Origin of the sequence: Nocardia canadensis, assembly GCF_032656385.1 — a bacterium.
GTDB lineage: Bacteria > Actinomycetota > Actinomycetes > Mycobacteriales > Mycobacteriaceae > Nocardia > Nocardia canadensis.
The window spans coordinates 630,939-727,310 of record NZ_JAVCWB010000001.1 but is presented as its reverse complement, the minus strand read 5'-3'; the positions used below and the strand labels follow the sequence as shown (position 1 = coordinate 727,310).

Annotated in this window: 83 protein-coding genes, 1 tRNA gene and 1 rRNA gene (1 of these 85 cut by a window edge); 44 read left to right on the top strand and 41 right to left on the bottom strand. The window is 69.5% G+C overall.

Translation table 11 applies throughout. The features are described from left to right. Positions 1–4: 4 nt before the first annotated feature. The 5 genes from Q7X29_RS03250 to Q7X29_RS03230 all read right to left on the bottom strand — a co-directional run bounded on the left by Q7X29_RS03250 (position 5) and on the right by Q7X29_RS03230 (position 5,581). Positions 5–1,521 (bottom strand): 16S ribosomal RNA (locus Q7X29_RS03250). A gap of 502 nt (positions 1,522–2,023) precedes the next feature. Continuing rightward, positions 2,024–2,692, bottom strand: a complete 669-nt coding sequence (gene bioD, locus Q7X29_RS03245) for a dethiobiotin synthase (protein WP_316573224.1) — start codon at positions 2,690–2,692, stop codon at positions 2,024–2,026. Then, positions 2,689–3,843, bottom strand: a complete 1,155-nt coding sequence (locus Q7X29_RS03240) for an 8-amino-7-oxononanoate synthase (RefSeq protein WP_394358651.1) — start codon at positions 3,841–3,843, stop codon at positions 2,689–2,691. Before Q7X29_RS03240 ends, bioD begins: the two co-directional genes overlap by 4 nt. Positions 3,844–3,890: 47 nt before the next feature. Next, the gene (locus Q7X29_RS03235; RefSeq protein WP_316573222.1) at positions 3,891–5,168 is read right to left on the bottom strand and encodes an adenosylmethionine--8-amino-7-oxononanoate transaminase; all 1,278 of its coding nucleotides are present in this window, start codon (positions 5,166–5,168) and stop codon (positions 3,891–3,893) included. Between the two features lie 50 nt (positions 5,169–5,218). Beyond that, a complete protein-coding gene (locus tag Q7X29_RS03230; protein WP_316573251.1) occupies positions 5,219–5,581 on the bottom strand; it encodes a MarR family winged helix-turn-helix transcriptional regulator in 363 nt (120 codons plus the stop codon). A gap of 106 nt (positions 5,582–5,687) precedes the next feature. Here Q7X29_RS03230 and Q7X29_RS03225 point away from each other — a divergent pair, with 106 nt between their 5' ends. From Q7X29_RS03225 to treY, 3 genes are all read left to right on the top strand, one after another. Next, positions 5,688–6,158, top strand: coding sequence for a cupin domain-containing protein (locus tag Q7X29_RS03225; protein ID WP_316573250.1), 471 nt, complete (start codon positions 5,688–5,690; stop codon positions 6,156–6,158). A gap of 67 nt (positions 6,159–6,225) precedes the next feature. Then, complete coding sequence (glgX, locus tag Q7X29_RS03220; RefSeq protein WP_316573221.1) at positions 6,226–8,346, top strand: glycogen debranching protein GlgX; 2,121 nt, start codon at positions 6,226–6,228, stop codon at positions 8,344–8,346. Between the two features lie 8 nt (positions 8,347–8,354). After that, positions 8,355–10,775, top strand: a complete 2,421-nt coding sequence (gene treY, locus Q7X29_RS03215; RefSeq protein ID WP_218720665.1) for a malto-oligosyltrehalose synthase — start codon at positions 8,355–8,357, stop codon at positions 10,773–10,775. 7 nt (positions 10,776–10,782) lie between these two features. Here the strand turns inward: treY and Q7X29_RS03210 are convergent, their stop codons facing one another. From Q7X29_RS03210 to Q7X29_RS03200, 3 genes are all read right to left on the bottom strand, one after another. After that, complete coding sequence (locus Q7X29_RS03210; protein ID WP_316573220.1) at positions 10,783–11,589, bottom strand: methyltransferase domain-containing protein; 807 nt, start codon at positions 11,587–11,589, stop codon at positions 10,783–10,785. Between the two features lie 68 nt (positions 11,590–11,657). Beyond that, the gene (locus tag Q7X29_RS03205; protein WP_218720663.1) at positions 11,658–12,083 is read right to left on the bottom strand and encodes a hypothetical protein; all 426 of its coding nucleotides are present in this window, start codon (positions 12,081–12,083) and stop codon (positions 11,658–11,660) included. 28 nt (positions 12,084–12,111) lie between these two features. Next, positions 12,112–12,468 carry a nuclear transport factor 2 family protein gene (locus Q7X29_RS03200; protein WP_218720662.1) on the bottom strand — a complete coding sequence of 119 codons (357 nt, stop codon included), beginning with the start codon at positions 12,466–12,468 and terminating at the stop codon, positions 12,112–12,114. 158 nt (positions 12,469–12,626) lie between these two features. Here Q7X29_RS03200 and Q7X29_RS03195 point away from each other — a divergent pair, with 158 nt between their 5' ends. Next, the gene (locus Q7X29_RS03195; RefSeq protein WP_316573219.1) at positions 12,627–15,296 is read left to right on the top strand and encodes an AAA family ATPase; all 2,670 of its coding nucleotides are present in this window, start codon (positions 12,627–12,629) and stop codon (positions 15,294–15,296) included. On the opposite strand, the gene Q7X29_RS03190 is transcribed toward Q7X29_RS03195, so the two are convergent. Next, positions 15,285–15,500 carry a hypothetical protein gene (locus Q7X29_RS03190; protein ID WP_189034831.1) on the bottom strand — a complete coding sequence of 72 codons (216 nt, stop codon included), beginning with the start codon at positions 15,498–15,500 and terminating at the stop codon, positions 15,285–15,287. The two genes, Q7X29_RS03195 and Q7X29_RS03190, sit on opposite strands and share 12 nt — an antisense overlap. A 96-nt stretch (positions 15,501–15,596) precedes the next feature. On the opposite strand from Q7X29_RS03190, the gene Q7X29_RS03185 reads away from it, so the two are divergent. Together Q7X29_RS03185 and ilvA are read left to right on the top strand one after the other, a co-directional pair. Then, a complete protein-coding gene (locus Q7X29_RS03185) occupies positions 15,597–16,031 on the top strand; it encodes a nitroreductase family deazaflavin-dependent oxidoreductase (protein WP_316573218.1) in 435 nt (144 codons plus the stop codon). 89 nt (positions 16,032–16,120) lie between these two features. Further along, positions 16,121–17,473, top strand: a complete 1,353-nt coding sequence (gene ilvA, locus Q7X29_RS03180; protein ID WP_218720659.1) for a threonine ammonia-lyase IlvA — start codon at positions 16,121–16,123, stop codon at positions 17,471–17,473. A 21-nt stretch (positions 17,474–17,494) separates the two neighbouring features. Here ilvA and Q7X29_RS03175 read toward each other — a convergent pair whose 3' ends face one another. The 3 genes from Q7X29_RS03175 to Q7X29_RS03165 form a co-directional block, all read right to left on the bottom strand. After that, a complete protein-coding gene (locus tag Q7X29_RS03175; protein ID WP_218720658.1) occupies positions 17,495–18,745 on the bottom strand; it encodes a serine hydrolase domain-containing protein in 1,251 nt (416 codons plus the stop codon). 76 nt (positions 18,746–18,821) lie between these two features. Next, positions 18,822–20,573 carry a malto-oligosyltrehalose trehalohydrolase gene (gene treZ / locus Q7X29_RS03170; protein ID WP_316573217.1) on the bottom strand — a complete coding sequence of 584 codons (1,752 nt, stop codon included), beginning with the start codon at positions 20,571–20,573 and terminating at the stop codon, positions 18,822–18,824. A gap of 81 nt (positions 20,574–20,654) precedes the next feature. Beyond that, entirely contained in the window at positions 20,655–22,577 is a 1,923-nt protein-coding gene (locus Q7X29_RS03165; protein WP_316573216.1) for a hypothetical protein, read from the bottom strand. Positions 22,578–22,673: 96 nt separating this feature from the next. Between Q7X29_RS03165 and Q7X29_RS03160 the strand changes: the two genes are divergently transcribed. Both Q7X29_RS03160 and Q7X29_RS03155 read left to right on the top strand, forming a co-directional pair. Beyond that, the gene (locus Q7X29_RS03160; RefSeq protein WP_218720656.1) at positions 22,674–23,117 is read left to right on the top strand and encodes a hypothetical protein; all 444 of its coding nucleotides are present in this window, start codon (positions 22,674–22,676) and stop codon (positions 23,115–23,117) included. Next, positions 23,057–23,557 (top strand): MFS transporter, encoded by a 501-nt coding sequence (locus Q7X29_RS03155; RefSeq protein WP_218720655.1) that lies wholly within the window; start codon positions 23,057–23,059, stop codon positions 23,555–23,557. Before Q7X29_RS03160 ends, Q7X29_RS03155 begins: the two co-directional genes overlap by 61 nt. Here the strand turns inward: Q7X29_RS03155 and dnaE are convergent. Further along, the gene (gene dnaE / locus Q7X29_RS03150; RefSeq protein WP_316573215.1) at positions 23,493–27,083 is read right to left on the bottom strand and encodes a DNA polymerase III subunit alpha; all 3,591 of its coding nucleotides are present in this window, start codon (positions 27,081–27,083) and stop codon (positions 23,493–23,495) included. The two genes, Q7X29_RS03155 and dnaE, sit on opposite strands and share 65 nt — an antisense overlap. A gap of 218 nt (positions 27,084–27,301) precedes the next feature. Here dnaE and Q7X29_RS03145 point away from each other — a divergent pair, with 218 nt between their 5' ends. From Q7X29_RS03145 to Q7X29_RS03095, 11 genes are all read left to right on the top strand, one after another. After that, entirely contained in the window at positions 27,302–28,483 is a 1,182-nt protein-coding gene (locus Q7X29_RS03145; RefSeq protein ID WP_316573214.1) for a sensor histidine kinase, read from the top strand. A 226-nt stretch (positions 28,484–28,709) separates the two neighbouring features. Next, positions 28,710–29,618: a trypsin-like serine peptidase gene (locus Q7X29_RS03140; RefSeq protein WP_316573213.1), complete on the top strand. Its 909-nt coding sequence runs from the start codon at positions 28,710–28,712 to the stop codon at positions 29,616–29,618. Positions 29,619–29,723: 105 nt separating this feature from the next. Next, positions 29,724–30,521 (top strand): LytR/AlgR family response regulator transcription factor, encoded by a 798-nt coding sequence (locus Q7X29_RS03135; protein WP_218720651.1) that lies wholly within the window; start codon positions 29,724–29,726, stop codon positions 30,519–30,521. After that, positions 30,518–30,883: a hypothetical protein gene (locus Q7X29_RS03130; protein ID WP_316573212.1), complete on the top strand. Its 366-nt coding sequence runs from the start codon at positions 30,518–30,520 to the stop codon at positions 30,881–30,883. Before Q7X29_RS03135 ends, Q7X29_RS03130 begins: the two co-directional genes overlap by 4 nt. Positions 30,884–31,004: 121 nt before the next feature. Next, positions 31,005–32,759, top strand: a complete 1,755-nt coding sequence (locus Q7X29_RS03125; RefSeq protein WP_218720649.1) for a sodium/solute symporter — start codon at positions 31,005–31,007, stop codon at positions 32,757–32,759. Between the two features lie 149 nt (positions 32,760–32,908). Continuing rightward, a complete protein-coding gene (locus Q7X29_RS03120; protein WP_218720648.1) occupies positions 32,909–33,265 on the top strand; it encodes a DUF485 domain-containing protein in 357 nt (118 codons plus the stop codon). Next, complete coding sequence (locus Q7X29_RS03115; RefSeq protein WP_218720647.1) at positions 33,262–34,896, top strand: solute symporter family protein; 1,635 nt, start codon at positions 33,262–33,264, stop codon at positions 34,894–34,896. Before Q7X29_RS03120 ends, Q7X29_RS03115 begins: the two co-directional genes overlap by 4 nt. A gap of 74 nt (positions 34,897–34,970) precedes the next feature. Next, positions 34,971–36,935: an acetate--CoA ligase gene (gene acs, locus Q7X29_RS03110; protein ID WP_316573211.1), complete on the top strand. Its 1,965-nt coding sequence runs from the start codon at positions 34,971–34,973 to the stop codon at positions 36,933–36,935. Positions 36,936–37,073: 138 nt separating this feature from the next. Continuing rightward, positions 37,074–38,339, top strand: a complete 1,266-nt coding sequence (gene nhaA / locus Q7X29_RS03105) for a Na+/H+ antiporter NhaA (RefSeq protein WP_218715851.1) — start codon at positions 37,074–37,076, stop codon at positions 38,337–38,339. Between the two features lie 31 nt (positions 38,340–38,370). Further along, on the top strand, positions 38,371–38,859 hold the full coding sequence (locus Q7X29_RS03100; RefSeq protein WP_218715850.1) for a phage holin family protein: 489 nt from the start codon (positions 38,371–38,373) through the stop codon (positions 38,857–38,859). A gap of 55 nt (positions 38,860–38,914) precedes the next feature. Continuing rightward, on the top strand, positions 38,915–39,901 hold the full coding sequence (locus tag Q7X29_RS03095) for an alpha/beta fold hydrolase (RefSeq protein WP_218715849.1): 987 nt from the start codon (positions 38,915–38,917) through the stop codon (positions 39,899–39,901). Positions 39,902–39,945: 44 nt separating this feature from the next. Here Q7X29_RS03095 and Q7X29_RS03090 read toward each other — a convergent pair whose 3' ends face one another. The 4 genes from Q7X29_RS03090 to nth form a co-directional block, all read right to left on the bottom strand. Further along, positions 39,946–41,139, bottom strand: coding sequence for a MarP family serine protease (locus Q7X29_RS03090; protein WP_218715848.1), 1,194 nt, complete (start codon positions 41,137–41,139; stop codon positions 39,946–39,948). A gap of 76 nt (positions 41,140–41,215) precedes the next feature. Continuing rightward, complete coding sequence (locus Q7X29_RS03085) at positions 41,216–41,944, bottom strand: NUDIX hydrolase (RefSeq protein WP_316573210.1); 729 nt, start codon at positions 41,942–41,944, stop codon at positions 41,216–41,218. A gap of 14 nt (positions 41,945–41,958) precedes the next feature. After that, positions 41,959–42,618 carry a TlpA family protein disulfide reductase gene (locus Q7X29_RS03080; protein ID WP_316573209.1) on the bottom strand — a complete coding sequence of 220 codons (660 nt, stop codon included), beginning with the start codon at positions 42,616–42,618 and terminating at the stop codon, positions 41,959–41,961. Then, a complete protein-coding gene (gene nth / locus Q7X29_RS03075; RefSeq protein ID WP_218716987.1) occupies positions 42,615–43,295 on the bottom strand; it encodes an endonuclease III in 681 nt (226 codons plus the stop codon). Before nth ends, Q7X29_RS03080 begins: the two co-directional genes overlap by 4 nt. 233 nt (positions 43,296–43,528) lie before the next feature. On the opposite strand from nth, the gene Q7X29_RS03070 reads away from it, so the two are divergent. Together Q7X29_RS03070 and Q7X29_RS03065 are read left to right on the top strand one after the other, a co-directional pair. Then, the gene (locus Q7X29_RS03070) at positions 43,529–43,771 is read left to right on the top strand and encodes a hypothetical protein (protein ID WP_255587266.1); all 243 of its coding nucleotides are present in this window, start codon (positions 43,529–43,531) and stop codon (positions 43,769–43,771) included. Between the two features lie 167 nt (positions 43,772–43,938). Further along, positions 43,939–44,613 (top strand): Crp/Fnr family transcriptional regulator, encoded by a 675-nt coding sequence (locus Q7X29_RS03065; RefSeq protein ID WP_019044571.1) that lies wholly within the window; start codon positions 43,939–43,941, stop codon positions 44,611–44,613. Between the two features lie 171 nt (positions 44,614–44,784). On the opposite strand, the gene Q7X29_RS03060 is transcribed toward Q7X29_RS03065, so the two are convergent. The 3 genes from Q7X29_RS03060 to Q7X29_RS03050 are packed head-to-tail and all read right to left on the bottom strand — an operon-like array spanning position 44,785 to position 46,229. Continuing rightward, a complete protein-coding gene (locus tag Q7X29_RS03060; RefSeq protein WP_218716981.1) occupies positions 44,785–45,582 on the bottom strand; it encodes an MBL fold metallo-hydrolase in 798 nt (265 codons plus the stop codon). 9 nt (positions 45,583–45,591) lie between these two features. Further along, the gene (locus tag Q7X29_RS03055; RefSeq protein ID WP_218716980.1) at positions 45,592–46,065 is read right to left on the bottom strand and encodes a RidA family protein; all 474 of its coding nucleotides are present in this window, start codon (positions 46,063–46,065) and stop codon (positions 45,592–45,594) included. A 2-nt stretch (positions 46,066–46,067) separates the two neighbouring features. Beyond that, positions 46,068–46,229: a DUF4177 domain-containing protein gene (locus Q7X29_RS03050; protein WP_019044568.1), complete on the bottom strand. Its 162-nt coding sequence runs from the start codon at positions 46,227–46,229 to the stop codon at positions 46,068–46,070. A gap of 59 nt (positions 46,230–46,288) precedes the next feature. Here Q7X29_RS03050 and Q7X29_RS03045 point away from each other — a divergent pair, with 59 nt between their 5' ends. Further along, the gene (locus tag Q7X29_RS03045) at positions 46,289–47,326 is read left to right on the top strand and encodes an ArsA family ATPase (RefSeq protein ID WP_218716979.1); all 1,038 of its coding nucleotides are present in this window, start codon (positions 46,289–46,291) and stop codon (positions 47,324–47,326) included. Further along, entirely contained in the window at positions 47,323–48,456 is a 1,134-nt protein-coding gene (locus Q7X29_RS03040) for an ArsA family ATPase (RefSeq protein WP_218716978.1), read from the top strand. Before Q7X29_RS03045 ends, Q7X29_RS03040 begins: the two co-directional genes overlap by 4 nt. A gap of 136 nt (positions 48,457–48,592) precedes the next feature. Here Q7X29_RS03040 and Q7X29_RS03035 read toward each other — a convergent pair whose 3' ends face one another. After that, positions 48,593–48,916, bottom strand: a complete 324-nt coding sequence (locus Q7X29_RS03035; RefSeq protein ID WP_019044565.1) for a WhiB family transcriptional regulator — start codon at positions 48,914–48,916, stop codon at positions 48,593–48,595. A 373-nt stretch (positions 48,917–49,289) separates the two neighbouring features. Here Q7X29_RS03035 and Q7X29_RS03030 point away from each other — a divergent pair, with 373 nt between their 5' ends. Beyond that, on the top strand, positions 49,290–51,668 hold the full coding sequence (locus tag Q7X29_RS03030) for a penicillin-binding protein (RefSeq protein ID WP_218716977.1): 2,379 nt from the start codon (positions 49,290–49,292) through the stop codon (positions 51,666–51,668). Between the two features lie 58 nt (positions 51,669–51,726). Here the strand turns inward: Q7X29_RS03030 and Q7X29_RS03025 are convergent, their stop codons facing one another. Then, on the bottom strand, positions 51,727–52,191 hold the full coding sequence (locus Q7X29_RS03025; RefSeq protein ID WP_218716976.1) for a GatB/YqeY domain-containing protein: 465 nt from the start codon (positions 52,189–52,191) through the stop codon (positions 51,727–51,729). Between the two features lie 231 nt (positions 52,192–52,422). On the opposite strand from Q7X29_RS03025, the gene Q7X29_RS03020 reads away from it, so the two are divergent. The 3 genes from Q7X29_RS03020 to Q7X29_RS03010 all read left to right on the top strand — a co-directional run bounded on the left by Q7X29_RS03020 (position 52,423) and on the right by Q7X29_RS03010 (position 55,230). Continuing rightward, positions 52,423–53,385, top strand: coding sequence for a metallophosphoesterase (locus Q7X29_RS03020; protein ID WP_218716975.1), 963 nt, complete (start codon positions 52,423–52,425; stop codon positions 53,383–53,385). A 39-nt stretch (positions 53,386–53,424) separates the two neighbouring features. Next, positions 53,425–55,092: a hypothetical protein gene (locus Q7X29_RS03015; RefSeq protein ID WP_316573208.1), complete on the top strand. Its 1,668-nt coding sequence runs from the start codon at positions 53,425–53,427 to the stop codon at positions 55,090–55,092. Positions 55,093–55,156: 64 nt separating this feature from the next. Next, a tRNA-Pro gene (locus Q7X29_RS03010) sits at positions 55,157–55,230 on the top strand. Positions 55,231–55,367: 137 nt separating this feature from the next. Here the strand turns inward: Q7X29_RS03010 and Q7X29_RS03005 are convergent. Continuing rightward, the gene (locus Q7X29_RS03005) at positions 55,368–55,535 is read right to left on the bottom strand and encodes a hypothetical protein (protein ID WP_218716973.1); all 168 of its coding nucleotides are present in this window, start codon (positions 55,533–55,535) and stop codon (positions 55,368–55,370) included. 224 nt (positions 55,536–55,759) lie between these two features. On the opposite strand from Q7X29_RS03005, the gene Q7X29_RS03000 reads away from it, so the two are divergent. Then, positions 55,760–56,464 (top strand): GntR family transcriptional regulator, encoded by a 705-nt coding sequence (locus Q7X29_RS03000; protein WP_316573207.1) that lies wholly within the window; start codon positions 55,760–55,762, stop codon positions 56,462–56,464. Positions 56,465–56,475: 11 nt separating this feature from the next. Further along, positions 56,476–58,191 (top strand): allophanate hydrolase, encoded by a 1,716-nt coding sequence (gene atzF / locus Q7X29_RS02995; protein ID WP_316573206.1) that lies wholly within the window; start codon positions 56,476–56,478, stop codon positions 58,189–58,191. On the opposite strand, the gene Q7X29_RS02990 is transcribed toward atzF, so the two are convergent. The 3 genes from Q7X29_RS02990 to Q7X29_RS02980 form a co-directional block, all read right to left on the bottom strand. Next, positions 58,148–58,816 (bottom strand): arsenate reductase ArsC, encoded by a 669-nt coding sequence (locus Q7X29_RS02990; protein WP_308248390.1) that lies wholly within the window; start codon positions 58,814–58,816, stop codon positions 58,148–58,150. The two genes, atzF and Q7X29_RS02990, sit on opposite strands and share 44 nt — an antisense overlap. 524 nt (positions 58,817–59,340) lie before the next feature. Next, a complete protein-coding gene (locus tag Q7X29_RS02985) occupies positions 59,341–60,801 on the bottom strand; it encodes a catalase (RefSeq protein WP_316573205.1) in 1,461 nt (486 codons plus the stop codon). Further along, positions 60,798–61,220 (bottom strand): Fur family transcriptional regulator, encoded by a 423-nt coding sequence (locus Q7X29_RS02980; RefSeq protein ID WP_218716984.1) that lies wholly within the window; start codon positions 61,218–61,220, stop codon positions 60,798–60,800. The genes Q7X29_RS02985 and Q7X29_RS02980 overlap by 4 nt, the downstream gene beginning before the upstream one ends. A 454-nt stretch (positions 61,221–61,674) precedes the next feature. On the opposite strand from Q7X29_RS02980, the gene Q7X29_RS02975 reads away from it, so the two are divergent. Further along, a complete protein-coding gene (locus Q7X29_RS02975; protein ID WP_308248389.1) occupies positions 61,675–62,991 on the top strand; it encodes a serine hydrolase in 1,317 nt (438 codons plus the stop codon). Between the two features lie 257 nt (positions 62,992–63,248). Here Q7X29_RS02975 and Q7X29_RS02970 read toward each other — a convergent pair whose 3' ends face one another. The 3 genes from Q7X29_RS02970 to Q7X29_RS02960 all read right to left on the bottom strand — a co-directional run bounded on the left by Q7X29_RS02970 (position 63,249) and on the right by Q7X29_RS02960 (position 66,262). Beyond that, a complete protein-coding gene (locus tag Q7X29_RS02970; RefSeq protein ID WP_316573204.1) occupies positions 63,249–64,283 on the bottom strand; it encodes an aspartate-semialdehyde dehydrogenase in 1,035 nt (344 codons plus the stop codon). Positions 64,284–64,286: 3 nt separating this feature from the next. Next, positions 64,287–65,552 (bottom strand): aspartate kinase, encoded by a 1,266-nt coding sequence (locus Q7X29_RS02965; protein ID WP_218716967.1) that lies wholly within the window; start codon positions 65,550–65,552, stop codon positions 64,287–64,289. 137 nt (positions 65,553–65,689) lie between these two features. Next, entirely contained in the window at positions 65,690–66,262 is a 573-nt protein-coding gene (locus tag Q7X29_RS02960) for a dihydrofolate reductase family protein (protein ID WP_316573203.1), read from the bottom strand. Between the two features lie 71 nt (positions 66,263–66,333). Between Q7X29_RS02960 and Q7X29_RS02955 the strand changes: the two genes are divergently transcribed. The 3 genes from Q7X29_RS02955 to Q7X29_RS02945 all read left to right on the top strand — a co-directional run bounded on the left by Q7X29_RS02955 (position 66,334) and on the right by Q7X29_RS02945 (position 68,735). Next, the gene (locus Q7X29_RS02955) at positions 66,334–66,906 is read left to right on the top strand and encodes a TetR/AcrR family transcriptional regulator (protein ID WP_218716965.1); all 573 of its coding nucleotides are present in this window, start codon (positions 66,334–66,336) and stop codon (positions 66,904–66,906) included. A gap of 98 nt (positions 66,907–67,004) precedes the next feature. Next, positions 67,005–67,463, top strand: coding sequence for an SRPBCC family protein (locus Q7X29_RS02950; RefSeq protein ID WP_218716964.1), 459 nt, complete (start codon positions 67,005–67,007; stop codon positions 67,461–67,463). Between the two features lie 69 nt (positions 67,464–67,532). Then, positions 67,533–68,735: a low temperature requirement protein A gene (locus tag Q7X29_RS02945; RefSeq protein WP_316573202.1), complete on the top strand. Its 1,203-nt coding sequence runs from the start codon at positions 67,533–67,535 to the stop codon at positions 68,733–68,735. Here the strand turns inward: Q7X29_RS02945 and Q7X29_RS02940 are convergent. The 3 genes from Q7X29_RS02940 to Q7X29_RS02930 form a co-directional block, all read right to left on the bottom strand. Next, positions 68,722–69,579 (bottom strand): ion transporter, encoded by an 858-nt coding sequence (locus Q7X29_RS02940; protein WP_316573201.1) that lies wholly within the window; start codon positions 69,577–69,579, stop codon positions 68,722–68,724. The genes Q7X29_RS02945 and Q7X29_RS02940 overlap by 14 nt on opposite strands. Positions 69,580–69,648: 69 nt before the next feature. Further along, entirely contained in the window at positions 69,649–71,262 is a 1,614-nt protein-coding gene (locus Q7X29_RS02935; RefSeq protein ID WP_218716962.1) for a GMC oxidoreductase, read from the bottom strand. A gap of 127 nt (positions 71,263–71,389) precedes the next feature. Further along, a complete protein-coding gene (locus Q7X29_RS02930) occupies positions 71,390–72,160 on the bottom strand; it encodes a sulfite exporter TauE/SafE family protein (RefSeq protein ID WP_316573200.1) in 771 nt (256 codons plus the stop codon). Positions 72,161–72,432: 272 nt separating this feature from the next. Between Q7X29_RS02930 and leuA the strand changes: the two genes are divergently transcribed. The 3 genes from leuA (at position 72,433) to Q7X29_RS02915 (ending at position 77,012) form a co-directional block, all read left to right on the top strand. Beyond that, a complete protein-coding gene (gene leuA, locus Q7X29_RS02925; RefSeq protein ID WP_218716960.1) occupies positions 72,433–74,232 on the top strand; it encodes a 2-isopropylmalate synthase in 1,800 nt (599 codons plus the stop codon). A gap of 349 nt (positions 74,233–74,581) precedes the next feature. After that, positions 74,582–76,201 carry a MinD/ParA family ATP-binding protein gene (locus tag Q7X29_RS02920; RefSeq protein WP_316573199.1) on the top strand — a complete coding sequence of 540 codons (1,620 nt, stop codon included), beginning with the start codon at positions 74,582–74,584 and terminating at the stop codon, positions 76,199–76,201. Between the two features lie 25 nt (positions 76,202–76,226). Next, a complete protein-coding gene (locus Q7X29_RS02915; protein WP_316573198.1) occupies positions 76,227–77,012 on the top strand; it encodes a DUF6585 family protein in 786 nt (261 codons plus the stop codon). Here Q7X29_RS02915 and Q7X29_RS02910 read toward each other — a convergent pair. Next, entirely contained in the window at positions 76,999–77,898 is a 900-nt protein-coding gene (locus Q7X29_RS02910) for a LysR family transcriptional regulator (RefSeq protein WP_316573197.1), read from the bottom strand. The two genes, Q7X29_RS02915 and Q7X29_RS02910, sit on opposite strands and share 14 nt — an antisense overlap. 72 nt (positions 77,899–77,970) lie before the next feature. On the opposite strand from Q7X29_RS02910, the gene Q7X29_RS02905 reads away from it, so the two are divergent. The 5 genes from Q7X29_RS02905 (at position 77,971) to Q7X29_RS02885 (ending at position 83,760) form a co-directional block, all read left to right on the top strand. Continuing rightward, positions 77,971–78,900: an EamA family transporter gene (locus Q7X29_RS02905; protein WP_218716956.1), complete on the top strand. Its 930-nt coding sequence runs from the start codon at positions 77,971–77,973 to the stop codon at positions 78,898–78,900. A gap of 190 nt (positions 78,901–79,090) precedes the next feature. After that, complete coding sequence (locus Q7X29_RS02900; RefSeq protein WP_316573196.1) at positions 79,091–80,842, top strand: hydroxysqualene dehydroxylase; 1,752 nt, start codon at positions 79,091–79,093, stop codon at positions 80,840–80,842. A 104-nt stretch (positions 80,843–80,946) separates the two neighbouring features. Further along, entirely contained in the window at positions 80,947–81,567 is a 621-nt protein-coding gene (locus tag Q7X29_RS02895; protein WP_316573195.1) for a hypothetical protein, read from the top strand. A 244-nt stretch (positions 81,568–81,811) separates the two neighbouring features. Next, positions 81,812–83,047, top strand: coding sequence for a Mur ligase family protein (locus Q7X29_RS02890; RefSeq protein ID WP_218721332.1), 1,236 nt, complete (start codon positions 81,812–81,814; stop codon positions 83,045–83,047). After that, positions 83,044–83,760 (top strand): type 1 glutamine amidotransferase, encoded by a 717-nt coding sequence (locus Q7X29_RS02885; RefSeq protein ID WP_218721331.1) that lies wholly within the window; start codon positions 83,044–83,046, stop codon positions 83,758–83,760. Before Q7X29_RS02890 ends, Q7X29_RS02885 begins: the two co-directional genes overlap by 4 nt. Before the next feature lie 7 nt (positions 83,761–83,767). Here the strand turns inward: Q7X29_RS02885 and Q7X29_RS02880 are convergent, their stop codons facing one another. From Q7X29_RS02880 to Q7X29_RS33025, 6 genes are all read right to left on the bottom strand, one after another. Next, positions 83,768–83,953: a PIN domain-containing protein gene (locus tag Q7X29_RS02880; protein WP_218721352.1), complete on the bottom strand. Its 186-nt coding sequence runs from the start codon at positions 83,951–83,953 to the stop codon at positions 83,768–83,770. A gap of 93 nt (positions 83,954–84,046) precedes the next feature. Next, the gene (locus Q7X29_RS02875; RefSeq protein ID WP_218721330.1) at positions 84,047–84,928 is read right to left on the bottom strand and encodes a bile acid:sodium symporter family protein; all 882 of its coding nucleotides are present in this window, start codon (positions 84,926–84,928) and stop codon (positions 84,047–84,049) included. Positions 84,929–85,032: 104 nt separating this feature from the next. Next, positions 85,033–86,091 carry a zinc-binding metallopeptidase family protein gene (locus tag Q7X29_RS02870; RefSeq protein WP_316573194.1) on the bottom strand — a complete coding sequence of 353 codons (1,059 nt, stop codon included), beginning with the start codon at positions 86,089–86,091 and terminating at the stop codon, positions 85,033–85,035. Positions 86,092–86,095: 4 nt separating this feature from the next. Next, entirely contained in the window at positions 86,096–86,992 is an 897-nt protein-coding gene (locus tag Q7X29_RS02865) for a transglutaminase family protein (RefSeq protein ID WP_218721328.1), read from the bottom strand. Then, positions 86,989–90,048 carry a circularly permuted type 2 ATP-grasp protein gene (locus Q7X29_RS02860; RefSeq protein WP_316573193.1) on the bottom strand — a complete coding sequence of 1,020 codons (3,060 nt, stop codon included), beginning with the start codon at positions 90,046–90,048 and terminating at the stop codon, positions 86,989–86,991. The genes Q7X29_RS02865 and Q7X29_RS02860 overlap by 4 nt, the downstream gene beginning before the upstream one ends. A 27-nt stretch (positions 90,049–90,075) precedes the next feature. Beyond that, complete coding sequence (locus tag Q7X29_RS33025; RefSeq protein ID WP_394358648.1) at positions 90,076–93,738, bottom strand: transglutaminase family protein; 3,663 nt, start codon at positions 93,736–93,738, stop codon at positions 90,076–90,078. 147 nt (positions 93,739–93,885) lie between these two features. On the opposite strand from Q7X29_RS33025, the gene Q7X29_RS02845 reads away from it, so the two are divergent. Next, positions 93,886–94,527, top strand: a complete 642-nt coding sequence (locus Q7X29_RS02845) for a hypothetical protein (protein WP_218721326.1) — start codon at positions 93,886–93,888, stop codon at positions 94,525–94,527. A gap of 3 nt (positions 94,528–94,530) precedes the next feature. Here Q7X29_RS02845 and recR read toward each other — a convergent pair whose 3' ends face one another. Next, complete coding sequence (recR, locus tag Q7X29_RS02840; protein ID WP_019044526.1) at positions 94,531–95,139, bottom strand: recombination mediator RecR; 609 nt, start codon at positions 95,137–95,139, stop codon at positions 94,531–94,533. After that, a complete protein-coding gene (locus Q7X29_RS02835) occupies positions 95,139–95,483 on the bottom strand; it encodes a YbaB/EbfC family nucleoid-associated protein (RefSeq protein ID WP_218721325.1) in 345 nt (114 codons plus the stop codon). The genes recR and Q7X29_RS02835 overlap by 1 nt, the downstream gene beginning before the upstream one ends. 225 nt (positions 95,484–95,708) lie before the next feature. Between Q7X29_RS02835 and Q7X29_RS02830 the strand changes: the two genes are divergently transcribed. Continuing rightward, the gene (locus Q7X29_RS02830) at positions 95,709–96,275 is read left to right on the top strand and encodes a hypothetical protein (RefSeq protein ID WP_316573192.1); all 567 of its coding nucleotides are present in this window, start codon (positions 95,709–95,711) and stop codon (positions 96,273–96,275) included. 44 nt (positions 96,276–96,319) lie between these two features. Next, positions 96,320–96,372: the start of a MerR family transcriptional regulator gene (locus Q7X29_RS02825; protein WP_316573191.1), read on the top strand. Its footprint extends 778 nt past the window's final position; the window shows 53 of its 831 coding nt (coding positions 1–53); it begins with the start codon at positions 96,320–96,322; its stop codon lies beyond the right edge, outside the window.

The following is a 96,372-nucleotide window of genomic DNA, read 5'->3' as shown; positions in this document are numbered from 1 at the left end:
TTAGAAAGGAGGTGATCCAGCCGCACCTTCCGGTACGGCTACCTTGTTACGACTTCGTCCCAATCGCCGATCCCACCTTCGACGGCTCCCTCCACAAGGGTTAGGCCACCGGCTTCGGGTGTTACCGACTTTCATGACGTGACGGGCGGTGTGTACAAGGCCCGGGAACGTATTCACCGCAGCGTTGCTGATCTGCGATTACTAGCGACTCCAACTTCACGGGGTCGAGTTGCAGACCCCGATCCGAACTGAGACCGGCTTTAAGGGATTCGCTCCACCTCACGGTATCGCAGCCCTCTGTACCGGCCATTGTAGCATGTGTGAAGCCCTGGACATAAGGGGCATGATGACTTGACGTCGTCCCCACCTTCCTCCGAGTTGACCCCGGCAGTCTCTCACGAGTCCCCGCCATTACGCGCTGGCAACATAAGATAAGGGTTGCGCTCGTTGCGGGACTTAACCCAACATCTCACGACACGAGCTGACGACAGCCATGCACCACCTGTACACCGACCACAAGGGGGCCTACATCTCTGCAGGTTTCCGGTGTATGTCAAACCCAGGTAAGGTTCTTCGCGTTGCATCGAATTAATCCACATGCTCCGCCGCTTGTGCGGGCCCCCGTCAATTCCTTTGAGTTTTAGCCTTGCGGCCGTACTCCCCAGGCGGGGTACTTAATGCGTTAGCTACGGCACGGATCCCGTGGAAGGAAACCCACACCTAGTACCCACCGTTTACGGCGTGGACTACCAGGGTATCTAATCCTGTTCGCTACCCACGCTTTCGCTTCTCAGCGTCAGTTACTTCCCAGAGACCCGCCTTCGCCACCGGTGTTCCTCCTGATATCTGCGCATTTCACCGCTACACCAGGAATTCCAGTCTCCCCTGAAGTACTCTAGTCCGCCCGTATCGCCCGCAAGCTTGGGGTTGAGCCCCAAGTTTTCACGAACGACGCGACGAACCGCCTACAAGCTCTTTACGCCCAGTAATTCCGGACAACGCTCGCACCCTACGTATTACCGCGGCTGCTGGCACGTAGTTGGCCGGTGCTTCTTCTACAGGTACCGTCACTTGCGCTTCGTCCCTGTCGAAAGAGGTTTACAACCCGAAGGCCGTCATCCCTCACGCGGCGTCGCTGCATCAGGCTTTCGCCCATTGTGCAATATTCCCCACTGCTGCCTCCCGTAGGAGTCTGGGCCGTGTCTCAGTCCCAGTGTGGCCGGTCGCCCTCTCAGGCCGGCTACCCGTCGTCGCCTTGGTAGGCCATTACCCCACCAACAAGCTGATAGGCCGCGGGCCCATCTCGTACCGATAAATCTTTCCACCACAAGACATGCATCCTGTGGTCATATCCGGTATTAGACCCAGTTTCCCAGGCTTATCCCGAAGTACGAGGCAGATCACCCACGTGTTACTCACCCGTTCGCCGCTCGTGTACCCCGAAGGGCCTTACCGCTCGACTTGCATGTGTTAAGCACGCCGCCAGCGTTCGTCCTGAGCCAGGATCAAACTCTCCGTTGAAGACTCTTGAAACACCCGAAGGCGAATCAGAAATATCTAAACTAGAGTCCGAAAACCTAGCAATGCCGAACACCAGCAAAAGTTTGCTGACATTCAAAATGTCCGACCTCGTCAACCGGGGGGTATGAGAGGCCGGAACCAATAATAATATTGGCACTGACATTCATCGACACACTATTGAGTTCTCAAAGAACACACGCACAAGCATCCACCCGCAACATTTCGTCGGGGCTTCAGTCAGGGCAAGGGTTCAAACTTTAGCGCAGGCGATCCACCGGAGCAAGTCCGGAAGATAGTGAGCCCGCACACATGATCAGTCAGGCGCTCATCGTCCTACCTCGTTTCCCTGCACCATCCGCCAGCCTTGGGAGGCTCAGCAGATCGGCACTGGGTCGGTGTCCGTGTCGCTCTGACTCGAATTAAGTTACGCATCGCCGATCATGAAGTCAAATCGGCTGGTCAGCGGGGGTTTCTTCGACAAGCGGTGATCATCGGCGCGCGCTCAGGGGCGCCAGTCGGCGGGGAACCAGCTCGGGGCGGCCGCGGTGAACCGCGCGCGGTCCCACTGCCCGGCACCGGCGGGGATCGCGCCGAGCAACCGGGTCTCGGTGACGCGCGGCAGATCGTCGCGATTGCACTGCGAGGCGAGGTCGGGCTCGGCCGGCCAGGAACCGATGATCACTCCGGCGCAGGGCACGCCGGCGGCGGCCAGGGTGCGCGTGGTGAGTTCGCTGTGATTGAGGGTGCCGAGGCCGGCGGCGGCCACGACGAGCACGGGGGCGCCGAGTTTGCGCGCCAGGTCCAGGAGGGTGAACTCCCCCATCCGCACGAGCAGGCCGCCCGCGCCCTCGACCAGGACCAGGTCGGCGTCGCTCAGCGCGTCGACGGCGGCGACGGTGTCACCGAGCGACAGCAGCGGCATACCCGCACGGCGGGCGGCGGTGTCGGGCGCGAGGGGTTCCGGGTAGCGGGCGAGCTCGACGGTGCGGGTCACCCCGGACAGGCGGGTGACCTCGGCGAGGTCGCCGGGTGCGCCGGGAGCGATGCCGGTCTGGGCGGGTTTGCACACCGCGACCGAGCGGCCCGCGGTCTGGGCGGCGGCGGCCACGGCCGCGGTGGCGACGGTCTTGCCGACGTCGGTGGAGGTGCCGCTGATCAGCAGGAGGCTCATGCGGTCACCGGTTCCTTGCCGCGGGCGGCGGCGAGCACGTCGCCGAGTACCTCGGCGATGGTGCCGAGTTCGGCGGGGGTGAGGTTCGCGCGGGCGGTCAGCCGCAGGCGGGAGGTGCCCTCGGGGACCGACGGCGGACGGAAGCAGCCGACATCGAGGCCGCGGGCGCGGCAGGCCTGCGCGGCGTCGAAGGCGAGCTGGGCGTCGCCCAGGACGACCGACACGACCGCGGAGTCCGGTTCGGGCACCCCGGCGATGCGGGCGATATCGGCCGCACGGTCGAGCACCCGCGCCGCTATCGCGGGGTCGCGGCGCAGCAGTCCGAGGGCCGCGCGGGCCGCGCCCACCGCGGCGGGGGCCAGTCCGGTATCGAAGATGAACGTGCGGGCGGCATCGATGAGGTGGGCGCGGATGCGCGCATCGGCCAGGACGACGCCGCCTTGGGCGGCCAGGGCCTTGGACAGGGTCGCGGTGATGACCAGGTCGGGTTCGCCCGCCAGGCCGCTCTCGTGCACCAGCCCCCGACCGCCCGCGCCGCGGACGCCGAGTCCGTGCGCTTCGTCGACGATCAGGACCGCGCCGTTCGCCCGGCACACCCGGTGCAGGTCGGCGAGCGGAGCGAGGTCGCCGTCGGCGCTGAAGACGGAGTCGGTGAGGACCAGCGCGCGCTCCTCGGAGCGTTCGGCGAGCAGGCGTTCGACGGCGTCGACGTCACGGTGCGGGGCGATCTCCACCCTGGCCCGCGAGAGCCTGCACGCGTCGACCAGGGAGGCGTGGCTGCCTGCGTCGGAAACGACGAGGGTGCCGCGACCGGCCAGCGCGGTCACCGCGCCGAGGTTGGCGGCATAGCCGGAGGCGAACACCAACCCGGTTTCGGCACCGACGAATTCGGCCAGTTCGGCTTCGAGCTGGGCGTGTTCGGCGGTCGTCCCGGTGACGAGGCGGGAGCCGGTGGACCCGGCGCCCCAGCGACGCACGGCCGCGATGGCGCCCTCGACGACCTCGGGATGGCGAACCAGGCCGAGGTAGTCGTTGGACGCGAGGTCGATCGCGGACGACTCGGCGGGCCGCGGCCGCACATGCCTGCGTAGCCCGGCGTCGACCCGCTCGGCCGCGCGCTCATCCAACCAGCTCAACGGATCCGTACTCACAGCTGAGGAGCATACTTGAACGCCGTTCAGGCGGTGCGGTCGCGCCGTCATCCGAGGGTGGCCTTCACCGCGGCGCGGACGGCGCCGGTGATGGTGGCGATGTCCTCGGTGGTGCTGATGAACGGCGGCATCGTGTAGACGAGCGTGCGGAACGGGCGCAGCCACGCCCCCGCGGCGACGGCCGCGTCGGTGGCGGCCCGCATGTCGACGGGCGCGTCGAGTTCGACGACGCCGATCGCCCCCAGCACCCGCACCTCGGCGACGCCCGGCAGCCCGGCGAGCGGCGCCAGGCCTTCGCGCAACTCGGCTTCGATCCGGGCGACCTCATCGCGCCAGTCCCGCGATCGCAGCAGTTCGATCGAGGCGATCGCGACGGCGCAGGCCAGCGGATTGCCCATGAAGGTGGGTCCGTGCATGAGCCCGCCGTGCGCGGTGCTGATCGTCTCGGCGATGCGCGCGGTGCACAGCGTGGCGGCGAGGGTGAGATAGCCGCCGGTCAGCGCCTTGCCGACACACATCACGTCCGGGGCGACGCCGACGTGGTCGGCGGCGAACAGTTCGCCGGTGCGGCCGAATCCGGTGGCGATCTCGTCGAAGACCAGCAGCACCTCGTTCTCGTCGCAGATCCGGCGCAGCTCGGTGAGGTAGCGCGGGTCGTGCCAGCGCATCCCGCCCGCGCCCTGGACCACCGGTTCGACGATCACCGCGGCCAGCTCGTCGCGATGTTCTACGACGGCCCGCTCGAGCTCGGCGACGTAGTCGGCCTCGAAGGTCGCCGGCGGGGCGGGGACGAAGACCTGCTCGGTGAGGACATCGGTCCACAGCGCGTGCATGCCGCCGTCGGGGTCGCACACGCTCATCGGGGTGAAGGTGTCGCCGTGGTAGCCGCCGCGCCAGGTGAGCAGCCGGTGCTTGCCCGGCGCACCGACGCCGCGCCAGTACTGCAGGCACATCTTCGCCGCGACCTCGACCGAGACCGAGCCGGAGTCACAGAGGAAGACCTTCTCCAGGCCGGGCGGCGTGAGCTCGACGAGCAGCTGGGTGAGCCGGGTGGCCGGTTCGTGGGTGAGGCCGCCGAACATGACGTGACTCATCCGCCGCGACTGCGCGAGCAGGGCGGCGTCGAGCACCGGGTGCCGGTAGCCGTGCACCGCCGCCCACCAGGAACTCATCCCGTCGACCAGCTCGCGGCCGTCGGCCAGCGTCAGCCTGGTGCCCGCCGCGCTCGCGACGACCAGCGGTTCGGTGGTCGCGGGAAAGCCGCCGTAGGGATGCCAGACGTGCTCGGCATCGAGGGCGCTGATCTGCTCGGGGGTCAGGTCCACAGGTTTCCTCGTCGTCGCCCGGTGCCGTCGCCGACGGCCTTGAACACCGTTCAAGTTAGCACTCGCGTGACGGGTTCGACGGGCCGAACGGCGATCGCCGCGGGAATGCGCGCCAGCGCGGCCCGAACCTCGGCCAGCGCGGCCCCACCGAGTTCGGCCGAGATCGCCGCCTCGATCCGGCGGAGGCACTCGCCCGCCACCGCGAGCGCCGTGCCGCCCGCCGCGGTGGCAACGACCAGGCGCGCCCGGCCGTCTGCGGGGTCGGGGCGACGTTCGACATAGCCGCACCGCTCCAAGTGGGTGACGAGCTCGCCCATCGACTGCTGGGTTATGCCCGCCGCATCGGCGAGCGCGGTGACCCGGGTGCCGGCCGGTTCCAGATACCGGAATACGGCGTAGTGCGCGGGCCGCAGCTCAGGGCCGAGTTCCGCGCGCAGCTCGCGGTCCAGCTCACGCTCGACGGCATCGGCGGCCTGGACGAGGCTCGTCGACCGTGGAGCCGACCTCCAGGGCGCCTATCTGCGGCTCGAGCACGTCCTCCCCCAACGCGGCAGGCAGGCGGGTCCGCACTGGCATCCAGAAATCGGTGAGACCTGGACCGTCCGCGTCGGCCGCGTCCGGTTCCGCATCGACGGCACGGAGATCGTCGCCGGCCCGGGCGACACGGTCACGGCGCCGCCGCGGTCCGTACACGAGTTCTGGAACGAGGCCGAGGACACCGTCATGGACCACGTGATCCGCCCGCCGTTGCAACACTGGGAGATGTTCGCGTTCTGGACCGGCCTGGACAACACCGGCCGGACCACCGCGAGCGGACTGCCCCGCAATCCGCTCGCTCTCGGGCTGCTCTGGGAGTATCAGGACGGGTATCTGGCCGGCCCACCCGCGCCGTTGCAGCGGCTGATCTTCGGCGGCCTGGCCGCGCTGGCCCGGCGCACCGGCTACGCCAGGCGGCTGCTCGCAGCCGCGAGTGCGGCCGATGCGCGTTGACCAGGGGTGACGAAGCACCCACGCGCACCGCGCGCGGGCGGGGACCGGATTCCTCTACTGTCGTAGCATGTCGAGCCCGAACGACCGATCCGGTGAGGTGACCCCACTGGGCGTGTGGCCGGGCACCGCGTATCCGCTGGGCGCCACCTACGACGGCGCGGGGACGAATTTCTCGGTGTTCTCCGAGGTCGCCACCAAGGTGGAACTGAGCCTGATCGCCAAGGACGGCGCCGAGACCAGGGTCGAACTCGACGAGGTCGACGGTTACGTCTGGCACGCCTATCTCCCCGCGATCACCCCGGGTCAGCGCTACGGCTTCCGCGTCCACGGACCGTACGAACCCGAGCTGGGCCTGCGCTGCGATCCGAGCAAACTGCTGCTCGATCCGTACGGGAAGGCCTTCGACGGGCAGTTCGTCAACGACCCGTCGCTCTACACCTACGGCCTGGATTCGCTGGGCCACACCATGACCGGCGTGGTGATCAACCCGTTCTTCGACTGGGGCGCCGACCGACCGCCGAACCGCCCCTATCACGAGACGGTGATCTACGAGGCGCACGTCAAGGGCATGACGATGACCCACCCCGACGTGCCGGAGGAACTGCGCGGCACGTACGCGGGCCTGGCGCATCCGGCGATCATCGGGCATCTGAAGAGCCTGGGCGTCACCGCGATCGAGCTCATGCCGGTGCACCAGTTCTTCCACGATCACGTGCTGACCGATCAGGGACTGCGCAACTACTGGGGCTACAACAGCATCGGCTATCTCGCCCCGCACAACCAGTACTCGGCCCGCCCGCGCGGTGACGCCGCGGTCGCCGAGTTCAAGGCGCTGGTGCGCGCGATGCACGCCGAGGGCATCGAGGTGATCCTCGACGTGGTCTACAACCACACCGGCGAGGGCAATCACTTGGGGCCGACGCTGAGTCTGCGCGGCATCGACAACGCCGCCTACTACCGGCTCGACGAGACCGATCCGGCGCACTACAAGGACTACACCGGCACCGGCAACAGTCTCAATGTGCGGCATCCACACACCCTGCAGCTGATCATGGACTCGCTGCGCTACTGGATCCTGGACATGCACGTCGACGGCTTCCGGTTCGATCTGGCCGCCACGCTGGCGCGCGAATTACACGACGTGGACCGGCTTTCCGCGTTCTTCGACCTGGTGCACCAGGATCCGGTGGTGAGTCAGGTCAAGCTCATCGCCGAACCCTGGGACGTCGGCGAGGGCGGCTATCAGGTCGGCAACTTCCCGAGTCTGTGGACCGAGTGGAACGGCAAGTACCGCGACACCGTGCGCGACTACTGGCGCGGCGAGCCGGCGACACTGGGCGAGTTCGCCTATCGGCTCACCGGTTCCTCGGATCTGTACGAGTCGACCGGCCGCCGCCCGAGCGCCAGCATCAACTTCGTCACCGCGCACGACGGCTTCACGCTGCGGGACCTGGTGTCCTACAACGAGAAACACAACGACGCCAACGGCGAGGACAACCGTGACGGCGAGAGCCACAACCGGTCGTGGAACTGCGGTGTCGAGGGGCCGACCGACGATCCGGCGATCCTGGAACTGCGGGCACGCCAGCAGCGCAACCTGCTGGCCACGCTGATCCTGAGCCAGGGCACGCCGATGCTGGCCCACGGCGACGAGATCGGGCGCACCCAGCTCGGCAACAACAACGTGTACTGCCAGGATTCGCCGCTGTCGTGGATGGACTGGTCGCTGGCGCAGACCAACGCCGACCTGCTCGAGTTCACCCGCTCGGTGATCGCCCTGCGCACGCAGCACCCGATCTTCCGGCGGCGCCGCTTCCTGGCCGCGGGCCCGGGTGACGGCGCGGGCCGCAACCGCGAGATCGCCTGGTTCACCCCGGCGGGCGCGGAGATGACCACCGACGACTGGCACAGCGGCTTCGGCAAGTCCCTGGCGGTGCTGCTCGACGGAGACGGCATTCCGGAGCCGGGACCGCGCGGCGAACGCATCAGCGACGACTCGTTCCTGCTGTGCTTCAATGCGCACGACGAAGCGCTCGATTTCGTGCTGCCAGGACCGGAGTTCGGTGCCGAATGGACACTGGCCCTGGATTGTTCGACCCCCACCGGAGCGGCCGACGGGGCCCACCCCGCGGCCGCGTCCCTGCCCGTCCCCAGCCGCTGCCTGCTCGTCCTGCGCCGAACCGCCTAGCCGAAACGATGACCGAGACCTACGTGACCGATCCGCTGACCCTGCTGCACCGCGCGCCCATCCGGCCGAGCACGGTGCGCAGCACCTACCGGCTGCAGCTGCGGCCGGACGCGCTCACCTTCGCCGATGCCCGGGCCATCGCCGAATACCTGCAGCAACTGGGGGTCTCGCATCTGTATCTGTCGCCGATCCTGACCGCCGGGCACGGCTCGACGCACGGCTACGACGTCACCGATCCGACGACGGTGTCGGCGGCGCTGGGCGGGCCGACCGGGCTCAAGGCGCTCTCGGACGAGGTGCGCAGTCGCGGGATGGGGTTGATCGTCGACCTGGTGCCCAATCACGTCGGCGTGGCCGATCCGCGACAGAACCCGTGGTGGTGGGATGTGCTGCGCGACGGGCAGCAGTCCAAGTACGCGAAGTACTTCGACATCGATTGGAGTCCGGGCAACGGGGCAGGCGGGCGGCTCGCGCTGCCGGTGCTGCAGAGCGAGAACGACCCGGCCGCGCTGACCGTCGACCGATCCGGCCCCGAACCCATGCTCGCGCTGCACGATCTGCGGTTCCCGATCGCACCGGGCACCGACGGCGACAACGCGCTGCGCATCCACGATCGCCAGCACTACCGGCTGGTGAGCTGGAAGGCCGGCGTGTGCACCTACCGCCGGTTCTTCGCGGTGAGCAGTCTGGCCGCGATCCGGCAGGAGGATCCCGAGGTCTTCGAGGCGACCCACCGCGAGCTGGCCGCCTGGTGCGAACACGATCTCATCGACGGTGTGCGGGTGGACCATCCCGACGGCCTGTCGCATCCGAGCGCCTATCTGACCCGGCTGCGCAGGCTGATCGGCCCGCAGCGGCTGCTGCTGGTGGAGAAGATCCTGGCCAACCGGGAACCGCTCGACGCGACGCTGCCGGTCGACGGCACCACCGGCTACGACGCGCTCGCCGATCTCGGCGGCGTCCTGATCGATCCGGCGGGTGAGACCGCGCTGACCGAGCTGTCCCAGCACGTCGCCGGGCACGGCAGCGACCGGGCCTGGTTCGGCGAAACCGAGCACCGGATCAAGCGCGCCGTCGCGGAAACCATTCTGGCGCCCGAGATCCGGCGGCTGGTCGCCGCGATCAAGCGCGACGGCAACGCGGGCAGCTTCGACACCCTCGCCGTGAGCAACGCGACCATCGAGGTGCTGGCGTTCATGCCGGTGTACCGGGTGGACTACGCGCCGCTGGCCGGGATCACCGCCGCGGTCGTCGCCGAGGTGGAAAAACGCAATGCCGAACTGACGGTGCCGCTGTCGGTGCTGGTGACCGCGCTGTCGGTGGGTGGCGAAGCGGCGACGCGGTTCTCCCAGGTGTGTGGCGCGATCACCGCCAAGTCGGTCGAGGACACCATGTTCTATCAGGGCGCGCGGCTGGTGTCGTTGCAGGAGGTGGGCGGCAATCCGGCGCGCTTCGGGCACTCCGTCAACGACTTCCACCTGTCCAACAGCGAACGGTCGCAGCGCTGGCCGGCGACCATGACGACGCTGTCGACCCACGACACCAAGCGCGGCGAGGACGTGCGCGCCCGGATCGGGGTGCTGTCGCAGGTGGCCGAGGTCTGGTCGCAGCGGGTGCGCGGCTGGCTGGAGACCACGCCCGCGCCCGACGGCGCGACAGCACTGTTCCTGCTGCAGAACATGTTCGGGGTCTGGCCCGCCGACGGGCGGCCCGCCTCGTCGGTGCCGGGACTGCGTGATCGCCTGCATCTGTTCGCGGAGAAGTCGATTCGCGAGGCCGGGACCAAGACCTCCTGGGAGGAACCGGACGCGGAGTTCGAGTCGGCGGTGCACCACTGGCTGGACGCGGTGATCGACGGCCCCGTCGGTACCGGCATCGGCGATCTGGCCCACGAGCTGGCCCCGCACGCGTGGTCGGACGCGGTGGCGCAGAAGCTGTTACAGCTGTGCGGGCCCGGTATCCCGGACATCTATCAGGGCACCGAACTGTGGGAGGACTCCCTCGTCGACCCGGACAACCGCCGCCCGGTGAACTTCGCCGTGCGCGCCGGGCTGCTCCAATCCCTCACCGAGCCGCCGACATTGGACACCACGGGGGCGGCGAAGATGTGGGTGGTCGCCTACGCGCTGTGGTTGCGCAGGGAACGGCCGGAGTGCTTCGTCGGCGGGATGTACCGCCCGCTCTATGCGGTCGGCGAGCACGCGCAGCGGCTGGTCGCCTTCGGGCGCGGGCCCGCGGGCGAGGCGCCGGAGGTGATCGTGGCCGCGACCAGGCACTCGGTCGGGCTGGCCGCGACCGGCTGGCTCGACACCACTCTGCATCTGCCGGAAGGCAATTGGATCGATCGGCTCACCGGCACCACGTTCGCGGGCAGCGTCCGGCTGGACAAGCTGTTCACCCGGCTGCCGGTGGCCCTGCTGGTGCGCTGAGCCGACGTCACGGCCGGTGGGCGAGCACCGCGAACATCGTGACCGACAGGTGGTAGTCGCCGGTCGCGACGCCGTGCGCGACCGCGGCGGTCAGCTCCTCGGCCTGGTCGGCGGTGATCATCCCGGCGGCGCGGCCGGTGGCCACCATCTGCCCGACCAGCGGTGTCGCGGTCTCCGCGTCCCAGATCACCGCGGTCGCGGCCTGATCGTCGACGACGAATCCCGCCCGCACCAGCAGCCCGCGCAGGAGCCGGCCGGAGCCCGGGTTGGCGGTGGTCGCCCGCATCAGCTCCGCCAGCGCGGCGACGACAGCTGGGTCGCCGGGGTGCAGGATAGCGGTGTACCAGTCGCTGTCGATCAGACATACCCGGCCGCCGGGGCGCAGAACCCGGGCGATCTCGGCGGTGGCGGCGGCGGGGTCGTCGAGGTGCTGGAAGACCCGTTCGCAGCGGACCACATCGACGGAGCCGTCCGGCAGCGGGAGCGCGGCGGCGGTGCCCTCGGCGAACTCGGCGGCGGTGCCGCGCGCCCGATCGCGGGCGACCGCCGCCATGGCCGGGTTGGCGTCGACCCCGACGGCACGGCCGCGCGGGCCCACCCGTGCGGCGAAGGCCAGGACCTCCGAGCCGGTGCCGGAACCGATGTCGAGGGCGGTTTCCCCGGGCTGCGGCGCGAGGACGTCCATGACCCAGCGCCGCATGCGGACCACGCCGGACAGCTCGGCCTGCCGATCCAGCAGGGTCACCAGCAGGTCGTCGGCCGCACCGGCGGCGTCGGCGCGGAAGGATGGCAGCTGCTCGTCGGGGACGGCCATATCGATGACGGTACGCCGCGCGAAACGCGCGGCCACGATGGTCGTGGCCGCGCGTTTCGGGGTCGCTGTCAGTGGCCGGTGCCGCGCAGGCCGCGGTACTGCAGTGCCGCGAAGGCGCCGACCGTGACCGCTTGCAGCACCCCCCACACCGCGCCCGCCACGGTCAGCCCGAGGACGCCGGTGACCACGGCGATCAGGCTCGCGACGACCCAGGTCGCGTTGCCGATCGCGACCGCCGCCGCCCCGGTCCGTGACACCGGAGACCTCCGCCCGACCACCGCGACCGCGAGACCGTAGGCGGTGAGGAAGGCGCCGATCGCGAGGCCAGCCCGGGAGTCGAGGCCGAGCAGCCGTTCCAGCAGCGGAGCCAGGGCGAGGTAGGCGACGCCGTTGACCGTGGTGACGACGGCGTCGAGGCGCAGCGAGAGCAGCAGCAGCGGCTCGCCCGGGGTGAGCAGGGTGGACAGGCGAGACGAGACGGTGGCGGTGGTCATGGCGGATCTCCTTGGCTGGGAAGGGGTGTCAGGCGGAGGCGGGTACTCGGTCGAGGAAGCCGTAGACGCTGTCGATGCGGCCGTCGGCGAGGACGGCGACGTCGAAGCCGATCACCACGGGCTCGCCCTCGGCGGGGCCGAGGCCCCAGGTGAAACGCACCTGGTCGTGGTGGGCGTCGACCGGGCCGGCCAGGCGGAAGGTCCAGTCGGGGAACTGCGTCTGCACGCCGGCGATGGCGGCCTCGAGTTCGGCGTGGCCGGTGACGGCGACCAGCGGGTCGACGTAGCGGGCCTCGGGGGTGAACAGGCGGGCGACCGCGGCGCGACGGGCGCCGGGCTCACGGGTGTTCCAGGCCTCCAGGTACTGCGCGACGACGGTGTTCATCTCGACCTCCGAAATATGCTGTGAGCTGGTGTTTCGCGGGTTGTTCCTGCGATGACACCTACGTTATGGTGCGCCGGGGGTAGGTCGAATCAGTCGTCTATAGGTACTTCCGGCGACGGAGATACCGCCGGTACCGGTACGGCGCTACCGTGGTGCGCATGCTGCACGGACGCGAACCCGAACAGGCCACGATCGATGACCTGCTCGCGGGCGCGCGGGCCGGGCGCAGCGGGGCGCTGGTCCTGCGGGGCGAGGCGGGGATCGGCAAGTCGGCCCTGCTGGATTATGCGGCCGCGCAGGGCATTCCGGCGATCCGCAGCGCCGGTATCGAGTCCGAGGCCGAATTGCCGTTCGCGGCACTGCATCTGCTGGTGCGGCCGGCGATGGAACTGGTGCGGCAGCTGCCGCCACGACAGCGCGACGCGATGGACGCCGCGTTCGGACTGGGCGACGGCGCGCCCGCGGACCCGATGCTGATCGGCCTGGCCGTGCTCACCCTGCTGGCCGAGGAAGCGGCCGAGGGACCCCTGCTGGTCCTGATCGACGACGCGCACTGGCTGGACCTGGCGACGGCGCAAACCCTGCTGTTCGCCGCCCGCAGACTCGACGCCGAAGGCGTGGTGATCCTGTTCGCCACCCGGTCCGGCCCCGACGATTTCCCCGCGCCGGGGCTGCCGGAACTGGCGCTGTCCGGCCTCCGCGCCGACGCCGCCGCGGCCCTGCTCGACGCGGGCCCGACCCGGCTCTCGCCCACCACCCGCTATCGTCTGCTCGCCGAGGCGGGTGGCAATCCCCTTGCCCTGCTGGAACTTCCGGCTGCGGCGGAGAGCGCCGAGAATCCGAATCCGCTGCCGTTGACCCAGCGGCTCCAGCTGGCCTTCCACGGCCGGGTCGCCCGCCTGCCCGCGGGAACCCGGACGATCCTGCTGATCGCCGCGGCCGCCGGCGCCGAGGATCTGGCGCCGGTGCTGCGCGCCGCCGCGAGCCTCGGCGCGGGTCTCGACGATCTGCAGCCGGCCCAGGACGCCGACCTGGTGCGCACCGACGGGCAGGTGTTGACCTGGCGTCACCCGCTCTCCCGCGCCGCGGTCTACCAGGGGTCGGCGCTCACCGAACGCCTGGCCGCCCACCGCGCGCTCGCCACCGCGCTCGACGACGCCGACAGCGCGGACCTGCGCGCCTGGCATCTCGCCTGCGCCGCGACCGGTCCCGACGAGGCGGCGGCCACCGCGCTAGAGCACACCGCCGACCGGGCCAGGCGCCGCAACGGATTCCACGGCGCGGTCGCCGCCTACGACCGGGCCGCGGCACTCAGCGCCGACCCCGGCGCCCGGTTGCGCCGACTCGTCCTGGCCGCCGAGACCGCCACCGAGGCCGGGCTCACCGAGCAGGCCGCGCGGCTGGCCGAGCGCGCCGCGGCGATGTCGACCGACGACGCGTTCGAGGCGCGCCTCGAGCTGGTGCGCGCGCAGGCCGAATTCGCCGCGGGCAAGCCGGGGTCCGCGCATCGGCGCCTGATGGCGGTGGCGGCGCGGGAGACCGATCCGCGCGCGGCGGCGCGCATCGTCACCAGGGCGGTGCATACCGCCTGGTATCTCGGTCCCGCCGAGCTGGACGAGGTCGCCGCGTTGCTGGCCACGCTGTGCCTGGACGCCGACGATCCGGTCACCCCGATCGTGCGCTACCTGACCGGCGCGGTGGCCGGGCGGCGCACGGTCGACCTGCGGGTGGCGGCGGAGGCGGCCCGCGCCAACGGCGCCGACAGTCCCGCCGACCTCGTCCAGCTGTGCGGCAGCGGGCTCGTCGTCGGCCAGGACGACCAGGTCGGCGAGCTGGCCGAGGTCCTCATCGGCGAAGCCAGGGAGCAGGGCCGGATCGCGCTGCTGGCGCCCCTGCTGTTCTTCCGCGCCGAGGCCGAGCTGTTCGGTGGCCGCCCCGGCGAGAGCCGGATCGCCGCCGGGGAAGGGCTGCGGATCGCCGAGGACATCGGTCAGCCGCAGTGGATCAGCCAGCTCACCGCCTTCCTGGCCTACGGGGCCGCGCTGCGCGGGGACGAGGCGTCCTGCCGCGCCTACGCCGATCGCGCGGTCGCCGAGGAGTTCGGCGGGACACAGTCCGTGGGCGCGCCCTGGGCGCACGCGGCGCTGGCGCTGCTCGCCCTCGGCCAGGGCAGGCTGGATCAGGCACAGGCCGAACTGGACCATATGACCGTCGAACCGGCCCGGCATCACGTCAGCGGATTGCGCACCCTGGTCGATCAGGTGGAGGTGGCGGCCCGGCTCGGCGACACCGACCGGGCCGTCGCGGCGCAGGAACAGCTCGGCGCGTGGTCGCGGCGAACCGGTCAGGCATGGATCGCGGCCGGGGCCGCCAGGGGCGCGGCGATGCTCGCCGAGGGCGCCGACGCCGAAGAGCACTTCCTGGCCGCGCTCACGGCCCAGCGGCCGTTCGACGAGGCCCGTACCCGGCTGCTCTACGGCGAATGGCTGCGCCGCGACAAGCGCAAGGTCGACGCGCGCACCCAGCTCGAACAGGCGCTGGAGCTGTTCGACCGGCTCGAGGCCGGACCGTGGCGGGAACGCACCCGCGCCGAACTGGCCGCGCTCGGCGTCGGCGCCGCCGCGCGCCCCGCGGCGGGCCCGCTCAGCGTGCTCACCCCGCAGGAGTCACAGATCGTGCGGCTGGCCGCGCAGGGCCTGTCGAACCGGGAGATCGCGGCGCGCCTGTTGCTGAGTCACCGCACGGTCGGGCATCACCTGTACAAGGCGTATCCGAAATTGGGGGTGCTCTCACGCGGAGAGCTGCGCGAACTCGACCTAGCGGAGTGAGTGCGCCCTGGCGGCACCGACCGACCAGCGCAGCGCGGCGACGGCGGCCGCGGCGAGCACGGCGGACTGGGCCGAACCGAGGATCAGCAGCAGCAGGGCACCGACGACGAGCCCGGCGACCAGCGCCTCGAGCTTGTAGACCGGCCACGCACTGCCCGCGATGTCGACCGTCGCGGATGCTGCCGATGGGGTGACCACTGCCATGCACACAGGATAGGCGGACATCGAAGTTCGGGCCACCGAACTTTCCTGGCCGGACCTGTCGGGAACATCACACCGCGCACGGTCGTTGTCCAGGTCATGCCACTGACTGGAGAGTACGCACCGAGCACTTCGGACTGGGCCCGTACCCAGGCCGAGACCTACGAGAACTCCGGCGGAGCCGAGGGCACCTCACTGCAGGGCAAGCCCGTCATCCTGCTGACCACCAAGGGCGTCAAGACCGGCAAACTCCGCAAGACCCCGCTGATGCGCGTCGAGCACGACGGCGAGTACGCCGTCGTCGCCTCGCTGGGCGGCGCGCCCAAGCACCCGGTCTGGTACTTCAACATCAAGGCCGAGCCGCACGTCGAACTGCGCGACGGCACCGTCACCAAGGACTACACCGCTCGCGAGGTCTTCGGTGACGAGAAGGCGCTGTGGTGGGACCGCGCCGTGGCGGTGTGGCCGGACTACGCCGAGTACCAGAAGAAGACCGATCGCCAGATCCCCGTCTTCGTCCTCACCCCGCGCTGACGCCGCGTCGCCGGGCCCGTCATCGCGGCTGGTCCGGCGACGGGAGGCGCGCTCTCGCAGCGCTCGAGCCCCTCGGTAGCATTTACCGGGTGTCCCCCATCGCTGACGTCGCCGAAGTGTCCGTAACCCGTCCGCCGCTGACCGCGGACGAGATCGACGCCGCCGCCAAGCGAATTTCCGACATCATCGAGCCGACACCGCTGCAGTACTCCGCGCGGCTGTCGGCGAGCACCGGTGCGCAGGTCTACCTCAAGCGCGAAGACCTCACCGCGGTGCGCTCGTACAAGCTGCGCGGCGCCTACAACCTGATGGTCCAGCTCACCGCCGCCGAGCGCGCGGCCGGTGTGGTCGCGGCCAGCGCGGGCAATCACGCTCAGGGCGTGGCCTTCGCCTGTCAGGCCATGGGCGTGCGCGGGCGCATCTACGTGCCGACCACCACCCCGAAGCAGAAGCGCGATCGCATCCGCGTGCACGGCGGCGAGTTCGTCGAGCTGATCGCCGTCGGCGAGACCTACGACGCGGCCGCCGCGGCCGCCGCCGACGATGTGGCCCGCACCGGCGCGACCATGGTGCCGCCGTTCGACGACCCGCGCACCGCCGCTGGTCAGGGCACCATCGCCGCGGAATTCCTCGAGCAGCTGGGCACCGCGCCCGACCTGGTCATCGTCCCGGTCGGTGGTGGCGGCTGCCTCGCCGGCATCGGCACCTATCTGCGCGAACGCGCGCCGCAGGCCGGTCTGCTCGGCGTCGAGCCCGCGGGCGCGGCCTCGATGACCGCCGCACTGGTGGCGGGCGGTCCGGTCACGCTGCCCGAGATCGACCCGTTCGTCGACGGCGCGGCCGTGCGCCGCATCGGCAACCTGCCGTATCAGGCGGCGTCCTCGTTCGGTGGCCGGGTGGTCTCGCATGCCTCGCTGCCGCTGCTCACCACCACCGAATCCCCCACCGGCACCGCCTCTTTCCGGATGATGCAGGTCGACGAGGGCGCGATCTGCACCGCGATGCTCGACCTGTACCAGAGCGAGGGCATCATCGCCGAGCCCGCGGGCGCGCTGGCCACGGCGGCGCTGGCCGAGATCGAGATCGAGCCGGGATCGACGGTGGTCGTGCTGGTGTCCGGCGGCAACAACGATGTCTCCCGCTACGGCGAGATCATCGAGCGCTCGCTGGTGCACCGGGGTCTCAAGCACTACTTCCTCGTCGACTTCCCGCAGGAACCCGGCGCGCTGCGCCGCTTCCTCGACGACGTCCTCGGCCCCGACGACGACATCACCATGTTCGAGTACGTCAAGCGCAACAACCGGGAGACCGGGGCCGCGCTGGTCGGTATCGAGCTCGGCGCCACCGACGATCTGGCGTCGCTGCTGCACCGCATCGAGGAGTCCCCGATCCAGGCCGAGCGCCTGGAACCGGGTTCTCCCGCGTACCGCTACCTCACCTAGTCCGGACGCGACAGCCCCGGACTACGCCGCGGCGCGGTCCGGGCGCTGCGCGGCCGACCGGGACGAGCGTGCGCCCGCCACGGCCAGCGGCAGCAGCCAGCTCATCGCGAGCTGGTCGTAGGGCAGCAGACCCTGGTCGAGGCGGTTGTGCACGAAGGCCACCGACAGGCCCGACTGCGGGTCGACCCAGCCGAAGGACCCGCCGAGCCCGATGTGGCCGAAGGCGTTGCGCGCGCCGGGTACCGGCATCGAGTGATAGCCGAGGTGCCACATCATCGGGAAGTAGAACAGGGCGTGGTCGAGGCGGTAGGTCTGTACCCGCCGGATCGTCCGGTGGGTCCCGGGCGCCAGGAACGGCCTGCCGTCGACGGTGAGTCCGTCGGCCAGCGCGGAGTACATCCTGGCCAGGCCCGGCGCGGTGCACACACCGTTGCCCGCGGGCATCTCGGAGTCGAGAATGGCCGGCTCGTCACCGTCGAGGATGCCGTCGAGCCCGGGCACGAACAGGCAGCGGGCGGCCGCGCCGAGCGGGCCGGGAAACCGCTGACCGATCCGGTCGAGGAAAGCGGCGGCGATCGGGTGGCCCGCCACGCTCAGGTGCGCGCCCGCCAGCCGGGCGTATTCCGTGGACGATCCGACGGCTGGGCGGCCGAGGTGGATGCCGTCGATGCCGAGCGGGTCGGTGACCTCGCTGCGGATGAGCGTGCTCATGCTCTGCCCGGTGACGGCCCTGGCCAGCCCGGCCAGCAGCCAGCCGTAGGTCAGCGCGTGGTAAGTCGGGATGCCGAGCAGCCGGTCGGGGGTGGCCAGCGCGAGCCGGTCCTCCATGAGCTCGTGGTCGAGGGATTCGGCGGCGGTGGTCGCGATCGCGGGCAGCGACGACAGGCCCGCCCGATGGGTGAGCAGGTCGGCGACGGTGATCGCGCCCTTGCCCCGCGCGGCGAAGCGCGGCCAGTACTCGGCGACCGGCGCCTGGTAGTCGATCAGGCCGCGATCGGCGAGCCGGTGGATGACGGTGGCGGTGACGCCCTTGGTCGCGGAGAACACGATGGGCGCAGTGTCGGCGGTCCACGGCCGGTCCCCCGCGCTGCCGGTCCACAGATGGGCCAGGGGTTCGCCGTGCCGATAGATCGCGATGGCACCGCCCGCGCCGCGGCGATGGCCGATCAAGGTGGCGAAAGCGCGCACCAGCGGACCGAATCCGGCCGCGGCGTGACCGCCCACACCGGCCGGGAGGGCAGCGCTGTCCTGCCCATAAGCGTCGTTGCTCATCGTTCAACCGTACGGACGTCTGTTCGCTTGGGCAACGGTCTACCGGCGACCGTAGCCGAGCCGTGCTCTGTGCGGATCAGTCGGTGACCACGGTCCCCGCGCCGTCGCCCTCTTCCAGCACGGCGAAACTGTGCCCCGAGATGAGCGTTCCCGCACCGGATTCGGTCGCGGGCGCCCAGGCGAGCAGCACCCGGCCGTGCACCGGGATCACCGCCTCGTCCTCGGACAGGTTGCAGACCACCGAGATCCGGCCGCGCCGCAGCACGAACCAGCGATTCGCCTCGTCGTAGTCGGCCCAGACCCGTTCCAGCCAGGGGTCGGTGAACTCGGACCTGCTCCTGCGCAGAGCGAGCAGCGCGCGATAGCAGGCGAGCAGCCGGGCATGCGGTTCCCTGGTCGGTTCGGTCCAGTCCAGCTTGGAGCGGAGGAAGGTGTCCGGGTCCTGCGGGTCGGGCACCTCGTCGGTGGACCAGCCGTGCTCGGCGAATTCGGCCCGGCGGCCGGCCGCGGTGGCCGCGCCGACGACCGGGTCGGTGTGCGAGGTGAAGAACTGGAATGGGGTGCGCGCACCCCATTCCTCGCCCATGAACAGCATCGGCGTGCTCGCCGAGAGCAGCACCAGCGCCGCCTTCACCGCCAGCTGTCCCGGGGTGAGATAGGCGCTCGGGCGGTCGCCGACGGCCCGGTTGCCGATCTGGTCGTGGGTGCAGGTGTAGCCGAGCAGGGCGCTGCCGGGGATCAGCGCGCGCGGGATCGGCGTGCCGTGGGTGCGGCCGCGGAAGCTGGAATACGTGCCGGCGTGGAAGAACCCGTGGGTGAGGGTCTGGGCCAGGCAGGCCAGCGAGCCGAAATCGGCGTAGTAGCCCTGCCGTTCACCGGACACGGCCGTGTGCACGGCGTGGTGCAGGTCGTCGTTCCACTGGCCGGTCAGGCCGTAGCCGCCCGCCGCGCGCGGCGTGATCAGGCGAGGGTCGTTGAGGTCGCTTTCGGCGATCAGGCTCAGCGGGCGGCCCAGATGCGCCGACAGCGCGGTGGTTTCGACGACGAGTTCCTCGAGCAGGTGGGTCGCGGTGCGGTCGACCAGCGCGTGCACGGCATCGATGCGCAGCGCGTCGATGTGGAAGTCGCGCAGCCAGCGCAGGGCGTTGTCGATGATGTGGCGGCGGACCGCGTCGGAGCCGGGACCGTCCAGGTTCAGGCTCTCGCCCCAGGTATTGCGCCCCGAGGTGAGGTAGGGGCCGAAGCGGGGCAGGTAGTTGCCGGAGGGGCCGAGATGGTTGTAGACCACGTCCAGGCAGACCGCCAGGCCGCGCGCGTGGCAGGCGTCGACGAAGCGTTGCAGGCCGTCGGGACCGCCGTAGCTCTCCTGCACCGCGTACCAGAGCACGCCGTCGTAGCCCCAGTTGTGGGTGCCGTCGAAGGCGTTGACCGGCATCAGCTCGACCGTGGTGACGCCCAGCGCGACCAGGTGGTCGAGCCGGTCGATCGCCGCGTCGAAGGTGCCGTCCGGGGTGAAGGTGCCGATGTGCAGTTCGTAGAACACCGAACCGGCCAGCTGTCTGCCGGTCCAGTTCCGGTCGGTCCAGGCCGCCTGGTCCAGGTCGTGCACGGCGGAGGGTTCGTGCACTCCGTCGGGTTGGCGCGGGGAGCGCGGGTCGGGCAGCACGGTCGGATCGTCGTCGATCAGGAACCCGTAGCGGGCGCCCTGACCTGCGTCGACGGTGACCGACCAGCGTCCGCCGCCATTGCGCCGCATCGCATGGGTCACCCCGTCCAGTTGCAGCCGCACCGCCCCCGCCTCCGGCGCCCAGACCCGAAACTGCCTCATGGCCCCAGCATCGCACGCGCGCGGTCATCGGGCAGGGCGACCGGTGCCACGCGCGGTGGGGCTCCCGGCTTCCGGCCGACGTCAGTCGTGGGCCACCACCCCGACCGGCCCTGTGCCGAAGCACAATTCGATGTTCGGCGTCAGCGCGCGGACCCGCAGCGCCGTGCCGCCGCCGAGCATGCGGAGGTAGACCGGGTGCAGTCCGGCCCTGACCTCGGCGACGGTTTCGGCGGCGCCCTCGAACGAGACGGCGATCGCGCCGTCGCGGTCGGCCAGGTAGTTGAGCTGGGCGGTCCATTCGCGGATCTGCATCGGTCCGTCCAGCGGCAGCCGGAGCGCCTCGCCCGGCGTCATCCGGTAGCCGCAGCCGGGTTCCGGGGCGGGCACGATCGAGCGGTTCCACCACACCTGGGCGTCGACGAGGTCGCCGTCGTCGGTGAACATCCGCAGGTGCGGTGTCGAGCGGGCGAAGGTGTCCGGTCCGGCGAGCGCGGCGAATACCTGGTCGGTCATGTTCTGCGGGAAGGCCAAGGGGTTGAGCACGTTCCAGGGAACCTCTTGCGGCAAGAGCGGCGCGTCCGCGTTCGGGAGTGCGGCGCGCACCCCGGTGACGTAGGTGCGGGCCGGGCTCGGCTCCCAGGAGCGGGTGAAGGTGACGGTTGAAAACACGCTGCTCACGAGGAAGATCACGGTCGCCGCCACGGGCACGACCGCGCGGAAGCCAACGCGATCACCGTCGTCTCGCTCCGCGACGAGCTGCCGCACCGCGAGCCCGCCACGGAGACGTTCTCCCGCCTCGTGAGCCGTCATGTCATCGGCCACCGAGGAACCGGCGTGGACGCCACGCGGCACGCGGTGCGCGGCGGTCATGATCAGGGCGAGTCCCAGGCAGGCGATCGCGGCGACATCCGCGAAGTACCGGATGGACTGCAGCAACAGCGCCGCGGTGCCCGGTCCGTCACGCAGCACCACCACCGGCGCGACGGTCAGCACGACGTAGGCGGCCGCGCACACCCAGACCGCGCCGACCCGGACTCGCGTGCGGATCGTCCACGCCGCGAACGCGATCAGCAGCAGCCAGCACAGCGCGACGGCCACGCCGGGCGGATCGGCCCACGGGGTCGCGGGCTGCCAGCGTTCCCACCGCCACGGTCCCCCGAACAGAGCGGGTACCAGGCCGTCCGAGAGCGCTTGGCGCAGCAGCGCGGTGGGCTGCTCGGGCCGGGACAGCCCGCGCGGACGCTGGATGACCAGCAGGAAGAACGCCGACCACGCCAGCAGCACACCGCCCGCCGCCGTCCAGAGAGCGGCGCCGCGCCGGGCGACCGCGCGCACCGATTCCCCGCGGACGTACGCCGACAGCGTCACCACCGCGAACGCGACCGGCAGCACCACCACCGCCTTCTCGAAGCACAGCAACGCGACCGCGTACCCGGCCGCGCCCGACACCGCGTACCGACGGCGGCCGGTGCGCACGAGCCGCAGGGCGTCCGCGCTGACCCAGGCGAGCGCGATCTGCAGCGGCAGCGCGTTCACCGCGGCCGACCACCAGGCGAAGGCGGGCACCGTCAGCGGCACGAACAGGTAGCAGGTCAACGGCACCAGCAGGCGTGGCCCGGTCCCGAGCAGCACGACGACCAGCCGCAGCACGGCCAGGGAGGCCAGCAGCTGCAACAGCACCAGGACGGCCGCCGCCACTGCCCACTCGAACGGCGCCACCGCGGTCACCACCCAGGTCAGCGCGAACGCCATCGGCATCACGTGTCCGTCGTGGCTGGTGAACAGCAACTCCGCCGACCACAGCGGATGCCGCCCCACCTCGCCGAGCAGGATGAAGTCGTCCCAGTAGAAGAACCCCGACGCCGCGACCCAGCCGCGCAGGACCAGCTGCGCCACGATCAGCGCGGCGGCGGCGAGCAGCACGGCCCGCGGCGACACCCGCAGGCGCGGCCGCGCGGGCCGCGCGGGTTGTGGTGGCGAATCGAGCCGAGTCGCTGACGTCACGTCTCCCGACGCTAGCTCGTCGCCCGCCGGGTTTCGATGAGCACCCGCCGGGGCCGTTCTGGACTGACATGTCCACAACGCGCGACGGTCGCCGTCATGGCCCGTCCCAAGGAACTCGACGTGGACCGCGCGCTCCAGCGCTCCATGACGACCGAGAACGCGACCATCTTCGAGATCCTCGACCGCGGCGCACCGGCCCGCGATCGTCTCCGTGCGGTCCTGGACCAGGCCGCCGACGCTCCGGACGCCGAACCGGCGGGCCGCCTGGTGCTCGATTCGACCGTCGAACTCGCCCCGCACGACACCGCGGTCAGGGCGACGCTGCGCGCCGACCAGGACCGCAGCCTCGCCGCGCTCACCGCCACCATCACTGACGGGCAGCGTGCCGGGGAGATCACCACCGACCCCCGCCCGCGACCTCGCCCGGTTCCTGACCGCGACGATCAGCGGCATGCGCGTCGCCGCAGAGAGAGCTCTCCGTGCCGCCCGCCCTCTGCATCCTGGGGTCGTCGATCTTCGCCCAGGGCAGCTCCGAGCTGATACTCGCCGGACTGCTCACCGACCTCGCCGCCGATCTCGGTGTCTCCATTCCCCCTGCGGGCCTGGTCATCTCGGGCTTCGCGCTCGGCATGCCGATCGGGACACCGGTGCTCGCCGTGGTCACGCTGTGCCTGCCCCGGTGCGACACCCTGCTGGTCTTCCTCGCCGTCCTGGTGGCCGCGCATATCGTCGGCGCGCTGACCGGCGAGTACCGGATGCTGTTCGGGACGCGCGTGGTGAGCGCGTTCGTCGACGCCGGTTTCTGGGCGATCGCGGCGGCGAGCCCGGTCCCCGCCGACCTGCGCGGCCGGGCGATGAGCATCGTTTCTCGACCGGCCGGGGGCGCGCGGTGCTCGCGGGAGCACCGCGCCCGGCTCAGCCCAGGCAGCCGGGACCGAGCAGTGCCTTCAGATCGCCCATCAGCGCCGAGGACGGGCTGACCCGCCAGCTGTCGTCGAGCTTGAGCAGGGTGGTCTTCTCCCGCGCGCCGACATGGCGGACATGCACGTCGGAGGTGCCGGGGTGGCGCGAGAGCACCTTCTTGAGCTCACCGATCTTGTCCGGCGTGCACATGCGGGTCGTCATCACGACCGATACCGGCTTCGCCACGCCGATCGCCGAGAGATCGGGCACCACAAGGTCGTTGGCGATCAGCGAGATGCGGTCGTCGCGGACCGACACGCGCGCCTTGACCAGCACCACGGCGTCCTCGACCACGTCCATGCCGTAGACCGAGTACGACTGCGGGAAGAACAGCACCTCCACGCCACCGGTGAGATCCTCGAGCTGCGCCGAGGCCCAGGCCAGGCCGTTCTTGTTGATCCGCCGGTTGACCGAGGCGAGGATGCCGCCGATGGTCACCTGCGCGCCGTCCTTGACGTCGCCTTCCAGGATCGCCGGGATGGGCGTGTCGACCTGGGCGGCCAGCACGTGCTCGACACCGTTGAGCGGATGCCCGGAGACATAGAGGCCCAGCATCTCGCGCTCGAGGGCGAGCTTGTGCTTGGTCTCCCATTCGTCCTCGGGGACCTTCACATTGAAGACCGAGGCCACCGAGTCGTCGCCGTCGTCCAGGCCGCCGAACAGGTCGAACTGGCCGATCGCCTCGGCCTTCTTGGTCGACATCACCGCGTCGATCGCATCGGAATGGATCAGCAGCAGGCCCTTGCGCGGATGCCCGAGGGAGTCGAAACCGCCTGCCTTGATGAGCGATTCGGTGACCTTCTTGGAGCAGGCGATCGCGTCGATCTTGTTCAGGTAGTCGGAGAAGTCGGTGAACTTCGACTTCTCCTTGCGCGCGGCGATGATCGAGGACACCACGTTGGCGCCGACGTTGCGGACCGCGCCCAGACCGAAGCGGATGTCCTTGCCGACCGAGGCGAAGTTCTGCTCGGACTCGTTGACATCCGGCGGCAGCACGGTGATGCCCATCTTGCGGCAGTCCGACAGGTAGATCGCGGCCTTGTCCTTGTCGTCACCCACGGAGGTGAGCAGGCCGGCCATGTACTCGGCCGGGTAGTTGGCCTTGAGGTAGGCGGTCCAGAAGGAGACCAGGCCGTAGCCGGCGGCGTGCGATTTGTTGAACGCGTAGCCGGCGAACGGGAGGATGGTGTCCCACAGGGCCTTGATCGCGGGCTCGGAGAAGTCGTTCTTGAGCATGCCCTCGCGGAAGCCCGCGTAGGCCTCCTCCAGCACCGAGAGCTTCTTCTTACCCATGGCGCGGCGCAGGATGTCGGCCTGACCGAGCGAGTACCCGGCGACCTTCTGCGCGATCTGCATGATCTGTTCCTGATAGACGATCAGGCCGAAGGTGTCGGCCAGGATCTCTTTCAGCGGCTCTTCGAGCTCGGGGTGGATCGGCTTGACCTCTTGACGACCGTTCTTGCGGTCGGCGTAGTCGTTGTGGGCGTTCATGCCCATCGGGCCGGGGCGGTACAGCGCCAGCACGGCGACGATGTCCTCGAAGCCGGTGGGCTGCATGCGGCGCAGCAGATCGCGCATGGCACTGCCGTCGAGCTGGAACACCCCGAGCGTGTCGCCGCGGGCGAGCAGCTCGTAGGTGGCCGGGTCGTTGAGCGGCAGATGATCCATGTCGAGATCGATGCCGCGATTGGCCTTGATGTTCTCCAGGGCGTCACCGATGACGGTGAGGTTGCGCAGACCCAGGAAGTCCATCTTCAGCAGGCCGATGGCCTCACACGACGGGTAGTCCCAGCCGGTGATGATCGCGCCGTCCTGCGCGCGCTTCCACACCGGGATCGCGTCGGTGAGCGGCTCGGAGGACATGATGACCGCGCAGGCGTGCACGCCCGCGTTGCGGATCAGGCCTTCCAGGCCACGCGCCGTCTCGTAGATCTTGGCGACGTCGGGGTTGGAGCTGATCAGCTCACGGACCTCGGCGGCTTCCTTGTAGCGCTCGTGGTCCGGGTCGGTGATGCCCGAGACCGAGATGTCCTTGGCCATGATCGGCGGCGGCAGCGCCTTGGTGATCTGGTCGGCGATGGCGAAACCGGGCTGGCCGAACAGGACTCGCGCGGAGTCCTTGATCGCGGCCTTGGTCTTGATGGTGCCGAAGGTGATCACCTGGGCGACGCGGTCGCTGCCCCACTTCTCGGTGGCGTAGCGGACCATCTCACCGCGGCGGCGATCGTCGAAGTCGATATCGATATCGGGCATCGACACGCGCTCGGGATTGAGGAACCGCTCGAACAGCAGGCCGTGCGGGATCGGGTCGATATTGGTGATGCCCATCGCGTAGGCGACGAGCGAGCCCGCGGCCGAACCACGGCCGGGGCCGACGCGGATGCCGACCTCGAGGGCATGGCGGATCAGGTCACCGACGACGAGGAAGTAGGCGGGGAAACCCATTTCGCAGATGACGCCGAGTTCGTAGTCGGCGCGGGCGAGGTAGTCCTGCGGCGGGCCGTCGGGGAAGCGGCGATCCAGACCGTCGAGGACTTCCTTGCGCAGCCAGGTGGCCTGGGTGTGGCCCTCAGGCACCGGGAAGATCGGCATCCGGTCGCGGTGGGCCCACACGTCGTCGTAGGACTGCACGCGTTCGCCGATGAGTTCGGTGTTGTCGCAGGCGCCGGGGACCTCCGCGTCCCAGATCGCGCGCATCTCCGCGGCGGACTTCAGGTAGTAGCCGTCACCGTCGAACTTGAAGCGGGTCGGGTCCGAGAGCGTCTTGCCGGTCTGGATGCACAGCAGCGCTTCGTGATTGGTCGACTGGTCCTTGGTGACGTAGTGGCAGTCGTTGGTGGCGATGGGCGGAATGTCGAGCTGCTTGCTGATGCCGAGCAAGCCCTCGCGGACCCGGCGCTCGATGGACAGGCCGTGGTCCATCACCTCGAGGAAGAAGTTCTCCTTGCCGAAGATCTCCTGCCACTTCGCGGCGGCCTCGAGCGCCTCGCGCTCGTGACCGAGGCGCAGCCGGGTCTGCACCTCACCCGACGGGCAACCCGTCGTGGCGATGATGCCCTCCGCATACTGCGCGATGATCTCCTCGTCCATGCGCGCCCACTTGCCCAGCTGACCCTCGATGGAGGCCAGGCTCGACAGTTTGAACAGGTTGCGCAGGCCGGTCGCGTTCTCGGCGACCATGGTCATGTGGGTGTAGGCGCCCGAACCCGACACGTCGTCGCTCTTCTGACCGGGATCGCCCCACTGCACCCGCTTGGTGTTGAACCGCGACTCCGGCGCGATGTAGGCCTCGATGCCGATGATCGGCTTGATGCCGGCCTTCTTGGCGCTGTTGTAGAACTCCGAGGCGCCGTACATGTTGCCGTGGTCGGTCATGCCGACGGCGGTCATGCCCAGCCGTTCCGCCTCCGCGAACAGCGGCGAAATCTTCGCCGCACCATCGAGCATGGAGTACTCGGTGTGGTTGTGCAGGTGAACGAACGATCCGGACGGAGCCAAGACGGTCCTTCCTCCCAGGGTGTCGACGGGGGTTGGCCTAGGCATTCTAGGCACGTGGGTCCGACAACATTTCGCGTGCCACACGGGCACCCCGCCCCCGTGCTGGACGGTTGCGGCGTGTCGTGGCGAAGGTCACCGGCGAGTCCTCGGCAACGTCTGTTTTCCGCTGGTTCACCGGGGCGCGCGGGTACCGGGCGCGCGCATCGGCGCGCGGCGGCGGACTGCGGCGATAATCGCCGGATGCGAGCGGACAGGAGTGCACGGTGACGACCACAGCGGTGGCGCTGGCCGGTGTGGTGATCGTCGTGGCCACCGCCTGGCTGGTGTGGCGACGGACGCAGCGGGTGGTGACCACGCCTGCCCAGCGGGCCGTTCATCAGGCGTTGCATACCGCGTCGCTGGCGGCGGTGCCGTTGCGGCGGGGGTTGACGGCGGAGGCGGCGCGGGAGGCGGCGCCGCATCTGCGGGCGCTGGCCGGGGCCGAGGCGCTGGGAGTGGTGGACGCGGAGGCGACGCTGCTGGCGTGGGATGGGCCGCATCCGGAGATGGTCGAGGCGTTCGCCGAGGCGGCGCGGCGGGCGATCGCCGACGAACGGGCGGTGCTGGTCGGTGGGGACGAGCATTCGCTCATCGCGCAGCCGCTGCTGATCGAGACAGGGGCGGCGGTGGGGGCACTCGGGATGGTGACCACCGGGAAGCCTGGACCCGGCATGCTCGGGGCGGCGGGTGAGGTCGCCCGGTATGCGTGCGGGCAGCTGGAGCTGGCCGAGCTGGACGCTTCGAGGGCCCGGGTCGACCGGGCCGAACTGCGGGCGCTGCGGGCGCAGATCAGTCCGCATTTCATCTACAACGCGCTCAATACGATCGCTTCCTTCGTCCGCACCGATCCCGACCGGGCCCGCGAACTCATCCTCGAATTCGCCGACTTCACCCGCTATTCGTTCCGCGCCGCGGGCGAATTCACCGTCCTCGCCGACGAACTGCGCAATATCGAGCGCTACCTGGCGCTGGAACAGGCCCGCTTCGGCGACGCACTCGACGTGCGGTTGCAGATCGCACCCGAGGTACTCGGCGTGGTGCTGCCGTTCCTGGCCCTGCAACCGCTGGTGGAGAACGCGGTGCGGCACGGCCTCGGCGGCGGCGGTCGCGGCGGGCACTTGAGCATCGTCGCCGGCGACGAGGGCACCGACTGCCTGATCAGCGTCGAGGACGACGGCATCGGCATGGACCCCGAACTCCTGCGCTCGGGCGCCCTCGACGCCGTCGACACCGGCACCGGCACCGCCCGCACCGGCGAAGCCGCCCACGTCGGCCTCGCCAACGTCGACGACCGCCTGCGCGCCGCCTTCGGCAACGACTACGGGCTGGTCGTGGACACCGCCCCCGGGGCGGGCACCAAGGTCAGCATGCGCGTCCCCAAATTCCGTGCGGGCATCCGCGCCTGAACGACCGGGTTCCCGGACGGGCGGATCGCGGATGATCGCACGCTCGTCACACACTCTTAAACATATCTGTTTCGGAAACCGATACTGTGACGCGTGTTCACAGCTAACATCTCGTTCACCCACTGGGCACTGGGGTGACGACGGCGCCCCGCGGGCTTCCACCCCTTGCGCGGCGTTGCCGACCTGGCTGCGTCGGCGACCGCGCCGACATCGAACAGGATTCGCTGTGAACAAGATTCGTCGGACAGGGCAGCGGCTCGCCGCGGCCGCGGTCACGATCACCGCCTGCACGCTCGGGGGGATCCCCCACGCCACGGCCGACAGTGCCGTGCAACCGGATCCCAGTGGCTCGCTGCTCTACAGCCGGCTGGTGAAGAACGACGACGGATCACTGAAAACCAACGGTAAGGGCGGCTATTTCGTCTCCGCGCCCTACACCGGCAACGAGGTGACCCGCAAGGTCGGCAGGCTCACCACCGGCGGGCTGTGCACCGCGACGGTGCTCGACAGTCCGAGCGGCGCCTTGGCGATCACCGCGCGTCACTGCATCGACAACGACGCGGCGCTGATCGCGGCCGGCAGGGCGACATTCACCCCGGCCTGGCACGACGGGCAGCGCCCCTACGGTGACTGGGTGGTCGACAGGGCCTTCACCTCCGAGATCCCCGTGGACGGCAGCGTTCCCGATGTCGCCGTGCTCGCGATCCGCCCCGCCGAGGGCAACCGCGTCGTCTCGGCGGCCACCGGTGGCGGCCTGAAGGTGCACCCGGCACTGTCGAGCAGCCAGTCGGTCCAGTCGACACTGCTCGGCTACCCCGGTCCCGCACCGTACAACGCCGTGCTGATGTCGGCGTGCGTGGGCGATTACACCTATTTCCCCGGCCGGGGCCGCGCCGCCGTACACCGGGTCACCGACCAGTCCGAGTGCCACGTCGGTGGCGGATCCAGCGGCGGCCCCTACGTGACCGGTACGGCCGCGGGCCCGCAGATCATCACCGTCCTCAACAGCGACGGCGGCTCGGCGATCGCGGGGGTCGCCCCCGCCCTCGTCACCGAAGCCGACAACTGGGTCTTCGCCCAGTACCCGGGCCTGCCCCGCGGGGGTGGCTTGCCCTCCACCGGTTCCGGTTCCTGACCCGAGGCAGGGTGATGCGGCGCAGGTCGGTGGGCGAACCGGCCCGAAGACCTGGCCGCTGTCCGGGTACGCCGCGCGTCCACGTGCCGCTACCATGGATGGGCTGTGACCTGGACCACCGAAGAATCACCGACCGCGCTGCGGGTGCTCGCTGTCGATGACGAGAAGCCCGCGCTCGACGAGCTCGTGTACCTGCTGAGCGCGCAGGCCGGGGTCGGGGAGATCCATCGGGCGAGCGAGTCGACCAGTGCGCTGCGGTTGTTGCGGGCCCATCCGATCGACGCGGTGTTCCTCGACATCGATATGCCGGGGCTCACGGGGATGGAGCTGGCGGGGATCCTGTCGGAGTTCGCGGAGCCGCCCGCGGTGGTGTTCGTGACCGCGCACGACGATCACGCGGTGGCGGCGTTCGACCTCGGGGCCGTCGACTATCTGCTGAAGCCGTTGCGCGCGGCGCGACTGGCGGAGGCGGTGCGGCGGATTCTCGCCGCCAGGGTGTCGGCGCCCGCGGCGACACCGCCGGAACCGGCGCATCCGAGCGAGGTGATCCCGGTGGAGCTCGGCGGGGTCACGACCCTGGTGAACCGGGCCGATGTCGCCTGGGTCGAGGCCGACGGCGATTACGCGCGGTTGCACACCGGCACCGGATCGCACCTGGTGCGGATTCCGCTCTCGGCGCTCGAGGCACGATGGGCGGACGCCGGGTTCCTGCGCGTGCACCGCTCGTACCTGGTGGCGTTACGCCTGGTCACCGGGCTGCGCAGCGTGGGCACCGGCACGGTGGTGTGTCTGCGGGCCGAGGGCGCGGCCGGGGCGGTGGAACTGCCGGTGAGCCGACGGCAGGTACGCGAACTCAAGCAGCGGCTGGTGCACGGCCCGCGACAGAACTGGTCGCAGCGATGACCGGACCGCAGCGCCCGCCCCGCGAGCGCGTGGTGCTGGCGCAGCGGCGGGGCGCGCGGCAGGTTCGCACGCGCACCGAAGTGGTCGAGCAGACCGATCTCGGCGCCGCCCTCATCAGCGGTCTGATCCGCGCGCAACTCGGCCTGGCACTGCGCCTCGGCCTGGTCGTCGTCGCCGGGTTCGGCACGCTGCCGGTGCTGTTCGGCATCGATGCCGTGGCCGAGACGACCGTCCTCGGCATCCGGCTGCCCTGGCTGATTCTCGGTTTCCTCGCGTTCCCCGCGCTCTACGCGGTGGGACGGCTGTACGTGCGCCTTGCCCAGCGCAACGAAGACGACTTCCTCGAACTGGCCGGGGACTGAACGTGACCGCCCGCGACCTCACCGCCGTGCCTGCGCCGCCCACCACCGGCGCGACGATTCCGCGCGAGGCCGACGGCCCGACCCCGCCCCGAGTGACCTCGGCGCCGCCCGGATGCCCCCGATGAGCGTCGGCAATCCCGCCCTCACCGTGACCGCCCTCGTGTTGGCGGCTCTCGCCACGATCGGCATCGGCTTCTACGGAGTTCGCCTCTCGCGCACCACCTCCGACTTCCTGGTCGCCTCCCGCACGGTCGGCTCCCGGTGGAACGCGGCGGCGATCTCGGGCGAATACCTGTCCGCCGCGTCGTTTCTCGGCGTCGCCGGGCTCATCGCCAAGTACGGGACCGACGCGCTGTGGTATCCGGTGGGCTTCACCGCGGGCTACCTCGGGCTGCTGATGTTCGTCGCCGCTCCCCTGCGCCGCTCCGGCGCGTACACGGTCCCCGACTTCGCGGAGTTCCGGCTGGGCTCGATCCGGTTGCGGCGCATGGCCGCCGGGCTGGTCGTCGTCGTCTGCGCGGTGTATCTGATCCCGCAGTTCCAGGGCGCCGGGCTCACGCTGCACATCCTGCTCGGCGCGCCGTCCTGGGTGGGCGCCGTCGCGGTCGGGATGATCGTGCTGGCGAATGTGATCGGCGGCGGCATGCGATCGGTGACATTGGTGCAGGCCTTCCAGTACTGGCTGAAACTGACCGCGGTGGCGGTGCCCGCGCTGGTGCTGGGCCTGCACTTCCTCGCCGACGAACGCCCGGTCGGCACGGCGGCGCCGTCGACGGTGGCCGAGCGCACCACCGTCGACATCTCGACCGATGTGGTGGTGCACCTGGATGTCTCCCAGCAGGTCACCGTGTTCGGCACCCTCGACGGACGCAGCGAGGACGGGCCGGTCCTGCTCACCCCCGGCGACCACACCCTGGCCGCGAACACCGAACTGATCCTCGACGCGGGATCGGCGGTACCGGTGGTCGCCGGCGCACCCGCCGACGGCGCGGGCTGGGTGGCACCCGGCGGCGGCTTGGGCGGCGAACACCCCCAGTACCAGGTGTTCTCGCTGATCGTGGCGACCTTCCTCGGCACCATGGGGCTACCGCACGTGCTGGTCCGGTTCTACACCAACCGCGACGGACCGTCGGCCCGCCGGACCGCGCTGACCGTGATCGGGCTGGTCGGCCTGTTCTACCTGTTCCCGATCCTGCTCGGCGTCTTCGCCCGGCTGTACGTGCCGCAGCTGCTGATCACCGGCGCCTCCGACGCGGCCGTCGTCCTGCTGCCCGGTGCGGTGCTCGGTGGCCTCGGCGGACAGCTGCTCGCCGCCCTCGCCGCGGCGGGAGCCATCGCGGCGTTCCTGTCGACGTCCTCGGGATTGCTGGTCAGCCTCGCCGGGGTGCTCAGCACCGACGTGCTGCGGGGCCGGATCCGGGACTTCCGCGCCGCCGCGCTGGTCGCCGGGCTCGTCCCGCTGACCCTGGCGCTGACGGTCGCGTCCCTTGATCTCTCACGCACGGTCGCGCTCGCCTTCTCGGTGGCCGCCTCGACCCTGTGTCCGCTGCTGGTGCTGGGCATCTGGTGGCGCGGGCTCACCGCAGCGGGTGCGGCGAGCGGACTCCTGACCGGTGGCATCACCGCCGGTGGCGCGACGGTGCTCGCGGTCCTCGGCGGGGTCTCGCCCGAACTGGCGGGCGGCTGGGCCTCGGCGATCGTGGACTACCCGGGCGCGGTGAGTGTGCCGCTGGCGTTCGCGGTGACGATCCTGGTGAGCCTGCTGACCAGGAAGCAGGACAAGCGCGCGATCGCCGGGATCTTCCTGCGGATGCACGCACCGGAACGGCTCGGGATGAGCGCCGACCGCGACCCCGAATCGGCCGCCCACCGGTGATCTCGCGCTGACCGTTCGTCGCGCCACAGCGACCGTTCACCGCACATGTGACGGCTTTCACCGAGTGACCCAGGCCACACCATCCTGCGCGTCCGCTCGCCGTCTTACCGTCATCCCACGCACGACCCCCTCACGCTAGGACCTCGAGCATGACCGAAACCGATACCGAAGAAGCGCCCGACCGGCGCGCGCCGAGTGCCGAGGAATGGCTCGCCGTGCAGGCGAGCCCGCAGTTCCAGGATCTGCGCAATCGCCTGCGCCGCTTCGTCTTCCCGATGACCGCGCTGTTCCTGCTGTGGTACCTCAGCTACGTGGTGCTCGGCGCGTACGCGCACGACTTCATGGCCACGAAGGTCTTCGGCAACATCAACGTGGGTCTGCTGCTCGGCCTCGGGCAGTTCGTCTCCACATTCCTCATCACCGGGCTCTACGTCCGCTTCGCCAATCGTGAGCTGGATCCGCGCGCCGCGGCCATTCGCGAGTCTCTCGAGGAAGGCCGCGCGTGAACATCCTTGCCGCGGACACGACGGTGGGTAACCCCGTCGCCAATATCGCCATCTTCGCGCTGTTCGTCGCGGTCACCATGGTCGTGGTGATCCGGGCCAGCCGCAACAACGCCAGTGCCGCCGACTATTTCACCGGCGGTCGTGGCTTCTCCGGTCCGCAGAACGGCATCGCCATCGCCGGTGACTACCTGTCGGCGGCCAGCTTCCTCGGCATCGCGGGCGCGATCGCCGTCTACGGCTACGACGGGTTCCTGTACTCGATCGGCTTCCTCGTCGCCTGGCTGGTCGCGCTGCTCCTGGTGGCCGAAATGCTGCGCAACACCGGCAAATTCACCATGGCCGACGTGCTCAGCTTCCGATTGAAGGAAGGCCCGGTGCGCACCGCGGCCGCGCTGACCACGCTGACCGTGTCGCTGTTCTACCTGCTGGCGCAGATGGCGGGCGCCGGCGGTCTGGTCGCGCTGCTGCTCGACATCTCCAGTCGCGCGGGCCAATCGGTCGTGATCGCGATCGTCGGCGTGCTGATGATCGTCTACGTGCTGGTCGGCGGCATGAAGGGCACCACCTGGGTGCAGATCATCAAGGCGGTACTGCTGATCGCGGGCGCCGCGCTGATGACGGTGATGGTGCTGGCGAAGTTCGGCTTCAACTTCTCCGACATCCTCGGTGCCGCCCAGGAATCGGTGAGCGAGTCGACCAACAAGGCCGTCGCCGCCCGCGATGTGCTCGCGCCCGGCGCGCAGTACGGCGGCAGCGACACCTCGAAGCTGAACTTCCTGTCACTGGGCCTGGCGCTGGTGCTGGGCACCGCGGGTCTGCCGCACGTGCTGATGCGCTTCTACACGGTCCCGACCGCGAAAGAGGCTCGGCGCTCGGTGGTCTGGGCGATCAGCCTGATCGGCGCGTTCTACCTGTTCACCCTGGTGCTCGGGTACGGCGCGGCGGCCATCGTCGGCCCGGACAAGATCCTGGCCGCGGCCGGTGGCCAGAACTCGGCGGCCCCGCTGCTGGCGTTCGAACTCGGCGGTGTGATCCTGCTCGGCGTGATCTCCGCGGTCGCGTTCGCGACGATCCTGGCGGTCGTCGCCGGTCTGACGATCACGGCCTCGGCCTCGTTCGCCCACGACATCTACGCCAGCGTGATCAAGAAGGGCAAGGTCGACGAGCGCAAGCAGGTGCGGGTCTCGCGGATCACCGCCGTGGTGATCGGTGTGCTCGCGATCGGGCTCGGCATCCTCGCCAACGGCCAGAACATCGCGTTCCTGGTGGCGCTGGCGTTCGCGGTGGCGGCGGCGGCGAACCTGCCGACGATCCTGTACTCGCTGTTCTGGAAGCGCTTCAACACCACCGGCGCGCTGTGGTCGATGTACGGCGGCCTGATCTCGACGATCGTGCTCATCGTGTTCTCCCCGGCGGTGTCGGGCACCAAGACCTCGATGATCACCGGAACCGATTTCCACTGGTTCCCGCTGTCCAACCCCGGCATCGTGTCCATCCCGCTGGCCTTCGCGCTCGGCGTGATCGGCACCTTCGTCGGTGGCCGTGGCGAGCAGGTCGACACCGCCAAGGCCGCGGAGATGGAAGTGCGCGCTCTGACCGGCGTCGGTGCGGAGAAGGCGATCTCGCACTGACGTTGCCCTGCCCGTGCCGGTGGTTCCCCACCACCGGCACGGGTTTCACCCCTGTTGTTCGAAGGAGATCTCTTGTGACCGGTGCAGTCACCGACCCCACCCGGCCCGACCACGCGACCAGCTACCCGCCCACCGCGGAGTTCGTCGCGCAGGCGAATGCCGATGCCTCGCTGGCCGAGCGGGCCGGCACCGATCGTGACGGTTTCTGGGCCGAGCAGGCCAACCGGCTGCACTGGCACACGCCGTTCACCCAGGTGCTCGACTGGAGCGACGCCCCGGTCGCGCGCTGGTTCGCCGACGGCGAGCTCAACGTCGCCTACAACTGCGTCGACCGCCACGTCATCGACGGACACGGCGACCAGGTCGCCATCCACTGGGAAGGCGAACCGGGCGACTCCCGCGACATCACCTACCGCGAACTGCTCGACGAGGTCTCCCGCGCGGCCAACGCGTTCACCGCGCTCGGGCTGGTCGCCGGTGATCGCGTCGCGATCTACATGCCGATGGTGCCCGAGGCGATCGTGTCGATGCTGGCCTGCGCGCGGCTGGGTCTCACCCACTCGGTGGTGTTCGCCGGCTTCTCGCCGGCGGCGCTGCGCCAGCGCGTCGACGACGCGCAGGCGCGCCTGATCGTGACGACCGACGGGCAGTGGCGCCGTGGCAAGCCCGCGCCGCTGAAGTCGGCGGTGGACGAGGCGCTCGGCGACGACCCGACCTCGGTCGAGCGTGTGCTGGTGGTGCGCCGCACCGGCCTGGACGTGCCCTGGACGCCGGTCCGCGACCTGTGGTGGGACGAAACCGTCTCGCTCGCTTCGCCGTCGCACGAAGCCCAGCCCTTCCCCGCCGAACACCCCCTGTTCATCCTCTACACCTCCGGCACCACCGGAAAACCCAAAGGCATCCTGCACACCACCGGCGGCTACCTCACCCAAGCCGCCTACACCCACCACAACGTCTTCGACCACAAACCCGGCACCGACATCTACTGGTGCACCGCCGACATCGGCTGGGTCACCGGCCACAGCTACATCGTCTACGGMCCCCTCGCCAACCGCGCCACCCAAGTCGTCTACGAAGGCACCCCCAACTCCCCCAACGAACACCGCCACTTCGAGATCATCGAAAAATACGGCGTCACCATCTACTACACCGCCCCCACCCTGATCCGCACCTTCATGAAATGGGGACGCGAGATCCCCGACGCCCACAACCTCACCACCCTGCGCCTGCTCGGCTCCGTCGGCGAACCCATCAACCCCGAAGCCTGGCGCTGGTACCGAGACGTCCTCGGCGCCAACAAGACCCCGATCGTCGACACCTGGTGGCAAACCGAAACCGGCGCCATCATGATCTCGCCACTGCCCGGCGTCACCGCGGCCAAGCCCGGCGCGGCCATGCGCGCGCTGCCCGGCATCTCGGCGACGGTCGTCGACGAGGAGGGCAAGCCGGTGCAGCTCGGCGAGACCGAGGCCAACGGCTACCTGGTGCTGGACAAGCCGTGGCCGTCGATGCTGCGCGGCATCTGGGGCGACATGGAGCGGTACAAGGCCACCTACTGGGAGCGCTACGCCGAGCAGGGCTGGTACTTCGCCGGTGACGGCGCCAAGCTCGACGCCGACGGCGACCTGTGGGTGCTCGGCCGGGTCGACGACGTCATGAACGTCTCCGGGCACCGCATCTCCACCGCCGAGGTCGAGTCCGCGCTCGTCGGGCACCCGGCCGTGGCCGAGGCCGCCGTCGTCGGCGCCAGCGACGCGACCACCGGGCAGGGCATCGTCGCCTTCGTCATCCTCACCGGCGACGCGGCGGGCCGCGCCGGTGACGGCCTGGTCGACGAGCTGAAGGCCGAGGTGTCCAAGGAGATCAGCCCGATCGCCAAGCCGCGCGAGATCCACATCGTGCCCGAGCTGCCCAAGACCCGCAGCGGCAAGATCATGCGCCGACTGCTGCGCGATGTGGCCGAGGGCCGCGAACTCGGCGACACCTCGACCCTGGTCGACCCCGGCGTCTTCGAGGCGATTCGCGCCGGCGGCAACTGAGGCGGGACGCGCCGCGAAGGCGCAGGATACGGCCGGTGACCTCCGATGTCACCGGCCGTATCCGTTAGAATCTCGTTCAGGTGTGCCGGGAAGACTGGTCGGCATGCGGTCGTGAATCTCCAGGCGCCGCCGGATGGGATGAGCGCCCGCAGCGCCGTCCACCCCGCCGAAAGGCCCACCGTGATCACCCGTGTTCGCTCCGAGCTCACCCGCTATCTACGCACCGAAACCGTCGGTGGCGCGCTGCTGCTCGTCGCCGCCGCCATCGCCCTGATCTGGGTGAACTCGCCCTGGGGCGCGAGCTATCAGACCATGGTCGACACCCGGCTCAGCATCTCCGCCCTGCACCTGGACCTCACCCTGGCCGACTGGACCAAGGACGGGCTGCTCGCGATCTTCTTCTTCGTCGCCGGGCTGGAGCTCAAACGCGAGTTCGTCGTCGGCGAGCTGGCCGATCCGAAGCGGGCCGCGCTGCCGATCATCGCCGCCGTCGGCGGTGTCATCACCCCGGCGCTGATCGCGATCACCATCGGCCACGGTGTGCCCGGCATGGACAACGGCTGGGCGATCCCGGTCGCCACCGACATCGCCTTCGCGCTCGCGGTCCTCGCCATGACCGGCTCACGCATCCCCGCCAGCGCGCGGGTGTTCCTGCTTAGCCTGGCCGTGGTCGACGATCTGCTCGCGATCATCCTCATCGCGGTGCTGTTCACCGCGTCGCTGTCGATGCTGTGGCTCGGTGTCGCGCTGGCCTGCTGCGCCGCCTGGGCGCTGGCGCAGCGGCAGCGGCTGCACACGCCGCTGTTCTATCTTCCCGTCGCGCTGGTCTGCTGGTACGCGCTGCACGAGGCGGGCATCCACCCGACGCTGGCCGGCGTCGCGCTCGGACTGCTCACCAGAGTGCGCAAGGACCCGGGCGAGAAGATCGCGCCCGCCACCCATCTCGAGCATGTCGTGCAGCCGATCTCGGCGGGATTCTGCGTGCCGCTGTTCGCGTTGTTCGCCTCCGGCGTGCCGCTGGACGCGGCGGTGTTCGGCTCGCTGTTCACCGACCGGTTGTCGCTGGCGATCATCCTCGGACTGCTGCTCGGCAAGACGATCGGCATCTTCGGGATCAGCTGGCTCGCGATCCGTTTCGGCGTGGCGAAACGACCGGCGGGGCTGGAGTATCGCGACATGTTCGCCCTGTCGGTACTCGGCGCGATCGGGTTCACCGTTAGCCTGCTGGTGGCGGAACTCGCGCTGGCCGATGTCGGTGACGACGCCATCGATCTGGCGAAGGCCGCCGTCCTGGTGACCTCCATGGCAGCATCGCTGCTCGGATCGGCGCTACTGTTGCGCCGAGGACGTGTGCACCAGGCGCGCCGCGACGCGGACGAGCTACAACCGGACAGTGAGGCCTAGTAGTGCCAGGACAGGGAGAAGGGTCGACGAAGTGAGTTACACCCAAGGCGGAAATGACGGTCGCACGGTCACTTCCATCCCGTTGACCGACGCCAACCCGCCCGGATCGGCGAGTATCGGCAGCCTCGTCCGCGATGCGACCGAGCAGATGTCCACCCTGGTCCGCGCCGAGGTCGCGCTGGCCAAGGCCGAGGTCACCGCCGAGGTCCGCAAGGGACTCACCGGCAGCGTGTTCTTCATCCTCGCGTTGACCGTGCTGCTGTTCAGCTCGTTCTTCTTTTTCTTCTTCCTCGCCGAACTGCTGGACGTGTGGCTGTACCGCTGGGCCGCGTTCCTGATCGTGTTCGTGCTGATGGTGGCGGCCACCGCGCTGCTCGCCCTGCTCGGCTGGCTGAAGGTCCGCAAACTGCGGGCGCCGGAGAAGACGATCAATTCGCTCAAGCAGACCGCCGAGGTCCTGCCCGCGGCGCTCACCCACAGTGAGCACGCTCCCGCGCTGGAGAAGTCGACCCGTCGATGACGCGCCGGGCGGGCCCGGTCGCGACGGCCGGACCCGCCTACTAGGCTCGATCGGCGTGTCGTCCAACTCATTCCCGGATCCGTCCAGCGTCCGTTACGACGGACCGTGGACCCACCGGGACGTGCACGCCAACGGGATCCGTTTCCACGTCGTCGAGGCCGACGGAACGGACCGTGCCGATGCCCCGCTGGTGCTGCTGCTGCACGGCTTCGCCGACTTCTGGTGGTCGTGGCGGCACCAGCTGACCGGGCTCACCCAGCACGGGTACCGGACCGTCGCCGTCGACCTGCGCGGGTACGGCGACACCGACAAGCCACCACGCGGCTATGACGGCTGGACCCTCGCCGGTGACATCGCCGGCCTGATCCGGGCGCTCGGCCACACCGAGGCCACGCTCGTCGGGCACGCCGAGGGCGGCCTGGTCTGCTGGGCCACCGCCGTGCTGCATCCCCGGCTGGTCCGCACGATCGCGCTGGTGAGCTCGCCGCACCCGGCGGCGTTGAAGAGCGCGGTACTGCGCGATCGGGCCCAGCGCGCCACCTGGCTGCCGGACTTCCTGCGCTACCAGCTGCCGCGCTACCCGGAACACCTGCTCACCCGCCGCGACGGCGCCGAGGTCGAGCGGCTGCTGCGTGAGCGGGTCGGCGAAACCTGGTCACGGACGGCAGAATTCGCCGAGACCGCGGCCCGGATGCGCACCGCCATCCGGATTCCCGGCGCCGCGCACAGCGCGCTGGAGTACCAGCGGTGGGCCTTCCGCAGCCAGTGGCGCCCCGACGGCAAGCGGTTCATGGCCACCATGCGCACGCCGATCGGCATTCCGGTGCTCGGGCTGCGCGGCGAACACGATCCGTATCTGCTGCCCACCACGTTCCACCGGGGGGCGCGCCTGTCGCCGGATCGGACGCTGGTGTCGATTCCCCGGGCCGGGCACTACGCGCACCAGGAGAACCCCGGCAAGGTCAACGAGGTACTGACCACCCGCTGGCGCGAACAGAACGGCGTCAACGGGTCGCCCAAGGACGGCTTGGTCTCCCCCTGAACGAGTTCGTCCCGGGCGGCTGGTGCCACCCGGGACGATTCGTCTCAGCTCAGGACGCAGGCCCCGGTGGGAACCGGAGCGCCGCTGGTCTGCGCGGCCGCCAGTTCCGGGGCGATCTCGTGCAGGGTCAGCACGTAGCCGGTGTCGTCGTCGGTGACGGCGGCGCCGAAGACCACGCCGAGCACCTGGCCCTCGGTGTCGACCAGCGGTCCGCCCGAGTTACCGGCCCGGACCTGGCCGCGCACCGTGTACACCTCGCGCTCGACGGTGCCGTCGCGGTGGATCGTCGGGCCCGTGAGGTCGAGGGTCTCGCGAACACGAGCGGCGCTGGCCGTGTACGGGCCGCCGCCCGGGTAGCCGAGCACGATCGCGCTCTCCCCCGAGCTCGCCGCCTGCGGCGCCTGCGGCACGACCGGCGCGGTCAGTCCGGGCACGTCGAGGACCGCGATGTCCTTGGACGGGTCGAACAGCACCACGCTGGCCTCCATCGGCCCACGCGCGGTATCGACCGACACGCTGGTGGTGCCCGCGACGACGTGCGCGTTGGTCATCACCCGTTCCGGCGCGACGACGAAGCCGGAGCCCTCCAGCGCCCGCTGGCAGCTGGGCGCGACACCGCGAATGCGCAGCACGCTCTGCTGTAGCGAGGCCGCGACCGGGCTGGCGAGCACGCTCGCGTCCGGCGGTTCGACCGCGGCGATCGGTGCCCGGCCGAACGGTCCGATGACGTCCGGCAGCCCGGAGGTGTTGAGCAGCCGCGAGAATTCGTTGGGCAGCTTGCGCAACCAGCTCGGCGCGACCTCGTTGACGTCGGCGAGCACCCGCGATCCGTTGATCGCGGCGGCGACGCCGGGTTGCGAGGCCGTGGCCAGCGGCAGGGCCAGCAACCAGGCCGCGACCAGCACGGTCGCCGCCTGTAGCACCGCGCCGATGACGCTGTCCACGCTGCGCGCCACGGGATGACGCATGCTGCTGCGCGCCGCGCGGCCGAGCACCATGCCCGCGACCTCGCCGACGATCACCAGCAGCACGATCAGCAGGATGCCGCCGAGGACCCGGCTGCGCCCCTCACTGAGGTGTTTGAGGATGTGCGGCGCGATCAGAATGCCGGCGACCGCACCCAGCGCGACGCCGAAGAAGGCCAGCGCCGACGCCACCGCGCCCTGCCGCCAGCCGGTCGACGCCGCCACCAGTGCGATCAGCACGACCGCGATATCGAGCCATACCGAGGCGCTCATACTTCCGCCTCACTGACGCTCGGCTCCAGCATGACCGCCGTGGCGGCTGCCCCGCTAGGCCGCTCGCTGCGCTCGCTCACAGGGTCATTCCGACCGCAGCCAGCGAGCTCTCCAAGTCACGCACGTCGCCCCGATCCCAGTCTCGTTCCCACCCAGCCGTTTTGATGATTCCGGCGAGGATACCGCCGGTGAGTCCCCAGACCAGCATGCCGTCGACCTGGAAAGCGGGACTCTGGTAGCCGAGACTGCCACGCACCATGAATCTGTGTGCCGGATCGAGCAATTCGGTCAGCGGAATACGGACGACACGCTCGGTTTCCGCCGGATCGACGACGCCGACCGCGCTGGGTGCTCGCCAGTAGCCGAGGACCGGAGTCACGTCGAATTTCGACGGCGGAACGAACAATTTCGGCAGCATGGCGAAGGGCTGCACGCCCGCGGGGTCCAGGCCGGTCTCCTCGGCGGCCTCGCGCAGCGCGGTGCCGACCGGGCCGTCGTCGCCGGGGTCCTCGGCGCCGCCGGGGAAGGCGATCTGACCGCGGTGCTGGCGCATGGTCGACGCGCGCTGGGTGAGCAGCACGTCGGCATCGGCGGGCAAGCCGCCCAGCGCGGCGGGATCGGCGTCGGGCGAACCGCCGAAGAGGACGAGCACGGCGGCCTGACGCGGCTTGCCGGTGATCGACATGGCCCGGCGCAGGGCGCGGGAGACGGCGAGGGTGTCGTCGGCGTCGGGGCCGCCGTGCCGGATCGCGGCGGTCAGCCAGGACGGAAGACCGGACTCGTCCAGCCGTAGTACACCGTTCATCACAACGTCCTTCGTCATACCGCGATCCGAACGCCGAGCTCCTCGGCCACCGTGTCGGCGATGTCGGCGACATCGGCGAACGTGCGGACCTCGACACTGGCAATCGTGCCGTCCGCGCGCACGAGCACCGACACCGGGAGTACCGCGGGCGCGCCGACGGCGGTGCGCACGCTCGCCCGCGGGTCCTCGACACCGGGCAGCGTGACGCCCAATCCGTCGAGTCGCGACAGCGCCTTCACCTCGTCGGGGTCGCTGTGCACGGTCAGCACGGTGAGCTGCGAGCCCGCGCGCTGCGCGAATTCCTGCAGGTGGGGCAGCTCGACGGCGCACGGACCGCACCAGTAGGCCCACAGATTGAGCAGCGCGGGCTTGCCGCCGAGCGCGGCGGCGAGGTCGACGGGCGCGCCGTCGGCGAGACAGTGCAGGGAGATCCCGGCCAGCGGACCCGATCCGGGCGCCTGCGCCTGCGCCGGACACGGGGCCAGGCCCGCCGCCGCCCGCTGCTCGGCCGACGCCGTCGCTGGCTGCTCGACCCGCGACGCCGACGGGCCGGCGTCCTCGGAACCACCGCGCGGCCACAGCGCCACCGCCGCGGCGACGACCAGGATCAGCGCGGCCAGCGCCCAGCGGAAGGCGGGTCGCCGCACCGGCGACGGTTCGGCGGGATCACTCACAGGCCGACCATATCGAGCAGATGTTCGCGCTCAGGACCCTTGACCAGTTCGGCCGCCGCCACCGGATCGGTCGGCCCGATCCCGAACGACGGGCAGTCGTTGGCGAGGACACAGGCGCCGCAAGCGGGCTTGCGCGCATGACACACCCGGCGACCGTGAAAGATCACCCGATGCGAGAGCATCGTCCACTCCTTGCGCTCGATCAGCTCGCCGACCGCGTGTTCGACCTTGACCGGATCCTCGTCCTCGGTCCACTTCCAGCGCCGCACCAGCCTGCCGAAGTGGGTGTCGACGGTGATTCCGGGCACATCGAAGGCATTGCCGAGGATGACGTTCGCAGTCTTGCGTCCGATGCCCGGCAGCTTCACCAGTTCCGGCAGGGTGTGAGGCAATTCACCGTCGAATTCGCTGACCAGCGCCTGCCCGAGCCCGATCAGCGAACTGGTCTTGTTCCGGTAGAAGCCCGTCGGCCGGATGTATTCCTCCAGCTCGGCCCGGTTGGCCTCAGCGTAGTCGCGCGCGCTGCGGTACTTCGCGAACAGCGCGGGAGTGGTGAGGTTCACGCGGACGTCGGTGCACTGGGCCGACAGGATCGTCGCGACGGCCAGCTCCAGCGGCGTGGTGAAATCCAGCTCGCAGTGCGCGTCGGGAAAGGCCGCACCGAGGGTGCGGTTCATCCGACGTGCCCGGCGGACGAGTCCGATCCGCGTTTCCGCAGCTATCGCACGGTTCTTGCGCTTACGCGCCGCGGAGATGCCGGTGGGCGCCGCAGCCGTTTCGGCGTCGCCGGCGGGCGCGGTGGAGGGGGAAACGGGCACCTGTCCACCATACGTAACCGCTACGACAACATTGGGCGGTCAGTTTGCCGCCTGTGTTCCATCTGAGACCTGGACCGTGTTTACTGCCTGTCATGCAAGGACTCGCTGTGGTGCTCTTCCCAGTGCTGTTGATGCTGTTCGCGCTGGGGATGGAGCGGGTCGAGAATCGGCTCCGAAAGCTTCTCGAACCCGACGAAGAGGTTCAGCAGTACCTGGACAACGCCAGCAACGCCGAAGTGAAAGAGCTGACGAAGCTCGGCCTCCCCGCCGCGGTCGCGCGGATGCGCAAGCGCCGCTCACGGACCGCCGAAATGGACGTCGCTCGGGCCAGCTGATCGTCGCTCCGCCGCGGGCACAACCCCCCGTTCACACTCCGCGCACAGTGCGCAATCCACTCTTTACGTGGTGTCTGTCACTGTGCTGCCGCGAGGCCGCGTAGACTGCGCTGTTGGTCGATTCGCTCGACCAGGTTCGCAAGCCATATCCCATAAGGAGCACATTCGTGGACGAGGCCCTCGCCAGAGCAGGCATCTTCCAAGGCGTCGAGCCCACCGCGGTGGCCGCGCTCGCCAAGCAGCTGCAGCCCGTAGATTTTCCGCGCGGCCACGTCATCTTCAACGAGGGCGAACCCGGCGATCGGCTGTACATCATCACCTCGGGCAAGGTGAAGATCGGTCGTCGGTCCCCCGACGGCCGGGAAAACCTGCTGACCATCATGGGTCCGTCCGACATGTTCGGTGAACTGTCGATCTTCGACCCGGGCCCGCGTACCTCGACCGCCACCACGGTCACCGAGGTCCGCGCGGTGACGATGGACCGTGACGCGCTCAAGGCGTGGATCGATCAGCGTCCCGAGATCGCCGAGCAGCTGCTGCGCGTATTGGCCCGACGCCTTCGCCGCACCAACAACAACCTCGCCGATCTGATCTTCACCGACGTGCCCGGTCGCGTCGCCAAGGCGTTGCTGCAGCTCGCTCAGCGTTTCGGCACCCAGGAAGCGGGCGCGCTGCGCGTGACCCACGACCTCACCCAGGAAGAGATCGCCCAGCTGGTCGGCGCCTCCCGTGAAACCGTGAACAAGGCCCTGGCCGACTTCGCGCATCGCGGCTGGCTGCGACTCGAGGGCAAGAGCGTCCTGATCTCGGACTCCGAGCGGCTCGCACGTCGCGCTCGCTGATCGAGTAGTTAGACGACGTCTCGGCACGCCGGGACCACCGGTGCGGCTCCGCAGGAAGAGGGCCTCGTCCGCACCAGGGTGGTTCCGGCGTGCCGTCGTCGTTTCAGCGGGTACGCCGGACAGGCCGCAGGCCGACGTGCCGAACAGCGCACGTCGGCTCCCGGGCCGGGCTCAGGCCCCGCGTTCGGCCCGCAGATATTCCAGCTGTGCCTTCACCGAGCTACGCGCGGCGGGCCACAGTCGTTTGTCCACGTCGGCGTACACCTTGCGGACGACCTCGAAAGCGCCCGCGTCCTGGCCCAGTTCGACCAGGGCCGCCCGGATCTGATCGAGCCGCTCACGCCGGTGGTTCAGGTAGTATTGCACCACCGGAGCCGCGTCGGGATGATCGGGACCGTGCGCGGGCAGCAGTGCCCGGCCCGCGCCGTGGTGCCGCAGCAGTTCCAGCGACCGCAGGAAATCGGCCAGCGCGCCCGAGGACGAGGCGAGCACCGTGGTGCCCTGCCCGAGCACCGTGTCACCGGTGATGATCGCGTCGTCGAGCACGAAACTCACCGAGTCGCCGGTGTGGCCCGGGGTGGCGAGCACCGAGATCCGCACACCGGCCGCCTCGATCAGCTCGCCGTCGACGAGCGGGGTCACCTCGCCGCGCAGATGCTCGGTCTCCACCGACCGCACCGGCGTCCCGGTGGCTTTCACCAGGTGATCGATGCCGCCGGTGTGGTCGTGGTGGTGATGGGTGATCAGGGTCAGCGCGACCCGGCCACCGGTGGCCGCGACGATCGCGGCCGTGTGCTTCTTGTCCTTCGGACCCGGATCGACGACCACGTAGTCGTCGCTGCCGGGGGCGCGCAGCAGCCAGGTGTTGGTCCCGTCGAGCGTCATCTGCGACGGATTGTCCGCCAGCAACACCGATGCCGTCGGCGTGACCGCCCTGACCTGGCCGTACGCGGGGTGTTCCAGTGCCATGACGGCTGCCTATCCGACTGCTCGGTCCAACTCGACGATCAATTCCACCTCGACGGGAGTGTTCTTCGGCAGCTCCGAGACACCCACCGCGGAGCGCGCGTGCACGCCCGCCTCGCCGAACACCTCGCCGAGGAACTCCGAGGCGCCGTTGATGACGATCGGCTGATCGGTGAATCCCGGTGCGGAGTTGACGAACCCGACGACCTTCACGATCCGCACCACCCGGTCGAGCCCGACCAGATCGTGCACCGCGGCCAGCGCGTTCAGCGCGCACAGCCGCGCGGCCTCCTTGGCCTGCTCCACATCGACGTCCGCGCCGACCTTGCCGACCGACGACAGCTCACCGTCGACGAAGGGCAGCTGGCCGGAGGTGTAGACCAGCGAACCGGTGCGCACGGCCGGGATGTAGGCCGCGACGGGAGCGGCGACCGGCGGCAGGGTGACCCCGAGCCGATCGAGCGCGTCCTTCCACGCGGTGGCCACGGCTACTTCTGCCGCTTCAGGTAGGCGACGTGCTGCTCGCCGGTCGGTCCGGGCAGCACCGTGACCAGCTCCCAGCCGTCGGCGCCCCACTGGTCGAGGATCTGCTTGGTCGCGTGCGTCAACAGCGGCACGGTCGCGTACTCCCACAGGGTGACTTCACTCATGGTGTGAGTTTAGGGCGCACCCCGACCACGGCCGAGAAACGGGTTATAGGCTCGGCCACGTGGGAGCACCAACAGCAGAGCCGGTTTCGTCGGTTCCCGAACCGTCGACCGGATGGCCACAGCGCGCGGCCACCGCCCGCTTGCACTACGTCACCGGCAAGGGAGGCACCGGCAAGTCGACCGTTTCGGCCGCACTCGCGCTCGCCCTGGCCGCAGGGGGACGCAAAGTGCTGTTGGTCGAGGTGGAGAGCCGTCAGTCCATCGCGCAGTTGTTCGACCGGCCGCCGCTGCCGCCTACCGAGACCCAGATCGCCAGCGCCGACGGCGGCGGCGAGGTGTTCGCGCTCGCCCTCGACATCGAGCACGCGTTCCTGGAATACCTCGACATGTTCTACAACCTCGGCTTCGCCGGCCGGGCGATGCGGCGGATGGGCGCAATCGAGTTCGTCACCACCATCGCTCCCGGTCTGCGCGATGTGATCCTCACCGGCAAGATCAAGGAATGCGCGGTGCGCGCCGACAAGAACGGCAAGCCCGCCTACGACGACATCGTCGTCGACGCCCCGCCGACCGGCCGGATCGCGAGCTTCCTCGATGTCACCCAGGCCATGGCCGAGATCGCCAAGGGCGGCCCGATCGCCTCGCAGGCCGAGGGCGTGTCCAAGCTGCTGCATTCGGACCAGACGATGATCCACCTGGTCACCCTGCTCGAGGCGCTGCCGGTGCAGGAGACCGCCGACGCGGTCGCCGAGCTGGCGGCCAACGACTTGCGGATCGGGACGGTGATCGTCAACCGGGCGGCCGAATCCCGGCTCACCGCCGTCGATCGTGAGCTGGCCGTGCGCGGCGAGCTCGACACCACCGACATCGCCGCCAGTCTGGCGAAGGCCGGAATCACCCTGCCCGACGAGGATTTCGCCGGTTTGCTCACCGAGACCGTCGACCACGCCGTCATGCTGACCGCCCAGGACGAGAGCGCCGCCGAACTGGCGCGCGTGGACGTCCCCCAGCTGCACCTGCCCGACCTCGGCGAGGGCATGGACCTGGGCGGACTCTACGAACTGGCAGAACAGCTATCGGCGCAGGGAGTGCGATGAGCGAGCAAGTGACCACCACGCCCCCGCTGGACGTCTCCCGGATCATCGCCGATCCGACGGCCCGCGTGATCGTCTGCTGCGGTTCCGGCGGCGTCGGCAAGACCACGACCGCCGCCTCGATCGCGCTGCGGGCCGCGGAGGCGGGCCGCAAGGTCGTGGTGCTCACCATCGATCCGGCGCGCAGGCTCGCGCAGTCGCTGGGTGTGGCCGAGCTGGACAACACCCCGCAGCGCGTCGACCTGGGCCCCGAGGTGCCCGGTGAGCTGCACGCGATGATGCTGAACATGCGCCGCACCTTCGACGACATGGTGCTCGAGCACACCAGCGCCGAGAAGGCCGAGCAGATCTTCGCCAACCCGATCTATCAGACGGTGGCCTCGTCCTTCGGCGGCACGCAGGAGTACATGGCGATGGAGAAGCTCGGTCAGCTGGCCGGGCACAAGGAGTGGGACCTGATCGTGGTCGACACTCCGCCCTCACGCAACGCGCTGGACTTCCTGGACGCGCCCAAACGGCTCGGCACCTTCCTCAACGGCAAGATGATCCGGCTGATCATGGCGCCGGGCCGGGGCGTCGGCCGGTTCGTCACCGGGGCGATGAGCCTGGCGATGCGCGGTGTGTCGACGATCGTCGGCGGCCAGATGCTCAAGGACGCCTCGACATTCCTGCAGTCGCTGGAATCGCTGTTCGGCGGTTTCCAGGACCGGGCCGAGCGCACCTTCGCGATGCTGTCCAAGCCGGGCACGCACTTCCTCGTGGTCGCCGCGCCCGAGCCCGACGCGCTGCGCGAGGCGTCGTTCTTCGTCGACCGGCTGTCCACCGAGCAGATGCCGCTGGCCGGCCTCGTGCTCAACCGGACGCACCCCGCGCTGTCGGGGCTGCCGGCCGATCACGCGCTGACCGCCGCCGACCAGCTCGCGGAGACGGACCCGCTCGCCGCGTCGGTGCTGCGCATCCACGCCGAGCGGGTGGCGACGGCGAAGCGGGAACAGCGGTTGCTGCATCGCTTCACCGGCGCCCATCCGCGGGTCCCGATCGTTTCGGTCACCGCGCTGCCGTTCGAGGTCTCCGACCTGGAGGCTTTGCGCGCGGTCGGCGACCAGTTGGCGGGCAAACCCGCCGCGGTCTGAGCCGACCTGCCCGAATCCAGAGCTCGATTCAGACTTATCGGCTATAGCTCACAGTCTCGTAACATCCGCCAACGGCGCCGATTCCGCAAACTCCGCGGTCTCGGCGCCGTTTGTGATAACGCTGCGGTCTCGCCTGCTAGATCGCCACCTGATGCTGGCGCTGGGCCTGGAAGAAGTCGGCCCACGACGTCACATCGGGATGCTGCTTGAGCAACGCGCGTCGCTGTCGCTCGGTCATCCCGCCCCACACTCCGAACTCCACCCGGTTGTCCAGCGCATCGGCACCACACTGCATCAACACGGGGCAATGGCGGCAGATCGTCGCCGCCTTGCGCTGCGCCGCACCACGAACGAACAGCTGATCAGGGTCCACTTCCTTGCATCGCGCCTGGGCAACCCAAGCGATCCTTGCCTCGGCCTGCTCTACATCCAGTCGAGCGATGGGGGTTGTGATGTGCATTTGATGTGCCCCTTTGCAGTCCGAACACCGTTGTGCGGCGCTCCAGAATCGCGAGCGCGGATCACAGCAACCCAACTACCGCTGCGGTCCGCACCACATTCCACTTTGAGTGTTAGCTCTATCACACTGGGTTCTCAATCTAGGTAAAGGTATGGCGGTTACGCAAGACCGCTCCCCGATTTTTTGGTACGGCCGTCCATTCAAATCAGGGATCCGACCGGGCAGTCCTGCTGTTCACCGGCGTGGCCGGGCGCGACACGCCGATGTGATCATTTTGTTGACACGCCCGAGCAACCCCCCTGGCACCGACCGGACATCCCCTGTCGAGCAGCACAGCCGTGAACACCGCCACCCCACCCTTTAGGCTGGGCTGGTGCCGATCACTCAAACGCTCGCGAGGCTGGCCGGCAGCTGCGCGCTGGCCTCCGTGCTAGTCGCCGGGCTGTTGTTCCCCTTGGCCGGTGGATTCGGGTTCATCTCCAACCGAGCCGCCGATGCCGTCGACAACGTCTCAGCCGAACTGGTGGAAGGCACGGTCCCGGCCGTCTCGACCATGGTCGACGCGAACGGCGCACCCATCGCCTGGCTCTACGAGCAGCGACGCTTCGAGGTGCCGAGCGATCGCATCTCCAACAACATGAAGCTGGCGATCGTGTCCATCGAGGACAAGCGCTTCGCCGACCACAAGGGCGTCGACTGGCAGGGCACGCTGCGCGCGTTCCTCACCAACACCTCCTCCGGCGAGGTGCAGCAGGGCGCGTCGACGCTGGACCAGCAGTACGTGAAGAACTTCAACCTGCTCGTCGTCGCGAAGACCGACCAGGAACGCCGCGCCGCGATCGAGACCACCCCGGCGCGCAAGCTGCGCGAGATCCGGATGGCGCTCACGCTCGACCGCGAGCTGAGCAAGGACGAGATCCTCACCCGCTATCTGAACCTGGTGCCCTTCGGCAACGGCTCCTACGGCGTCCAGGACGCCGCCCAGACCTACTTCGGCATCGACGCCGCCGACCTCAACGTCACCCAGTCGGCGATGCTCGCGGGCATGGTGCAGTCCAGCTCCAAGCTGAACCCGTACACCAACGTCCAGGGCGTCACCGATCGCCGCAACACGGTGCTCGACACGCTCATCCAGAACATCCCCAACCGCGCGGAGGAGTTCCGCAAGGCCAAGTCCGAACCGCTCGGCGTGCTGCCCGAGCCGAAGGGCCTGCCGCGCGGCTGCATCGCCGCCCACGACAAGGGCTTCTTCTGTGACTACGCGCTGCAGTACCTGGCCGAGTCGGGCATCAGCCGCGAGCAGATCGACAAGGGCGGCTACCTGATCAAGACCACCCTCGATCCGGTCCTGCAGGAATCGGTCAAGCGGTCGGTGAACGAGCAGGCCGACCCCAACCTCGACAACATCGCCGAGGTCATGTCGGTGATCGCACCTGGGCAGGATTCGCACCCCGTCCTGGCGATGGCGTCGAGCCGCACCTACGGCCTGGACCGCGACGCCAACGAGACGCTGCTCGGCCAGCCGTACTCGATGGCCGGTGACGGCGCGGGCTCGATCTTCAAGCTGTTCACCACCGCCGCCGCGATGGAGAAGGGCCTCGGCATCGCCGCCCAGGTGGACGTGCCGGGCACCTACGCCGCCAAGGGCATGGGTTACTCGAACTCGCCGGGCTGCCCCGCGGACTCCTGGTGCGTCAAGAACGCGGGCAACTACCCCGGGTCGATGTCGTTGACCGACGCGCTCGCGACCTCGCCCAACACCGCCTTCGTGAAGATGATCCAGGACGTCGGCGTCGCCTCCGCGGTGGACATGGCCGTCCGCCTCGGCATGCGGTCCTACACCGATCCGGGCACCTCCGGGCACGGCAACACGAGCCTGGCCGACCACATCAAGAACAACAACATGGGCTCGTTCACCCTCGGCCCGTTCGCGATCAACCCGCTGGAACTGTCGAATGTCGCCGCCACGATCGGCTCGGCGGGCAAGTGGTGCCCGCCCTCGCCCATCAAGGAGGTCACCGACCGCACCGGCAAGCCCGTCCCGCTCACCCAGCAGGCGTGCGAGCAGGTCGTCGACCCCGGGCTGGCCAACACCCTCGCCAACGCGATGAGCAAGGACGACGTCAGCGGCACCGCCGCGGGCGCGGCGCGGGCCGCAGGCTGGGCGGCGCCGATGTCGGGCAAGACGGGCACCACCGAGAGCCACCGCTCCTCGGCGTTCCTCGGCTTCACCAACTCGCTGGCGTCGTCGGTCTACGTCTACGGCGACAGCCCGACCCCCGGCGAGATCTGCTCGTTCCCGCTGCGCAACTGCGGCGCCAGCAATGCCGCGGGCCTGTTCGGTGGTAACGAACCGGCGCGCACCTGGTTCAACGCCATCAAGCCGGTCATGGACCGGTTCCCGCCGCCCGCCCTGCCGCCGGTGGACGACAAGTACGTCCGCGGCGCGAACAACTCCCAGGTTCCGGACGTGGCGGGCAAGTCACAGGGCGAGGCGACCTCGATCCTGTCCGGCGCCGGTTTCCAGGTCTCGGCGGTGACCAGTCCCGGCTCGCAGGCCAAGGGCACCGTGATGGGCAGTTCGCCGAACGGCTCGGCGATTCCGGGCTCGGTCGTCACGATCTACATCAGTGACGGCTCGGTCCGCGTGCCCGCGCCGACCACGCCGCCGCCCGCGGCGCCCGCGCCCGCGCTGCCCGGTCTCCCGCAGATCCCGCGTCTGCCACCGATCCCGATTCCGGTGCCGCGCTAGCAACGACACAGGGCCGCCGTCCTCGAAGGACGGCGGCCCTGTTCGTCGGCCAGGCAGGTCAGAGCCGGGCTTTGACCGCCGCGGACAGCCGCGAACCGTCGGCCTTGCCCTCGGCGAGCGCGGTGGCCACCTTCATGACCTGACCCATCTGCTTCATTCCGGGCCGTTCGCCGATCGCCTCGGCGACCTGGGCGATCGCGGTGTCGGCGACCTGGGCGACCTCGGCCTCGGTCAGCTGCCGGGGCAGGTACTGCTCGATGACCTCTTCCTCGGCACGCTCGTTGGCGGCCAGTTCGCCACGCCCGTTCTGCTCGTAGATCACCGCCGACTCGTTGCGCTTCTTGGCTTCCTTCTGCAGCACGGCGACGACCTCGGCATCGGAGAGTTCCTTCGCCTGCGCTCCCGAGACCTCGGCGTTCTGGATCGCGGCGAGCAGCATCCGCAGGGTCGACAGACGCAGAGTGTCCTTGGCTTTCATCGCGGCGGTCATATCCGCGCGCAGTTGCGATTTCAGTTCCGACATGCGCCTCACGCTAGCTGTTCACCTCGCGGAGTCCCATCACATTTTCATCGCAACGCAAACATTCCGCGCCGGGGCGCGGTTCTCGGCCCTGTAACCCCGATTCTTCCCTCCTCCGGGCACTCCTTCGTCGCACCCTCCGGTCGGTCCAGAATCGGGGGCGGGCCGAGAATTCTTATCACTTGTGCGGAAACACACGCGCCGTTCCGGGAGGGGGTCGCCTATGCTGGGCAAATGCCCGTTATCTCGACGTCCGCTGTCCGCCGAACCGCGTTGGGAGCCGCCGGGGCCGCCGTCGCCGGTATCGGCTACGCCACGCTGATCGAACGGAACGCGTTCGTCCTGCGCGAAGCCACGATGCCGGTCCTCACGCCCGGCTCGCCGACGCTGCGAATTCTGCACGTCAGCGACCTGCACATGATGCCGGGCCAACAGCTCAAACAGCAGTGGCTGCGCGAACTCGACCGGCTCGAACCCGACCTGGTCGTGAATACCGGCGACAATCTTTCGCACCCCAAGGCCGTGCCCGCCGTCGTGCAATCACTCGGTGCGCTGCTGGCCCGTCCCGGTCTGTTCGTGTTCGGTTCGAACGACTATTTCGCGCCGGTGCCGAAGAATCCGCTGAAGTATTTCAAGAAGGATCATCGCCGCGTTTACGGCGACCCGCTGCCCTGGCAGGATCTGCGCGCGGCGTTCACCGAGCGCGGCTGGCTGGACCTGACCCACACCCGTCGCGACCTCGAGGTGGCGGGCATCCGCATCGCGAGCGCGGGCGTCGACGATCCGCATCTGCAGCGCGATCGCTACGACACCGTCGCGGGCGCGCCCAACCAGCTCGCGCAGCTGAGCATCGGCGTCACCCACTCGCCCGAGCCCCGGGTGCTCGACCGTTTCGCCGAGGACGGCTACGACCTCGTGCTGGCCGGTCACACGCACGGTGGGCAGCTGGTCGTGCCCGGTTACGGCGCGCTGGTGACCAACTGCGGCATCGACAAGTCCCGGGTGAAGGGCGCCTCGCAATGGGGCGAGCACACCCAGCTGCATGTCTCGGCGGGCATCGGCACCTCGCCGTGGGCGCCCTACCGGTTCTGCTGCCGCCCGGAGGCCACCCTGTTGACGCTGGTCGGTGCCCCGCCGAAGCGGCCCTCGGCCGACACCGGCTACGGCATCTCGGCATCGGAGGCCGTCGCCCGCTAGGGTTGCGCCCCGAACGACGTTTGTCAGTAGGGGATGACAGTGAGCAGTGGATCCGACGACCGGCGCAACGACCCGACCGTATTCGGCGGCTCCGGTGCACCCGACCCAGCAGACGCGCAGTGGCAGCGTCCCGGTGCGGTGAACCCACCCCCGGGCGCGCCGACGCCGTCGGATCCCCCTGCGGGACAACCCAACCCCGACCCCACCACGGTCTGGACCCCCGGCAGCACGGGCCTCCCGCCCACTCTGCGCTGGGACGGCTCCGGCCCACCACCCCCGCTGCCCGATCCGACCCAGTGGACCCCGGCAGGCCCCCAACAATGGGACAATTCGCCCACCGGCCAGGCCGAGCCGCCCCAGTGGGGGACTCCGGCGGCACCCTGGCCCGGAGCCAATCCACCTGCCGGACAACCTGGTTCCCCGCAGCCGTGGCAGCAACCAGGCCAGGCCGACGCCACCCAACTGCGCAACCCCGCCGAACCCGCGCCATGGCCCGGCGGTAATCCACCGGCCGCGCAGCCCGGGCAGGCGGACCCGACCCAGCTGGGGAATCCAGCGATGGCATGGCCCGGAGCGAATCCTCCTGCCGGACAGCCCAGCTCACCCCAACCAGGGCAAGCCGACCCCACCCAATTGCGCGGCCCCGCCGCACCCTGGCCGGACGCGTACCCCGGGCAGGCCGACGCGACCCAGTTGCGCACTCCGAACGCGGGGTGGCCCGGCTCGAATCCGCCCGGAGATCAGCAGTGGGGTGTGCCCGCGGGGCAGCCGCAGTGGGGCGCCTCGAACCAGCAATGGAATCCGGCTGTGGGGCAGCCGAATCCAGCCCAGCCGTGGGGACAGCCGCAGCAGCAGTACGGTGAGGTCCCGCCGCTCGAGCAGTTCGGCAACCAGCCCTACGGACAGCCGCCCTACGGACAGCCGGGCCGAAAGTCCGGCAGCAAGGCCGTGGTCTGGGTGGCGGCCGGGGTCGCCGCACTGCTGCTGGCCGGCGGCGTCATCACCGCCTTCGCGCTGACCCGTGGCGACAACGACCCGACCACCACCGCGAGCGGCAGCACCACCCCGTCGATGGTCAGCGCCCTCACCACCACCGACGCACCACTGCCGACCAGCAAGTCGAAGCCCAGCTCCACCACCCCGTCCCCCTCCGGCGCCGCGGGCAACCGCACGCCGCTCATCGCCGGCTACCAGGTGGTGGCCTCCCCCGACCGGGGCGCGGCCTACGACGTCCCGCCGAGCTGGAAGGTCGCCACGGAGACGACCATCGGCGGCGTCGGCGAGCCCCCGGGCGACACCGTCATCGGCAAGGGCTACGCCACCGACGGCCGCGACTACTGCCCCGGCTCCACCCGCACCATGTCGCTGCTCACCGGCTCCAAGCAGGCCGACCACGCCGCGGCGGGCGCCGAGCTCGGCACCAAGGCCGCGCCCCTGGCCTACTCGGGCGCCACCGGCACCCCCGGTCCGGCCCAGCCGCTGAAGTCGATCGACGGCAAGACCGAGGGCATGTTCACCGAGACCACCGGCACCGTCCCCACACCCAAGCCCGGCTGCGCGTCCACCTTCTCCATCTACACCTACGCGTTCAAAGGCTCGAAGGACGGCAGCTTCGTCATGGTCATGATCGCCGACACCGGCGTCCCCGACGCCATCGACGCCGCCACCGCCAAGCGCATCTTCAGCTCCGTCCGAGCCCTCAACTAGCCCCCTGACCAGCCGGTTTAACAATCCCCGCCACCTCGTTGTAAGCTACTTCAGGTTCGCCTCACGGGGTGTGGCGCAGCTTGGTAGCGCGCTTCGTTCGGGACGAAGAGGTCGCAGGTTCAAATCCTGTCACCCCGACGTGTTGGTTGAGACACAGAAGAGCCCCTGATCAGTTCGCTGGTCAGGGGCTCCTCGTATTTCCGGACCATTCTCCCGGTACTCGGCCGGAAAGGGCTCCGCCACCGCGGAAGCGATCGCCCACCCGTCGGGTCGGATCAGTGGTGCTCGCGGCGGGTGGGTCGAGGGACGGACGCACCGCGGAGCAGGGGTTCTTCGTAAGTCGGGGGTGTTTCGCGGTCGAGGGGGTTGGGCCACCAGACGGTGATGGCGATGACCGAGAACAAGCCGAGGATGAGGGCCAGGATGGCGGCGGAGGTGTTCATGGGACGCCCTTCCGGGGTGAGCGGAGTGGGAGCGCGACGGCGGGCTCGCAGCAAAGACTGCGCGCGGACTGTGTCACCGGAGGTTCCCTGCGTGTTCGAAAGTGGTTGAGAAGTGCTCTCCACGCGGACGCGCCCGTGGTGAGACGGGCGGTGTGAGGACCCGATAACCTGCCGCTTACTTTCTGTCACTTGATAGAAATTCCCGGTCGATAGCGTATACACCCATGTCGACAAGGGTGGATGCACCGGATGACGGCGCGAGCAGACCGCTGCGCGACGTCGTGTACGCGACGCTGCGCGCGGAGTTGATGAACGGCGACATCCGCTTCGGCGAGCGCCTCACCGAGCCGAAGCTGTCGACCAGATTCGGCATCTCCCGTACGCCGGTGCGCGAGGCGCTGACCATGCTGTGCTCGGACGGCCTGCTGGAGCGCGAGGAGTTCGGGTTCAGCCCGGTCCGGCCGAGCGTGGCCCGCATCCGCGACCTGTACGAACTGCGGCTGACGCTGGAACTGGGCGGGATGACCCGGGTGCGCACCGACCCCGCGCTCACCCACGACGAGCGGCTGCTGCGCGCCGAGCAGCAACGCTGGCTGGCCCTCCAGGCCGACCCGCCCGCCCAGGAACCGGGATTCGTCGTGGTCGACGAGGAATTCCACGTCGCCCTGCTGACCGCGGCGGGCAACACCGAGATGGTGCGCGCGCTGATCGCGGTGAACTCCCGCATCCGCCATGTGCGCATGTACGACTTCATGATCAACAACCGCATCGAGACCACGATCAGCGAGCACCTCGGCATCCTCGACGCCGTCCTCGCAGGCGAGCTCGAGCTGGCCCAGCGGCTCCTGCACACCCACATCGGCGACTCGCTCGATGTCGTGCTCGACCGCATCTCGCGCGCCGTCGCCGCCATGTCCATGAGCGATTAAGGAGACCCGCCATGTCAGCAGGACTACTCGACACCGCGACACCGACCGCCAGGGTCGCCGCGGCCTACGCGCGGATCGCCGAGGTGGACCGTCCCGAGGTCTGGATCACGCTGCGCCCGGAAAGCGAACTCGCCGGTGAGGCAGTGGAACTGGAGCGCCGGATCGCCGCGGGCGAGCAACTGCCGCTGGCGGGCTCACTCCTCGCCGTGAAGGACAATGTCGACGTCGCGGGCCTGCCGACCACCGCGGCCTGCCCCGAATTCGCCTATCCGGCCGCCGAAACCGCCGTGGCGGTGGCGCGTCTGGTCGCGGCGGGCGCGCTGGTGCTCGGCAAGACGAACCTGGACCAGTTCGCCACCGGCTTGGTCGGCACCCGCAGCCCGTACGGCGCGGTCCGCAACGCCCGGTACCCCGAATTGATCTCCGGCGGTTCGAGTTCCGGCTCGGCGGCCGCGGTCGCCCTCGGCATCGCCGACCTCGCGATCGGCACCGACACCGCGGGCTCGGGCCGGGTACCCGCGGCGCTGCACGGCATCGTCGGCATCAAAGCCAGCCTGGGCGTGATCCCCGCGCACGGCGTCGTCCCCGCGTGCGCGGACTACGACGCGGTCACCGTCTTCGCCGCCGACCTGGACCTGGCCGTCACCGCCGCCAAGACCATGGCGGGCCCGGATGCCCGCGATCCGCGCAGCCGCGCCTGGCCCGCCGACGTGCGCCTGGCCGCCTCGCCCCAGCCGAAGGTGGCGATCCCCCGCCCCGACGATCTCGCGCCACTGAGCCCCGCCTACCGGCATGCCTTCACCGAAACCGTCGCCACGCTGCGCGATCAGGGTGTCGCGGTGCACGAGATCGACATCTCCCCGCTGCTGGACGCGGCCCGGCTGCTCTACGACGGCGCGATCGTCGCCGAGCGGTACGCGGCCGTCGGCGAGTTCGTCGACAAGGGCGCGCCGGGCCTCGACCCCACCGTGGCGGCCATCATCGGCGCCGCGAAGGAACTGGACGCACCGGCCTTCGCCACCGATCTCGACACCCTCGCCGGGGCCCGCGCCACCGCCACGGCCCTGCTGACCGGCTACGACGGCCTGCTGCTGCCGACCACCACCGAGCATCCTTCGATCGCCGAGGTGGCCGCCGATCCCGTGGCCATCAACCGCAGGCTCGGCACCTACACCAACTTCTGCAACCTGCTCGACCTCGCCGCCGTCGCGGTCCCCGGCGCGCCGACGGCCGACGGCCTGCCGTTCGGCGTGATGGCGGTCGTCCCCGCCTTCGCCGACCAACTCGCCGTCGACCTGGCCGCCCGCCTCACCGGCACCCCGTCGCCGCTGCTGGTGGAAACCGGTGTGCCGCTGGCGGTTTTCGGCGCGCATCTGCGCGGACAGCCACTGCACTGGCAGCTCGAGCAGCTCGGCGCCCGGTTCGCCGGCCAGATCACCACCAGCGACGCCTACCGCCTGACCGCGCTCGACACGACGCCGCCCAAGCCCGGGCTGGTCCGCCACGGCGACGGCCTCGGCGCACCGATCCTGGGCGAGCTGTTCCTCGTCTCCCCCGGCGGCCTCGGCCGCTTCCTGGCCCAGCTGCCGCCGCCGATGGCGCTGACCAGTATCGAGCTGTCCGACGGCCGCTCGGTGGTCGGCTTCGCGTGCAGCTACGACGCCGCCGTCGCCGCCACCGACATCACCGGTTACGGGGGCTGGGTGGCGTATCTGCGGGCTCGCTGACGGCGATCCCCAGCTCGGTGAGCAGGTCCGTCACGCGGCGGCCGATGTCGTCGCGGATGGGCCGCACCAGCTCCAGTTCCAGGCCGGCCGGGTCCTCGATGATCCATTCCGCGTAGCGCACGCCGGGCACCAGCGGACAGGTGTCGCCGCAGCCCATCGTGACGATCACGTCGGCGGCCCGGATGATCTCGTCGGTCCACGGCTTCGGATACTCGCGGGAGATGTCGATGCCCACCTCCGCCATCGCCGCCACCGCGGCCGGATTGAGCTGCTCACCCGGCACCGACCCGCCCGACCAGGCGACGGCGCGACCCAGCGCCAGTTCCTCGAAGAAGCCGAGCGCCATCTGCGACCGGCCCGCGTTGTGCGTGCACAGGAACAGCACCGTCGGGCGCGGTGTCGCGACCTTGCCTTCGACCTTGGCCAGCGCTTGGAGTCGCTGTCGGCCGAAACGTTCCGCCAGCAGCGGGAGATACAAAGTCACCGTCGCCCTGGCGGCGAAGTCGTCGTAGGAGGAGTGCAGGAAACGATGGATCGTCTCCAGCTCGAACATCGTCGCGAATTCTTCGCGCAGCCGTCCCTCGGCACGATCCAGCGCGTCTCGGTGCTCGGCGATTTCGACCACTCCCCAACCCTGACGGCGAACGCCGCCGAACGCAAACGACCGGGCCGGTCACCCCTCGATCGGACCGGCCCGGTCGGCGTACCCCGCGACACCTTCGGAACAGCTCCGGCCCAGCCCTTCGGTGTGGTTACCGTCGGCAGTGCGTCTTCAGCGTCTGGAAGAGCCACCTTCTGGTCTGCACCGCCGGGTCCGACTGATCACCCCTCGAGACCGGTCGGACCCGGTTGTTCCGGTGTCTGGAGAAAGGATGCGATGCCCGTCTCGAGAGGTTCTTAAGAACAACTTGTCAGCACAGGCCGGTTCATCGGCGATGATGGAAGTACCGACAAGATGGAGAGCGACGATGGAGACCTTGATCGTCTGGTTGCTGGCGAGCCTGCTGTACTGGTTCAGCAACTTCTGACCGAAACGACATCGATGGCGCGGATCGAATTCCGCTCCGCGCCAACCTATTTCCTGCGGACACGACGCGAGGCAGGTAGGCCTCTCGGCGTACCTGCCTCGCTGTCGCTTCGATCGGCGGATCAGCCCTCCCGGCCGGCCCGCACCCCCTCCTCGACGCGCTTACCCAGATCGGCGTCGACATTGCGCCAGTACTCGAATACCCGGCTCAGGACCGGCTCGGTGACCCCGGCGAGCACGTGCCCGACGATATTGTCGGCCAGCCGCTCGCGGGCGGCGTCGTCGAGGACCTCCCGCACCAGCGTGCCCGCCTGGGTGAAGTCGCCGTCCTCGGCGTGCTGGATATAGCCGGCCCGCACCATCGACGGGTCGAACTCCCAGAGCCCGCCGTCACCGGCCCGCGCCGGATCGGCGTGCGGACCGCCGTAGGAGTTCGGCGCGTAGACCGGCACGTCGGCGGGGTTGTACTCGTACCGCATCGCGCCCTCCTTCGAATAGGAGTTCACCTCGGCGGCCTTGGCCCGGTTCGGCGGCAGCTGCGCGTAGTTGGTGCCGATCCGGTAGCGGTGCGCGTCGGCGTAGGCGAAGACGCGGCCGAGCAGCATCTTGTCCGGCGAGAAGCCGATACCGGGGACGATGTTGGAGGGCTCGAACGCGGCCTGCTCGATGTCGACGAAGAAGTTGCCCGGATTGCGGTTCAGCGTCCACTTGCCGACCTCGATCAGCGGGTAGTCCTGCTGCGACCACACCTTGGTCAGATCGAACGGATTGAACCGGTAGCCCTCGGCCTCGGCGACCGGCATGATCTGGACCTTCAGCGTCCAGCTCGGGAACTCGCCGCGCTCGATCGCGTCCCAGAGATCCTGGCGGTGGTAGTCGGGGTCGGACCCGGCGAGAGTGTCGGCCTCGGCCTGGGTCAGGAACTCGATGCCCTGATCGGTTTTGAAGTGGTACTTCACCCAGAAGCGCTCGCCTTCGGCGTTGATCCACTGGTAGGTGTGCGAGCCGAAGCCGTCCATGTGGCGGTAGGACTTGGGCAGGCCGCGGTCGCCCATCAGCCAGGTCACCTGGTGCGCCGACTCCGGGCGCAACGTCCAGAAGTCCCACTGCATGTTGTGGTCGCGCAGGCCGCTGCCGGGCAGGCGCTTCTGGGAGCGGATGAAGTCGGGGAACTTCATCGCGTCCTTGATGAAGAAGACCGGGGTGTTGTTGCCGACGAGGTCGTAGTTGCCGTCCTCGGTGTAGAACTTCACCGCGAAACCGCGCGGATCGCGCCAGGTGTCCGGGCTGCCCTGCTCGCCGGCCACGGTCGAGAACCGGGCCAGCGACTCGGTGCGCGCGCCCGGCTGGAACAGCTTGGCCTTGGTGTAGCGGCTGACATCGCCGGTCACCACCAGCTCGCCGTACGCGCCGGAGCCCTTGGCGTGCACGATGCGCTCCGGCACCCGCTCGCGGTTGAACTGGGCCAGCTTCTCGATCAGGTAGTGGTCGTGGAGCAGTACCGGTCCCTGGGTTCCGGCCGACAGCGATTCGTCGTCGCTCTCGACGGCATTGCCGGTGTTGGTCGTGGTCGGCTTGGTCATTTCGCGGCCTCCTGATTTCGACAGTCGGGGCACAACCCCCAGAAGACGACCTCGGCCTCATCGATCGCGAAACCGTGATCGTCCGCGGGCTGCAGACAGGGCGGGGCGCCGGACACACAATCGGTGTCGACGACCAGCCCACAACTTCGGCACACCAGGTGATGGTGATTATCCCCGGTCCGGGTCTCGAACCGGGCAGGCGAGCCCGCGGGCTCGATCCGCCGCAGGATCCCCGCTCGCACGCAGGCGCTGAGCACGTCGTACACCGCCTGCGTCGACACCGCGCCGAGCCGCGCCCTGGCGGCCGTCGCGATCGTCTCCGCATCCGAATGCGGTAGCGCCGCAACAGTATCCAGCACCGCGATCCGTGGTGCGGTCACCCGCAACCCCGCATCGCGCAACAGTCGGCGAGCGTCCATCTCCTCGGTGTGCACACCATCCACTCTCCCCATTTTCTGGAATAAGTCAAGAAAACGACGGGATCAAGCAGGGTTGCGCGGATCACATCCAGGGCCTGGAATAGCCGCACCGGGGCGTTGGTTGAACACCACTGTCGGCGTCCGAACAGCCCCGGGCCTCACCCCTTTGTCGCTACGAGCGACCACTCGCCGAGAGGCGCTTGTGGGGCGTCGACACCCTGAACGGCCGCCCCCGCGGCGGCCCTTCGACTCGAACGCCGCCAGGTCTCCCTCATCGACCTGGCGGCGTTTGTCGTCTCCGGCGTGACCGGCTCTCCGAGCCGGGGTTTTTACGGGGAGGTGAACATGCCGGCGATTAGGGGATCGGGCGGCCCCGCTATACGGGTTACGGACGGCGATGCGGGCTAGTCTCGGCCGCATGGGGCTGATCAGGGGATTTTTCGCGGGAACGATCGTGGTTGCACTGACTTCGGGGGCGTTGGTCGCCGCGCCCGCCGTCGCCGCCCCGGAAACAGCGACGAGGTGCGCGGTGACCTCCGAGCGCGACCTCGAACGCGCGCGACCCGAGCAGGTCGGGCTCGACCCGGCCAAGCTCGACGAGGCACTGCAGTTCGCCGCGACCCGCAATCGGTTCAATGTCCAAGTGTTTCGGCACAATTGCCTGGTCGGGGAGGGCCCGCGCAACGACGAGACCGGCGATGTCGCGTGGAACATCTGGAGTGTCACCAAGTCGGTGGTGTCGCTGATCGCCGGAATCGCCTCCGATCAGGGCAAACTCGCGATCGACGCCCCGATCGACCGGTACCTGCCCGCCGGCCTCGGCGACGCGCTGCACCGGTCGATCACGGTGGAGAACTTGCTCACCGAGACCTCGGGCATGAAGGTCGGCGTGCTCACCGAGGGCGTCACCGCGGTGATCCCGGTCGACCCGAACAGCGCGGTCCAGGCGCTGGCAGTGGAGCTGACCAACCCGCCGGGCACCACGTTCAGCTACAGCCAGCGCAATGTCGACCTGCTGTCGTGGGTGATCGAACTGGCCGTCGGCGAGCCGCTGCAGCAGTTCGCGCAACGCGAGCTGTTCGACCCGCTGGGCATCGCCCGCTCCGACTACTACTGGGCGCGAGATCGGTCCGGGCACACCTATGGCTACGCCCACCTGCTGCTGCCGCCCAACGATCTGGCCAAGATCGGATTGCTCGTCGCCAACGACGGCCGGTGGGGCGCCGACCGGGTGATCTCGGCCGACTACCTGCGCAAGGCCCGCACTCCATCACCGCAGAACAGCTGCTACGGCTACCTTTTCTGGGTCGGCGCCGACTGCGCCGAGTCGCCCGACTTCCTGCCCGCCGACAGCTTCTTCATGTCGGGGCTCGCACTGCAGAACGTCTTCTTCCTGCCCGGCCTGGACCTGATGGTCATGTGGACCGGCGCGTTCGGCAACGAGACAGCGTACGGAGCGAGCGGGGTGATCGCGCATCCCGAGGAACTGCCGCACGAGTTCTTCCGCAGGCTGTTCGCGGCCTTCACCGATGCCCCGACCCCGGTCGCCGAGCCGTACGTCGAACCGCCGGTCGAGTTCGATCCGGCCCGGCTGATCGACGCCAACATCCTGCTCGCCGTGTTCGGCATCGGCCCCGGCGCCTATCCGGGCTGCACTGTCTTCGACTGCCTGAACCAGCCGCTGGCCGCGCCGTTCGCGAGCATTCCCCCGGGGTGCGCGGTATTGGTCTGCCTCGGTGACGACCCACGGACCCCGGGCATCCGGCGCTAGCCGTTCAGACGGACACGTCGTCGGCACCGCTGGGGTCGGGGTGCCGGAAGCGGGTCGGGTCCAGGTAGTCCGGTACAGCACCGCCTCGGCCGGGAGAACGGCGTCGAACGCGATCTCGCCGACGCGGTCCGAGGCCGGCGAACACCGACGCCACCGCACCTGCGGTCATCCTGGACGGGCTGCTCCAGGTCGAGTCGTGAGACGAGAAACGGGCCGGCCCACCGGATGTGGTGGACCAGCCCGTTCCAGCGAACTGCTCAGCGGTTGTTCAGCAGGACTTCCGCGATCTGAATGGTATTGAGCGCGGCACCCTTACGCAGGTTGTCGCCGGAGATGAACAGCGCGAGACCGCGGCCGCTCGGGACGCCCGGATCCTGGCGGATGCGGCCGACCAGCGAGTCGTCCTGGCCCGCGGCGGCCAGCGGGGTCGGCACGCCGACCAGGCGCACGCCCGGCGCCTTGGCCAGCAGTTCCTGGGCCTGCTGCACCGAGATCGGTTCGGCGAACTCGGCATTGATCGACAGCGAGTGACCGGTGAAGACCGGCACGCGCACGCAGGTGCCGCTGACCAGCAGGTCGGGCAGGCCGAGAATCTTGCGGCTCTCGTTGCGCAGCTTCTGGTCCTCGTCGGTCTCGCCGGAGCCGTCGTCGACCAGCGAGCCGGCCAGCGGAATGACGTCGAACGCGATCGGGGCGACGTACTTGTTCGGCGCGGGGAACTCGACGGCGCTGCCGTCGTGCACCAGCTTCTCGGCGTCGGCGGCCACCGCGCGGATCTGCGTGGCGAGCTCCTCCACACCGGCCAGGCCGCTACCGGACACGGCCTGGTAGCTCGACACGATCAGACGCTGCAGGCCCGCCACGTCGTGCAGCGGCTTGAGCACCGGCATCGCGGCCATGGTGGTGCAGTTCGGGTTCGCGATGATGCCCTTGGGCAGGTTGCGCGTGGCCTCGGGGTTGACCTCCGAGACCACCAGCGGCACATCGGGATCCTTGCGCCAGGCCGAGGAATTGTCGATCACGGTGACGCCCGCCGCGGCGAAGCGCGGGGCCTGCACGCGCGACATGGTGGCGCCTGCCGAGAACAGCGCGATGTCCAGACCCGACGGATCGGCGGTCTCGGTGTCCTCGACCACGATATCGCCGCCACGCCACGGCAGCGTCTTACCCGCCGAGCGCGAGGAGGCGAAGAAGCGCACCTCGTCGGCCGGGAAGTTGCGCTCTTCCAGCAGCTTGCGCATGACGGCGCCGACCTGACCGGTCGCGCCGACGACGCCTACCCGTACACCCATGGTTTAACGCCCCGTTCCGCCGTGGACGACGGCGGCCTCTTCGCCGCCGAGATCGAAGGCCTTGTGCAGGACCTGCACGGCCTCGTCGAGTTCGGTGTCGCGCACGAGCACCGAGATCCGGATCTCCGAGGTGGAGATCAGGTCGATGTTCACGCCGGCGTTGGCCAGCGCCTCACAGAAGGTGGCGGTGACGCCCGGGTGCGACTTCATCCCGGCGCCGACCAGCGACACCTTGCCGATGTGGTCGTCGTAGAGGACCTGCGCGAAGCCGATCTCGTCCTGCCGCTTGGTCAGCATCTCGACCGCGCGAGCGCCGTCGGTCTTGGGCAGGGTGAAGGTGATGTCGGTCTTGCCCGTGTCGACCTTGGAGATGTTCTGCAGCACCATGTCGATGTTGATCTCGGCGTCGGCGACCGCGCGGAACACCTTGGCCGCGTAGCCCGGCTCGTCCGGCAGGGCGACGACGGTCACCTTGGCTTCGCTGCGGTCGTGCGCGACGCCGGTCAGGATTGCCTGCTCCACGGGAATGTCCTCCATCGATCCGAAAACAGTGGTGCCGATCTTGTCGGTGTAGGACGACCGGACATGAACGGGAACGTTGTAGCGGCGCGCGTACTCCACGCAGCGCAGCATGAGCACCTTCGAGCCGCAGGCCGCCATCTCGAGCATCTCCTCGTAGGAGATCTTGTCGAGCTTCTGCGCGTCGCCGACGATGCGCGGGTCGGCGCTGAAGATGCCGTCCACGTCGGTGTAGATCTCGCAGACATCGGCTTTCAGCGCCGCGGCCAGGGCGACGGCGGTGGTGTCGGAACCACCGCGGCCCAGCGTGGTGACGTCCTTGCTGTCCTGGCTGACGCCCTGGAAGCCGGCGACCAGCACGATCTGCCCCTCCGCCAGCGCCTCCTGGAGGCGGCCGGGGGTGACGTCGATGATCTTGGCGTTGCCGTGCGCGCCGGTGGTGATCACGCCGGCTTGCGAACCGGTGAACGAGCGTGCTTCGGCACCGAGCGAATGAATCGCCATGGCCACCAGCGCGTTCGAGATGCGCTCGCCGGAGGTGAGCAGCATGTCCATCTCGCGAGCAGGCGGCGCCGGGGCCACCTGCTCCGCGAGATCGAGCAGCTCGTCGGTCGTGTCACCCATGGCCGAGCAGACCACGACGACGTCGTGGCCCTGCTTCTTGGTCTCCACGATCCGTTCAGCGACGCGCCGGATCCGCTCGGCGGTAGCCACCGAGGATCCTCCGTACTTCTGAACAACGAGAGCCACGGCTAGGTCCTTCACGATCGACAATCAGGCTTGGTATCAGCGACCAAGAGTACCGGCCCTGGTCCACCGGTTTTGCCGCTACCTCCCCAGCCTGTGGAAAACGACACAGGCTCGTCACCTGTGGATAACCGTCGAAATCAGGCCCGGACGAACCAGGTGACCTGCGTGCCGTTGTCGAATTCCTTGCGCCGCACCGGAGTGAAAGATGTCGGTTTGAAGACGCCGGTGAACGCTTGTACGCCGTCGCCCGCGATGACGGGGTAGCTCTTGATGACCATCTCGTCGATCTCGTCGATCAGCTGACCGGCCAGGTTCCCGCCGCCACACAGCCAGATGTCGCCGCCTTCCTGCCGCTTGAGTTCGCGAACCAGCTCCGCGGGGTCGCCGGAGACGATCTCGACGCCGGGGTGATCGGCCTGCGCGAGCGAGGACGAGACGACGTACTGCTTCAGGTGCGAGAACGGGCTCTCGACGTGCTCGCCCGGAAGGATGTAGGTGCCGCGACCCATCAGCACCGTGTCCCAGTTCTTGGCAGGCAGCTCGGGGTCCATGCCGATGTGCGGCCGGAGATGGGTCGGGATCGAATCGGGGAACTCGGCCGTCATCCATTCCATGTAGTTCTGCGGCGTCGGATAGAAGTCGACCTCGCCGCCGGGACCCGCGATGTAGCCGTCGAGCGAGACACCGATGTAGTAGACAAGCTTTCGCATGGGTACCGCCTAGGTTGTTGTACTCTGATTGAAGTGGTTTGAACGTAGTACTACAGACGGAGTGGTGTCAAGTGCGAACTAATCCCGAACGACGGCAGGCGCTGCTCGACGCGGCGATCGAGGTGCTGGCGGCCGAAGGCGCGCGCGGCCTCACCTTCCGCGCGGTGGACAAGCAGGCCGGGGTGCCCGTCGGCACCGCGTCCAACTACTTCACCAGCCGCGACGAGCTGCTCACCCAGGCAGGCACCCGCTTCTACGAGGTGGTCCAGCCGAGCGAGGAGACGATGGCGCTGGTGAGCGAGGGACCGAAGACGGTCGAGAACATCACCGCGCTGATGAAGGAGGTCGTCGGCCGGCTCGAATCGCACCGCACCGCCTACCTCGCGCTGCTCGAACTGCGGCTCGAGGCGACCCGGCGTCCGGAGTTGCGCGAGGTGCTCACCGAGCGGGTCAGGGCCGACCTGGATTTCAACGTCCGCAACCACCTGGCGTCGGGCCAGCCGGGCGACGAGGCGTCGGTACTCCTGCTGTATCTGGCCCTGAATTGGCTCATCGTCGAGCACCTCACCCTGCCCGGTATCTTCACCGAGCAACAGAGCATGGAGCTGATCGAAACCGCCGTCGAGCGGGCGATACGCCCCTGACCCGGTCATTTGTCCAGACCATAGACGTGTTGACGATCACTGGTACACGTGTGCACAATCGGGCGCGAAGACAGCGGGGGTTTCGGAGGACAGGCAAGATGCGCTCGAAGATCGACATCCGATTCACCGTGGATGCTCCCGTCGACCAGATCATGGATGCGTTGCTCGCCGTCGATCTCCTAGCCGAGTGGTCGACCAACTACAGCGACGTCCGCGTCGGCCCCCGCGACGCCGACGGCAGGCCGCGCCGGGTCTTCGTCACCGCGACCTTCCTGGGCAACTCCGACGCGCAGGTCCTCGAATTCTTCTGGGAACACAACCGGGTGTCCTGGGAGGTCGTCGACAGCAGCCGCGGCTCCAAGGGCAGCGGCTCGTTCGACCTGGTCGAGGGCCCCGAGGGCACCGAGATCGACTATCACGTCGAGATCCAGCTGCCGCTGCCCATCCCCGGCATCCTGTTCAAGCGCACCCTGCGCAAGATGAGCGATGAGATCGTCGCGAACTTCATCGACTTCGCCGAACGGTATCCCGAGGTCCACCGCTACGGCGTCGGCTAGCGGTTGCGCCGACGGCGAAAGCCGCGTCCGTTCCGCGCGGACGAGCACGCCGGGTGCGACGATGAGCGCATGATCGGTACTCGACGGGTTCGGTTCCAGCAGGTGGCCGAAGGCGCCTCGGTGACCCAGCTCGAACTGTTCTTCGACCTCGTGATCGTCTTCGCCTTCACCATGGTGACCGCGCTGGCCGCCGACAACCCGACCGGCGCCAACGTGGTCCGCGCGGCCCTGGTCCTGGCGCTGATGTGGTGGCTGTGGATCGCCTACTCGTGGCTGGGCAATGTGGTCAGGGCCGACGAGGGCATCGCCCGGGTGGCGATGTTCGTCGCGATGGGGGGCGCGTTCATCGCGGCGCTGACCATTCCCGAGGCGTTCGAGGACCTGAGCGGCGGCTGGTTCGGTCCGCTCGTCTTCGCCATCGCCTACCTGGTGGTGCGGCTGGTGCACGTCTCGATCTTCTGGGTGATCAGCGCCGAGGACTCCCAGCTGCGCGGCCAGGTGCTGCGCTGGGCACTGGGCTCGATCACCCTCGGGACCGCGCTGCTCGTCGTCGCCGCGATGACCGACGGCCTCACCCAGATCGTGCTGTGGCTGGCCGCGATCGCCGGCGACATGGCCTGGACCTGGTTCGCGGGCACCGACTGGCGGATCAACTCGGCCTCGCATTTCGCCGAGCGCTACGGGCTGATCGTCATCATCGCGCTCGGCGAGTCCATCGTCTCGATCGGCATCGGGGTGGCCGGCCTGCCGATCTCCTGGCCGATCGCGCTGGGCTCGATGCTGGGGCTCGCGGTGTCGGGCCTGCTGTGGTGGCTGTACTTCGACGTCGCGGCGATCTCGATCGAGCACGCCTTCGCCCATTCCCGCGGCGCGCACCAGATCAAGATCGCGCAGCGCAGCTACACCTACGGGCACTTCCCGATCATCGCCGGCGTCATCGCGCTCTCGCTGGGATTGAAGAAGGTGCTGTACTACGTCGGCGACGCCTCGCATCACAAGCTCACCGACGCGCTGCACGGCATTCCGCTGGCCGCGCTCTTCATCGGGCCCGCGCTGTTCCTGCTCGGCGTCGTCGCGGCGAAATACTATGCGACCAAGGAGATCTCGATCGCCCGGGTGATCACCGCGGTCCTGCTGGTCGCGGTGATCCCGGTGGCGACGCACCTGCCCGCGCTCGCCGCGCTGAGCCTGCTGTGCGCGCTGCTGGCCCTACTGGTGATCTTCGAGACCATTCGGTACGCGACCCCGCGCGACCAGATCAGGCACGCTTGATCTGACCGAGGTGGTGGCGCACGCCGTGCTCGGCGGGCGTCGCCCCTCGGTGCGACGGCGGCACCCTGACCCCGGCGCGCACCGCGTCGTTGATCTGATCGAGGTTCTCCCGCAGCATGTCGGCGACGAGTTCGTCGGTGCGCGGGTCGTCGAGCAGCTGGCGCAGCATCCGGTACACGGTGTCGGCGACGAGCCGGATGATGTCGTCGTGGAACGGGACGTAGCGCAGTTTGCTGGTCGTCGGGTCGTTCTTGATCAGGTCGACGATCATCTGGTCGACCTCGGCGTGGTTCTCCTCGAGCGCCGCGGCGATGTTCTTGGTGTAGTGGCCCGCCCGCAGGACCTTGGAGACCTCGTCGAGGATCGCGATCGTCATCGGGCGCTTGATCACGTCGACGATGGTGCCGACGAAACGGTTCACGATCGTCGCGGTGACCCGCTCCCCCAGCGCGCGGTCGGCGACCCGGCCGAGCCGGATCAGGATCACCACGATCCGCAGCAGCCGGAACCCGCGGAAGATCGGGCTGGTCACCGGGATCATGCCGAGCACTTCGTACCAGTAGATGAACGGGAAGCTCCACGGCCAGCCCGCCCGGCGCCAGCGCCAGAGGAACTCGATCAGGAAGATGCCGCAGATCGTCCAGTCGGCGACCACGATCGCGTGATAGGTCGTCCCGGAGACGGGAAAGAAGGTGATCCAGACGACCAGCGCGACCGAGATGATCGCCAGGACCAGCATGAACAGGTCGGTCCGTAGCGATGGCGTCTTCGAGCGTACGTCCGGCAACGCCTCGACCCGCTCGATGCCCGGTGAGGCCACCTCGGTACTCCCTTCGAACGCCATCGTCCTTGCCGAGCGTAACGGCCGGTCGACGCGGATCGGTCACATTGCGCGCGACGGTCCGCGCGAGTGTCAGCGACCGGCGCCGATGACGGCCGCGATATTGCGTTCGGCCAGCGCGGTGATCGTGAGCGAAGGGTTGACCGTCGCGGTGCTGCCGGGGATCGCCGCGCCGTCCATCACGTAGAGGCCGGGGTGCCCGTGCACACGGCCGTAGGCATCGGTCGCCTTGCCGAGCACCGCGCCGCCCAGCGGATGCGCGGTGAACTGGGCGTTCGCGTCGTAGCCGAGCGCGCCGTACTCGGCGACCGCGCCCGCGCGTTCGGCGATCCGGTGATCGACCGCGCGTGCCGCGTCGACGACGGCGTCCTGCGCGGCCGCCGACCAGCTCAACCCGACACCGCCGCCGGCGTGATAGCCGAAACGGGCCCTGGTCGGGTCGAGGACCATGCCGAGCGAGGCCAGCGCGCCGGTCTCGAACGGAATGCCCGGGATGTACCAGTTCTCCAGAGTCAGCGGGACGCGCGACTCGTCGAAGACGCGGCTCGCGCTGGGCACGCCCTGGCCCTGACCCGCCACCGCGCTAGCGCCGCGCGCCAGCACCACGTCACCGTTGGTGCCCCAGCCGTCGCCGATGTGCTCGTTGAGGTTGGGCAGCGCGCCGGTGGCCTGGGCGCGCACCAGCAGCTCGGAGGTACCGATCGAACCGGCGCCGAGGAACAGCTTGTCGCAGGTCAGCGTGCGGGTGCCGAGGTTCTGACCGGTCGGGGCCAGTTTCGTCACCGTGACCACGAACTTGCCGCTCGCCTCCTGGGCGATGGCGTCGACGCGGTGGCCCGGGTACACCTGCGACTTGCCGGTCTCCCTGGCGTAGCGCAGATAGTTCTGGTTCAGATCGAACTTGGCGCCGTTGGAATTGCCCAGGTTGGAACGGGCGGCGGTAGCCGAGGCGCGGGAGGTGCCCGCCAGCTCGCTGCGCAGCACGTCCCAGGTGAAGATCGAATCGTTGGCCACCGGCTGGTAGCCCGCGGCGCGGACCTGGTCGTCCCAGGCGCGCGAGTGCGCGAACGGCGTGGAGTGGTAGATGTCGGCGGGCATCGGGTCCAGGCGCAACATTTCGCGCACGCGCGGGTAGTAGACGCGCTCGAGCTCGCCGTAATCGACGACGCCACCGAAGACGTGGTCGAACAGCTTGCGCTCGGGCGCCACCATCGCGCCGGTGAAGATGACCGAACCGCCGCCGACCGCGGCGGCGCGCCACACGTCGATGCCCGGGTACTCGGTGACATCGAGGACGCCGCCGAACGCGCCGAAGCTCATCGGCACCTTGGTGACGCCGGTGAAGCTGGTGCGGTGCCAGAAGCCGCGGCCGTCGGGCAGGTCGTCGCCGGTGAAGATCTCCCGCCACGGGTCGTTGGGCCAGCGCGAACCGCGCTCGAGCACGGTGTTGGCGATCCCGGCCTCGGCCAGCCGCAGGGCGGTGACGGCGGCGCCGAAGCCGGAACCGATGACGATGGCCTCGGTGTGCGCCGGTGCGTCGGGGAGGGGTTCGAAGATCTCCGGTACCCAGGTCCGGAACATCGCCTCGCGCGGATCGGCCGAGGCGGCCGTGGTCGTCAGCGTCGTCCCCACGGCACCGGCGATCGTCGCCAGTCCCGCCGCCTTGAAGAAGGCACGTCTGTGCACCAGGCCACCTCCCTCATCACGCATGGCCGAGCGCAGGATACCCCGTGTGAAACGCCAATGGTGTTCGACCGAGGGGCCTTTGGTGGTAGTCACAACCGGTGGGCGGGCCGCAGGCAGCGGCCCGGACTCAGCCCGCCGTCAGCAGCCGGATCACCGCGATCGTGCCGACGACGACGATCACCGCGCGCAAGACGTTCGGCGGCAGCCTGCGACCCACCTTCGCGCCGAGCTGGCCACCGATGATCGAGCCGACCGCGATCAGCGCGACGGCCTGCCAGTTCACCTCGGCGATGGCGATGAAGATCGCCGCCGACACCGCGTTCACGATCAGCGCCAGCACGTTCTTCACCGCGTTGAGCCGCTGGATGTCCTCGTGCACGAAGACCCCGAGCAGGCCGAGCAGCAGCACGCCCTGGGCGGCGCCGAAATAGCCGCCGTAGATGCCGGTGCCGAAAACGGCGACCAGCAGGATCGGGCCGCCGTGCTCGGGAGTGGCCGCGTCACCGTCGGCCCTGCGCCGCTTCACCCAGGCCGCCAGCCGGGGCTGCACGACCACCAGGATCAGCGCGGCGATGATCAGCACCGGCACGATCGCCTTGAAGGCCTCCGCGGGCATGACGAGCAGCAGGATCGCGCCGGTGATGCCACCGAGCAGCGAGGCGGTGCCCAGCTGCAGCAGTCGCGATCGCTGCCCTTCCAGTTCGCGGCGGTAGCCGATCACCCCGCTGACCGAGCCGGGGACCAGACCGATCGTGTTGGACACGTTCGCCGTCACCGGCGGCAAACCGAAGGCAAGCAGCGTGGGGAAGGTGATCAGGGTGCCGGAGCCGACGATCGTATTGATGCCACCCGCGGCGATGCCCGCCGCGAGAATGGCCACTTGCTGTAACCAAGTCATTCGAGTTCCTTTGTGACGTCTCGTCGGACGCGATGGTCCGTACAAGCGTGCGATTCGCTGAAAACCGTACCGCTCGCTTACTACCGGCCGGTTTCCCCAGGCCGCTTACCAGCGGGGTAGGGCACGCGGTATCCTCGAAGGATCATGCAGCGGGCACTTCTTCTCGGCCGCCGCGACGGGTTCTGATACGGACCGGCTCCCGTCGCGGGGTTCCAACGCGCCGGTCGACCCGCTCCCACCAGGGAATCCACCTCACCCACGGAGAAACTTGCATGTCCTCGGCTGACGCATTCGTATCCGCTTCGCGCACCATCACGGCCCCCGGCAAACCCGCACCGGCCGACCAGCCCGCCTGGAACCACCAGAAGAACTCGTCGATGCCGTCGTTCCGGTACCGGCCCTTCGCCGAAGAGGTCGAGCCCATCTCGGTGCCCGACCGCACCTGGCCCGACAAGATCATCGATCGCGCGCCCGCGTGGTGTGCCGTCGACCTGCGCGACGGCAACCAGGCCCTCATCGACCCGATGAGCCCGGCCCGCAAGCGCCGCATGTTCGACCTGCTCGTCCGGATGGGCTACAAGGAGATCGAGGTCGGGTTCCCGGCCGCCAGCCAGACCGACTTCGACTTCGTCCGCGAGATCATCGAGGACGGGGCGATCCCCGACGACGTCACCATCCAGGTCCTGACCCAGTGCCGCGCCGAGCTGATCGAGCGCACCTTCGAGGCCTGCAACGGCGCCCCGAACGTGATCGTGCACTTCTACAACTCCACCTCCATCCTGCAGCGTCGCGTCGTCTTCCGCGCCGAGCGGGACGCGGTGAAGAAGATCGCCACCGACGCCGCCGCGCTGTGCCTGGAGATCGAGAAGAAGTACCCGGACACCGCCTGGCGCTACGAGTACAGCCCGGAGTCCTACACCGGCACCGAGCTGGACTACGCCCGTGAGGTCTGCGACGCGGTCTCCGAGATCATCGCGCCGACCCCGCAGAAGCCGCTGATCATCAACCTGCCCGCGACCGTCGAGATGGCCACGCCGAACGTGTACGCCGACTCGATCGAGTGGATGCACCGCAACCTGGCCCGCCGCGACTCGATCGTGCTGTCGCTGCACCCCCACAACGACCGTGGCACCGCCGTCGCGGCCGCCGAGCTGGGCTACCAGGCCGGCGCCGACCGCATCGAGGGCTGCCTGTTCGGCAACGGCGAGCGCACCGGCAACGTCTGCCTGGTCACCCTGGGCATGAACATGTTCTCCCGCGGCATCGACCCGCAGATCAACTTCTCCGACATCGACGAGGTCCGTCGCACGGTGGAGTACTGCAACCAGCTGGCCGTGGCCGAACGTCACCCCTACGGCGGCGACCTGGTCTACACCGCGTTCTCGGGCAGCCACCAGGACGCCATCAACAAGGGCCTGGACGCGATGAAGGCGGCCGCCGACGCGCAGAACGCCGACGTCGCCGACATCACCTGGGAGGTCCCGTACCTGCCGATCGACCCGAAGGACGTCGGCCGCACCTACGAGGCCGTCATCCGGGTGAACTCGCAGTCCGGCAAGGGCGGCGTCGCCTACATCATGAAGACCGACCACGGTCTGGTGCTGCCGCGCCGGCTGCAGATCGAGTTCTCGCAGGCGATCCAGGCGATCACCGACGGTGAGGGCGGCGAGGTGACGCCCAAGGAGATGTGGGACGTCTTCGCCACCGAGTACCTGAACCCGATCCTGCCGCTGGAGCGGATGCGCCAGAAGGTGACCGCGTCGGAGACCGACGGTGGTGTCGACACCATCGTCGCCACGGTCAAGGTCGACGGCGTCGAGCAGGAGATCACCGGGTCCGGCAACGGCCCGCTGGCCGCGTTCGTCGACGCGATCGCCACCGTCGGCTTCGACGTGCGGGTGCTCGACTACAGCGAGCACGCCATGTCCGCCGGTGACGACGCGCAGGCCGCCGCCTACGTCGAGGTCGCGATCGGCGACAAGGTCGTGTGGGGCGTCGGCATCGCCACCTCCATCACCACCGCGTCGCTGCGGGCCGTCGTCTCGGCGGTCAACCGGGCCGCCGCACGCTAGTTCGCCGACACGAAGGCCGGGCCCGCAGCACGCGGACCCGGCCTTCGCCGGTTGTGCACACTGCCGAAAGGGCTGTGGACAACTCGGGCCCGACCGGTCGGCTTCGGTACGGATCTACCGGTTGAGCTGCGCGCATGCCCGCTCACAGCCGCTCCGGAGCCTGCCGCCCCCGGCGCGCGGAAATTAGCACCGTGCTAGCGTTTTGGTGCACATTCAGCGCCGAGCTTCCTGCTCGTTCATCGGGCAAAGTGGGGGAACTGTGACCAACAACGACCATAATCCGACGTCTCCGCCCTGGCTGCAGAGTCCGTCGGCTGAGACGGCCGACGCTGCGTCCGGATCCGCCGGAGTGCAGACGGCCACCGACGACGACCTCGAGCCGACAGGCGCCGCGGGCGAGCAGGCAGACGAGCCCGCCGAGCCGCAGCCCGCCGAGGCGGCCGTGGCCGAGCCGCAGGCCGGACTCGCCGAGCAGACGGTGTTCCAGCCGGGTGGATTCGTGCCAGGCCCCTTCGCGCCGAGTCAGTATCCAGGAGCGCCCGATTCGTACCAGAGCGGTGGCGCGCATCCGGTGGCGCACGGCCCCGAGCAGCAGCCGTGGCCGGGTCAGCCCGGCCCGGGCGCCGAGCAGCCGTGGCCCGGTCAGCCCGCCCCCGGCGCCGAACAGCCGTACCCCGGTCCGCAGGCGACCGGTGAGCAGCCGTATCCCGGCGCTCCCGGCCCGTACCCGGGCGCGCCCGAGCAGCCGCAGTTCCCCGGGCCCGAGCAGCAGCCCCAGGGACCCCAGTCCGAGCCCATCTACAGCTGGGCGCCTCCACCGCCGCCGATGTACCAGCCGCCGATGCAGGGCGGCATGCCGCCCGGTCAGCCGGGGCAGCCGGGTCCGCTCGGCCCGCCGCCCGGTCAGCCGCAGTGGCAGGGCGGGCCTGCGCCGCAGCATCAGCCGTTCCAGCCGCAGCACGTGCCCGCCCCCGGTCAGCCCGGCCATTCGGTCAACGACCTGAACCTGCTCAAGCGGGCCCGCAAGGCGCCGCGCAGCGGATGGCGGCGCGCCGTGCACAAGGCCTCCGGCGGCATGATCAACCCGGGTGAGTCGGCGGCCGACGTCGTCCACCGCGATCTCGCCGAGCGGGTCAACCAGCCGGTCCGCGGCGACTACCGGATCGCGATCCTCTCGCTCAAGGGTGGCGTCGGCAAGACCACCACCACGGTCGGTCTCGGTTCCACCTTCGCCTCGCAGCGCGGCGACCGCGTCATCGCGATCGACGCCAACCCCGACCTGGGCACCCTCGCCCACCGGGTGCCGCGGCAGACTCGCTCGACGGTGCGCAACCTGCTCGAGGACCAGAACATCACCCGCTACTCGGATGTGCGCGCGCACACCTCGCAGGCCCCGAGCCGACTGGAAGTGCTTGCCTCCGAGCAGGACCCGGCCGTGTCGGAAGCCTTCAGCGAGGCCGATTACCGCAAGGCGATCGGCATCCTGCAGTCGTTCTACAACATCATCCTGACCGACTGCGGCACCGGCCTGATGCACTCGGCGATGTCCGGCGTGCTGGACATGGCGAGCTCGCTGGTGCTGGTCACCTCGCCCGCGATCGACGGTGCGCGCAGCGCGTCGGCGACGCTGGACTGGCTCGACCACCACGGCTACAGCAAGCTCGTCGAGCGCACCGTCGTCGTCGTGAACGCCTCGCGTCGTGGCGCGTCGACGGTCGACCTGGACCAGCTGCGCAAACTGTTCCTCGACCGCACCCGCGCCGTGCAGATCGTCCCGTTCGACGATCACCTGGCCGAGGGCGCCGAGATCGACCTCGAGCTGGTCAGCAAGCCGACCAGGCGCGCGCTGCTCGAACTGGCCGCCATGGTCGCCGACGATTTCGGCTACCACGGACAGCAGCAGGGCCAGCAGTACCCGCCGCAGGGTCAGCCCTACCCGGGTCAGCCGTACCAGCCGGGGCAATTCTGAGATAGCCGAAGGTCGTGGGGGGAACATGTCCGAGGTCGATGCCGCGCGCCATCTCGCCGACGTGGCGGCGGGCGCGGGGCTCGGTAACCACCGGGCGGCCTACACACCGGCCGTGGTGGCGTGGAGCCGGATTCGTGTCCTCGGGATCGTGGCCGGTGTCGCGCTCGCGACAACCGCGCTGGCCTTCGTCATCGATCAGGCCGGGATCGCCTGGATCACCGGGCTGACCGCGATCGGCACGGGGTTCGGGTTCGTGCTGGCCACGGCGCAGGCGTGGTGGCACGAACGCGAGACCGTGGGCAACCGGCTCGCCGTCTACGACCACGGTTTGGTCGCGGTGGTGGGCGGGCGCACCAGCGTCGCGCGGTTCGACTCGACGACGGTGCGGCATAAGATCGTCGGCGAGCACACCGACGGTGGCCCGATCATCACCGTCCATACCTACACGCTGACCGATCTCGCCGGTCAGCCTTTCGTGCTCGACAGCTCGTTCATCCAGGCCGAGCAGTGGGGCCGGTGGATTCAGCAGGCCGTCACCGCGGCCCAGCTGCCGCGGGCGCTCGCGGCGGTGCGGGCCGGTCACCGCCTCGGCTTCGGCGACATCTGGCTGACCGCGAACGAGATCGGCGCGCGCAACAAGAGCGTGCCGTGGCACCAGGTACAGGGCCTGCGGACGGTCTCGGGCTACGCCGAGATCGCCGTCGAGGGCGCGTGGTTCGGGCTGAACTCGACCTCGATCGCCGATATCCCCAACTTCTTCGTCCTGCGCGCGCTGGTCGATCGGCTGCGCGCGTCGGTCAGCTCGCGCTGACCTGCCCGGCCGCGGCCTCGAAGGCGTCGAGCACCGCGGCGATGGCGGGCCGCCGGTGCGCCTGTGGCCGGGTGAGCAGTTCGTACACCCGGGCCGCGCGCACCCCCGCCAGCCGCAGTACCGACAGCCCGGGATGCGCGACCGCGAAGCGGGGCATCAGCGCCACGCCGTAGCCCGAGGCCACGAGCGTCTCGATGACCCGGAACTCATTGAGCCGCTGCGCGATCCGCGGCCGCACCCCGGTGATGGTGGCGATCGACTCGAGCACGTCGTCGACGGGGAATCCGCCGCGCACGCTCACCCACGTCTCGTCGGCCAGTTCCTCGGGGCGGACCGCCTGCCTGCCCGCGAGCGGGTGCGTCGCCGCGACGACGACGTCGATCGGCTCTCGCATCAGCACCCGCGCCGAGAGCCGTGGACCGGCGGGCGAGGGCGCGCGTTCGTCGCGATGGGTGAGCACGATGTCGTAGTCGGCCAGCAGTTTGGGCGCTGCCGACGGCGGTAGGTCCTCATCGCCCGCGACGATCCGCACGCCGCTGTCGGACAGCGCGGTGAGCACCGGCGGCAGCAGCAGCGCGGCGCCGGAGGGGAACGACGCCACCCTGACCTGCCCGCGCGGCGAGCCGCGGTAGTGCGCCATCTCGGCGGTCGCGCGCTCCATCGCGGCGAGCACATCGTCGGCGCGCAGCACCAGTGCCTGGCCGGCGTCGGTGAGCCGCACCCGTCGCCCGTCCGGCTCGAGCAGCGCGACGCCCGCTTCCCTGGCGAGCACCTTCAGTTGCTGTGACACCGCCGAGGGCGTCATCGACAGCGCTTCGGCGACGGCGGCGACCGTCCCGCGATCGGCCAGCTCGCGCAGAATTCGCAGTCGGTCGATGGAAAACATGAAGTAAATCTACTTTATTGATCCACTTTTATTCGATTGTGCTGATGCTTCGCCGAACGCACGATTAGCACTGTGACCACCCGCGACCGCCTGCTCGGACTGACCGTCGTCGTGCTCTGGGGCCTGAACTTCCTGGCCATCCGAATCGGCCTCGATCATTTCCCGCCGTTCTTCTTCGCCGCGCTGCGGTTCGCCGTCATCGCGATCCCCGTGCTCGTCTTCATTCCCCGCCCCGCCGTGCGCGTCCGCTGGCTGCTGCTCTACGGCACCGGCTTCGGCATCCTGCAGTTCGCGTTCCTGTTCACCGCGATGCGCATCGGCATGCCGACCGGGCTCGCCTCGCTGGTGCTGCAGTCCTCCGCGCCGTTCACGGTGGTGCTGGGCGCGGTGCTGCTGCGCGAGCGGCTGCGGCCGGTGCAGGTCGCGGGGCTGGCGGTGGCGGTACTCGGCATGATCGTCATCGGCGCCGATCGGCTGGCGCACGCCACGTTGCTCCCGGTGCTGCTGACGCTGGCGGGCGGGCTGGGGTGGGCGTTCGGCAATATCGGCGCGCGCCAGGCCGGCGCCGACTCCCCCGGATTCGATCCGCTGCATCTGACGCTGTGGATGTCGGTGATCCCGGTGCTGCCGCTGCTGGCGCTGTCGATGGCTGTCGAGGGGCCTGACACCGGTTTCCGCGCGCTCGGCGGCGCGGTCTCCTCGACCGCCGGGCTCCCCGCGCTGGCCGCGCTCGCCTATATCGCGATCCTCGCGACAGTCTGCGGATCGGGCCTGTGGACGTATCTGATGAGCCGCTATCCGGCGGGCACGGTGGCGCCGTTGTCGCTGCTCGTCCCGGTCGTCGGCATCGGCGCGGCCTGGGTGGCGCTCGACGAGCAGCCGTCGGTGGCCGCACTCGTCGGCGGGGCGATCGTGATCGCGGGTGCCTTCGCCGCGACGACCACCCGGCGGGTGCGCGGGATTGCGGATCCGGTTCCCGGCCGCGGCCTGGTTCAGGTCTGACGTCCAATTCAGCGCACAATCGCGCAGGCTCTGGCTAGCATGTGACCGATCGCGCGATGCGTTTTCCGCGCGACCGGTCGGTTTCGAGCTCGGGCGAACGACATGCAGGTCGCAACAGCCAGGTCTTCGCCGCGCTCTAGAGTGATAGCAAATCGCAGGCAATAACTCGAGCAAGGCAGCTGAACAGCATATGGCGCAACGGTGGCCCGTCTCGCGGAGAACATTTCTCCGCGGCACAGTCGCAGCGGGGGTGGTATCGGCAGGGGCCGTGGCGGGCACGCCGGGTGTTGCGCTGAGCGCGCCTCCCGGCCGCCGGGTCGCGGTCCTCGGCGGCGGCGTCGCCGGGCTGACGGCCGCGCACGAGCTGGCCGAACGCGGTTTCGAGGTCACCGTCTACGAGGCCAGGGCCTTCGGCGGCAAGGCGCGCAGCGTGTCGGTGCCGGGCACCGGCCGCGACGGCAGGCCCGATCTGCCCGGTGAGCACGGCTTCCGCTTCTTTCCCGGCTTCTATCAGAACCTGCCCGACACCATGCGCCGGATCCCGGTCGCCGGCAATGCCGACGGCGTGTGGAGCAACCTGCTCACCGTGCCGGAAGCCAGGTTCTCCCGCCGCGACACCGACGACATCCTGCTCGCCCTGCCCGACGGCTTCACCAACCCGAACACCCATCCGGACGCGATCCGGGAAACCCTGGCCGCCACCATCTCGACGATGACGAAGATGCCGCCCGCCGAGGTCGCGTACTTCGCCAACCGGCTGCTGGTATTCAACAGCAGCTGCGACGCCCGCCGCTTCGGCCAGTGGGAGCACACCTCCTGGCAGGACTTCGTGCACGGGCACGAGCGCTCGCACGAGTTCCGCGCGATCGTCTCCCGCTCGCTCACCAGCATCATGGTCGCGGCCAAGGAGGACCTGGCCAGCACCCGCACCATCGGCAGCATGGGCGAGCAGTTCCTCGGCAATCCGCTCGGCCTCGGCAACGACGGCGGCCTGGACCGGGTGCTGAACAACGCCACCAATATCGCCTGGATCGACCCGTGGGTGCAGCACCTGCGCGGACTCGGCGTGCGGTTCGAACTCGGCGCGCGCGTCGAGGAACTCGTCGTGCGCGACCAGCGCATCGGCGCCGCGCGGATCACCGACGCCGGCGGCGCCCGCACCGTCGAGGCCGACTATTTCGTCACCGCGCTGCCGGTCGAGCAGGCCCGCAAACTCTGGTCACCGCGGGTACTCGAACTGGCCCCGGAACTGGCGGCGACCGATCGCCTGTTCGTCGACTGGATGAACGGCATCCAGATCTATTTCCGTTCCCCACTGCATATTTCGCGCGGCCATACCGCGTTCGTGGATTCACCGTGGTCGCTCACCTCGATCAGCCAGAACCAGTTGTGGACCCACAAGCTGAATACGTTCGGCGACGGATCGGTGGCCGACTGTCTGTCCGTCGACATCTCCGACTGGAATACCCCCGGCATGCTCTACGGCAAGCCCGCCGTGGAATGCACGCACGAGGAGATCTTCCGCGAGGTCTGGGCCCAGCTCGCCGCGCACCTCAACGACCGCGAACAACTGCTGCGCCCCGCCGACGTCCATTCCTGGTTTCTCGATCCGGGGATCACCTGGCAGGGCAGCCGGAACGCGAATGCCGATCCGTTGCTCATCAATACCGCGGGCTCCTGGGACGCACGACCGGAGCCGCACGGATCGATCGAGAATCTGTTCCTGGCAGGCGATTACGTGCGCACCGATGTCGACCTGGCGACCATGGAGGGCGCCAACGAATCGGCGCGCGCCGCGGTCAACGCGCTGCTCGACGTCTCGGGCTCATCGGCCCAGCGCTGCCGCACTTTCCGGCTGCGCCGCACGCCGGAACTCGAGCCGCTGCGGGTGATCGACGCCGATCGCTACGCTCGGGGATTGCCCAATATGTTCGACGAATAGTTGTGAACTGTTAGAACGACCAGAACGCGCGTTGCTTCTGTGTCCGGTTCCGCCGACAATAACGACCGTCTGTTCGAAACTTGGTGTTAGCGGGGGGATTTCTGGTGAATCTGCGCGTGCTCGGCTCGATCGCGGTAGCGGCGGCGGTGCTGGCCGGCTGCGGTCCGGCCGGTCCGCCCGGAATCGAATTCGGCGCGGCCGCTCCGGACAGCCGACCGATCCCCGTGACACTGCCCGCCACCGTCGAGAATTGGCCCGACGCCTGCGCGGTGCTCACCGACGCCGAGATCACCGCGATCCTGCCGCAGGCCACCCATCTGAAACGCACACCGCAGACCGTGCAGCTCGTCGACGAATCGGTGCGCAATATCGCCCAGGGCGGTTGCCTGTTCACCTTCGATCTGCCCGACCGGCCCGCGTCCTCGGGCAATACCAAGATCACCGTGATGTTCTCCTCGGTCGGCGAGGAATCCGCCGTCACCGCCTACTACGCCGATATGAAGCGCTTCACCGGCGATCCGGTGGCCCCGGCCGAGTGGGGTGCCACCGAATGCACCTACGGCAAGATCATCGAATCCACCGTGGCCTGTCATCGGGGGAATTTCGCGTTCGCGGTCAGCGGCGACTCCTCGGTCAGCGGCCTGGACAACTCCGCGCGCTTCCAGATCTGGCGCGACGAGGTCACCGCCGAGATCGTCCGCACCCTCGTCGCGCGAATGAGCTGACCCCCCGCTCGATCATCCGGCTCACGCCACCGGCGCGAATGAGCTGACCCCCGCTCGATCATCCGGCTCACGCCACCGGCGCGAATGAGCTGACCCCCCGCTCGATCATCCGGCTCACGCCACCGGCGCGAATGAGCTGACCCCCCGCTCGATCATCCGGCTCACGCCACCGGCGCGGATGGGCTGACGTAGCTCACACCGCTCCCGCACGCGGCCCGCGACCGCGCGCACATAGACTCGCGGCGTGGCAGACATCTCGGTGCGTGGGCGCCTGGCTTTGCGAGCGGCGGCGGCAGCGTCGTGGGCTTCGCAGAAGGCGGGCCGCGGCAAGGGTTCGATGATCGGCGGCCTGATCGCGCTGAAGATCGATCCGACGATCATGACCCAGCTCGGTCGCGGCAGGCGGACGGTGTTGATCACCGGCACCAACGGCAAGTCGACCACCACCAGGATGACCACCGCCGCGCTCGGCACGCTCGGCCAGGTCGCCACCCAGGCCGACGGCGCCAATATGGACGCGGGCATCGTCGCCGCGCTGAGCGTGCACCAGGGAGTGCCGCTGGCCGCGATCGAGGTCGACGAGCTGCATCTGCCGCACGTCAGCGACGCGCTCGACCCGGCCGCCGTGGTGCTGCTGAACCTGAGCCGCGACCAGCTCGACCGGGTCGGCGAGATCAACATGATCGAGCGCAAGCTCCGCGCCGGACTGGCTCGTCATCCGAACACCGTCGTCATCGCCAACTGCGACGACGTGCTGGTGGCCTCCATCGCCTACGACCACCCCCGTGTGGTGTGGGTGTCGGCGGGCAGCGGCTGGGCGGTCGACGCGACGAGCTGTCCGCGCAGCGGCGAGCCGATCGTCTGGGAGGGCGAGAACTGGCGCTCGACCGGCGCCGACTTCCATCGCCCGCAGCCGGATTGGTGGCTCGAGGGCGACGACCTGTGCGGCCCCGACGGTTTCCGCGCACCCCTGCACCTGGCGCTGCCCGGTCGCGCGAATCGCGGCAACGCGGCGCAGGCCGTCGCCGCCGCGGTCGCGATGGGCGCCGAGCCGACGAAGGCGACCGACGCGACCGGCACCGTGCGCGAGATCGCGGGCCGCTACCGCACCGTCACCGTCGGTCCGCACGACGCGCGGCTGCTGCTGGCCAAGAACCCGGCCGGCTGGCAGGAGGCACTGTCGATGATCGAGCCGACCTCGGCCGGGCTGGTGATCGCGGTGAACGGGCAGGTGCCCGACGGCGAGGACCTCTCGTGGCTCTGGGACGTGCGGTTCGAGCACTTCGAGGGCGTGCAGGTGGTGGCCGCCGGCGAACGCGCCACCGATCTGGCCGTGCGCCTGACCTACGCCGGGGTCGAGCACACCCTGATCCCCGACCCGCTGCGCGCCATCGCCTCCTGCCCGCCCGGGCACGTCGAGGTGCTGGCCAACTACACCGCGTTCCGCGATCTCAACCGTGACCTGGAGGCACGCCCATGAGCGAGTCGACCATTCGTATCGGCCTCGTCCTGCCCGACGTGATGGGCACCTACGGCGACGGCGGCAACGCGCTGGTGCTGCGCCAGCGCCTGCGCATGCGCGGCTACGACGCCGAGATCGTCGAGATCACCCTGGCCGACCCCGTGCCGGACTCGTTCGACATCTACACCCTCGGCGGCGCCGAGGACTCGGCCCAGCGCCTCGCCACCCGCCACCTGCAGAAGTACCCAGGACTGCAGCAGGCCGCCGCCAAGGGCGCGCCCGTGCTCGCGATCTGCGCCGCCATCCAGGTGCTCGGCAACTGGTACGAGACCTCGGCCGGCGAGAAGGTCGACGGCGTGAGCCTGTTCGACGTCACCACCTCGCCCCAGCACACCCGCGCCATCGGCGAGGTGACGACCACCCCCGTCCTCGACGGCCTGTCCGCCCCGCTGACCGGTTTCGAGAACCACCGCGGCGGCACCCTGCTCGGCCCCGACGCCGCCCCGCTGGCGAAGGTCACCCGCGGTGTCGGCAACGGCGTCGGCGACGGCACCGAAGGCGTCGTCCAGGGCTCGGTCATCGGCACCTACCTGCACGGCCCCGCCCTGGCCCGCAACCCCGAACTCGCCGACCTCCTCATCGCCCGAGCCCTCGGCATCTCCCCCACCGACCTCGCCCCCCTCGACCTCCCCGAGGTTGACCGCCTCCGCCGCGAGCGCCTGCGCGCCTAGCGGCTCGTCAGCACGGCAGCGAATCGACCTCGTAGCGCAGGCAGTACGGGTTCCGGGTGACGAGCGTCAGCTCCTCACACCGGGCCTGCGCGACCAGGATCCGATCGAACGGATCACGATGGATCGACGGCAGCCGCGCGGCTTCGATGGTGTGCCGCGCCTCGATCGCCCGCCATGCCGCCTCCTCGGCCAAGAGGTCAGTCCGGTGATTCGGGGCTGTCCACCGACTTCGCCCACAGCCGTGCGCAACCGGGATTCGGCGTGCTTCGCGGCGAACGCCTGAGCCTCAGTCCGCCGCGGCGACCGCCGCCTTCGGCTGCCGACGGGTGATGAGGTAACCGAACGCGGCGGCGAGCGGGAACATCAGGATGCCGTAGATCGCGGCGGGCACCGCCATCTCGGTGCTGTCCAGGACGCTCACCGCGATGGTGATCGCGATCGTGCTGTTGTGGATGCCGACCTCCATCGAGCAGGCGATGGCCTGCCGGTCCGGCACCCCGAGCAGGCGCGGCAGGAAGTATCCGACGGTCAGGCTGATCAGGCAGAACAGCACGGTGATGCCGCCGACCTGCGCGAACGACTCGGTGAGGGTGTCGGATTCGGTGGCGACCGTCCCGAGGATCACCAGGAGCAGGGTCACCGCCGAGCCGATCCGCACCGGGCGGTCCATCCGGTCGGCGAACGCCGCCGAGGAGCGGCGCACCAGCATGCCGATCGCCACCGGGACCAGCACGATCGCGAACACCTGCACCACCTTGCCGAACTGCAACCCGAGCGAGCCGCCCTCGGCCGGGTCGAAGTAGCCGATCGCGAAGTTGGTCACCAGCGGCACGGTGGCGACGGCGATGATCGAGTTGACCGCGGTCAGCGACACGTTCAGCGCCACATCGCCGCGGAACAGATGGCTGAACAGATTCGCCGTCGTCCCGCCCGGCGAGGACGCCAGCAGCATCACCCCGACCGCCAGGATCGCGGGCAGATCGAACAGCAGGACCAGCCCGAAGGCGACCACGGGCAAAGCGATCACCTGGCACAGCAGCGCGATCGCGACGATGCGCGGGCTCTTGGCGATCCGGGTGAAGTCGGCGACGGTGAGCGAGAGTCCCAGACCGAACATGATCACGGCCAAGGCCAGCGGCAGTCCGACGGAAACCAGGGGTGAGTTCATAGCAATCCTCATCGAGCGGCCCGGGCGCACCGGGTTTGAGACTCATGCGTCTCAATGAGAGAGGATAGCCAGCTGTGATCCAGGTCGCAGTGAAACTGCCGGAATTACGCGACCACGGCGGTGGAGTCGCTGCGCTCGCACAGCTCGTGGACGAAGCGCATCTTCTCCAGGACTCGGTCGGGCAGCACGAAGGGATAGAGGTCATCGTGGCCCATCGACCGGTTGACCATGTTCAGCGACCAGGCCAGCGGCAGCCACAGTTCGATGATCTTGTCGTACCCCGCCCGTCCGACCTGCGGACGATCCAGGGTGGCGCCCGCAGGCGCGAAGCCGAAGGCGGCGGCGGTGTCGAGGGTGTCGCGGATGTGCAGATAGTGCGCGAACGTCTCGGCCCAGTCCTCCGCGGCGTGCATGGTCGCGTAGGACGAGACGTAGTCGCTCTCCCAGCCGGACGGCGCGCCCTGGGAGTAATGCCGGTTCAGCGCCTCCTGGTAGTCGGCGTACGGGTCGCCGAAGAGCTCCCGGAACCGTTGCAGCGCTTCGTCTCCGGCAACCAGCACGGTGAAGTAGTAGTGCCCGATCTCGTGCCGGAAATGGCCGAGCAGGGTGCGGTACGGCTCGGCCATCTCGATCCGCAGCTGCTCGCGGTGCGGGTCGTTCGCCTCGGCCAGATCGAGGGTGACGACACCGTCCATGTGACCGGTCAGCACGTCGTCGGTCCGGCTGGAGAGCAGGTCGAAGGCCAGGCCATGGGCGGGGTCGGCCTCGCGGCCGACGATCGGCAGCCCGAGTTCGACCAGTTCGAAGATCAGGCGGCGCTTGGCCGCCTCGGCCTCGGCGAAGGCCGCCAGCCCGTCGGCGTCGGCGTCGTTGGGCCTGGTCCGGGTGAGCGCGCACGACGCGCACAGCATCGGCCCCGAGGTGTGGCCGGTCGTCGAGACGAGCCAATTGCACTGCGCCACATGCAGGTTGTCGCACAGCCGGAACCGGTCGCCGTCGACGACGCCGCCCGCGTGATCGATCGCCGCGTCACCGGGCGGATCGCCGATCACCACCAGCGCGCGCTCGTCCAGGCTGAAGCCGAGCCTGCTCGAGCACGACAGGCAGACCGAGTTCTCGAAAGCCAGCTGCTGCCCGCAGTTGGGGCAGACGAAATCGCGCAAGGGACTACACCTCCACCGGGGCAACATCGACCGAGACCGTGATCGTGGACTGTTTGGCGTCGGTGTAGATGATGCCACGCAGCGGCGGAACATCCTGGTAGTCACGCCCCCACGCCACGGTGACATAGCGCTCGTCGGCGAATTGGTCGTTGGTGGGGTCGAAGGCGATCCAGCGGCCGGTGCGGTCGGTGGGGTCGGTGCCGGGCAGCCAGACCGCCGCCCACGCGTGGGTGGCGTCCACCCCGACCATGCGTTCCTTACCCGGCGGCGGATCGGTCGCGAGGTAGCCCGAGACGTAGCGGGCGGCCAGCCCCCGCGACCGCAGGCAGGCCGCGCCGATCCGGGCGAAATCCTGGCAGACGCCCTCGCGCGCGGCGAACACGTCGGCGACGCTGGTACTCACCGTGGTCGAGCCGGAGCGATACCGGAAGTCCTGGTTGATCCGGGTGTTCAGCTCGGTGACCGCCTCGAGCAGCGGCCTGCCCGCCGGGAAGCTCCGCGCGGCGTACTCGGCGACCTCCGGGGTGATCTCCGGCGGCAGCAGATCGAGGGTGAACTCGACCGCGAGCGGGCCGGTGGCGGTGACCGGCCGGGCCGCCTCCCACCCGACGTCGGCGCCCGCCATCGTCGCCGGGTGCTCGCCGTCGACGTCGACGAGGGATTCGCCGGTGACCTCGAGTCTCCGATGTTCCGATGTCACATGGAAATACGTGGTCGTGTTGCCGTAGACATCGGTGCCGATCGAGCGGTCCGAAGGCACCGGGTCGATATAGATGTCGTGCTCGAGCAGCCGCTGACCGGGGAACTCGCGCGGGGTCAGATACGCGCGGCCGTAGGAGCTGGTGACCTCGTCGGAGTAGCTGTAGGTGGTCCGGTGCACCACCCGGTAACGCCTGCTCATCCGACCATCCTGGTATTGCCCCACAGCGGCTGGATACCCAGCGGCACAGCGAGTTTGGTGGTCTCGAACGACTCCGACAGCTTGCGCAGCCGCAAGTGCACCCCCTCCAGCAGTTCCACCAGCTCCGTGCGCACACCCGCGGCGTCGGTGTGTTCGAGATCGGCCGGGTCGACCCGGCGCAGCATTCGCTGGGCGTCGGCGAGCAGCCGCTGCGAACGCGACGCGCCGGAGCCGCCGGGCAGCGCCTGGAAGTCGGCCTCGAGCCGGTCGAGCTGATACACCAGCGAGCGCGGATTGCCCGCGTCGAACAGCAGCAACCCGGCCAGCGCGGCGACATGGGCCGAACCACGGTGGCGGCGGCGGTAACTCACCGCCGACTCGGTCGCGACGAGCACCGAATCGGTGACCACCCGCTCCACCTCGGCCGGGCTGGCCTGTGCCAGCGCGGCATTGAGCAGCGAGGTCAGCGCGAGCCCGCGCTCGATCCGCTTGCCGATGTCCATGACGTACCAGCCGGTGTCGCGCACCATCGATTCCGCGCCGATCCCCGACAGCGACAGCAGCGCGGCCAGCGCCAGCGAATGCACCGAGGACAGCGCGGTCTCCTGTTCGGTATCGGCGCCGCGGAACTCGGCCAGCGCGCGGTCGAGGGCGCCGATGATCATCCAGGTGTCCCCGGAGAGCTGGTCACGCACGGCCCGGGCGGCCGAGCCGTAGTGGTCGACCGCGTAGGACAGCGATCCCGCCAGGTTCCGGTCGCCGGTGAGGGCGGACAGGTAGGCGAAGCCGTCGGCGGAGGCGCCCGCGACGGTGCGCCGGGCCGCGGTGGACCCGCCGTCCATCGGGCGGTTCGTGAACTGCCCCTGCTTCTGCCGCGTGCGTGGCACCTCGGATTCCCTGTCCGGCGGTGGTTCCGCCGTGCGATCGGCGGCGGTGCCGGTGGTGCGCAGCGCTCGCGCGAGCGCGCTCGTGCCCGCGCGCTCCCAGGGGGCGGCCGAGTCGTCGGAATCCTGTTCCACCGCAGCCGTATCGGCTTCCGCCTCGCCCGCGTCCGGCGGCGCGGTGGCACCGTCAGCGGATCGGGTGCCGTCGGCGGACGGGTCGCTTCCCGAGGTCGTGGCGGGTGACCTGCCGGCTGTGGTGGGGGAGGTCGGCGACTCCGCACCGGAGTCCGCCTCCTGCGCCACCCGGACCAGGGCTCCGACGGCACCGGTTCCACTGGGCAGCACGGATTCCGGCGCGTTCGTCCCGGTGGTCACCGACAGGGCGCGCATCAGGATCGGCAGTGCCTCGGCGCCGTCCAGCCAGGGCCGGTAGCGGTAGTCCTGGTAGACGTCGTGGGTCGCGGCGAGCAGGCGGACCACCGATTCGGCGCGTTCGCTGTAGCGGCCCATCCAGAACAGGTCGTTGAGCACACGCGGCGAGCTGACCGCCTCGACGACCGGCACGGCGCGACGCAGCCGCTCCTCGTGCGGCGCCTCGGCGCCGACCGCGGGCGCGGTCGCGGGCGCGGCCCGCACCCAGACATCCTTGGCCGCCACCTTGATCACGCTGCGCGTCGGCTCGAGCCGCATCCGCTGCTGGCCGAGCCCACCCGACATCGCGGTGTACCCGCCACGACGAGCCAGCGAGAACAACCGCATCCCGACCGGCGCGGGCTTGAGACCCGCCTCGCCTTCCACGGCGGGCGCCACGGAGAACTCCGCGGGTTCCTGGCCGACCCACTTCCACCGCTCGGCCTCGATCCGGGCGGCGAGTTCGGCGCGCTCGGCAGCGGCCAGGCTCGGCCCGAAGATGGTCGACCCGTCGACCGCCGAGCGAATCACCAGATCACCGATATGGGCGAGGAGATGCGAGCGTTCGGCGTCGTCGCCGCCCCAATAGGCGGGTGTCCCGTCGAGCAGCAGGTCGGCGCCGAGGACGGAGCGGGCGATCCGGGGCAGGAACGCGCTCAGCGCAGGCGATTCCAGCAAGCCGGAGCCTAGCGTGTTGACCACCGTGACCGCGCCCCGGCGCAACACCTCGACCAGACCGACCACGCCGAGGCGCGAATCCGGCCGCAGATCCAGCGGATCGGAGAACTCCGCGTCCACGCGGCGCAGCACCACGTCGACCCGTTCCAGACTGCCGAGCGAGCGCATCCACAGCGCGCCGTCGCGAACTACCAGGTCGGCGCTCTCGACCAGCGGGAAACCGAGCATCTGCGCGAGATAGGCCTGGTCGAAAGCGGTTTCGGAGTGCGAGCCGGGGCTCAGCACCACGACCACCGGCTCCTCGCCGTCGGCCAGTTCCGGCGCGGCCTCCGCCAGCATCAACCGCATGGCCCGCGCGAACGGGGTGAGCGGGCGCGGTCCGGCGTGCTCGAACGCCTCGGGAATGGCCGAGGCCACCACGCGTCGATCGGCCAGCGCGTACCCGGCGCCGGAGGGCGCCTGCGCCCAGTCGGCCAGCACCCGGAACTGGCCGTCGCTCCAGCGGCTGATGTCGCAGGCGTGCAGGAACAGCTGGTGCGTGCCGGGAATGGTGATGCCGTGCGCCGCCCGCACGTAACCCGTACTGCCGAAGACGATCTCCGGTGGCAGCAGGCCCGAGCTCAGCAGCCTGCGTGGGCCGTAGACATCGGTGAGCACCTCGTCGAGCACGAGCGAGCGCTGGACCAGACCTGTCTCCAGCCGGGTCCAGTCGTCGGCGGAGACCAGCAGCGGGATCGGATCGAGCCGCCAGGGCATCGGGGTCGCCGTGTCGTCACCGAGGCCGACCTCGGTGTAGGTGACGCCGTCGTCCTCGATCTGCCTGCGCACCCGGTGATCGATCCGGCCGAGCCCGCCGGTGCCCTGGTCGACGAAGTCGGCCGAGAGCTCCGACCACATCGACCGCACGCGGCCGCGCCCGTCGACCAATTCGTCGTAATAGCCCTGCGTCGGCCGGCCGCACTCGTCGAAGCGCGATCCCGCCTTGCTCTCGGCCCGATACCGCGCGAACTGCTCGGCCACCTGCGCGCGCACGCCCGGTGCCGTCCGGTTCCCGTCCCGTAGCGCCTCGTCGCGCTGTGTCACCGAGCCGACCTCGCTTCCTGTTGTTGCCTACCGGCCGCCGGTCGCGCCCCACACGGTTCGCGCGCGACGTAGATCCAGGATGCCCGGTGCACCGACATCGGTCGACTGCGCCGCGATCTTCGCACGGAGTTCGGCCGGGTCGATCGGATTCACGGTGTGTCCCGCCGCCTCGAAGCGGCGGTTGCGCCGCGACTGAGCCGCCACCGCGTTCACCGGGACGTCGTCGAACGCGCGGCCGCCGGGGTGCACGACGTGATAGGTGCAGCCGCCGTGCGAGAGCCCGGTCGCCGCGTCGACCAGGTCGAACACCAGCGGCGCGTCCACGGTGATGGACGGGTGCAGAGAGTTCGGCGGCTGCCAGGCGCGATAGCGCACGCCGGCGACCTGCACGTCCGCCTTGTCGGTGGTCAGCAGGGGCACCGGCATGCCGTTGCAGGTCACCACGTATCGGCCGCGATCGGCGCCGACCACCCGCACCTGCAACCGCTCCACCGAGGAGTCGACGTAGCGGGCGGTGCCCTGACCGGTGGTCTGCTCACCGAGGGTCAGCCACGGTTCGATCGCGCCGCGCAGTTCCAGTTCGACATCGCCGATCACCGCGGTCCCGATCCGCGGGAACCGGAACTCGGTGAACGGGTCGAGCCAGCTGGTGTCGAAGTCGATGCCGTGCGCGCGCAGGTCGGCGGCCACCTCGGCGATATCGCTCATCAGGAAGTGCGGCAGCAGATAGCGGCCGTGCAGGTTGGCGCCGTGGCGCAGCAACGGCGCCCGGTAGGGCTGGTCCCAGAACATCACGACCAGGCCACGCACCAGCAGCGACTGCACCATCGCCATCTGGAAGTGCGGCGGCATCTCGAAGCCGCGCAGTTCCAGCAGGCCGAGCCTGCCGCGCGCGGAATCGGGACTGTAGAGCTTGTCGATGCAGAACTCGGCGCGGTGGGTGTTGCCGGTGAGATCGGTCAGCAGGTGGCGCAGCGCGCGGTCGATATGCCAAGGAGCGGATTGGATCTCGGCCGGGGTGGCGTCGCCGATCGCCTGTTCGGCGGTGAGCCGGGCGATCTCGGCGAAGGCGATCTCCAGTTCGTAGAGCGCGTCCTCGCGGCCTTCGTCGGCGCGCGGCGCCTGCGAGGTCGGCCCGACGAAACGGCCCGCGAACAGGTACGACAAGGCCGGATGCCGCTGCCAGTAGGTCAACATCGACACCAGCAGATCGGGCCTGCGCAGCAGTGGCGAGCGCGCGGGCGTCACCCCGCCCAGGGTGATGTGATTGCCGCCGCCGGTGCCACCGTGGGTGCCGTCCACGTCGAACGACTCGGTGCTCAGCCTGGCCAGCCTGGCCTGCTCGTAGAGCGTGTCGAGCACCTCGGCCTGCTCGGCGAAGGAACTGGTCGGCATGATGTTCACCTCGATCACGCCGGGGTCAGGGGTGACCGAGAACGTCTGCAACAGTGGGTCGTTCGGCGGGGCATAGCCCTCGAGGACCACGGGCTGCCCGATCGCCACGGCGGCCGATTCGACCCGGGCGATCAGGTCGAGGAAGTCCGCCAGCTCGCTGACCGGCGGCAGGAACACATGCAACCGACCCTCGCGCACCTCGGCGACCAGCGCGGTCGTCGGCGTGAAATGCGCGGGCTCCACGGTCGCGGCTGGTTCGTCGCGCTCCGGGTCCAGCGGCCGCTGATACAGCGGATCGGCCTCGGGCAGCACCGGCGGCGACAGCCACGACACCGACCCGATCGGCAGCCGCAGGCCCGCGGGCGAATCACCGTCGGCGAGCACGATCCGGCCGGGGCCGTCCTCGTTGCGTCCCCGCCGCAACTGCCAATCGGCACTCGCCCAGCCCGCGCCGTCGGCCCGGCGATGAATCGGCAGCACGAAGGCGGCCGGTTCGTTGACGGCCTGATCCAGGCTCTCCACCAGCCGCTGCCGGACCTGCGGTGAATCCTGCTCGGGATCGATGTCGGCGGGCGGCGGATCACCGTACGGCGCGGACACGGTCGCGGCCAGGCGGGCCAGTGGGTCCTCGAAGGCGGGGCGGACCTGCCCGGCGGGCAACCCGAGCGTGTCGGCGATCCGCGCGACCAGCTCCCGCGCCGCATCGATATCGGCGGCCGGTTGCCGATCCGCCACCACCCCGGCCGCATTCAGCGGCTGCGTCTCGGCAGGCCGGACCCCCGCCTTCTTCCGCGCCCGCTTTCCCTTCTTCTTGTCCTTCTGCTTCTTCCCCTTCGCCGCCGGCGCCTCATCCGACCCGACCGACTCGGTCACTCCAGCAGCCTCGCCCAGACCCCCGGACTCGGCCAGTTCAGCGGCCTCAGCCAACCCCGCAGCCTCAGCCTCTGGTGTGAGCTCGGCCGGTTCGGCGGGGGCGTCGGTGCGCGCGGGCCCGACCGGGATCGCGCGCTGGGAGATCGGGGTCCAGGGGTTGGTGAGGAGGTCCTGGCGGTGCCAGATCGGTTCGCCGTCGGCGCGCCAGGCGATGGCGATCTCCCAGCGCGGCAACGGTTCGCCGGGATACCACTTGCCCTGGCGGTACTGGACGATGCCGGTGGGCGCGTAGATCGAGCGCAGGCGGTCGGCCAGGTCGACGGCGCGCTCGCGTTTGTGTGGACCGTCGGCGTCGGTGGTCCACTGGGCGCTCATCTGATCGTCGATGGAGACGAAGGTGGGTTCGCCGCCCATGGTCAGGCCGACGTCGGCGGCGGCCATCCGCTTGTCGATGGCCGCGCCGGAAGCGGTGATCCGTTCCCACTGGGAATCGGTGTAGGGCAAGGTGACTCGTGGGTCCTCGTGCACCCGACGCACCACATTGCTGAATTCGAGAGTGGCCTCGGTGATCCCGGTCGCGCCGGTGATCGGGGCGGCGGCACCGGGATGCGGGGTGGCCGCGAGCGGGATGTGCCCCTCTCCCGCGAACAGCCCGGAGGTGGGGTCCATGCCGATCCAGCCCGCGCCCGGCAGATACACCTCGGTCCAGGCGTGCAGGTCGGTGAAGTCGGCGCTGGGCCCCGATGGCCCGTCCAGCGACGGCGTATCCGAGGTCAACTGCACCAGGTAGCCCGAGACGAACCGGGCCGCCAGCCCGAGCTCGCGCAGGATGCCGACGAGCAGCCAGGCCGAGTCCCGGCAGGACCCCAGCTGGGTGCGCAGCGTGTGATCGGGCGACTGCACGCCCGGCTCCATCCGCACCGTGTAGTCGACGGTGTTGCGCAGCGCGTAGTTCAGCTCGACCAGGTAGTCGATCGAGCGGATCCGGCCCTGCGGGCGGTGCACCCGCACCCAGTCGTCGAGCAGCTCCCCCGGCCCCGAACCCGGCTCCCCCTCGTCGACCGGGCGCAGGTACGGCTCCAGGTCGGCGGCCAGCGCCGCCGGATAGGTGAACGGGAAGTACTCGGCGTAGTCCTCGACGAAGAAGTCGAACGGATTGACCACCTCGAGATCGGCGATCAACCCCACGGTGATCGACAATTCCTTGGTCGGTTCCGGAAACACCAGCCGCGCAACGAAATTGCCGAACGCGTCCTGCTGCCAGTTGATGTAGTGCGCGGCCGGCGACACCTGTAGCGAATACGCCTCGATCGGCGTCCGCGAATGCGGCGCCGGCCGCAGCCGCACCTCGTGCGGATGCACCTCGACGAGACGATCGAAGGAGTATGCGGTCCGGTGTTCGAGTGACACCTTGATGCCCATGCCCCCAGTTGACCACACACCACCGGCGCGGCGTGGCGTGACGAAACCGGAGTTTCCCGACGGGCATCAGGTCGAAACCCGCAGGCAACACTGCCGCACCAAAGGCTGCCGAACCAGCACGAACCGACCGACCCGTAGGCTGACCGGGTGAGCTACGACCACATCCTCCTGCCGTCCGGCGTCGCCACCTCCGTCGACGAAGTGGACGCGTATCTGGCTACCCAGGAAGGTCGGCCCGAGTCCGCGGAGATCGTCGAGATCGCGACCGAACTCAACGCCCGCAACGCCGAACTACCGGTGGACGACTCGTTCCTGAGCGTCGAATCGGTGGGCGGCGCGAACGGGACGACGCTCTACGTCCCCTCGCCGTACGACGCGATCGGCTTCGTCCGCCACCTGCTCTTCGACCTGGCCACCCCGCGCGGCTACGCGGTCTACGACCCACAGCTGACCTGGCTGATCGACCCCGCCGGGCACGTGCCGATCGCCGTCACTCACGGCGGCGCGGGCGAATTCCCGTATCTCACCGAGGAATTGGCGCGGCGCTGGGTCGCCGGGCTGGCCGACCCGAACCCGTATCTCATCGTCGAGCGCGGCGAGCAGCGCTACATCCAGACCTACCGTGACCCGAGCGGGCCGTACACCCTGGAATACCGCGACGGCTCCCCGGACCAGCACTTCGGCGCCACGCTCGACGATCCGGCGCAGGTCGCCGACATCATCTGGGCCTGGACCACCGAGGACCCCGCCGCGGGCAAGGGCGTGGACTGGACCCGCGTCGAGTTCTGAGCGCTAGAGCGCCCGCCGGCCCGACAGGGCGCGGCCCAGGGTCAGCTCGTCGGCGAATTCGAGGTCACCGCCCATCGGCAGGCCCGAAGCCAGCCGGGTGACGGTGAGCCCGGGGAAATCGCGCAGCATGCGCACCAGGTAGGTGGCCGTCGCCTCGCCCTCGGTGTTCGGGTCCGTCGCGATGATCACCTCGCTCACGTCGACGCCGTCGTCCTGATTGCCGATGCGGGTCAGCAGTTCCCTGATCCGCAGCTGATCGGGTCCGACGCCACTGAGCGGATCGAGCGCACCGCCGAGCACGTGGTAGCGACCACGGAACTCACGGGTGCGCTCGATCGCCTGTACGTCCTTGGGTTCCTCGACCACACAGATCATCGTGCGGTCGCGGCGCGGGTCGGCACAGATCCGGCACAGCTCTCCGTCGGCGACGGTGCCGCACGACACGCAGAACTGCACGCCGTCGCGCACCTTCTGCAACGCGGCCTGCAACCGGTCGATCTCCGGCGGCTCCACCTGCAACAGATGGAAAGCGATGCGCTGTGCGCTCTTCGGACCGACGCCGGGCAGCTTGCCCAGTTCGTCGATCAGATCCTGAACCGGCCCCTCATACATCAGAAGTCGGGCAGACCGGGCAGCGAACCGCCACCGAGCCCCTGCGAGAGCGGGCCGAGACGCTCGGCGGCCAGCTTCTGCGCGTTGGCCATGGCGTCGTTGATCGCGCCGATGACCAGGTCCTGCAGGCCGTCGACATCGGACGGGTCGACGATCTTCGGGTCGATCGTCAGCGCGACGACCTCACCGCTCACCTTGATGGTCGCCGCGACCAGACCGCCACCGGCCTGACCCTGCACCTCGGATTCGGCGAGCTCTGCCTGCGCCTGCATCACCGCCTGCTGCATCTGCTGGGCTTGGGCGAGCAGGGCCTGCATATCGAACTGACCACCATCGGGTTGCACAGCACGTCCTCTCCAGAAGTTTCGTCCGCGTCAAGCGTAGTCCTCACGCGCCGCCGGGATACTCCCACACCCGCCCCGGAGATGGCGCATACCGACCGTGCCGTTACCCGTGACCTGCCGGGTAACAGGTTGATTGCTGCCTGGTCGCAAGCGAACCCGCTCCAGATCGTTTGCCTAGGATCGAACGTGGTTCGGGACAGGGTTCGGCAATCCGAGGGAGAACTGATGAGTGTCATGCGCACGTCCCTGATCGCCACGGTGTTCACCGCCGTCGGCCTGCTCGTTCTGCCCACCTCGACCGCGTCGGCGGACTCGGGCGCGGCGGTCGCCGACTACGGCGGCGGCTGCGTCGTCGACCCCGGCAACTCCGCGGCGACCCTGGATTCGCTGCGCTTTCGCTGCAACGTCACCCAGCAGGATCAGATCTACCGCGACGCGCGGGCAGGCGCCGTGCCGACCGGCGTCACCAACGGCTGGCTGGCCCGGCCACCCCAATTCGCACCGATGGCGGCGGCGCTGTGGATCGGCAAGGTGTTCCGCACCGGACCCGACGGCGGCTCCCTGACCAACCGGGTGACCGGCGCGGGCATCGAGGCCTTCCCGGCCGATGTCTACCGGGCGCCGTCCATCCTCGACGGCGGCCCGGCCTGGGCCCTGAACTACGCGCCGTCGCCGACACCGCAGGTCTACGACGAGATCCGCGAGATCAGCCCGGGCGTCTGGTTCGGCTACTCGTGGTGGCGCGAAGGCGACTGGCCGCTGCTCGCGGCCTTCGTGCTCGCCCCCGCGTGAGTCGTTGTTGACCCTCCCCCCGCTGGAGGGTGTTGGCTGATCTCATGACAGCCACCGTGGCGATCGGCGAGTTCGCCCGCCTCACCCATTTGAGCGT

Bases quoted from the DNA above. Each gene is read 5' to 3' on its own strand.
- bioD (WP_316573224.1), bottom strand. From the start codon at position 2,692: ATGAGCCTCCTGCTGATCAGCGGCACCTCCACCGACGTCGGCAAGACC.
- glgX (WP_316573221.1), top strand. From the start codon at position 6,226: ATGTCGAGCCCGAACGACCGATCCGGTGAGGTGACCCCACTGGGCGTG.
- treY (WP_218720665.1), top strand. From the start codon at position 8,355: ATGACCGAGACCTACGTGACCGATCCGCTGACCCTGCTGCACCGCGCG.
- Q7X29_RS03210 (WP_316573220.1), bottom strand. From the start codon at position 11,589: ATGGCCGTCCCCGACGAGCAGCTGCCATCCTTCCGCGCCGACGCCGCC.
- Q7X29_RS03205 (WP_218720663.1), bottom strand. From the start codon at position 12,083: ATGACCACCGCCACCGTCTCGTCTCGCCTGTCCACCCTGCTCACCCCG.
- Q7X29_RS03200 (WP_218720662.1), bottom strand. From the start codon at position 12,468: ATGAACACCGTCGTCGCGCAGTACCTGGAGGCCTGGAACACCCGTGAG.
- Q7X29_RS03195 (WP_316573219.1), top strand. From the start codon at position 12,627: ATGCTGCACGGACGCGAACCCGAACAGGCCACGATCGATGACCTGCTC.
- Q7X29_RS03190 (WP_189034831.1), bottom strand. From the start codon at position 15,500: ATGGCAGTGGTCACCCCATCGGCAGCATCCGCGACGGTCGACATCGCG.
- Q7X29_RS03185 (WP_316573218.1), top strand. From the start codon at position 15,597: ATGCCACTGACTGGAGAGTACGCACCGAGCACTTCGGACTGGGCCCGT.
- Q7X29_RS03175 (WP_218720658.1), bottom strand. From the start codon at position 18,745: ATGAGCAACGACGCTTATGGGCAGGACAGCGCTGCCCTCCCGGCCGGT.
- treZ (WP_316573217.1), bottom strand. From the start codon at position 20,573: ATGAGGCAGTTTCGGGTCTGGGCGCCGGAGGCGGGGGCGGTGCGGCTG.
- Q7X29_RS03160 (WP_218720656.1), top strand. From the start codon at position 22,674: ATGGCCCGTCCCAAGGAACTCGACGTGGACCGCGCGCTCCAGCGCTCC.
- dnaE (WP_316573215.1), bottom strand. From the start codon at position 27,083: ATGCCTAGGCCAACCCCCGTCGACACCCTGGGAGGAAGGACCGTCTTG.
- Q7X29_RS03130 (WP_316573212.1), top strand. From the start codon at position 30,518: ATGACCGGACCGCAGCGCCCGCCCCGCGAGCGCGTGGTGCTGGCGCAG.
- Q7X29_RS03125 (WP_218720649.1), top strand. From the start codon at position 31,005: ATGAGCGTCGGCAATCCCGCCCTCACCGTGACCGCCCTCGTGTTGGCG.
- Q7X29_RS03120 (WP_218720648.1), top strand. From the start codon at position 32,909: ATGACCGAAACCGATACCGAAGAAGCGCCCGACCGGCGCGCGCCGAGT.
- nhaA (WP_218715851.1), top strand. From the start codon at position 37,074: ATGAGCGCCCGCAGCGCCGTCCACCCCGCCGAAAGGCCCACCGTGATC.
- Q7X29_RS03090 (WP_218715848.1), bottom strand. From the start codon at position 41,139: ATGAGCGCCTCGGTATGGCTCGATATCGCGGTCGTGCTGATCGCACTG.
- Q7X29_RS03085 (WP_316573210.1), bottom strand. From the start codon at position 41,944: ATGAACGGTGTACTACGGCTGGACGAGTCCGGTCTTCCGTCCTGGCTG.
- nth (WP_218716987.1), bottom strand. From the start codon at position 43,295: ATGAACCGCACCCTCGGTGCGGCCTTTCCCGACGCGCACTGCGAGCTG.
- Q7X29_RS03070 (WP_255587266.1), top strand. From the start codon at position 43,529: ATGCAAGGACTCGCTGTGGTGCTCTTCCCAGTGCTGTTGATGCTGTTC.
- Q7X29_RS03060 (WP_218716981.1), bottom strand. From the start codon at position 45,582: ATGGCACTGGAACACCCCGCGTACGGCCAGGTCAGGGCGGTCACGCCG.
- Q7X29_RS03050 (WP_019044568.1), bottom strand. From the start codon at position 46,229: ATGAGTGAAGTCACCCTGTGGGAGTACGCGACCGTGCCGCTGTTGACG.
- Q7X29_RS03040 (WP_218716978.1), top strand. From the start codon at position 47,323: ATGAGCGAGCAAGTGACCACCACGCCCCCGCTGGACGTCTCCCGGATC.
- Q7X29_RS03035 (WP_019044565.1), bottom strand. From the start codon at position 48,916: ATGCACATCACAACCCCCATCGCTCGACTGGATGTAGAGCAGGCCGAG.
- Q7X29_RS03025 (WP_218716976.1), bottom strand. From the start codon at position 52,191: ATGTCGGAACTGAAATCGCAACTGCGCGCGGATATGACCGCCGCGATG.
- Q7X29_RS03020 (WP_218716975.1), top strand. From the start codon at position 52,423: ATGCCCGTTATCTCGACGTCCGCTGTCCGCCGAACCGCGTTGGGAGCC.
- Q7X29_RS03005 (WP_218716973.1), bottom strand. From the start codon at position 55,535: ATGAACACCTCCGCCGCCATCCTGGCCCTCATCCTCGGCTTGTTCTCG.
- Q7X29_RS03000 (WP_316573207.1), top strand. From the start codon at position 55,760: ATGTCGACAAGGGTGGATGCACCGGATGACGGCGCGAGCAGACCGCTG.
- atzF (WP_316573206.1), top strand. From the start codon at position 56,476: ATGTCAGCAGGACTACTCGACACCGCGACACCGACCGCCAGGGTCGCC.
- Q7X29_RS02985 (WP_316573205.1), bottom strand. From the start codon at position 60,801: ATGACCAAGCCGACCACGACCAACACCGGCAATGCCGTCGAGAGCGAC.
- Q7X29_RS02980 (WP_218716984.1), bottom strand. From the start codon at position 61,220: ATGGACGCTCGCCGACTGTTGCGCGATGCGGGGTTGCGGGTGACCGCA.
- Q7X29_RS02970 (WP_316573204.1), bottom strand. From the start codon at position 64,283: ATGGGTGTACGGGTAGGCGTCGTCGGCGCGACCGGTCAGGTCGGCGCC.
- Q7X29_RS02960 (WP_316573203.1), bottom strand. From the start codon at position 66,262: ATGCGAAAGCTTGTCTACTACATCGGTGTCTCGCTCGACGGCTACATC.
- Q7X29_RS02950 (WP_218716964.1), top strand. From the start codon at position 67,005: ATGCGCTCGAAGATCGACATCCGATTCACCGTGGATGCTCCCGTCGAC.
- Q7X29_RS02945 (WP_316573202.1), top strand. From the start codon at position 67,533: ATGATCGGTACTCGACGGGTTCGGTTCCAGCAGGTGGCCGAAGGCGCC.
- Q7X29_RS02940 (WP_316573201.1), bottom strand. From the start codon at position 69,579: ATGGCGTTCGAAGGGAGTACCGAGGTGGCCTCACCGGGCATCGAGCGG.
- Q7X29_RS02930 (WP_316573200.1), bottom strand. From the start codon at position 72,160: ATGACTTGGTTACAGCAAGTGGCCATTCTCGCGGCGGGCATCGCCGCG.
- leuA (WP_218716960.1), top strand. From the start codon at position 72,433: ATGTCCTCGGCTGACGCATTCGTATCCGCTTCGCGCACCATCACGGCC.
- Q7X29_RS02915 (WP_316573198.1), top strand. From the start codon at position 76,227: ATGTCCGAGGTCGATGCCGCGCGCCATCTCGCCGACGTGGCGGCGGGC.
- Q7X29_RS02910 (WP_316573197.1), bottom strand. From the start codon at position 77,898: ATGTTTTCCATCGACCGACTGCGAATTCTGCGCGAGCTGGCCGATCGC.
- Q7X29_RS02900 (WP_316573196.1), top strand. From the start codon at position 79,091: ATGGCGCAACGGTGGCCCGTCTCGCGGAGAACATTTCTCCGCGGCACA.
- Q7X29_RS02885 (WP_218721331.1), top strand. From the start codon at position 83,044: ATGAGCGAGTCGACCATTCGTATCGGCCTCGTCCTGCCCGACGTGATG.
- Q7X29_RS02875 (WP_218721330.1), bottom strand. From the start codon at position 84,928: ATGAACTCACCCCTGGTTTCCGTCGGACTGCCGCTGGCCTTGGCCGTG.
- Q7X29_RS02865 (WP_218721328.1), bottom strand. From the start codon at position 86,992: ATGAGCAGGCGTTACCGGGTGGTGCACCGGACCACCTACAGCTACTCC.
- Q7X29_RS33025 (WP_394358648.1), bottom strand. From the start codon at position 93,738: ATGGGCATCAAGGTGTCACTCGAACACCGGACCGCATACTCCTTCGAT.
- recR (WP_019044526.1), bottom strand. From the start codon at position 95,139: ATGTATGAGGGGCCGGTTCAGGATCTGATCGACGAACTGGGCAAGCTG.
- Q7X29_RS02830 (WP_316573192.1), top strand. From the start codon at position 95,709: ATGAGTGTCATGCGCACGTCCCTGATCGCCACGGTGTTCACCGCCGTC.